Source organism: Qipengyuania sp. YIM B01966, assembly GCF_016461955.1.
In the GTDB taxonomy this organism is placed as follows: Bacteria; Pseudomonadota; Alphaproteobacteria; order Sphingomonadales; family Sphingomonadaceae; genus QFOP01.
Window position 1 is genome coordinate 1 of record NZ_JADMNM010000005.1, and the last position, 110,603, is coordinate 110,603.

Genomic DNA, 110,603 nt, shown 5'->3' on the forward strand with positions numbered 1-110,603 from the left:
ATGAGCGACTACAAGGGCGCTGCGCGCGCGAGGTCAGACCGAGATGGAGATGCGCGGGCTTATGGCTGGGATGTGGCCTCGCGGCCTGAGTTGTTGGTGAAAGGGTATGATCGATTCCTGACGGACACAGGCGACAAACAGGTCGCGCTCTCGGTAGCCAACGCGCTGTGGCTCTCGGACGATCTGACGTTCGAGAGCGCATATCTGCAAAGCGCCCGGTCCGCGTTCGGCGCGACAACGGACACGGTCGACTTCGGGGGGGATCCTCAGGGCTCCGCGGACCGGACCGCGGGCGCTGACGTTGGTGAGGATATCGACCGTCATATTCGCTCGCTGGAAGATCTCGAAGGTGATTGGCGGGTGGTCAGCATCGATGGCGAGACCCTGCCCGAAACGGCGGAGGAACCTCTCATCGCCATCTCAAACGACGCGATCGGCGGGTCGATCGGTTGCAACGCATTCGGAGGGCTGGCTCTCTTTGCCGAGGGCCGGGTAGCGGTTCATAGCTGGGGCGGCGATGCGATGGGGTGTCCGGGCCGGCTGAACGAGCAAGAGCAAGCCATCTTGGAGCTTTTCCGTGCAAATCCGCGGGTGCTGCTCGAAAACGACCAACTTGAGATCCGTTCCTCAAACCATCGACTGATGCTGAGGCGGACGGACCGGGCGAGTGATTCAGCACTATCGCCCGATCCCATGCGCATTCCTGTCGCCGGTCCAGTCTCGCAAAAATTGGCCGGCACGCGCTGGACGATCAGGAGCATCGACGGGAAAGCGGCAAGCTCGAGCCCCGACGACAGGCACCTGCGCTTTTCGCAGGATGGATGGCAAGGGCTGGCTTCGTGCGCCACGCTGTTCGGCATCTACGCGATCCAGGGAGACCGTCTGCTGGTCGAAGACGAGATTGGCGCCACCGAGCCGAACTGCACCGATGAATACCTCGCTATCGACCACGTATTCGCCGATCTCATGCGCTCTGATCCCCGTTATCTGGTGGGGCCTAACGGAGAGTTCCTCATCGCTGGCGGCGGACATGTGCTGAGAGGCAGTGCGGAGCGATGATGCGTATTTGCACTGCCCTGACGGCGGCTGTCTTTCTCGCAGCCTGCACACAGTTTGAGGACGAGGCGGCACTGTGCACGTTCGACGAGAATGGTCGACTGATCCTGGAAGCAGGCAATGCGATCGCCGCATGCGTAGAACCGGCCTCGATCCCGGTCGGTGCAACGCAGGAGCGCAGCGGTCGTCTCACAATACTGGAAGCGCCTCTGCCGCCGCCATTCTCCGAACTCGATAAGGAATGGACGCCCGGGCCGGTGACGGACGAGCCGAAGCTGGCCAGACCTCCCGTGCCGCCTGTACTTTCCTACTACATCCGCGCATTTCCGCAGGCGAAGGAGCCAGCAGGCGACGTTCTCGATCTCGGCAGCCAGCACACAATCGTGTTGCGGGATGGCTGCTTCTTTCTCGACCGCGAGGGCGATAACGATCCGTTGGTCCATTTTCCTTACGGAACTGCGCTGACTATCGACGATGAGGGCTATCTGGCTTTCGGTTCCCGATACGAGCCAGACAGGATGGGAACCGTTCGGGTCGGTCTTTCGGCAGAAACGGGATGGTTCAGCGAACCCTCTGCAGCCTCGCCTGAACTGGCGGCAGCTTGCGGGGACCACAAGGTCGTCAGCGTAACGACGGTCACCGACCCGTTCGCCTGGCCCGAACGCTTCAACCCGGCACTGCGCCGCTACGGCGAACGTAGTGGCGACCGCCCTGCACAGATAATCAGGCGGGCCAATGCCTGTGCCGTCCGGCAGGCGCAGCGCGAGGCTGACCGCCGCCTGCGCGACCCAAACCTCGAACCGATCGACTGCAATCTCTTTTGGGGATTTTGAATGCTGAGCGCCGCGCAACAACTTCGCGATGCCGATTGTAGCCGGAACGCGCCGCACGGAGAAATAGTTGGATCTGCATGACGAAGTGATTTTCTGCTCCGTCCTTGCCGTAACGCTTTCCGGCTGCTTGTCGCCGACCGAGACCGAGCCCGAGATCGAGACCGAGCGCGGCGAAACGGCGTCGTCGCTGCCCGTCATTCTACATGACGGGTCGGACCTTGCGATGGAGGCGCGCATATCGGGCAGGATCACGCGAGCGGATCGTGCCTCTATCTTGAACATGCGCCGGGACAGCGCGCCTTGATCCTCTGGGGTGACGAAGATGTGCGCGTCGCTCGGCTCGACGAGACCGACTGGCTTGTGAACAATTACACTTCGGGGTTGCGAATTCGCGAGGGGGAGTTGGTCCGCGGAGGAGGCGGTTTCTATCCGCCCGATGCCGCTGTGGCGGGACTGGCCGATGGCGAGGTGCCTGCCGATTGCAAAGGTCCCGACGTCCAGCTTCATGAGATTGCAAAATTCGATCCCTCGAAGCCGGGCGGTATCCCCGATCCGCCGCCTCCGCCGCCTCCCGCACCATCGGCGCAAGATTCGCTGCTGTCGCAAGCTTTCGACGAGCGCTGGGACGGGCAGCGGTGGCCGCGACGGACGATCAGGAACGTCGCCGACCCGCGCGAAGCGATGTTTGCCTATATCCTCGAAAACTACGAAGGTCGCGAAGGCAATATGCGTGGCCATATCTGCCTGCGCGCTGCCGTGGGCGGGTTGATCGCTAGGCTATCGCAGCGTTTCGGGCCGCTTCATCCCGAAGCGGAGTGCTAGTGGAGTGGCGCCGGCGTAGTCCTGACGGCAAACGGCGAAAGCGGAATGTTTGTCGTTGCCCGGATCGATTGTTCGGGCAATCGCGGTTTCTGCGTCGGTTCGGGTGGCGCAACCTATGACAACCTCGGCGCGGAACACGGCGCGTACCGCTTGCGAAGCATGGGCGGCGGATGGGAAATCGAGAAGCTCGGGGCAAGTATAGTTTCATAGATCAGTGCCCGAAAGGGCAGTGACTAATGCTCTTACCTCATTGATCACGGCGGAGCTATTTTTTGCGAGGCGCACGGGCGCTGGAAGCGGCAACCTGACCAGTGTGCAACTTGCGACTATTGACAGCCGCCTCATCGGGGAACGTCCGCTTTTGGGCCGCTTGCGGACTGTCGGTTTTGGAATTTGGAACTTAGCTAGGCAGACCTTCTACAAGGCCGACTTCTGACACCCTTCATTCCGTTGCCAATCCAGATTTCTCGACGTGCGTCTCTACCGTACGATCTTTGTCCTTGCGCTCGGAATATCGATCGACCAACTGAACCGCGTGCGGTCGCAGCAGAACGGTGAAGCGGACCAGTTCCTCCATCACATCGACGATGCGGTCGTAATAGGCCGACGGCTTCATCCGGCCCGCATTGTCGAACTCTTCATACGCCTTGGCGACCGACGACTGGTTTGGGATTGTGACCATGCGCATCCAGCGACCAAGCACGCGCAACGTATTGACCGTGTTGAAGCTCTGGGAACCGGCGCAGACCTGCATCACCGCGAGCGTGCGGCCCTGCGTCGGGCGCATGCCCTTGTAGGCCAGCGGCAGGTGATCGATCTGCGCTTTCATGATTACGTCCTTTCCGAACAGGACGGCCTGTTGCCCAGCCGTCAAATGGTCCGCCGTTCCAGCTGGACAATGATGATGGCAGCCATGATGATCGAGGCTGGCGTCGGTATCGGAATCGCTGTCCTGATCCTGCGCATGATGGCTGCTTTCGGCCCAGTGTGCGGGATCGTTCTAACGAGCCTCGGCCGACTCGGCATGAATCCCGGACCAGATGAACGCCGTGACGGCGAAGAGGATGAGGAAATAGCGCATCAGCGGCTCGTTAGGGAAAGGTGGCGCGGTTTCACAGGCTCAAGTACAGGAATGCTCGGAGCAAGCGGATGACCCATCGTTATTCCGCGCGCCCCTGAAACGTTCACGAAGGCTCCCCTTCACGATCATCCCGCGGTCCGGCTGACCCGGCAGGTTCACTGTCAGCAGCAAGTCTGTGCGCAGCCATTCTGCGGTTGCGCCAGAAACCAAGGACAAGGACCGCCGCAACCAGGATTTGCGCCAGCAGCGCCTGGATTGTCGGCGACATGCCGAAAATGTCGATTCTCGGAACCCAGTCGACCGGTTCGACGGCTATCCATCCGGCTTCCTGCAGCGCCGCAACACCCTTGCCGGCGAGAGTCACCGCGAGAATGGCGATCAGGATGGAGCTGTAGGTGAAGAACTTGGCGATCGGGAGCGTCTGGCTGTAGCGCAGCATTGCGACCGCGACCACGGCAAGCACCACCGCCGCCACGACGGCGCCAGCCGCTATGGCGCCTCCGTTCCCCTGGCTCCAGAGCGCCGTGTAGAACAGGATCGTTTCGAACACCTCACGATAGACGACGACGAAGGTCAGCCCGAACAGGAACCAGGCCGAGCGCCTGGAGAGAGCTTTCGAAAGCTTTTCGCGAATGTAGCGCTGCCACGCGCCGGCTTGCGCCTTGCCGTGCATCCAGATGCCGACCGACAGGAGAACCGCCGCGGCGAACAAGGCGCCGAAGCCTTCCGTCAACTCGCGGCTCGCGCCGCTCACGGTGATGACGTAGGTCGCGGCGGCCCAGGTGGCGATGCCGGCCAGCAGAGCGGCTACCCAGCCGCCGTGGACGTAGCCCAAGACATCCTCTCGCTTCGCCTGGCGCAGGAAGGCGATCATCGCGATGACGATAAGCAGCGCTTCCAGGCCCTCGCGCAGCAGGATCGTGAATGCTCCCACGAAACTCGCGACAGCGCTGCCGGCCTCGGGCGCCAGCGCGATCTCCGCCTCATGAAACAGCAGCGTGAGCTCGTCCGCTCGTGCGCGGACTTCCTCTGGCGTGTCATCACGGCCGATGGCCGCCCGCAATTCGGCCATCGCGGACTCGATCCGCCGCATGAGGCCGGCGTCTCGCGCGCTCAGGAGAGGCTCGACGGGTTCGAAGCCGTCGAGATAGGCAGAAAGCGCAAGGTCGGTCGCGCTGTCGCTGTCACCACGCGCGTAAGCTTCGACTGCCTGTGCAAGGCGTTCCTTCGAGAGCGCGAGCGAGCCCGATGCAGTATCCGCCACGGCCGATGGATTGCTGCGCAGATATGCAGCGACGGCGGCGCCGCGTTCAGGACCCAGCGCTTCTTCAAGCTGAGTCGGTGTCAGGCGGACAAGTGCAGCCAGGTCCCGAACGACGCTTCGAGCCTCCGGATCGGCTTGCCAGATCCGTTCCCCTTGTTGGCGGTGCTCGGCGGGTAGGCGAACTGGCCGACATGGAAGGCGAGCATCCACCGGTCCTGCGGCGGAAGCTGAGCGAAGCCAGGCATCGCCGTACCCTCGAGTCCCTGCTCGATCACTTGGTAAAGCGCGAAAAGGCTGCGCTCGCGGGCGCGGGCCCGGTCGGTGAAATCGATGGGCGGCGGCTCCATGCCCTGAGCAGCCAGCCCTCGTCCGTTGCCGTTCGCGCCGTGACAGCTCGCGCAGTTCTCCGCGTAAAGCGCGGCGCCGCGCGACAGATCGGGAATGCCGGCGGGCGCAAGCGGCACAGGATAGGCCGTCAGCAGCGCGCGGGCGATGTCTCGCGCGGAGGTTGCCACCTGCTCGGCAGGCGCCTTGTCGGCAATCGTCGACTCAAGTCTCGCGGCATCTCGAACGAGTTTCCCCTTCGCCGCGGTGGGAGGGAGCTGCGCCAGTCTTTGTCGCACGCTCGCGGAGAACTCCACCATCTCGGAATACTCGACGTCGCTGATGAGGCGGCCATCGGACACTGCGCCCGGGTAATCGACGGCGATATAATCGAGAAGGCGCCAGATGGTTTGCGCCGGCGCCGTTTGCGCTTGCGCGAACGCTGCCGTCGAGCAGGCGAGCAGGATCCCCAGGACAACCGCTTGCATAAACTTGAGCAGTCTCATGCGCTCTTCCGGAGCTCCTGTGTGGCGTCGCGAATGATTTCCCAGGCCGAATGGAGGAAGGCGATGGCGATGATCGCCGCGACCACAAGGTCCGGCCACGCGCTCTGCAGCCAGTAGACGAAGCCGGCGGCTATGATGACCGCCACATTGTTGATCGCGTCGTTACGCGAGAACAACCAGATAGCCCGCGCCTGGGCATCGCCGCTATCCCGGAAGCGGGCGAGGACGAGCGCAGCCGTCACGTTGACCGCCAGCGCCGCGATGCCGATCCCGCCCATCATTTCCGCCTCCGGAGGCACCGCGCCGATCGCACGCCAGATCGCCATGCCGAGCACCCACGATCCGAGCAGCGCGAGAAAGATGCCTTGGGCAAGCGCCACCTTCGCGCGGGTGGATTGTGCCCAAGCCAGCGCGAGCAAACCGATGAAGGTGATCGAACCATCGCCGAGGAAGTCGAGCGAGTCCGCTTTCAGCGCCTGGCTGCCGGCAAGAAAGCCGCCGGCCAGTTCGATGAGGCCGAAGCCGACGTTGAGGATGACAACGATCCAGAGCGCGCGACGGTAGGCGGGATCGGCCGCAGCCCTCTCGGTGTCGCCGTGGCAGCCGCAGCCGCTCTCTTCTTTCGATTCGCTCATGACGGCTCTCTAGAACCTCCAGTCGCTGGAGGAGCAAGCGAGTTTTGCAAAGCGGGCGTTACCTGCAGACGGAAAAGGCTGATCTCACCCGTCAGCGTCCGGATCGTCCCGCTGGAGCTCCCGCTGTCGGGATCAAGGTCAGCGCGGATTGCTTCGATCGCTCCGCTTGCGTTTGGTTCGGTGTTTTGGAAACCATCCAGGTGTTGCACGATGCGGAACAAGGTGCGCATGAGCCGGGAGTGCTGGCGCGCATAGTCGGCTATATGCACCTCCCCGAGGGGGATCACGGCCCTCGCCATGGCAGCGATCCCGCGCTTCTTTTCCTCCATCGGCACTTGATGGAAAACGAGGCTTGAGACGGCCTTGGTGAAAGAGCAATCCAAACCATCCGCCTCGTGTGCGGATCCCTGCCGCCATTCGATCTCGACACCGGCGGCACGTGCTTTGGCGGAGGCAATCTTGAGCGCCGCTGGATCCGGGTCCAGACCCACGACGTGCGCTCCCGGTGCGGCCCTCTTGACGAGCAACGCAAAAGTCCCGGTGCCGCAGCCAACGTCGAGGATCTTATCGCGGCCGTCCGGGGCGAGCTGCTCGAGCAGGGCTGAGCCATCGCCTCTCCCGCGTCAGCAACCTGATCGCAAGATCGTAAACGCCGGTGAGTTCGGTCCGGCCAAGTGCCGGCGTGAAGTCTCCCTGACTCATTACGCCTTTGTTCCTTCGATATTGACTCGTGATGGCCCGAGACTACATCCTCCAGTCTTTGGAGGATCAAGCGCTATGGCGATGTTGATGATCGGCGAACTGGCGCGGCGTACCGGCGCCAAGGTCAACACGATCCGTTTCTATGAGGATATCGGACTGATGCCGCTGGCGGCGCGAACCGATTCGGGTCGCCGCACCTATGGCGAAGCGGACGTGAGAAGGTTGAAATTCATCCGCAACGGGCGAGAGCTGGGCTTTTCGACCGAAGAGTTGAAGTCACTGATTTCCCTCTCGGAGCAGCCGGATCGCGATTGCGGCGCGGCGGCCGCCATCGCACGCCGCCATCTCGCCGGCGTTGAGGCGAGAATGGCGCGCTTGGCGCTGCTGCGGACCGAGCTTGAGGAGGTTGCCTTCAATTGCGACGGCGGCCACATGGCGGATTGTCAGATATTGGAAGCCATTGCGGAAGCCGGCTCGCGGTGAACATGGGTTACCGTCCCGAGCGACAAGGCCGGCGAGGCGGCGTCGGAGACCAGGCGGGGTCGAGGAGTTCAAGCATGGACATGCCCGTGCGGGTTTCCCGCCAACCGTCTGCGACGCAATGGCGACCGTGGCAAGTTGCGAGGCTGGGGCTGAGTGCGGGATCGTCTTCGATGCCCGACCCGGTTCGCGGGTCACAGTGTGATTTGCAGGGCCAAAGCGGTCAGCCGACATAGCGGTCGGCCGCTCGTGGCGGCGGCTCCTAATGCTGATGATCCCTTCGACCTATCCTGATCCACACGAAATCGTGCCGCCACATCGTTCGAAACAGCAGCCAGAAGCCGGTCACCGCTAGCCACGCCATGGCGATGCCGGCTGTAATGACTAGCGGATGGTTGAAGCTCGTCCGGTCGGCGTAATCCATATTGTGGAGCATCCAGAAGAAATCCCACCAGCGCCAGGTGTCGTTCCGCCGCTCGAGCACAGCGCCCGTGGTGGCCGACACGTAGTAGGTGCTCGCGTCATCGTCGGCGAAATCGACCCGCCAGATCGGCGGCTCGTGGTCCCTGACCGGTAGCGATCGCTCGGTGAGAACCTTCGCCGCGCCGGGACTTGCCCCATTGGGATGGTTTGACTGCGCGATCGCGCGGGCGGTAGGCGCATCGATCGTCACTCGTACCCCCGTTCGGGCGTCGAACGTCTGGGTCGATCGCGCGGTCCGCACTTCTACGACCGGCCGTTCGAGGAGCGTCTTCAGCCGCAGCCCCTCGATCGTCCCGCGATCCAGCTGCCCGACGATCGCCGGCCACCCGCTAGCCTCGCCAGCAAGCGCCGATTGAATCGCTTGAGGCCGGGGGCCTCCGGCGACCGTCTCCATATCGAGCAGCGCCATCGCGGCGCCGCTGACCGTCCACAGCACGAACTGCAGGCCTATCGCGAGCCCGACCCACTTGTGGATCCTCCGCAGCCAGATCGACTTGATTGTCATGGGGTGCTGCGCTCCTTCTTCTTGCGCCTAGGGAAGGCGTAGAACAGCAACCATTTGCCCGAGAGAGCCATCAGCACCGCACCCCAGCTGAAGGCACGCAGCAGCGGATTGTTGACGTTCTCCCGCTCGGCGTAATCCATGATGTGGAGCATCCACACGAAGTCGAAAACGCGCCACAGCTCGTGCCGCCGCGAAAGGAGTTCACCGGTGACTGGTGAGAGATAGAAGGTCGGCCGGTTCCAGTGATCGAATTCGACGCGCCAGAGCGGCGGCGCGCGTCCGCGAATTTCGCCAGGCACTTCGGCGATGAGTTCGGCAGATGCGATGGGCTCGGACCCGGTGTAGTAGGTCGAAGCCAGGGCCCTGATTGCCTGCTCGTTTGGAGCTTTCATCGGTGCAGCCGAGGTTGCCGCGAAGGCGCGCTCTCCCGAGGGCCCGTCGGTAATATAGATCGGGTGCTGGTCGACCCAGGCCAGTCTGATGCCAGTGGCCTTTTTCCCGGGCGGCAAGCGCAAGCGGATCCTGCAAGGCGTCCGCCTCGATGCCGGGATTAGGCGCTTCACGAACGAGATGGTCGCCGTGGATCGTATCGATGTGAACGACGGTCATGTAGATGCCGCTCAGCGACCAGACGACCACCTGCAGGCCGATGAACAGCCCGAGCCATTTGTGCGTCTTGCGGGCGATTACGTGGGTTCGCATCTGCTGGCGAAAACTTCGGTCCTGGATGAGGATGGCAGCGGCGAGATGCTCGCCGGGGCGATCAAGCGACGATCAGCAGTGTCCCGCCGCCCGATGTTCGGGAGCGCAAGTAGGCGAGGCTTCGGGCTCGGCCGCAGACTCCGCTGTTGCCTTGGTCGGTGCGCGCTTTGTAGGGGCCGGTCTTTCCGCGGCCGCCTTCGGGGCAGCAGGTTTCGCGGCCGGTGCCGGCGCGACGGTATCGCTACTAGCTTGGGCCTGCATAGTCATCCGCTCGCCGCGCAGCATGGCTTCGACCATGGCGATTTCCTTGAGCTGCTCGGCCCGTGTCTCCTCGATCTGCGCGCGCACCGCACCGGTCGCGCCGTTCGCGAGCGCGATGTCCGACATCGCGACGGCGCCGCGGTGGTGGGCAAGCATCTTGGAGAGGTAGGTCTCCGAAGGGGTAGCCCCCGATGCCGCCATCATTTCGCTGTGCATCTCGGTCATCGCCGCTTCGTAGAGCTTGGCGCTTTCGGGATCGGCGGTGCCGTTGCGGGCGAGTGCTTTGAGCGCTTCGATCTCGGCGCCCTGGTTGTCGATCGTCATCTGCGCCATCTCCGCGACATCGGCGGTGGGCTCGAGACCGAGCACGGTCCGCGACATGTCGATCGCGCCTTCGTGGTGTGCGATCATTTTCTTGACCCAGGTGTCGGCGGCATCGACGCCGACCGCGGCCTTCATCGCCTTGTCCATCGCCATCTCGGATTTGGCATAGGGGCCGTCCATGGTCATTTCGTTGGCGGGCGCGGTGTCGTCGGCAGGCTGTTCAGGGCTTCCGCAGGCGCCGAGTGAAGCAAGGAGCGCTAGCGCGCCAATTCCGGTCATTCGGATCACTGAATATCTCCATGGTTGCAGATCGTGTTGGGTCAGAGGCGGTCCATGATCCGCTTCATCTGGGCGATTTCGTCTTTCTGGGCCTGGATGATCTCGCCGCAGAGCTGGCGGATCTCGGGATCGGCGAGTGCGGCTTCCTCGCACATCAGGATCGCGCCCGAGTGGTGCGGGATCATGGAGCGTAGGAATTGGTCGTCGCCTACCAAACTCTGCTGGCGGATGCCGAGCAGCGACAGGACGAAGATCGCCGCGAAGGCCAGGTAGAGCGCGGCGTTGAGCCTGCGGTTGCGATACATACCGCCCATCGTCGCCAGCATGATCGCGCCCATCGGCGCCCACATGACCAGCGCCATGTAGAAGAAGTTCAAATTCTGGATGAACTCGCCCCTGCTCCAGATCATGGCGAACATGACGAGATACATCACCAGCAGGCTCAGCCCGAGGTTAACGGCCAGCATCACGTAGGGCTTTGAACCGCCTTCGTGCTGCGCTCCATTCGCGTGGTCTTCCATCAGCCGTTCTCCTTACCAGTTCAAGTGGTCGACGCCGTGCACGAGCGCGCCGCCGAACCAGCCCTGCACGAGGATCGCCGCGGTCAGGATCGAAAGTCCCATGATCATGCCGGGGCCGCGGTCCTGCTCCGGGCGCCTGAGCGCGAACACACCCAAAGCGAACGCGCCGAGCCCGATGCCGGTCCCGAGCCAGCGGTGACTTTGGTGCAGCCAGTCATCGAGGCCGAGTTCGAACCCGCCGCTCAGCCAGCCTGACAGCATGGCGAACGGCGCGGTCACGCCCGCTGTCACCACGAGGAACTGTACCGGCTTGGCGAAACCGGGCCGCTTGCGTCCGACAACGGCGGTGAAGAGCGCCGCCGGGATGAAGGCGATCGGAAAATGCACCAGCATGGGATGGAAGCGGCCGAGCCAGTCGAGCAGTCGCGCGCCGAAACTCTGCGGTGGTTCCTCGGCTTTGGCCATGCCAGCCATGGCCGCAGCATGATCTGGCATCGTCATATCGTGCGCCATGGGAGCAGTCTGCGCCGATCCACTAGCCGCCGCACGCTGGGCTTCGATTTGCACTGCCTCCTGTTTCGCCTTGTGATCCTTGTGCGCTGAAAGGGGGCCGGCCGGCATCGAAATCACGGCAACGATCGCCAACACCGCCAACACCGAGCGTGTCAGCCAGGCGTGGGAGCGTGGGATGACCTGGGTCATCTCACGCTCCCTTCGGCTTGCGCGCCGAATTGTGCATGACCAGGATTTTCCAGCCATCGGCCGTTCGCATGAGGACGCTCGTGGCAACACCCTTGCGCGTCGCGATCTCGCCAGTCTTCCGCTCGATGCGGTAGTTATAGGTTTCCGTCGCAAGCGCGATATCGCCTTCGATGCGCACGGCGACCGTGTAGTCGGAGAATGCGAACGAGCGGAAAGCCGCGAGCTCGGGCCCCAGATGGTGCGCGAGATCCTCCTTGTAGGTGCCTTCGACCCCGCCGGTTTCGAACACCGCGGAATCCTCGGTGAAGAGCGCTTCGGTTCCGGACGCATCCAGCCGCTCGATCGCAGACTTGTAGCGCGCCAATGCCGCGCGAACGGCGCTCTCATCCTCGCTCGCCGAAGCGGGCTGCGCAGCTACAGGGGCGGCAGCCGAGGCATGCGTATCCGGTGCCGCGTGAGCCGCCAGTGCAGCAGCGATCATGGTGGTCATCAACATTCTTCTTCTCCCCTCAGAACCAGAAGCGGATGCCGGCCAGGAAACTCCAGCCACCGGTCGCTTCGCCTTCGTCGCGCAGGAAACCGCGGGTCCTGCCGAAGGCGCGCTCGTATTGGACGCCCACGTAAGGAGCGAACTCGCGGGCGACGTCGTAGCGCAGCCGGAGGCCGATCTCTGCAACGGTCAGACCCGCGCCGACACCGATGTCCTCGCTGCTCTGAGCCGCGAAATTGAGCTCGGCACGCGGCTGCAGAATCAGCTTCTGGGTGATGCGCTGGTCGTAGTAGCCTTCGAGCCGGCCCAACAGCTCGCCCCGATCCGACAGGAACAGCGCGCCCTCGACGTCGAAGAAACCCGGCGCCAGCCCCTCGAATCCGATCGTGGCGTAGACGCGCGATGGGTCTGGCTCGAAATCGTACCGGACGCCGGCCTGAAGATCGAAGTAGGGGCCAATGGCGCGGCTATAGAGCGCCTGGACCTCGGCGGATTCCACCCCGGCGCCGAACTCGCCTTCACCTTCGGTTTTGACGACCAGCCGATTGATGTCCCCGCCATACCAGGCCTCGCCGCCCCATTCGTAAGAGTCCCGTCCGCTCTTGATCTTCACCTCCGCGATATTGAGGATTACCATCGAGAAGTTCTGGCCGCCGTGATGCAGCGACAGGTGGTGGCGCCCCATCGCCATCGCGGACGGGCCGTAGATCGCATCGGCGGCGTGGTCCGTCGGCACGGGCGGAGCCGCACCCGAGCCGACCGGAAGGTCCGTTCCCTCGACGTCGACTGTCGTTGCCGGGGTGCAATGTCCCATCGCCGCGTGTTCCGGCGCGCACGTCACCTGAGCTGCAGGTTGCGCTGCGGGGAGTTTGCAGTGCCCCATCGCCGCATGCTCCGGCGAGCAAGTGGTTTGGGCCGGGGACGCGGTCTGTGGCGTCGCTGTGGGAGAGGCAGCGGGACGCGTGCAATGGCCCATTGCAGCATGTTCGGGCAGGCAAGTGCTCGGCGCTTGAGGTATGGGAAGTGGCTGTGCGGCAGCCGGTTGGGTTTCCGGTAGCGTGCAATGTCCCATCGCGGCGTGCTCGGGCAGGCAGGCCGGCGGCGCTTTGGACCCGGGCTGCGCCTGAGCGACCGCCGATCGATTTGCCGGCAGCGTGCAATGCCCCATGGCAGCATGCTCGGGAGTGCAACTCGTGGCTGCGGTAGGGACCGATGTCTGGTCCGGCGAAGCCTGTTCTTGCGCGACAGCTGGCACGCTGACGAAAGCCGCCACGGCAAGCAGGGGAAGTCTGTGAAGCCAGATCATCTTACGCGTCTCCCTTGTCGGGACGCACGGTGACGACACGCATCATCCCGGCGGTCATGTGGTAGAGGTTGTGACAGTGGAACGCCCAGTCGCCCTGCGCATCGAGGGTGACGTCGAAGGTCGCCGTCCCGCCCGGCTGCACGTTCACCGTGTGCTTGCGCGGCGACCAGGCGCCATGCCCGGTCACCAGCTCAAAGAAGTGGCCGTGCAGATGGATCGGGTGCTGCATCATCGTGTCATTGACGAGCCGCACGCGCACGCGCTCGTTGTGGCGGAAGGGGATCGGCTCGGCCGGCTCGCTCATCTTCACCCCGTCGAACGACCACATGTAGCGTTCCATGTTGCCGGTCAGGTGGATGTCGAGCTGACGGGATGGCGCGCGCACGTCGGGGTTGCGTTCGAGCGCCACGAGATCACGATAGGTCAGCACGCGGTGGCCGACGTTATCGAGACCCGTCCCCGGATCGCCCATGCGGTCGACCGGCATCGGCGAAATCGTCTGCACGCCGGGGTTCTTATCGACCTGCGGTGCGTTGGCGAAGTCGCGCATGCCCATCGCGCCGTGATCCATTGGCGCCGCTGCCTGGCCCTCGGCCGCCGGGGCCGTGTGTCCCATCGCGGCGTGGTCCATGGGTGCTGCCGCCGGAGATGCCGCAGCGGAGCCATGCCCCATCGCCGCGTGATCCATACCCGCCATGCCAGCCGCCGCTGCCGTTGCAACTACGGCGCCTGTCTCTTTCCAGCCGGTCAGCTTCCACAACTCGCCGGAGGCGTTCGGTTGGGCAGTCGGATCGACGCCACGTACCTTCGCCGGGTTCGATGATCCACTGCCCATCGCGCCATGATCCATCCCGGAATGGTCCATGTCGCCCATGCCCATGTCCTTCATGGTAAGGAGCGGGCGCGGGCGCAGCGGCGGAACCGGCGCGCTCATACCTTCGCGCGGCGCGAGCGTTGCCCGTCCCAGACCTGAGCGGTCGCTCGCCTCGCTGACAAAACTGTAGGCCCTGTCCTGCGGCGTCACGACGACGTCGTAGGTTTCGGCGGTGCCGATCTGAAACTCGTCGACGGCCACCGGACGCACGTTGAGGCCATCGGCCTGCACCACCGTCATCGGCAGCCCGGGGATGCGGATGTTGAAGGTCGTCTGTGCCGAGGCGTTGATGACGCGGAGCCGGACGCGTTCGCCGGGTGTGAACAGGCCGGTCCAGTTGTCGAACGGGCCGAACCCGTTGATGGTGAAGGCGTAGGTCGATCCGGTGACGTCGGCGATGTCGGCCGCGTCCATCCGCATCTGCGCCCACTCCCAGCGCTCCTGCGCCGTCAGGTCGCGCCCCGCGAGCAAACCCGACAGCGTCATGCGCTGACGGTTGAAGTACGGACCGCCCATCTGCTTGAGCTTGCGATAGATGGTCGCCCCGGCGAGCGGGCTGTGGTCGGACAGCACAAGCACATGCTCGCGGTCGTAGGCGACAGGATCGGGCCCGGCCGGATCGATCACGATCGGGCCGTAGACGCCATCCTCCTCCTGGTAGGCGCTGTGGCTGTGATACCAGTAGGTTCCGGCATGGCTGAGATCGAACTCGTAGTCGAAGGTCGATCGCGGCATGATGCCGGGGAAGCTGACGCCGGGAACGCCGTCCATCTCGAACGGCACCAGCAGACCATGCCAGTGGATCGAGCTTTCCTCGTCGAGCGTGTTCTGCACCCGCAGGCGAACCCGCTGGCCTTCCTTCAGGCGGATCAGTGGGCCAGGCACGGTTCCGTTGATTCCGATCGCGCGGCTGACCTTGCCATCGACTTCAACGCTGACCTGGCCGATCGCGAGAGAAATGTCGCTGCCGCTGACGGTCGGCAGAGGCCGGGCGAGCCCTGTCGAGAGTGGTTGGGCCCAGGCGGGCAGAGCTTGCGCGAGGCCGAAGCCTGCGCCGGAGACGGCGGCGGCGCGCAGCAGCGCACGCCGTCCGAGGACGAGTTCGTTCATCGATGGATTCCTTGGGCTCACTGACAGCGACGTCCGGTCTCCCGACGGGGCAAGGCCCCGCCGGAAGCTCAGAGACGCTTAATGGTGCGCGTGCCCGTCGGCCGGGGCCGCGGGCGTCACTTCATGGCCTGCGTGCGGATCGGAGGACGGAGCTGCGGTGCCGCCAGCGGGCTTGCCCGCCATCTTGTCGCAGCACGCGCATTTCTCCGTCATCTTCTCGCAGCATTCCATCTTCGGCTTCTCCGCGGGAGCAGCCTGGGCGTGGGCGACGCCGGGAAGGGCGATCGCGAGCGCGCCCGCAGTGATCAACTTGTTCATGTTAATGTACTCCGTGAAATCGAAAAAAGAACGATTTCACGCAAGTCTCGGAGGGGGCGTGGGCAGCTTTGCCAGGAACGCCCGATGCCCGCTCGTCCGGAACCCGGCGAGGATGGGGGCATGATAGGCGACCGGTTCGATCGCGGCCGCGCCGAGCGGGGCCAAGGCGGAACACATCGCGACACAGCACTGCGTCATCGCAGCCGGCTCGTCTTCGCTCCCGGAATCCTCATCGCCGCAATGCCCCGCCTGCGTCATCTCGCCATGGTTCATTGGCATCGCCGCCATGGCCATGCCCGACTGCATCGCCAGCGGTGCGATGAGCATGGCGAGCGCTGCCAGGAGGAGATGGAGTCGGCGAAGCATCAGGAATTCTTCCTAGGCTCGGGCGGAACAGGGGTCAATTTTCTAATGCCGGTCAACCGCTCGGGGCGGCTATCCGCTTGTCTAATCTCCGCCATCACCCGACGGCCTCGAGATCATCGAGGATGGGGCAATCGGACTTCTGATCGCCGTGACACTCGGCGGCCAGGCGCTCGAGCGATCGGCGCATCGAGTCGAGCTGCCGGGCCTTGGCCTTCAATTCCGCAGCCCGGGCCAGGGCGAGCGCCTTGACCTCGGCGCTCGCGCGGCTGCGATCCTGCCATAGCCCCAGCAACTGCCGGATCTCTTCGATCCCGAAGCCGAGGTCGCGAGCCCGCCGAATGAAGGCGAGCGTGTGAACGTCCGTCTTGTCGTAGTCCCGGTACCCGGAATCCCGGCGCGCGGCAGCGGGGATCAGACCCACCTTCTCATAATGCCGGATCATCCGCTGGCTCACGCCCGACGCGCTCGATGCTTCGCCGATCTTCACAAGTGGATGCTCCGCAAGCGCAGGGAATTGCCGATGACCGCCACCGAACTGAACGCCATCGCGGCCCCTGCGATGATCGGGCTCAGCTGGAGACCGAACCACGGATACAGAACGCCCGCCGCTATGGGCACCCCGGCGGCGTTGAAGACGAACGAGAAGAACAGGTTCTGGCGGATGTTCGCCATGGTCGCGCGGCTGAGTTTGCGCGCGCGGACGATCCCCCGCAGATCGCCCTGGACCAGGGTGATAGCGGCGCTTTCCATCGCCACGTCGGTGCCGGTGCCCATCGCGATGCCGACATCGGCGGCTGCGAGAGCCGGAGCGTCGTTGATACCATCCCCCGCCATCGCCACACGCCGCCCTGCGCGACGAAGCTCCTCCACCTTCGCCTGCTTCTGCTGCGGAAGGACATCGGCCATCACCTCGTCGATCCCGACCCGGCGGGCGACCGCGTCGGCCGTCCGGCGATTGTCGCCGGTCATCATCACGACGTGGATGCCACTCTGGCGGAGCTCCGCGACGGCCTCGGCAGCGCTGTCCTTGATTGGATCCGCAACCACCACGATGCCGGCCAGCTTCCCGTCGATAGCGACGAACATGACGCCCTCGCCTTCCGAACGATGCTGGTCCGCCTGGCTTTCGAGCGGGCTGATGTCCGCTCCGACCGTTTCAAGGAGAGCAGCGTTGCCCAATGCAACCCGGCGGCCATCCACCTGGCCGGTCACGCCCTTGCCCGTTACCGAGGCGAAATCGGTGCTCTCGGGCAGTGCGATTCCCCGGTCCTGTGCGCCTTCGACGATCGCGGCAGCCAGCGGGTGCTCGCTGCCGCGTTCCAGCGCCGCGGAGAGGCGGAGGACATCGTTCTCGTCGAAGCCATCTGCCGGCTGGACCTTCACCAGCTTCGGCTTGCCGACCGTCAGGGTGCCGGTCTTGTCGACCACCAGCGTATCGATCTTTTCCGTCAGCTCGAGCGCTTCGGCGTTCTTGACCAGCACTCCGGATGTCGCTCCGCGACCGGTCCCGACCATGATCGACATCGGCGTCGCCAGACCCAGCGCACAGGGACAGGCGATGATGAGAACCGCCACCGCGTTGACCAGGGCGTGCGCGGCGCGGGGTTCAGGTCCAACGAAATTCCAGACGACGAAGGTGGCGACGGCGATCAAGACCACTCCCGGGACGAACCAGCCGGAGACCCTGTCCGCAAGCGCCTGGATCGGCGCGCGCGAACGCTGCGCGTCGGCAACCATGCGGACGATCTGCGAGAGCATGGTATCGCGTCCCACCCGATCGGCGCGCATGACCAGGCCGCCGGTGCCGTTCACCGTGGCGCCGGTGACTCGGTCGCCTTCGCCCTTCTCGACCGGAACGGGCTCGCCGCTGATCATCGACTCGTCGATCGAGCTCCTGCCCTCGACCACGATGCCGTCGACCGGCACCTTCTCGCCCGGCCGGATGCGCAGGAGATCGCCGACCTGGACAAAGTCTAGTGCGACGTCCTCGTCGTTACCGTCGGAGTTGACCTTGCGGGCGGTCTTGGGAGCCAGGCCGAGCAAGGCGCGGATCGCCTTCCCGGTGGCGGAGCGGGCGCGAAGCTCCAGAACCTGGCCGAGCAGCACGAGCGTGGTGATCACGGCCGCAGCCTCGAAATAGACCGGCACCAGCCCGCCCATCGTCCGGAGCGCCGGAGGAAAAATCTCGGGCGCGAGGGTGGCGACCAGGCTGTAGCCGAAGGCGACCCCCACCCCGAGCCCGATGAGTGTGAACATATTGAGATTGCGGGTTCGCAGCGACTGCCAGAACCGCTCGAAGAACGGCCAGCCGCCCCACAGCACGACCGGCGCGGCGAGCACCAGCTGCACCCATTGCGACGTGCGCATGGGCATCACTTCCCAGCCGAGTAGCTCCATGAGCACGACCAAAACCACAAGCGGGACGCTGAACGCGGCGCTCACCCAGAAGCGCCGCGTCATGTCTATGAGCTCCGGATTGGGACCTTCCTCCAGCGTCGGCTCCAGCGGCTCCAGTGCCATACCGCAGATGGGGCAGGTCCCGGGACCATTCTGGCGAATCTGGAGATGCATGGGGCAAGTCCAGATCGTGCCGGCGGGCACATCTGACAGACCCGCTGTTCTTGCTTCCGAAGTCGGGGCCGAGAGATAGCGCTGCGGATCGGCCTGGAACTTGCCAAGGCAGCTGGCGCTGCAGAACCAGTAGAGCCTTCGATCAAGCTCGAACTGGTGAGGGCTCGTGTGGCTATCCACCTTCATGCCGCAGACCGGGTCGGTCGTTATCCCGCCATCGTGCTCGCCCGAAAGAGCCGCGGGCGAGCCATGCTTGCAGTCGTGGTGCTTATGGATCTCGTGCATCGTCGGTTCCTTCGAAGCGAATCGGTATGCGGGACTTTATGATGTTTGACATCGTGTCAGGGTCAAGCGGATCTGCGCACGGTCTGTCAGTGGCCCTCTACGGACAAGGTAGACTGGTCCGGGGCCAGTGCGGGCGACCACAGCTCGATCAGTCGGCCAGCTGCTACATGCCGTTATGCGCGTCTGCTTTCGGAAGTTCAACGAGCTGGCGCGAGCGGCCGAATTGTGGGCGCAAAGCTGCCGCGCTTTGCAGAGGGCAGCAGGGCTGGTATCCGGCAATGCATGAACCAGCCGATCGAACCCTGGTCCCCTTACTCGTTGGCCGACTCTCTCCCCTCGCGTGATCGCCTAACCCTCACCAGTGCGTTCGGTGATCTGGTTGAGTTAGCGACCGAAGTTTATAGTTATGAGCTATACGACATCTTCAACACACCGCCAGATAATGGCGAGGACGACGTCAGCCGGCATCTGATCGAGTTGCAGGCGCAGGTTCTGTCGAGAGAGTTCGTCCATGGCCGCATCGAAACCTTCGCCAGGCCCTTGCAGGGAGGTGACGTCGAGCCGCTTGGCATGGATAAGTGGGAGATCGACGACCCGCTGCCTCGCTTTGCCACGGGTGCGTTCAATGCCGAGCGGTGGGCGGATCCCTGCGCGCTGCTGACACACCGGATATTCGTCGACAAGGCCCAGTTCGATCGATGGCCGGTCGCACGCAAGGCCCCAGGCCCGCTAACGGACGAGGAGATCGAGGCGGTTCTCGACCCCCAGGTCAGGGCAGCGCGCGCTATCGCGTCACGGGGCGAAGATCTTGATCAGGAAAGGCTCCCTGCCTCCCTTACGCCGGCCTTTCGGCAACCCGAATTTTCTTCAAGACTCCTCACGCTTCGCGAGGTCGAGGACCTCACCACTCGCAAGAAGTCGACGATCTACGAACTCGAGAAGCAAGGACACTTCCCCCGGCGCCTGAAGCTCGGTGCAAGTTCGCGCTGGTACCGGCACGAGGTCGAGGCGTGGTTGCGCGAACAGCTCGATAGCCAGTCCTAATCGCGCGGCTTCCGGCGGGGGCTCTCCATTATCTCGGCCAGCGGCATCGCACCTTCCATGATCAGGTCGGCCCATTGTTGCGCGAGTTCGCGCCGCCGCGGCAGGTATGCCGCGCGGTTGTAGCGCAGCTCGATGGCGCTCATTCCCTTGGGCGTATGCGCCAGCATCAGATCGACGATCAGCCGGTCGGCTAGCATCCGCTCGTCCTGGCCGGCCTTGCGCTCGACCATTTCGTTCATGATGGTCGAGAAGCTCGAGCGCCATCCGTGCGGGACGTGGCGATCCTTATACTTCTCGCGGTTATAGAGGTAGCCGATGGCGTTGCCACTCATCGGCTCGGTGCCCGAGCGTATGCTCGGAAACACGAACTTCGATTGTTCAGTGAACAAGCGTATCGCGCGCAACACATCGACCGCCTGTCTTGAAAGCGGCACAGGGTGGTTGAACGCATCGTCACGCCGCAAGTGGAGTTCCTGCTTCATTTTCGACGCAGGGACAATCCACATCGCTTCTGTCATGCTGGACGTCAAATCTGCCCAATCCACTCCCGCGACATCCTCCCACTGCATCAGGCGGATCATGCCCGGGCGCTGGGCGGTCAGCGCGAGGAGGCGGCTGGCGAGCCTTGTCACGGGGGATGCGCCGGCTCGATCGATCTTGGCGATCATCTCCCGGATGTCGCTTAGCCGCACCAGCGCCGGATAGCGCTGGGCAGGCGGAACGGGCGCAAGCGCCTCGTTGATGTCGGCGGCCGGATTTACGAAGTCGCCGCCCTCGGCGTTGGCAAACTGGTAGATCTTGGCAACCCGCTGCTTAATCCGGTGCGCGGTCTCGATCGCCCCGCGTGCCTCGATCTTGCGCAGCACGGCAACGAGCGTCCGGCGATCGATCTAGTCGAGCGGCATATTGCCGATCTTCGGAAATATGTCCCGTTCGAGGCTGGTGATGACGTCGTTTGCGTGAACCGGCTTCCACCGGCCGCGCTGCTTGTCATGCCAGCGCCTCGCGACTGTTTCGAATGTTTCCTGGTCCTCGTTCGCGCCGATCAGCCTCGCGCGCCTCGCGGCATGGCGAGGGTCGCTTCCCGCGCGTAGTTGCTTCCTGGCCTCGTTGCGCAATTCCCGCGCATCGGCCAGCGATACATCGGGGTACCTGCCGAATGTAAGCAGCTGCTCCTTGCCGCCCAACCGGTATTTGAACCGCCAGCTCTTGTACCCGGTCGGGGCAACGTGAAGGAACAAGCCGCCCGAATCTGCCAGCTTGAAAGGCTTGTCCTTGGGAAGCGTGGCTCGCACACCCTTGTCCGTCAGCATCGATACCCACAATCCGACTCTGTCGATACCCCCACGATACCCCAAAAGCGTTCGGCTATCGTTGGAAAGCGGTGGACGCTTATGGAGCGGAAATGGAAGGAATTGTAAAAGTTTTCAGAGCAATCTGGAGCGCTATAACCGGTTTTGGAAGGGCCGGTGGCGGAGCGGGTGGGATTCGAACCCACGATGAGCTTTTGACCCATACACACTTTCCAGGCGTGCGCCTTCGACCACTCGGCCACCGCTCCGCATTGCCCTGGGCAGGCGTCGCGCCCTAGCTGGGTGTGCCTGGCGGCGCAAGGCGTGCGCGTTCGCTCCTGCGGAGCCGCCTTCGCAATGCTCCGGCCCCGACCACTCGGCCACCGCTCCGTATCGCCCTGACAGGCGTCGCGTCCGCGCTGTGGTGCGTATGCGGTGGAAGCATTGCACTGAGGCGACACGCAGGGCAGACAACGCGCAGCTATCTGAGAGGGAGTTATCATGCGCGCAGCCATCGGCCTGATAGGCACTGCCCTGCTTGCCACAAGCAGCGGTTTGTGGGCGCAGGAGGCCCAGCCCGCCCCCTCACCTGGCGAGATCGTCGCCGCCGCACCGCGTAGTGACTGGCGCGCGATCGATGCGAGCGACCTGTTGGTCATGGACCTCGCCCCCGATGCGCGCGGCCGCGCGCGCCGGGTGGTCATCCAGCTGATGCCGCCGCCCTTCAGCCAGAGCTGGATCGGCAATATCCGCCGCCTCGCCGCCGCGCATTGGTGGGACGGGATGGCGATCACCCGCGTGCAGGACAATTACGTCGTCCAATGGGGCGACCCTAATGGCGAGGATGCGGCGAAGGCGAAGGCATTGCCGGCTCGCTTGCACGACACGGTAGCATCTCAATACACCACCCCCGCGGATGACGTGCCGTTGAGCTACGTGCTTAGCCGTGGCGGTCGCGGGCCCGCTCGCCTCGAACTGCACCCTGCACCTCCACCGACACCAGGGTATCGCGGATTCGCAGACTCATATGTTGATGCCGTTGGCTTTGTTGGTGGCTTTCCGATGGCGGTTGAGCGCGAGTTCAGACGCCCACCGCCGGGCGTTGCAAATGCTGGGGAGATCGTCCCAACGCGTATCTGGCCCGTCCATTGCTACGGCATGGTGGGCGTGGGCCGGAATATGTCACCCGATGCCGGCACCGGTGCGGAGCTCTACACCGTCATCGGCCATGCCCCGCGCCATCTCGATCGCAACATCGCGCTGGTCGGGCGGGTGATCGAGGGGATCGAGCACCTCTCGTCCTTGCCGCGCGGCACCGGCACGCTGGGTTTCTATGAAACGCCGGAAGAGCGCACCGCGATCACCGCAATCCGCTTGGGCAACGAGATCACCGCCCTTCCCACCTACGAATATCTCGACACCAGTAGCGAAAGTTTCACCCGCTATCTCGAGGCGCGGGCCAACCGGCGCGATCCGTTCTTCATCACGCCGGCGGGCGGCGCCGACATCTGCAACGCGCCGGTTCCTGTTCGCCGCGTGCCGGCCGGCTGAGCCCGCAGCGGTCGCCTGTGGAACGAGACTAGATCCGCTCCGCCTGCGTAATCGCGTCGCTCGCCCTCAGCGCGCTCAGCACGCGGGTCAGGTGGGCTACGTCCTGCACCTCCAGATCGACTTCATAAACCTGGAACGGCGGATCGTGCTGGGTCTGCGCGATGTGCATCACGTTGGCGAGGTTCTTGGCGAAGATGCCGGCGAGTTCGGCCAAAGTTCCCGGCCGGTCATACAGCGTCGCGCGCACCCGCCCGATCGCACCCTGACTGCGCTTCCCCCATGAGAGGTCGAGCCAGTCGTGATCGATCCCGCTGGCAAGCGTCAGGCAGTCGATCGCGTGGACCTCCACCCCTTCGCCGGGCTTGCGGATGCCGACAATGCGGTCGCCCGGCACCGGGTGGCAGCATTGGGCGAGCTGGAACCCGACCCCCGGGGTCAGGCCGACGATCGAGATGGCGCGTTCCTGCCGCGGCCAGTCGGGCTCGTCGGGCAGCTGCGCGGTAGAGCCGGGGACGAGCGCCTCCATCACTTCACGGTCGTCAAGCTGGGCGGCGCCGATGGCATACATCAGTTCCTCCGCATCGTCGAGGCCGAGCCGCTTGACCGCCTCGCGGATAGCCTTCTTGCCGATCTTGGTCGGCAGCCGTCCGGCAATCTCCTCGAACATCAACGTGCCGAGTTCGGCGACCTCGGACCGTTCCTTCTGGCGCACCGCGCGGCGGATCGAGGCGCGCGCCTTGCCGGTGACGACAAAGCCCAGCCACGACAGCTGCGGCTCGGCCGCCTTGCCCTTGATGATCTCCACCACGTCGCCGTTGTGCAGCACCGTCCGCAGCGGCATATGGCGCCCGTTGATCTTGGCCCCCACCGTCTGCGCGCCGAGATCGGTATGGACGGCGAAGGCGAAATCCACCGGCGTCGAACCCTTGGGCAATTGGAACAGAGCGCCCTTTGGGGTGAAGGCGAAGATGCGATCCTGATAAATCGCCAGCCGGGTATGTTCGAGCAGTTCCTCGGCATCGTGGCTCGCATCGACGATCTCGATCAGATCGCGCAGCCAGCCGACCTGCCCGTCGGGCCGATCGCCCTGCTTGTAGGCCCAATGCGCGGCGAGGCCGTATTCGTTGGTCTGGTGCATGTCGCGGGTGCGGATCTGCACCTCCACCCGCATCGAGTTTTCATAGATCAGCGCCGTATGCAGCGAGCGGTAGCCATTGGTCTTGGGGGTGGAGACATAATCCTTGAACCGGCCGGGGATGAACTGCCACGTCCGGTGCAGCACGCCCAGCGCGCGGTAACAATCATCGTCGCTCTCGGCGATCACGCGGAAGGCCATGATGTCGGTGATCTGTTCGAAGCTGACATGGCGTTCGGCCATCTTCTTCCAGATCGAATAGGGGTGCTTCTCGCGCCCGACGACTTCAACCTTCAGCCCGGCTTCGGCCAGCGCCTGCTTGATAGCCAACGCGATCGCATCGACCTGTCCGCCATCCTGGCTGCGGATTTGCTCGAGCCGGCCGGTGATGGTGCCGTAAGCTTCGGGCTCGAGCTGCTCGAAGGCAAGCGCCTGCATCTCGCGCATATATTCGTACATCCCCACACGCTCGGCCAGGGGGGCGTAGATATCCATCGTCTCGCGAGCGATCCGGGCGCGCTTTTCGGGCGACTTGATGTAGTGCAGCGTCCGCATATTGTGCAGCCGGTCGCCCAGTTTGACCAGCAGGACGCGGATGTCCTCGCTCATCGCGAGGAGGAATTTGCGCAGATTTTCGGCTGCCCGCTCGTTTTCGGGCATCGCTTCGATCTTGCTGAGCTTGGTCACGCCGTCGACCAGTCGCGCGACATCGCCGCCGAACAGTTCCTCGACCTCGCCGATCGTCGCCAGCGTATCCTCGACCGTGTCGTGGAGTAGCGCGGTGATGATCGTATCCTGATCGAGCTTCAGGTCGGTCATCAACCCGGCCACTTCGACCGGATGGCTAAAATAGGGGTCGCCGCTGGCGCGCTTCTGCGTGCCGTGCTTCTGCACCGTATAGACATACGCGCGGTTGAGCATCGCCTCGTCAGCGTTCGGATCGTAGCTCTGGACCCGTTCCACGAGTTCGTATTGGCGCAGCATCGCCAGTGGTTTGCGGGCAGCGGCGCCTGTCCGCAAGGGGAAAGCGCGCCTTAGCGGCTCAGCGATTAAGCAGGCCCATTAAAAACAGCACCAGCAGCGTCCCGCCGAGCGACACCACCAGCGAGGTCAGGCAGCCCCAGCGATTATTGAAGAACAGAAACATGATGCGCTCCCCCGGCCGCAGGATGCGACCGGATTGAAGCGCGCGGCCAAGCTTTGAGTTCCGTCACCGCCTCGGGGTTACGGTTTATCAACCCGCCGGCCGAACAATCCGGTCAACCGCGCTCTGTGTCACCGCATGATAGCTGGGCCGCGTCCGGGCATAAATTCGCCGGGCGATCACCTGGCCCCAGGCGCCTTGCCCCATCAGCGTCGCGAATAGCGGCCGGACGAACTTGGTGCGCCCGACACTGCCGAGGAATCGTTCAGCCTGCGGCACGGCGGGCTCATACCGGTTCTTGAGCGCGGTATTGAGCCACAGGAAGAGCTCTTCATTGTTGCCGCTGCGCGACAGGCCCAGCGTCTCGTCGAGCCGCGCGAGATCGGCGGCAGCGAGCCCGGCAGGCAGACGCTGGAGGAACCGCTGGCGCTCGGCGCTGCTCCACCCGGCCCATGCCGCTGCGTCGAGCGAGCGGGTCGCGGCATAGGCATGCGCCGCATTGTCGACTGCGGCAAAGGCGCTGGCATCGGGGCGATAGACATTGGCCGGCAGGCCCGGCTCGTAAATCCATTGGCGGATCATCAGCTGCTCCGCCTCGGCCGGGCTGCGGACCAGATTGGCGCGCATATCTTCGTAGATCATCCGCGAGGTGGCCGGCTGGAAGGCGTGCTTGTCGAACCACTGGCGCAGCCAGGCATCGAACCGCTGGCGCCCGACACCATGTTCCAATGTCCGCAGAAAGGCCGCGCCCTTGTCATAGATGATGCCTGACCCCGCGCTCTCGACCCCGTCGGGCTGGTGCAACGCGGTGCCGGGCGCGTTGGCGCCGACCTCGGCGAGCGCATTATCGATCTCCGTCATCGACAGCAGCGCCTCCTGCACGGCGCGCTTTTCGCCGTAGATCTCTTCCGAAATGCGGCTCTCGAAATAGGATGTGACGCCTTCGTTCAGCCAGCTGTCGCCCCACACCGCATTGGTGACGAGATTGCCCGACCAGCTATGCGCCAGCTCGTGCGCGACGAGGCCAGTCAGACTGCGGTCGCCGGCGATGAAGGTCGGCGTAAGGAACGTCATTACGGGGTTTTCCATGCCCCCGTAGGGGAAGGCCGGCGGCAGCACGATCATGTCGTAGCGGCCCCAGCGGTAGGGGCCGTAAAGGCGCTCTGCCGCCTCGACCATCCGTTCGGTATCGGCCACCTCGTAATGCGCGCGGTCCAGCATGGCCGGCTCCGCCCACACGCCCGTGCGGCGGCCGATGGCGCGAAAGTCGATATCGCCGGCGGCAATCGCGATCAGATAGGGCGCGACCGGCTGGTCCATCCGGAAGCGGAATGCGCGGCGGCCATGGCCGAGATTCTCGGGCGCGCCCTGGCTGATGCCGCTCATCACCACGTCGAGCGGCGCGGGCGCAGTGATGCGCGCTTCCCAGGTCTGGCGGATACCCGGGCTGTCCTGTGTCGGGATCCAGCTGCGGTTGAGGATCGCCTGCCCCTGGCTGAACAGGAACGGATGCTGCTTGCCCGCGGTTTGTTCGGGGGTGAGCCATTGCAGCGCGCTGGCGGAGGCCGGCGCGGTGTACTGGATGCGCAGGCGATGGAAGCGCTGCCCATCGGCGGCGGGAGTGCCCTCTGCCGGCAGCGCCACGGTGAGCGGCGCGCCCTTTTCGCCAGCAGCGGCGCCTAGCGTGAAGGGCAGTTCGTTGCCGCCCGCATCGGTGATCCGCGCGATCTGCAGCCCGTCGCTATCGAGCACGACCGAGCGGATATCGGGCCGCGCGAGCACGGTCAGATCGGCCGTCCCGCCAACCCGCCGGGCCGCGAAATCGAGCGCGAGATCGAGCGCCAGATGCGTCACCCGCGCCTCTTCAGGGCGGGCATAGGTCGAGCTGTCGCGCGCATCAGGCGTGGTGAGGATCGGCGCGACGATCGCCGGGCCAGCGGGGTGCTCGGCCATCGTGGTACAGGCACTGGTGGCCATCAGGGCGGCAACCGCCAGAGTGATGCGACGCATGGGCAATCCTCTCATTGTGCGTATCGGCCGGTGGGCCGTGTCAGGTCCATACCGCCTCGGGCGGCAGGCTCATCAAGATGGCGTCGATATTGCCGCCGGTCTTCAAGCCGAACAAGGTGCCGCGGTCGTAGACCAGGTTGAATTCGGCATAGCGGCCGCGCCACTCGAGCTGCGCCTGCTTGTCGGCCGCAGTCCAGTCCAGCGCCATCCGCCTGCGGACCAACCTGGGGAACACCGCCAGAAACGCCTCGCCGACATCGCGGGTGAAGTGGAAATGCCGTTCGAACGCCGCCTCGTCATCGCATTCGAGGTGATCGTAGAATATCCCGCCCACGCCGCGATGCACGCCGCGATGGGGGATGAAGAAATATTCGTCCGCCCATTTGGCGAAGCGCTCGTAATAGGTCGGATTATGGGCCGCGCACGCCGCGCGGAAGGCCGCGTGGAACTCCTCCGTATCCTCGGCATAAGGGATCGGCGGGTTGAGATCGGCGCCGCCACCGAACCACGCCTTGCCCGTCGTCAGGAAGCGGGTGTTCATGTGCACCGCCGGCACGTGCGGATTGGCCATGTGCGCCACCAGACTGATCCCGGTCGCGGCAAAACCCGGCGCTTCGGCACTGGCGCCGTTGATCGTGCCGGCAAATTCGGGCGCGAAATTGCCGCGCACGGTCGAAACATTGACCCCGACCTTTTCGAACACCTGGCCCTTCATCAGCCCGCGCGTGCCGCCCCCAGGGTCGGGATTGCCCGTCTCCTCGCGCTGCCATGGGGCATAATCGAACGCGGCGTCGGAGCCGGCTTCACGCTCGATCGCCTCGAATTCGGCACAGATCCGGTCGCGCAAAGTCTCGAACCAGGCCTGCGCGCGGGCGGCGGCGGGGGCTGTCCAGTCGGTCATGCCCGCCCCCTTGCCAAGCACAGCGCACAAGGGCAATAGCGACCTATGGTTCCCCTTTCGTTCGCTGCTCAGGAATTCACCCTGACGCGTGGCAACGCGCTCTACTGGCCGCGGGAACGCGCCTTGCTGGTCGCCGATCTGCATCTGGAAAAGGGCAGCTTCTTTGCCGGGCACGGGCAATTCATTCCGCCTTATGACAGCCGTGAAACCCTCGAACGCGTGGCGCTGGCGATCCGCGAGACGGGCGCCCGGCGGGTCATTACGTTGGGGGACAATTTCCACGATGCCGATGGCGCTGCCCGGCTCGAACCCCATGCCTGCGGGATGCTGGCGGCGCTGACCCGCGCGGTGGACTGGGTGTGGATCACCGGCAATCACGATCTGGCGAAGGATGGGAGGCGCGCCGAGACAGAGTGTGGCGGGGTCCAACTGGAAGAGCTGGAGGTGGGCGGGATCATGCTGCGCCATCAGGCACGCCGGGGCGAATTGCGCGCCGAAATATCGGGCCATTACCATCCGCGCCTGCAATTGATGCTGCGCCAGCGCCGGATCCGCCGCGCCTGCACGGTGATTTCGACGCACCGGCAGGGTAGCGGGCGGATGATCCTGCCGGCCTTTGGCGCCTATACGGGCGGGATGGATGCAGGCGACCCGGCAATCCTGCGCGCGCTGCAACCGGCCAGCCGGATCGACGCGGTCGTGCCAGCCGCCGGGCGGCTGGCGCGCATCCCCGTGTGGCAGGAAGCCGCCTGACCGCTCACTCGGGCGGCGCCGAGACCACCAGCGTGGTCGCGCGGCTCACCCGGCGCGGGTCGAACTGCCGCTGGCAAGGGTCGCCGTCCCTGCCGACCCTAATTGTGCTGCTGAGGGCACAGAGCCGGACTGGTTCGCCGCAAATCCCCTCCGCCCGTTTGCGCTTTGCCCGGCGCGCGCCTAGATGGGCGCGATTCCCAGAGGCTTCACAAGGAGAACACCCCATAGTCCGTCCACCCCGGCGCATGCTGCAGCCGCCCGTCAAGAGCGGCCCGCGCTACGATAACCTCATTCAGAGCGACAAGGTCCGCGTGATCGATCACGAAGGCGAAAACCTTGGCGTGATGTACACCCGCGAAGCGATCGAGCAGGCCAACGGGCTTGGCCTCAATCTGGTCGAAGTGTCCCCCAACGCGGACCCGCCGGTGTGCAAGTTCCTCGATGTCGGCAAGCACCGCTACGATGCGCAGAAGAAGGCGAACCTCGCCCGCAAAACGCAGAAGACGCAGGACATCAAGGAAATCAAGATGCGTCCGAACATCGACACGCATGATTATGATGTGAAGATGCGCAACGTCACCAAATTCCTCGGCGAAGGCGACAAGGTGAAGATCACCCTCCGCTTTCGTGGGCGCGAAATGGCGCACCAGGAACTCGGCATGAACCTGCTGCGCCGCGTTCAGGACGATGTGGTCGAGGTGGCGAAGGTCGAATCCTTCCCGCGCCTTGAAGGGCGCCAGATGGTGATGGTGCTGGCGCCGAAATAGGCCGGCGCAGCCGCCTCATTCGATCCGGAAATCGAGCACGGTAAAGCGCGCGGGGCCGGTGGCGTAGACGCCGTGGCCTCGCCCGCTATCGCCGCCGAAGGTGAAGCCCACCTGATGGGCCTCGGCCAAAGCCGCGCGAAATTCGCTGGGAAAATCGCGGTTGTTGCCGCCCATCATCGCGATCCACGGTTCATCGAGGCTGATGCTGACCGTGTGGGTTCCGGGCCGCAGCGGCACATCGCGGCCCGCAGGGGAATACCAGCGATGGCGCGGCGTCCGTGCGCTCCAGCGGTCACCGCGGCGCTGGAAATAGAGCGATAGCGTTCCGGTGGGCGCCTCGGTTTCCTGCTGGACGAAGCGCACGCCTGGCGCCGCGTCGATTCGGTAGCGCAGCGTAATGCGCCGCGCGCCCTCGAGCGACTGGACCGGCGCGGTGACATAGTGGACATGGCCGTCCGCGCGGGTCGGCCCCGGGAACGTGAAGGTTGGGCCGGCGCGCCCTTCGCTCATGGTCAGCGGCATATTTACCGAATAATTGCGCCCGCGAATGATCGGGCCGATAGCCCATTCCCCCGCCGCCGGCCCGGCTGCGTGGAGTGCCGCCGGAATGGCAATCGGGGTCGCCAGCAAAGCGGCCAGCGCAGTCAGGAAAATAGGCTTCTTCATGAACGATTGGATGCCGCACGCGCGCTTTCACCAGACTGAACGGCCTGCTAGCACCATCTGCAGGAGAGGGTATGCAGGGACGGCGGATCGGCTTCATCCTCGGCGCGGCTGCGCTGGCGCTGGCGTGCGTGCTGCCGGTGCCCGCGGGCCAGAGCCGCGAAGCGTTGATCACCGCCGGGCTGGTCGTGCTGATGGCGACCTGGTGGATGACCGAGGCGCTGCCGCTGACTGCGACGGCGCTGATGCCGTTCCTGGTCCTCCCCTTCGCCGGGGCTGGCGCTGGCCGCCGGGATGGGCAAGTCGGGCCTGGCGGACTGGCTCGGCCAATCCCTGCTGCCCTTGCAGCACGCCCCCCTCCTGCTGGTCGCATTGGCGCTGGTGGCGCTGGTCGTGCTGATCACCGAATTTGCCAGCAATGTCGCCACCGCCACCGGGATCGTGCCCGTCGTTGCCAGCCTCACCGTCGCGCTGGGTGCCGATCCGCTCCTGCTGGCGATGCCGGCGGCAATCGCGGCGAGCTGGGGCTTCATGCTGCCCGCCGGGACCGGGCCCAACGCAATCGCCTGGGCGACCGGGCGCATCCGGCTGGGCGCAATGGTCCGCGCGGGGCTCGCGCTCGACCTGATCGGCGTGCCGCTGATTGTCGCCATGGTGTGGATGATCGCCGCGGCCGGTTGAAAGCGCGGCCCCGCCCGACTAGACGCGTGGGCGCACGCCTGCCGGTGGAGAAGCGTTCCTGCGGAGGTTAGGAACGGGCGCCCCGGTCGGCCACCGGCTCCCGCCTTCCTGGGAGCTTTGCACGAGGAAGGAGCCCCTCCCGATGGGCAAATCCACCACGATCAATGGCCGCCCGCTGAAACCCGCCACGCTGATGATGGGCCACGGATTCGACCCGACCCTGTCCGAAGGCAGCCTGAAGCCGCCGATCTTCCTCACCAGCACCTTTGCCTTCCCCAGCGCGGCCGAGGGCAAGCGCCATTTCGAAGGCATCACCGGCAAGCGACCCGGCGGCGCCGACGGCCTCGTCTATTCCCGCTTCAACGCGCCCAATCAGGAAATCCTCGAGGACCGGCTGGCAATCTGGGACGGAGCGGAAAGCGCGCTCAGCTTCTCGAGCGGGATGACCGCGATCTGCGTGCTGATGCTGACCTATTGCAGCCAGGGTGACGTGATCGTCCATTCCGGCCCGCTCTATGCTGCATCGGAAGGCTTCGTTGCCAAATGGCTATCGAAATTCGGCATCCGCTATCTCGATTTCCCCGCCGGCGCCGCGCGCGAGGAAATCGCCACCGTGCTCGAACAGGCCAAGGCGATGGCCGCCGAAGCGGGCGGCAAGGTGGCGATGATCTATCTCGAAAGCCCCGCCAATCCGACCAACGCGCTGGTCGATGTCGAGGCGGTCAAGGCCGCGCGCGATGACGTGCTCGATCCCGACTGCCCGATTGCGATCGATAACACCTTTCTCGGCCCGCTGTGGGCTCGTCCGCTCGATCAGGGGGCGGATATCGTGGTCTACTCGCTGACCAAATATGTCGGCGGCCACTCCGATCTCGTTGCGGGCAGCATCGCCGGCGCGACCCGCTGGATGACCCCGGTGCGGATGTTGCGCAACACGATGGGCGGAATCTGCGATCCCAACACCGCCTGGATGCTGCTGCGCAGCCTCGAGACGGTCGAATTGCGGATGCAGCGCGCGGGAGAGAACGCGGCCAAGGTTTGCGCCTGGCTGCAAGGCCATCCCAAGGTGGCGGGCCTTGGCTATCTCGGCATGATCAGCGATCCGTGCCAGCAGGACATCTATCGCCGCCATTGCAAGGGCGCGGGCAGCACGTTCTCGCTGCTGCTGAAGGGGGGCGAGGCCGAATGCTTCCGCTTCCTCGACGCGCTCAGGATCGCCAAGCTCGCCGTCAGCCTCGGCGGCACGGAAACGCTCGCCAGCCACCCGGCCAGCATGACGCACCTCTCCGTCCCCGATGCGCGCAAGGCAGAACTTGGCATCAGCGACAACCTCGTGCGCATCAGTATCGGCATCGAAGACGCCGACGATCTGATCGCCGATTTCGAACAAGCGCTGGAGGCGGTTTGAGGAAAGGGTTTGGGCTGGGGCGAATGGCATCGCGCCACCCAACCCCGCTCGTGCTGAGCTTGTCGAAGAACTGCCTTTCGACAAGCTACAGCCCTTTCACCCCCGCCATTCCCGACGTTCTTCCGCCGCGCGGAGCACCTCGTAGGCGAGTTGCAGCTTGTGGAATTCTGCCGCCGCAGCCGTGTCGCCGGGGCGCACGTCGGGGTGGACGGCCTTGGCCAGTTCGCGCCAAGCGCGTTTGACGGCGGGAAAATCGGCGTCCGGGGTCAGGCCCAGCACCTCGAGCGCGCGGACCTCGTCGGCGCTGCGGCTGCCGTCGCCGCTCGCCGCCCAGCCATAATGTTGCGCCTCGGCATAGGCGCCAGCATCGCGCTTTTCGGTGCGGGTGCGTTCCTCGCGCTCGGCCTTCTCCAGCCCTTCGAAATAATCCCACCGCGCATTGTATTCGGCCGCATGGCGCTGGCAGAAATACCACCGTTCGGGGCTGTTGGGCGCCTTGGGCGCAGGGCAGTCACCACGCTCCTCGCAGCCGTGCCGGTCACACAGGCGCACGGTCGTTGCCTCGCGCGTCGAGCCGTAGCCGCGCCAGCGCGGGAAGCCCCAGTCACTCGAACGGCGGGCGGTCATTGTGACAAGATCACGGGGGTGAGCATCACCGCAATGTAGAGCGCTAGTGCCCCTGGCGCCACCAATGGTCGATAAAAACAGGTTGTAGGTCGAAACCGAATTGCGCGGTTATCGTTGCACTGCAACATGGCGGTAACCACTGCCCCTTATTGGACCTGCGTGATGAGCCGTCAGCTAGCCATTAGTGCCGCATTCAGCGTACTTGCCATGGCGGCATTGGTGCTCGCTGGCACGCCATCGGCCATGCCCGGCGCTGGTCATCAGGGCTCGACCAACCCCTTGGGCAATTGGGCGCCAAGCGCGATCATCCGCTAGACGCCCGCCCGCATCAGTTCACCACCACGCTGACGGCGCGCCGGTTGCGCGCCCATGCGCCTTCGTCGCTGCCCAGCGCCACCGGGCGCTCCTTGCCATAGCTGACGGTCTGCACCCGGTTGGCCGCAACGCCCACCGACTGCAGATAGTTCTTCGCCGCATTGGCGCGCCGTTCGCCCAGCGCGAGGTTGTATTCGCGCGTGCCGCGTTCGTCGGCATGGCCTTCGACGGTGATGGTGAGGTTGGGATATTGCGCCAGATATTGCGCCTGCACCTGCAGCGCGGCAGCATCGACGCTGTCGATATTGTAGCGGTCGGTGTCGAAATAGATCGTGTTCTGCCCGTTCACCGCCGTTTCGAAATGCGCCTGCGTGCCCGGCACCGCCGCCCCGCCCGCTCCGGTGGCATAGGGGTCGGTCGCGCCCGCGCCGTCAGTTACCGTGCTGGCGCCGGGTTCGGGCGGCAGGCTTTCGGGGGCACGCTTGGCGCAGGCGCCAAGGCCCAGCGAAGCGGCAACTAGCGCGCCGAGCGCGATCTGGCGGGGGGTCGGGGGGGTCATCTCACTCTCCTTGTCGAAATCGTTTACGCGGCGCCTCCCGGGCACCACGTTCATGGCAATACGGGACCCCAGGCAGGGTCGGACGCATCAGCCGGCGTCGGCAGGCGTCGTTCGTTGCGGCCGGTCAGATCCACCTGATAAAGCCCGGTGCGGCCGCTGCCGCGTTCGGTGCGGAAGAACTGGACGATCCGGCCATTGGGCGACCAGGTCGGCGCTTCGTCCTGCCAGCTATCGGTCAGGAAGCGGACATTCTGCCCGCTGGGGCTCATCACCGCGATGCGGAAATTGCCGCCCATATGGGTAAAGGCGATCTGGTCGCCGCGCGGGCTCCATTCGGGCGTCGCCGCGCGGCCTGCACCGAAGCTGATCCGCCGCTGGTTGCCCCCATCAGCATCCATCACGTAAATCTGCTGGCTGCCCGAACGGTCGCTTTCGAACACGATCTGGCTGCCATCGGGCGAGTACGAGCCGCCAATGTCGATCCCCGGATTATCGGTCAGCCGCACGCTCTGCCCGCCGGTGGCCGGCACGCGGTAGATGTCGGTATTGCCGTTCACCGCCATCGAATAGAGGATGTGGCGCCCGTCCGGGCTCCAGCGCGGGGCGAAGGTCGGGTTGCGGCTCTGGCTCACCAGCGTCTGCCGGCCGGTGCCGATATCATAGACATAGATCCGCGGATTGCCGTCGACATAGGATAGATAGAGCAGCCGCTGATAGTCGGGCGAATAGCGGGGGGTCAGCGCGGTCGATCCGCCCAGCGTGATGAAGCGGTGATTGGCGCCATCCGAATCCATGATCGCCAGCCGCTTGACGCGCGCGTTCTTGGGCCCGGTTTCGGCGATGTAGGCGATCCGGCTGTCGAAGAACGGGTTCTCGCCCGACAGGCGCGAATAGACGAGGTCGGCGCAGCGATGCGCGGCACGGCGCCAGTCGGCCGGCTGCACCACCCAACCGGCGCGGGCGAGTTCGTTTTGCAGCGACACGTCATAGAGATAGCAGCCCACCGTCAGCCGCCCGTCCGCCCCGGCGCGGACATAGCCCTGGACCAGCATTTCAGCCCCACGACCGCCCCAGATGCCCCAGGCCGGTGCGGTAATCTCGCCATAGGCCGGGCGCGGCAGACCGTCGGGTCCGGTGGGCTTGAACAGCCCGTTATTCCGCAGATTGTCATAGACCACGCCGGCCAGCGCGCGGCCGAGCGCGGCGGTGCCGGCACTGTTGGCGGCGGTCGGCGCATCGCGGTCGGTGGCGAAAGAGGGAATGGCAATGCCGAGATCCTGCCATTCGCTCTCGTCGGACACGGTGCCGGTGAGGCCGCCTTCCTCCTCCACCGTCTCGACCGCGCCGGTCGCGGGCGGCGGCGCGCCGAGGTCTTGCGCGGCGGCAATGGCCGGGAGCGCCATCAGCGCTGCACCGAGGAGGAGCAGGGTCTTCATCATCGTCACAACCTTCTGTCGAACCGGAAAGAGGTAATCCGCCGCCATGCTTCGTAATGTTCTTCGGGCAAGTCGAACGGAGCCGCCAGCTGCACCGCCCGGATCGCGCGCTCGGCATGGAGCGCCTTTTGCGCCTCGTTCGCCGGGGTCACGCCCGACTGGCTGACCACGCGCGGTCGGCCGGCGAGGCTGCCGTCGGGATTGAGGTTGAAGGCCAGCACCGTCACCAATTGTTCGGCATCGGCGCCCTGCGGCGCGGCCCAGTGGGGACGCAATTCGCGGGTGATCTGCGCCGACAGCGCTGCGCGCGCGCTGGCGCCGATTTGCGCGGCGGGGGTGCGGGTTTCGCGGCTTGTGGTGCTGCTGCCCGCGCCGGCGAGGAAATCGTCGCCGATGCGGCTGCCGCCGGTTGCGCGTGCCGGTGCGGCGCTGGCTCGCGCGGCCGGGCGGCCTGATGCCGCAGCGGCGGGGCGGGCGGACGCCGCGGTGGCCGGGCGGGTGGTGGCAGGCGCGCGCGACGCGGTGGCTGCGGGCCTCGTTGTTGGGGTCGAACGCGGCGCCGGCGCGGCGCTCGCGCGGCTGGTCGGCCGGGACGAGGGCCGTGTCGTGGGTTGAGGCGCGGGGCGCGGGGTCGGGCGTGCCGTCGGCCGGGCGGTCGGGCGGGTCGTCGGGCGGGGAGACGGCCGCGCGCTGGCAGTGGGCGAAGGTCGCGGCGCCGGCTCCGGGCGGACCACCGGGTGGGGTTCTGGCGGCGGGGCCGGCTGGGGAGCAGGCTCCGGCGCGGGTTCCGGTTCGGCCGCCGCAGGCGGCGCTTCGCCCGGTGTCGGCGCCTCGGCCATGCGGCTTTCGCTGACCGGATCGGGGGCTGTGCTGGCAAGATCGGCTTCGGTGGCGAGGTTCACCACCATCCGCTCGGGCGGCGGCGGCACGACGCGTTCCGGTTCGGGCTGCAGCAGCAGCGCGCCCAGGAGCGCCGCGTGCAGCGCCAGCGCCAGCCCCAGGCCGAGGCGTTCGTCGCGCCTGATGGTCCCCACCCTCATCTGCCCGGCCCTATGGTGCCGTCACTGAACTGTTGGTGACCAGCGCGATCGCGTTGCAGCCGCCGCGGTTGAGCTCGCCCATCACCGCCATCACCCGCCCGTAATCGAGCGCCCGGTCCGCGCGCAACTCGATGCTGCGGGCAACGTCGCCGCCGCAGCCCATGCCCGCGACCGCATTGGCGAAACCGCCTGGCGCGATCGCCTGCTCGCCCACGTAAATCTGCCCGGCGGCGTCCATCGACACGGCGATGCTTTCGCTTTCCTCGCCCAATGCATTGGCGCTGCTGTCGGGCAGCTCGATCGGCACGCCGGCGGTCAGCAGCGGAGCGGTGACCATGAAGATGATCAGCAGCACCAGCATCACATCGACCAGCGGGGTGACGTTGATCTCGGCCATCGGCGTGCGGCCGCGGCGGCCCCGCCGCCCGCCCCGCCCGCCGCCGCCGCTGGCGATGCCCATTGCCATCAGCCGCGCTCCAGCTCGCGGCTGAGGCTGGTGTGGAAGCGGTCGGCAAAGCGTTGTAGCCGCGCCTCGAACGCGTTCACCGCGTGGCTGAAGCGGTTATAGGCAATGACCGCCGGGATCGCCGCGAACAGGCCGATGGCGGTGGCGAACAGCGCTTCGGAAATGCCCGGCGCGACCACCGCGAGCGAGGAATTTTCCTGCGCGCCGATCTGGAAGAAACTGTTCATGATCCCCCAGACCGTGCCGAACAGGCCGACAAACGGGGCCACCGCGCCGACCGTGGCCAGGAAATTCAGCCGGTCCGACAATTCGTCGGCCTCGTGAGCGATCTGGCTTTCCATTACGCCTGCCAGCCGTTGGCGCGTGCCCTCGCGGTCGATCACCTTGGCCGCGGTCGAATGGCGCCATTCGGCAACGCCGGCCGCCGCCACCCGCGCGCTGGGCAGGTCGGCCTTGCCCTTGGCGCGCATGAAGGCGTCGAAATCGTCGGTGGTCCAGAACTCGTCCTCGTAAGATTTCGCGGAACGCTTGAGTCGCGCCATGCGCAGCGAAAAGGACAGGATGATCATCCAGGTCCAGATGCTCGCCAGCACCAGCCCGGCCATGACTGCCTGCACGACGATGTCGGCCTGCAGGAACAGTTCGAGCGGGTCGAGCCGCTGCGGCGCGCTGGGCGCGGCGGCAAGGAGGGTGAGAAGCGTCATTAATCGGGTTCCGGTTGCAGGATCTGGTGGAAGGCGGGGAGCCAGGCTGCCGGCATCCGCCGGGGCCGGCCATCGGGCGCGACAAAGCCGACGCGCAAGCTGGCTTCGGCGAGCAATTCGTCGCCGCGGGCGGCGCGCTGGTGCATCCGGCAGCTCGCCGCGCGCAATTGGGTGCAATGGGTGGTGATCAGCACCGCATCGTCGAGCCGGGCGGGCTTGAGATAGCGGATTGTCAGGTTAGCCACGGCAAAGGCGCCCTCGCCCTGTTCGACCGCGCCGCGTTGATCGACGCCGAGCAGGCGCAGGAAATCGGACCGCGCGCGTTCGAACCAGCGAAGGTAATTCGCGTGATAGACCACGCCCGAAAGGTCAGTGTCCTCATAATAGGCGCGCACCGCGAACAGGTGGGCGGTGCCATCGATCAGTCCGGTCGGGGGTTCAGGGTGGCGCGCCATCGCTGCGGGCCTTAGCCGAGCGGCGACTCGGCGTGCAACCGCCGCGCTCGACGAAGTGCCGCCCGCGCACGACCGGCGGCGCCTGTCAGCGCGCGATCATCGGCCCGAGGAACTGCCCGCCGAAGAGATGGACGTGGAGATGGGGCACCTCCTGTCCGCCATGCCGGCCGATATTGGCAAGCAGCCGGTAGCCGGGTTCGACCAGCCCGTGCGCCCGTGCAACATGCCCCACGGCGCGGACGAAACCGGCGATCTCCTCGGCCGGGGCGTTGGCCGAAAAATCGTCCCAGCTGACATAGCGCCCGCGCGGGATGACCAGAATGTGCACCTCGGCCTGCGGATTGATGTCGTGAAAGGCGATCGCCCACTCATCCTCGTACACCCGGTTGGCGGGGATTTCGCCGCGCAGGATTTTCGCGAAGATATTGCTGTCATCATAAGGCAGCGTCGGGTCAATCGGCATTTACGCGCTCCGTTCGGCTTTTTCGGTGATCCCTGAGACCCCTTCGCGCCGGTCAAGCTCGGCCAGCACCTCGGCCAGCGTCACGCCGCGCGCGTCGATGAGGACGAGGAGGTGGAACAACACATCGGCCGCCTCGGCGGTGAGGTCGCCATCCGTTCCCGACACAGCCGCGACCACCGCCTCGACCGCCTCCTCTCCGAACTTTCGGGCGATCACCGGCAGGCCGCGCTGGTGGAGCCGCGCCACCCAGCTGGTCGCCGGGTCCGCATCGCGGCGCGCGGCAATGGTGGCGGCTAGGCGGGCGAGCGTATCCATCGCCGGCTTCTGTGCCGCGTCAGCCACGCGCGGGCAAGCCGGCAGCGCGCAGCGCCGCGTGCGCCTCGGCCATACTGTGCTGGCCGAAATGGAAGATCGAGGCGGCGAGCACTGCGCTGGCATGGCCATGGGTGACGCCCGCCACAAGATGATCGAGCGTCCCGACCCCGCCGCTGGCGATCACCGGCACCGGCACCGCGTCGGCGATGCTGCGCGTCAGTGCGAGGTCATAGCCGGCGCGGGTGCCATCGCCGTCCATCGAGGTGACGAGGAGCTCGCCCGCGCCCAACTCGGCCAGCCGCACCGCATGGGCCAGCGCGTCGATGCCGGTCGCCTGCCGGCCGCCATGGGTGTAGATTTCCCATGCCCCCGCGCCTGCTTGCCGGGCATCGACGCTGGCGACGACGCACTGGCTGCCGAAACGGTCGGCGATGTCGGCCACCAGTTCGGGCCGTGCGACAGCGGCGGAATTGACCGCCACCTTGTCCGCGCCGGCCAGCAAGAGCGCGCGGGCGTCGTCCACACTGCGCACCCCGCCGCCCACGGTGAGCGGCATGAAGCACACCTCGGCCGTGCGGCGGACGATGTCCAGCAGCGTCCCGCGCCCTTCGTAACTTGCTGATATGTCGAGGAAACATAGCTCGTCAGCGCCGGCCTGATCGTAGGTGCGCGCTTGTGCGACCGGATCGCCGGCATCGGCGAGGTTGACGAAGTTGACACCTTTGACAACCCGCCCGTCGGCCACATCGAGGCAGGGGATCACCCGGATGCGGACGGTCACGGCGCCCGCCCCGCCAGCGCCAGCGCCGCCGCCAGATCTAGCCGCCCGTCATAGAGAGCGCGGCCGGTAATGACGCCTTCGATCCCGTCAGCGGCATGGAGGCTCAGCAGGCGGATATCGTCCAGCCCCTTGACCCCGCCGCTGGCAATTACCGGGATGTCGACGCTGCGCGCCAGATCGACTGTGGCATCGATATTGACGCCTTTCAGCAACCCGTCGCGGCCGATATCTGTAAACAACAGGCTGGCAACGCCGGCATCTTCGAACCGGCGGGCAAGATCGACCACGGGAACGTCGGACAAGGCCGCCCAGCCTTCGGTCGCGACCATTCCGTCTTTGGCATCGACCGCAACGACGATCCCGCCTTCCCAATTGGCCGCCATGGTCCGCACAAAGGCGGGGTCGGTCAGCGCGGCCGAGCCGATCACGATGCGCGACACGCCCAGCGCGAACCACCCTTCCACCGCCGCCGCATCACGGATGCCTCCGCCCAGCTGCACATGGCCGGGGAAGGCTTCGAGTATCGCCTCGACCGCCGCGCGGTTGCGGCTTTCCCCCGCGAACGCCCCGTCAAGATCGACCACGTGGAGATGCTGCGCGCCCGCTTCGGCAAAGGCCAGCGCCTGTGCCGCCGGATCGCTGCCATAGACGGTCGCGCGGTCCATGTCCCCTGCCGCAAGGCGGACCACTTGCCCGCCCTTGAGGTCGATTGCGGGAAAGACGATCATGGCTGCCACTCCAGAAACCGTGCCAGCAGGGCAAGGCCATAGGCCTGGCTCTTTTCCGGATGGAACTGCACGCCCAGCAAATTGTCCTTCGCCACCGCCGCGACCAGCCCGCCGCCGTGATCGGTCAGCGCGGCGACATCGGCCGGGCGGCGCGCGGCGAAATGGTACGAGTGGAGGAAATAGGCCTCGCCGCCGGCCAGCACCGGATGGTCGGCAGCGTGCGGCATCAGCGCGACATCGTTCCAACCCATATGCGGGACCTTGATGGTGGGGTCAGCCGGCGCGACCGGCACCACCTCGCCCGCAATCCAGCCAAGGCCCGGCGTCTCGCCATGTTCGAGCCCGCGATCGGCCATCAGCTGCATCCCGACACAAATGCCGAGGAACGGCGCGCCGCCCGCCAGCACGCGCTCCTCCAGCGCCTCCACCATGCCGGTCACACCGCGCAAACCCTCGGCGCAGGCGCGGAAGCTGCCAACTCCGGGCAGCACGACGCGATCGGCGCGACGGACAGCGGCAGGATCGGCGGTCAGCTCGACCTCAACCGCGCCTGCCGCGCGCACCGCATTGGCGACCGAACGGAGGTTGCCCGCGCCATAATCGATCAGCGCGATCATCCGCGCAGCAATCCCGCCAGCTCAGGCACAGCAAAGCTGGCGTTGAACGCAACCACTTCGGCGGTGGCGAGCCCTTCGGAAACGAACGGATCGGTCGCCACCAGCGCCTCGACCTCGGTGCCCGCCCCCCGGCACACGATCACGCCGCCGGTGCGCGGATCCCGCCGTCCGGCCGCGACGAACACCCCTTCGGCAAAACCCAGTTCGAGCCAGGCGACATGACGCGCCATCGCCGCATCGACCTCGGCCAGCGGGCGCTGATAATTTAGCAGGATCAGGCTCAGCGGCGCAGGCCCCGCCAGCCGCGCGCTCACAATACGCCCTTGGTGCTGGGCACCGCGCCCTGTTTGCGCGGATCGATCTCGACCGCCTGCCGCAGCGCGCGGGCAAGACCCTTATACAGCGCCTCGCAGATGTGGTGGTTGTTGCTGCCATAGAGCAGCTCGCAATGGAGCGTGATGCCGGCCGTCTGGCTCAGCGAATGGAACCAGTGTTCGATCAGCTCGGTATCCCATTCGCCCAGCCGCATCTGCGAAAAGCCGGCGCGCCAGACGAGATACGGCCGGCCGGAAATATCCAGCGCGACGCGGGCCAGCGTCTCGTCCATCGGCGAATAGGCATGGCCGTAACGGGCGATCCCGGCCTTGTCGCCCAGCGACTCGGCCAGCGCCTGCCCCAGCGCCAGTGCGCTGTCCTCGGTCGTGTGGTGCTGGTCGACATGGAGATCGCCCGTCACCGCCAGCTCAATATCGATCAGCGAATGGCGCGAAAGCTGCTCGATCATATGGTCGAGGAAGCCGATCCCGGTGGCGACCCGATACTGGCCGGTGCCGTCGAGATCGAGGCTGACCGAAATCTGCGTTTCGGCGGTGGTGCGGGTGATGGTGGCGCGGCGCATGGCATGGCTGCGCTAGCCCCTTGGCGGGCGATTACGCAAGCATTCCGGCTTGACCGGCGCGCGCGCCGCCGCCACCTAGCGGCTCATGAGCGACGAGACGCCCGACAGCCTGATCCCCTATGACGAAATCGTGCAGGAGGCGCTGCGCGCGGTGGTCGGGCGCGTGCTGGGCCAGGTCGCGGCGACGGGCGGCGATCTGCCGGGCGGCCATCATTTCTACATCACCTTCAAGACCGCCGCGCCCGGCGTCAGCATTCCGCCGCATCTGCGCGAACGGTTTCCCGATGAAATGACCATCGTGCTGCAGAACAAGTTCTGGGATCTCGACGTGCGCGATGATGCGTTCAGCGTCGGTCTCAGCTTCAACCAGATCCCGGCCAAGCTCAACATTCCCTATGCCGCGATTACCGCCTTCGTCGATCCGGCGGTCGATTTCGGGCTGCAATTCCAGGCCAGCGTACCCGAAGACGGCGCGATGATCGTCCATGACGATGCCGGCAATGACAGCCCGGAACAGCGCGGCGCCCCGGTGGTTGAACCGGCAGACGATGGCTCGAACGTCGTCACGGTCGATTTTGGCCGCAAGAAATAGTCGCCCCTGCCTGCGGGGGCGCAACAGGAGGATTTCAGCCGATGGCGCGCAAGAAAATGGGCCGGTCGCTTCCTTCGGCCGAATTGGCGACGCAACACCCGCGCGACCGCACCGAACATGTCGCTGGCCTCAGCCCCAACCCCGCAACCAACCTGCTCGCGGCCGATATTGCCATGCGCATCGGTAGCCAGGCGATGCGGCACTTGGCGGAAAAAGGGATGCTCTCGCGCCGCTATGGCAAGGGCGGGGCCGACGCGATTGTCAGCAAGCGCAGCCTTTCGGCCAGCCTTGCCGGCTATGCCCTGACGCGCGTTGCCACCCGGTCGGTGCCCGGTGCGGTGCTGGTTGGCGGCGGTCTCCTTGCCAAAACGCTGTTCGACCGGACCCGGTCGAAAAAGGCGTCCCGCCGTGCGGGCGACAAGACGCTGGCCAAAACGACCAAGGAATAACCAGCTTTCGGTTGCTTTGCGCCTGCCCTCGGCGGCAAAGAGGCGCGTATGGCGGAATACGACAAATTGCAGCGCCGCGGGCTGATGTTCATCCTCTCCTCGCCCTCGGGCGCGGGGAAAACCACCATCGCCCGCCGCCTGCTGGCCGAAGATGGCGATATCGCCATGTCGGTTTCGGTCACCACCCGCCCGATCCGCCCCGGCGAGGTGGACGGGCGCGATTATCATTTTGTGAGCCGCGGCGAATTCGACCGGATGGTCGCGGAGGAAGCTTTCCTCGAATGGGCCGAGGTGTTCGGCCAGTGCTACGGCACGCCCAAGGCGCAGATCAAACAGGGCCTGAAGGACGGGCAGGATTTCCTGTTCGATATCGACTGGCAGGGCACGCAGCAGCTCTATCAGAAGATGGAGGTGGATGTGGTCCGCGTGTTCCTGCTGCCGCCCAGCATTACCGAGCTGGAACGGCGGCTGCGCGCGCGGGCGACCGATTCGGGCGACGTAATCGCCGACCGGATGGCCCGCGCCCGCGCTGAAATCAGCCATTGGGACGGCTATGATTATGTCGTCGTCAACGAGGATATCGACGCCTGTTTCGCCAAGGTCCACGGCATCCTGCAATCCGAACGGATGCGCCGTGCGCGGCAGACTGGGCTGATCGGCTTCGTCCGCGAATTGATGGGCTGAGTAATCATTAGGTCAAATCGGGCCGGCGTGCTATGCACAGGCTGCTGACGTCGACAATAGCGACGGACATCGACATTTGACGACCGCCTTTCCGCGCACCGCGCGAAGGGGCGTAAAGCAGACGACGACTTCCTTTCACTGGACGATTTCACGCGACGCTGTCCCGGCACCTCCGCCGGGATTGAAACCTGTTCTTGAAAGGAACACCCCATGAGCAAGACCGGAACCGTAAAATTCTTTAACGCCGACAAGGGCTATGGCTTCATCCAGCCCGATGATGGCTCGGGCGACAGCTTCGTCCATATCTCGGCCGTACAGGCCGCCGGGATGCATACGCTGAACAAGGAACAGCGGGTGAATTACGAGGTCGAAACCGGCCGCAATGGCAAGGAAAGCGCGGTCAACCTTTCGTCGGCTGACTGATCTATTGCACCGGGGCCGGCACGTATCGCCGGCCCCGGTGTCCCCTTCCCTCCACCCAAGGAGCCGGCATGAGCCAGACTTTCGAGTTCTACAGTGAACGGGCCGACGATGCTGCGGCTGAAGCGAAAGCCGCCACGCTCGACAATGTCCGCGAACGCTGCCTGAGGGCCGAACGCACCTGGCGCGGGCTCGCCAATCAGGCGCGGCGCACGCTGCTGCAGCGCCAGAAGGCTGACGCTGCCCGCGTGGCCAAGCGGATCGAGGAAGCCGCCGCGACGGCGGGCTGAACGCGCCCGCCTCTAGTGGGCGCACCTAGTGCGCGGCCGGATCGGCCCCGCTGGGATCGGCAAAATGCGTCGGCAGCAGCGCGTTGACGATCCCGCCATCGACGGTCAGCGTCTCGCCGATCGTGTAATTGCCCGCCCGGCTGGCGAGATAGACCGCGCTACCACCCATATCGAACTTGTTGCCCACCCGCTTGTTCGGGATGCCTGCCGCCGCCTGATCTTCGGCGTCGCGGGCGACCTTGTTCATGCTCGACGGGAAGGCGCCCGGCGCGATCGCGGTGACATAGACATGATCCTTGACCAGCCGCGCGGCCATCCGCCGCGTCAGGTGGATCAGCGCCGCCTTTGACGCCTGGTAGGAATAGGTTTCCCACGGATTGATCCGCAGCCCGTCAATGCTGGCGATGTTGATCACCTTGGCCGGCTGCTCCTGGCTGGCACCAGCGGTCAGCAATGTATGCAGCCGCTGGGTCAGGAAGAACGGGGTCTTGACGTTGAGGTCCATGACCTTGTCCCAGCCCGCTTCGGGAAAATCGGTATAATCCGATCCCCAGGCCGCCCCGGCATTATTGACCAGAATGTCGAGCTGGCTTTCGCGCGCTGATAATTCCTCGACCAGCCGCTCGATCCCCTCCAGCGTCGAGATGTCGCCCTGGATACCGATCACCCGCTCGCCCAGGGCGGCGCAGGTCTCTTCTATCTCGTTGATCTTGCGCGCCGAGATATAGACCCGCTCGGCCCCGGCGGCGAGGAAGCCTTCAACGATCATCCGCCCGATCCCGCGGCTGCCGCCGGTCACCAGCGCCACGCGCCCCTTGAGGCTGAACAGATCTTCGAGAGTCATGCCGTGTCTCCTGCTCAATATCCGCTCAGTTCGGCGACGCGGTTGGCGTGATAATACTGGTCACCGAGGAACTCGGCCAGCGCGCGGTCGCGCTTCATGTAGAGGCCGATATCGTATTCGTCGGTCATACCGATGCCGCCATGCATCTGCACCCCTTCGCGCACCGCGAGCCCGGCCGCCTTGCCCGCCTTGGCCTTGGCGACCGAGGCCATCAGCGAGGCGTTTTCGCTGCCGCCATCGAGCAATTGCTGCGCCTTGATCACGGCGGCGCGGGCGATTTCGACCTCGGAATAAAGATGCGCGGCGCGGTGCTGGAGCGCCTGGAATTCGCCGATCAGCCGGCCGAACTGCTTGCGCTGCTTGAGATAATCGACCGTCATGTCCATTGCCCCGCGCGAGACGCCGACGCTTTCGGCCGCCGCGCCGCAGCGCCCGGCATCGAGCATCCGGCCGAGCAGTTCGCGCCCGCCATCGACCTCGCCGATCACCGCATCGCCATCGAGCTCGACGCCGTCGAATTTGGTGTGCGTCGCCATCGAGCTGTCGACCAGACGAACTGCATCGTGGCTCATGCCCGACGCATCCCTGGGCACAGCGAACAGCGTGATACCCTCGGCATCGTCATCCGCGCCGGCGGTGCGTGCGGCGACCACGATCATGTCCGCGCTGGCGCCGTGGAGAACAAAGGTTTTCTCGCCCGTCAGCCGGAAGCCGTTGCCCGAGCGTTCGGCGCGGGTGGTGATCCGTTCAGGCCGGTGCTTGGCCCCTTCGTCGAGCGCGACGGCATAGACCTTTTCGCCCGAGACGAGCCCCGGCAGCCAGCGCCCGCGCAGCTCGGCGCTGGCATCCTTAAATGCGGTCGCCGCCAGCACCGAGGAGGTGAGGAACGGCGAAGGGGTCAGGTTGCGGCCGATTTCCTCTAGCACGATGCCCGCTTCGACATGGCCCATGCCGAGCCCGCCATCCGCCTCGTCCACCAACATCCCGGCAAAGCCCATTTCGCCGAACTGGCCCCACAATCCGTGGCCGAACCCGTCCTTGCATTCGCGGTCGCGCCAGTGGCGCAGCTGGTTCTTGATACTGCCTTCATCGGCCATGAACTGGCGCGCGGTATCGGCGAGCATCGCCTGATCGTCATCATGGTAAAGGGGCATCGGGTCGCGGTCCTCTCAACTTCGTCACCCCGGACTTGATCCGGGGTCCAGCTATCTTGGCACCCGCTGCACGAAGGAGCGGGGCCCCGGATCAAGTCCGGGGCGACAATTCAGCCCATCACGCCCCCGGCAGGTCGAGGATGCGTTTGGCGATGACGTTCAGCATCACTTCGCTGGTGCCGCCTTCAATCGAATTGGCCTTGGTCCTGAGCCAGCCGCGCGCGGTCTTGCCACCGCCGGTCGCCTCGCTGTCCCATTCGAGCGCGCGGCTGCCGCCGGCCGCCATGAACAGCTCGTGGCGCCGCTTGTTAAGCTCGGTGCCGGCATATTTCATCATGTTGGGCTGCGCCGGATGCGCCTTGCCGACCTTGGCCTCGTCGAGAAACTTCTCACCCATGCAGGCATAGGCCAGCGCATCGACATCGAACTGCGCCAGCTCGGCCCGCAGCACCGGGTCGAGCGTGTCGCCATGCTTGCCCGCCGCACGGGTCAGCGCCGCGCCGATGGCCGCGGTGCGGTCGCCCCCGCCCGCGCCCGAGATCATCTCGCGTTCGTGGCCGAGGAGATATTTGGCCACGTCCCAGCCGCGGTTCACCTCGCCGACGAACTGGTCCTTTGGCACTTTCACATTGTCGAAAAAGGTTTCGCAAAACGGGCTGTTGCCGCTGATCAGCAGGATCGGCTTGGTCGAGACACCTTCGCTCGCCATGTCGAACAGCATGAAGGTGATGCCCTGATATTTGTTCGTCTTGTCCGTCCGGACGAGGCAGAAAATCCAGTCTGCCTGGTCGGCATAGGACGTCCAGATCTTCTGGCCGTTGACCACCCAGTGATCGCCCGCATCCTCGCCATAGGTCTGCAAGGATACGAGGTCAGAGCCGCTGCCCGGTTCGGAATAGCCCTGGCACCAGCGGATTTCGCCACGCGCGATCTGGTTCAGATAATGGCGCTTCTGCTCCTCGGTGCCGAAGTGGAGCAGCGCCGGGCCGAGCATCCAGATCCCGAAGCTCGACAGCGGGGGGCGCGCGCCGATGCGGGCCATTTCTTCGCGCAGCACCTTGGCTTCGGCGGGCGACAGGCCGGCGCCGCCATATTCCTTGGGCCAGGACGGCACGGTATAGCCCTTGGCGACCGAGGCTTCGAACCATTGGCGCTGGGCATCGGATTTGAAGCGCGCATTGCGCCCGCCCCAGAACACGTCCTCCTCGTCACGCACGGGCTCGCGCATTTCGGGCGGGCAGTTGGCGTCGAGCCAGGCGCGGGTTTCCTGACGGAAAGTTTCGAGATCGGCGGTGCTGTCGGCCATGGCTGGCATCCTCGCTATAATGCGGCTCGCAGCGGCCGCGATTGACGCAAACGTTAAGTCGATTCGCCTGCCCGCCGCAAGCACCTTTGCCGCGTCCCGCTATGCCGTAACGTCAGCCAGAGGCGCGTTGACGGATGCGTAAGCCGTCTCCAAGCTGCCGCCAAACATAACACAGGCGGAGAGCGAGCATCATGCGATTCCCGGGCCGGGTCGTGGTCATCACCGGCGCTGCGTCCGGCATTGGCCGGGCCACCAGCGAATTGTTCGCGCGCGAAGGCGCTGTGGTCCACGCCGCCGATATTGACGAGGCGGGCGGCACCGCGCTGGCGGCAGAACTGGGCGACAAGGTCCATTTCCACCGCTGCGATGTCAGCCAGACGGCGGACATCAAGGCGCTGATGGACACGGTGGCCGCCACCAGCGGTGGGATCGATACCGTGTTCAACAATGCCGGCGCCGGCGGCGAGCGGGCGGGGATCGACGAGATCGAGCCCGATGGCTGGGACCGGACGATGGACCTGCTGCTGCGGTCCGTCGCCTTCGGCATCCGCTATGCCGTGCCGCATATGCTCGGGCGGACCAATCCATCGTTCATCAACACATCGAGCGTGGCGGCGGTCGGGCCGGGCTATTCCCCCACCGCCTATGCCGTGGCCAAGGCCGGCGTGCTGCATCTGACCAAGGTTGCGGCGACCGACCTTGCCCGCCACCGCATCCGGGTGAATGCGGTGCAGCCGGGCTTCATCAACACCAACATCTTTACAGCCTCGCTTGGCCTTGCCGGCGATACCGAGCGCATGGCCAAGGCGGCGATCGCGCAGATGAGCGCGGCCGCCCAGCCGGTCGCGCGCGGCGGGGTACCCAATGACATTGCCGAAACCTGTGCCTTCCTCGCCAGCGATGCGGCCAGTTTCATCAACGGGCAGGGCATCATCGTCGATGGCGGGCTGACCCTGGGCCCGCGGCACAGCTGGGACCCTGATACGCCCGGCCTGTTCGATGCGCTGCAGGCAATGGCCGATCAGCAGAATGCCGGAACCGGGATCGGGACCGCTGCCGGGTGACGATGCGCCAGCCCCCCTTGCCGCTGCGACTGAAGCTTTATCACGGCTTTGGCGCGGTCGCTTTCGGGGTCAAGGATAACGGCTTTTCGGTTTTCCTGCTGATCTTCTACAACCAGGTTTTGGGGATGCCGGCCGCCACGGTCAGCCTGGCGCTGGCGCTGGCGCTGATCGCCGATGCGCTGATCGACCCGCTGCTCGGCCATCTGTCCGACCGGACCTATACGCGCTGGGGCCGGCGGCTGCCATGGCTCTATGCCGCGGCCATCCCGCTGGCGCTGGCCTGGGCCTATCTGTGGTTGCCCCCGGCGGGAGGTGAGCCAACCTTCATCGGCCTGCTGCTGACGGCGATCGGCGTGCGCCTGCTGCTGTCGGCCTGCGAGGTTCCATCGGTGGCGCTGGTACCCGAACTGACCCGCGATTATGACGAGCGTACCACCTTGTTCCGTTTCCGCTATCTGTTCGGTTGGATCGGCGGGCTGCTGATGATGGTGCTCGCCTATACCGTGTTCCTGCCGGGCGAACGGATGCTGCAGGCCGACGGCTATATCGCCTTTGGCGTGACCGGCGCGGCACTGATCCTCGTCTCGGTGGTAGTCTCGGCGCTCGGCCAGCATAAGCGCGTGGCGCATTACCCGCTGATGCGGCCGCCGCCCTTCTCGCTCGCCAATGCCTTTGGCGAAATCCGCGAGGCGTTTTCGGAACGCGCCTTCCTGATCCTCGCCGCCGGCACGGTCGCCGCCTATGCCAGCCAGGGGATGACCTTCGCGCTGTCGAATTATCTCAACCTGTTCGTCTGGGAATTTTCGCGCACCGCCTTCATGCTCTATCCGCTGGTGCTGTTTGCCTCGGTGGTGCTGGTGTTCGTCACGCTGGGGACCTTGCACAAACGCTGGGGCAAGCCGCGCACGGCGACGCTGGCGGCGCTGGCGGCGATGGTGCTGTGGCTCATCCCCTATCTGCTGCGGCTGGCGGGGGCGTGGCCCGAAGTCGGCTCGCCCGCCTCGACCGCGCTGCTGTTCGCCTTCGTCATCGTCAGCAATGCAGCAGGCGTGATGGTGATGGTCTCAGGCTCCTCGATGGTGGCCGAGATCGTCGAGGCGTTCGAGGAACGCACCGGCCGCCGGGCAGAAGCGTCCTTCTACGCCGGCAACTGGTTCGTGCTCAAATGCTCGACCGGGGTCGGTATCTTCATCGCCGGGCTGATCGTGTCGTGGGCCGGGATGCCCGACGGCGCGCAGCCGGGTGCGGTGAGCGCGGCGGTGATCGACCGGATGATCGTCTATTACATCGCCATCGGCACCGTGCTGGGCCTCATCGCCGCCTTCTGGCTGGCGCGGTTCCCGATCGGCCGGGAAGATCACGAGGCGCGCCTTGCCGCGCTTGACGCGCTGGCCCGCGCCGATCCCGATGGCGCGGCCTGAGATTTCGCTGTTATGATACCACTTGAAAGGACTGCCTGATGGATTTCGAACTTTCCGACCGCCAGCGCCATTGGCGCGACCGGGTGCGCGATTTCATCGACCGGCACGTCGCCCCGCGGATGGACGATTATCATGCCGAACAGGCCAGCGGTGACCGCTGGAAGGTGCTGCAGGTGATCGAGGAGGAAAAGGCCCGCGCCAAGGCGCAGGGGATCTGGAACCTGTTCATGCCGCCACAGGGGCAATTGAGCCATGTCGATGACACGTTCGAATTCGACGGCCCCGGCCTCACCAATCTCGAATACGCCCTCTGCGCTGAGGAAATGGGCCGCTATGGTTGGGCGAGCGAGGTGTTCAACTGCGCCGCGCCGGATACCGGCAATATGGAGGTGCTGCACCGCTATGGCACCCGCGCGCAGAAGGATGAATGGCTGCGCCCGCTGATGGACGGCGAAATCCGTTCCGCCTTCCTGATGACCGAGCCGGCCGTCGCCTCGTCGGATGCAACCAATATCGAAACCCGGATCGAGCGCGACGGCGATGAATATGTCATCAATGGCCGCAAGTGGTGGTCCTCTGGCCTTGGCGATCCGCGCTGCAAGATCGCCATCGTCATGGGCAAGACCGATGTCGAAACCGACCGCCACCGCCAGCAATCGATGGTGCTGATGCCGGTCGACGCGCCGGGCGTGACCATCATCCGCCATCTGCCGGTGTTCGGCTATGACGATGCGCCGCACGGCCACATGGAGGTCGAGCTGAAGGATGTCCGCATCCCGGCGAGCAACATGTTGCTGGGCGAAGGCCGCGGCTTCGAAATCGCGCAGGGCCGCCTTGGGCCGGGCCGCATTCACCATTGCATGCGGACCATCGGCACCGCCGAACTGGCGCTCGAAAAGATGTGCCAGCGGCTGCAGGCGCGCGAGGCCTTCGGCAAGCCCGTGTACAAGCATTCGGTGTGGGAAGAACGCGTCGCCCGCGCGCGGATCGACATCGAGATGACCCGCCTCCTGTGCCTCAAGGCGGCCGACATGATGGACAAGGCCGGAAACAAGGCGGCCAAGGGCGAAATCGCGATGATCAAGGTGCAGGCGCCCAACATGGCGCTGCGGATCATCGACGATGCCATCCAGGCGCATGGCGGCGGCGGGGTGTCGGACGATTTCGGCCTCGCCAATGCCTATGCGCACCAGCGCACGCTGCGGCTGGCCGACGGGCCGGACGAGGTCCACGCGCGCACCATCGCGCGGATGGAGTTTGCCCGCCACGTGCCCGCCAACGCACAGGGCGATCCGGGCTTCAGCTCGGGCGATCTGGGGGTCACGCGCTGATGACAACCGGCTTCGACAAGCTCAGCCTGAGCGGGTTAGGGAACTCACCCCCCGCTCATCCTGAGCCTGTCGAAGGATCATCCTGAGCTTGTCGAAGGATGCTGATCAAGACCCGAACGGAGTAGTCACTGATGAAAGCCGCCATTCTCGAACGCCCCGGAAGCCCGCTGGTGATTGACGATCTCGCCATCGCCAAGCCCGGCCCGCACGAGGTGCTGATCCGCACCGCCGCTTGCGGGCTATGCCATTCGGATCTCCATTTCATCGACGGTGCCTATCCCCACCCGCTGCCCGCGGTGCCGGGGCACGAGGCGGCCGGCGTGGTCGAGGCAGTCGGCAGCGAGGTGCGCACGGTCAAGCCCGGCGATCACGTCGTCACCTGCCTCAGCGCGTTTTGCGGCCATTGCGAGTTCTGCGTCACCGGCCGGCTGGCCCTGTGCCTCGGCGGTGACACGCGCCGCGTGGAGGGGCAGGCGCCGCGCCTGACCCGGGCGGGCAGCGGCGAGGTGGTCAACCAGATGCTCAATCTGTCAGCCTTTGCCGAACAGATGCTGGTCCACGAACATGCCTGCGTGGCGATCGACCGCGATATGCCGCTCGACCGGGCGGCGGTGATCGGCTGCGCGGTGACCACCGGGGCGGGCACGATCTTCAACGCCTGCAAGCTGGTGCCGGGGGAAACCGTCGCGGTGGTCGGCTGCGGCGGCGTCGGGCTGGCGGCGATCAACGCTGCGCGGATCGCCGGCGCGGGCCGGGTGATCGCGGTCGATCCGGTGGCCGAAAAGCGCGATCTCGCCAAGGTGCTGGGCGCGACCGATGCGTTCGATCCCACCGCCGATGGCGCGGCCGGTGCGATCCTCGAGCTGACCAGGGGCGGCGTCGATTACGCGGTCGAGGCGGTCGGGCGGCAGGCTTCGGCCGATCTCGCCGTCCAGCTGCTGCGGCGCGGCGGCACGGCGATCATCCTCGGGATGATGCCGCTCGACTGCAAGGTTGGCCTGTCGGCGATGGATCTGCTTTCCGGCAAGAAGCTGCAGGGCGCGATCATGGGGATGAACCGCTTCCCTGTCGATCTGCCCCGGTTGGTCGATTTCTACCTGCGCGGCCTCCTCGATCTCGACACGATCATCGCCGAACGCATCCCGCTCGCCGGGGTCAATGACGGGTTCGAGAAGATGAAACAGGGCCATTCCGCCCGCTCGGTGATCGTGTTCGACCAATGACGTTGCCCCCCGCAATCGATGCGCAGACCGCTTTTACCGGCACGGTCGAGCCTGAAGGCGATGACCGGCTCGACACCGCGCGGCTGACCGCGTGGATGGAGGCCAATGTGGCGGGTTTCGCCGGACCGCTGGCGATCGCCAAGTTCAAGGGCGGGCAATCGAACCCGACCTACCGGCTGGACAGCCCGTCGGGCAGCTATGTCCTGCGCCGCAAGCCGTTTGGCCCGCTGCTGCCGTCGGCCCATGCGGTGGACCGCGAATATCAGGTGCAATCGGCGCTGGAGCAGACCGGCTTTCCCGTCGCGCCGCAGCATGGGCTGTGCACCGACGATGGCGTGATTGGATCGTGGTTCTACGTCATGGGCATGGTCGAGGGGCGGACGATCTGGGACGGCTCGATGCCCGGCGCTGGGCCAGCCGAGCGGCGCGCGGTCTATCACGAGATGGTCGATGTGCTCGCCCGCCTCCACGCTGTCGATCCGGAGGCCGCGGGCCTTGGCGAATATGGCAAGCCGGGCAATTATTTCGGTCGGCAGATCGGGCGCTGGACCAAGCAATATCGCCTGTCCGAAACCGAGCGGATGGAGGAGATGGAGCAGCTGATCGCATACCTGCCCGCAACCATCCCCGAACAGACGCGCACCAGCGTGGTGCATGGCGATTACCGGATCGACAACATGATCTTCGCCGCCGACCGGGCAGAGGTGCTCGCGGTGCTCGACTGGGAGCTGTCCACACTGGGCGATCCGCTGGCGGATTTCACCTATTTCTGCCTCGCCTGGGTGACCGAGAATGGCGGTCGGTCAGGGGTCGAGGATCTCGACCGGGTCGCGCTCGGCATCCCCGAGCTGGACGAGGTGGTCGAACGCTATGCCGCCGCCACGGGGCGCGAGCGGGTGCCCGACATGAACTGGTACTTCGCCTATAATTTCTTCCGTCTCGCCGGGATCATGCAGGGCATCAAGAAACGGGTCATCGACGGCACGGCGTCCTCCGCCCATGCCAAGGCCATGTCCGAACGGGTGCAGCCGCTGGCCGAAACCGCCTGGCGCTTTGCCAAGGCCGCCGGCGCGGAATAGGCGCTGGATGAGGGCGGGCTAGAAGCCGCGGCTCCATTTCAGCACCAGTCCGGCATCGTCGGGCGCGGCGGCCTGATGGCCCGGTTCGCGGCGGTAGAACAGGCTGACCGCGCCGTCGCCCGACCATAGCGGCCCGCGCCAGCCCAGTTCGCCCATCAGCTCGCGCCCCTCGGGCGACAGCGCCACGCTGCGCGTGCCCCATTGGGCAGTCTCGCTGGCATAGTCATAGCCCGTCGGCAGGTTCAGCTTGAGCCCACCGCCCGTCACGCGGAGCGGCTGCGCGAGCCGCAGGCCGACACTGTCGCCGCGCATCAGCGCACCGCTGCGCGTCAGGTCAACCGACCAGCCGCTGCTGGCAAAGCGCGAGCCGGCGGCAATCTGGCCGCCCTCTGCCGCTGCGGTCAGCCCCCGCCGCAGATCGGCGCCCAGCCGCCAGCCGGGGGCGAAGGCGTATCCCGCCCCTGCATCGAGGAACAGGCTGTCCGCCCCGCCCGCCCCTAGCGCCCGGTGGAACCGCGCGCCGAGCACGGTGGCATCTTCCTGCATCCAGCTCAGCACCAGCCGCGTATCCACCGCGCTGAAGCGCCGGTCGGCGGCGGCCGAGAAGGTCCGCGTGGCAAGCGCACGCCCGTCGCCGATGAGGTCATGCGCGCCGAGCGAGGGCGTATAGGCGCGGCCCTGTTCGGCCGCCAGCGTCACCCCCCACGGCCCGATCTGGCGGCGCAAAGCGACCGCTGTGCCCGGCTGATAGGCCACCCCGGCATCGCCGCCCGCGCTGCCCGCAATCAGGAAGGCGGGCCGCTGCTGGCCCTGCAATTGCGCGGTCAGCCCGTCAGCCCCTTCGGCAAAGGCGAGGCCGAGCTGCGTATCGCGGCCCAGCCGCAGCGCCAGCCGTCCGGCGAGCACGCGGGCGCGTTCCGCCTCCTCGTGGCTCAGCCGCAGCGGCGCGGCCCACACGCCGGCGGTCCGCCGCGCATCGACCGTGAAGGCCACCGCCGAACTCTCGCTCGCGCCCGAGAGGCGCCGCACCCCGGCATCGACCGCACCCTGTAACCGCCGGGTGCCCTGCGCCGTGCGAAACCCGCGCGCCAGGTCCACCGCATAGGCGCGGTCATACTGGTCGAGCAGCACCGTCTCGGCCGAGGCGCGGGTCAGCGCGTCGCCCATCGGGCCCGATGCGCTGCCCATCGCTTCGCCCAGCGGCACCACCGCCGTCCCGCCGGCCAGCACCGTCGCACCGCGCGGCTGGAAGGCGGCGGCAATATCCATGATCCCCCGCCCATAGACCGTATCGACCCCCGCCGTCCCGGCATCGCGCGCACTCGAGAGCAGGATCTCGACGATCTGCCGGCCGGTAAGATTGGGAAAGGCCTGTTTCAGCAGCGCGGCCGCCCCCGACACTTGCGGCGCGGCGAAGCTGGTGCCCGAAAACAGCGTGACATAGCGGCGCCCGTCCGCCTCGGTTGTGATCAGGATCTCGCTGCCCTGATAGACGCAGCAGATCCGCTCCCCCAGCGCCATCAGGTAGGAATTGGCGGCATTGCCCGCGCGGTTGCTGAAGTCCGAGGCGGTGCGGTCCTCGCGCACCGAACCGACGATCACCACATTGGCGCCGCCTGCGGCAAGGATGCTGGTGGCGAACGGATCGGGCTGGTTGGGGTCGATCCCCGGCTCGCTGCCATCGCCGCCATTGCCCGCCGCGACGACGATCACCGCACCGGCATTGGCGGCGTTGCGCACCGCGGTGACGAGCACCGGGTCGATCGCCCCGCCGCCGAGGCTGAGATTGATCACCGCCGCCCCGGCACTGACCGCGCGATCGATCCCCGCGGCGATGGCCCGGTCGGCAAAGGTGCAGTCGAGGTCGGCATCGGGGGCGCTGGTCCCCGCGCAGGTGCCCGGCGTATCGGCCCTCAGCGCGATGACGTTGGCGCGGTGGGCAATGCCGACAATGCCATTATTGTCGAGCGCGGCCGCCGCGATCAGCGCGACATGGGTGCCGTGATCGTCGATCTGCTGCGCGCTGCGTCCGGCGCCCGTCACATCGGCCGATGCCGGATCGATGCGCCCGGCAAATTCGCGATTGGCAAGGTCGATACCGCTATCAATGATGCCGATCTTGATCCCGGCACCGGTTGCGCCGGCGGCCCAGGCGGTCGGCGCATTGTGAAACAGCGGCCCGTCGGAGCGGTTGACCTCCTCAGTGGCAAACCCTCCGGTCGGCGGCGGCGTGGGCGTGGGCGTGGGCGTAGGCGTAGGCGTCGGCGTCGGAGTGGGGGTGGGTGTGGGCACAGGCGGCGGGGTACTGACCGGCGGCGCGCCTGAGCCGCCACCACCGCAGGCCGACAGCAGCGCCAGCGCACTGATCGCCCCCAATTTGCCCCGCGAACCCATCCCCATCATGCCCGATCCTCAATCTGCGAGGGCCCGTGTCATAACGCGCGGTGATAAGCATTTGCTGAACAAGTCGCCGGAGGCTAGCCCGCACGGCAATACTATCCGCAAACGGAGCCAGATTGCGCCATGACCGAGGACCTCGCCGCCACTATCGAACAGGCGTGGGAGCGCCGGGACACGATCTCGCCCGCGAGCGAGGATGTGCGCGGGCCGGTGGAAGCAGCGCTCGATCTGCTCGACAGCGGCGCCGCGCGGGTGGCGGAGCCCGACTGCGCGGGCGGCTGGCAGGTCAACCAATGGCTCAAGAAGGCGGTGCTGCTTTCGTTCCGGCTACGCGACAATGCGGTGATCGAAGGCGCGGTGGGGGCGCCCGCCTATGACAAGGTGCCGTCCAAATTCGCCGGCTGGGATGAAAGCCGGTTCGTTGAAGGCGGTTTTCGCGTGGTGCCCGGCGCGATCGTCCGGCGCGGCGCGCATATCGGGCGGGGCGTGGTGCTGATGCCGAGCTTCGTCAACATCGGCGCCCATGTCGGCGACGGGACGATGATCGACACCTGGGCCTCGGTCGGCAGTTGTGCGCAAGTGGGCGCGAATTGTCACATCTCCGCCGGTGCGGGGATCGGCGGGGTGCTTGAACCCTTGCAGGCCAACCCGACGATCATCGGCGATAATTGCTTCATCGGCGCGCGCTCCGAGATTGTCGAAGGGGTAATCGTGGGCGAAGGCGCGGTGGTGGCGATGGGGGTGTTCATCACCCAGTCCACCAAGATCGTCGTGCGCGACACCGGCGAAGTCATCACCGGCCATATCCCGCCTTATAGCGTGGTGGTGCCCGGCGCCCTCCCCGGCAAACCGCTGCCCGACGGCACGCCCGGCCCCGCGCTCGCCTGCGCGGTGATCGTCAAGACGGTCGATGCGCGCACGCGGGAGAAGACCGGCATCAACGAATTGCTGCGCGATTGACCGACGCCGCTGGCGGAACCATCATTGCGGCGAACCGTAGCACGCTGCAATCCATACACGAACCGGACGGGGGCATTCATCATGCAGAACAATCATCAGCACCAGCGCGAAAAGGTCGTCGTTGACGGCACCGATGCGAGCGCCGGCAGCAAGCCGGGGATTGTCCGCTGGGTGCTGCTGATCGGGACGCTGCTGGCGATGCTGGCGATGGCCGCCGTATTCTTTGGCGGCGTCGCCTCGGTCGATGAGGGCGAAGGCACGGGTAACGTCAGCACCCAGATCGCCGAGGAGCGTGCCAAGCAGGATGGTCAGGCGACCACCGGCGACAGCTTCACGAGCGAAGCGCGCGCCACGCCGTCGCCCAGCGCCACCGCCAGCTAGTCGCAGATCGCCGGGTCAGTCGGACGCGGCGACCCGGTTTTCGAACGGCGGCGTGCCGGCCATCGCCCGCCCCGCCGCTTCGGCCCCGCGCATCACGCGCATCATGTTGCCGCTGGCGATCTTTTCGAGATCGGTCTGCGAATAGCCGCGCCGTGCCAATTCCTCGAACAGGCGGGGATAGCCCGATACGTCTTCCATCGTCACCGGCCCGGTCGGCATGCCGTCATAATCGCCGCCAATGCCGATATGGTCGATGCCCGCGATGCGGCGGACATGATCGACATGATCGGCCAGTTGCGCAACCGTGGCCAGCGGTGCCGGGTTGGCGGCAGTCCACGCGGCCATGAGTTCCGTCACGCGGGCCGGCTGGCCCTGCCACAGCGAGTTGAGCCGCGCTTCCTCGCCGGCGCGGTTGGCGGTCCACTGGCGCAGTTCCTCGCTGGTATAGGACGGGAAAGCGACCACCATCACGATCCCGCCATTATCCTTCATCCGCGCAAGGATACTGTCGGGCACGTTGCGCGCGTGATTGTTGACCGCCCGGGCGCCCGAATGGCTGAACATCACCGGCGCGCGCGTGTTGTCGAGCACATCGGCCATCGTCTCTTCGGACACATGGCTGAGATCGACCAGCATCCCCAGCCGGTTCATCTCGCGGATCACGTCACGCCCGAAATCGTTGAGCCCCCCATTTTTCGGCGCATCGGTGCCGCTATCGGCCCACGGCGTATTCTTCGTATGCGTCAGTGTCATGTAGCGCGCGCCGAGCGCATACATCTGCCGCAGCACCGCCAGGCTCGAGCCGATCGAATGGCCGCCTTCCATACCTATCAGCGAGGCGATCCGTCCGGCGCGCATGGCGCGGGCGACATCATCGCTGGTCAGCGCCAGCGCCAGATCGGCCGGGTAGCGATCGATCAGCCGGCGGGTGACGTCGATCTGCTCGATCGTCTGCTGCACCGCCTGCGGTTCGGGCAGCGTCGCGGGAACATAGACCGACCAGAACTGCGCCCCCACGCGCCCCTGGCGCAGACGGGTCAGATCGGTCTGCATCACCCGGCCTTGCGGATGGGTCGCGCCGCTGGCGGTGGTGTCGCGGAAATCGAACTCGGCGAGCACATTGCCGTGCCGGCCGCGCAATTGGCCGGGGACGTCATTGTGCCCGTCCCACACCGGCGCGCGGCGCAGCGCCTCGGCCGCGACGGCTTCGGGTGCCTGCTGCGCCGCTGCCGGTGCGGCCATGGCGAGACCGATGACCGCCAGCACCAGACCCGATCCTGCATTCCAGTATTTTGCGCGCGCCATTCGCCATCCCCTGTTCCGATTGCCGCCTATCCAGCCGATAGCAGCGGCAAAGGCAAGCGCGCGTTCGACAGCGCCGGTGTGCTGGGCTAGCGCGCGGACATGGCCCGCCGCATCCTCCGCCTGATCCTGGCGCTGTTTTACCTTGTCGCCGGTGTGCTGCACCTGCTGCGGCCGGACCCGTTCCTGTCGATCATGCCCGGCTGGGTTCCCGCGCCCGGGGCGGTCGTATGGTGGACCGGGGTGGCGGAAATCCTAGGGGCCGCGGCGCTCGCCCAGCCTTTCGCGCCGGCGCTGCGACGCGCAGCCGGGATCGGGCTGGCGGCCTATGCGGTGGGCGTATTTCCGGCAAACATCCAGCATTTCGCGCTGGACATGGCCCGCCCCGATGGCGGGCTGGGGCTGGCCTATCACCTGCCCCGGATGGTGGCGCAGCCGCTGCTGGTGTGGCTGGCCCTGTGGGTCGGCGGCGCGACGGACTGGCCGCTGCGCCGCCGAAGCCCGCTTAGCTGAGGTGCTTGGAAACCGCAGCTGTCATCTTGAACATCGAGATCTGATCCTTGCCGATGACCGAGCCGAGCTTGGCGTCGGGATTGATCATCCGCTTGTCCTTGCTGTCCTGCAGATTGTTGGCCTTGATGTATTCCCACACCTTGGCGGTCACCTGGGCGCGGGTCATCGGGCCCTTGCCGATCACGCCCTCGAGGTCACCCGAGACGGTAACCGGCTTCTGCAGCGCGTTATTCTTCTTCTCAGCCATTTCGAGAATCCTTTCTGTTCACAGGCTAAACATCACCAATCTGCGCCGGGCGGCAAGCGCCACGACGGATTAATCCGCATTTTCCTCGGCATCGTCGTCCCAGTCGCCATCCTCGTCATCATCTTCGCGGCGGGCATAGGTGCCGGTAAGGATCGCCGCGCCGATGACATGCCCGTCCATCGCCGCCATCAGGTCGGCCCGCGTGGCACCGGGCGCCAGCGGGATCGCGCTGTCGAGCGCGAACAGCTGGAACACGTAATCATGGTTGCCATGCCCGGTGGGCGGATCGGGCAGCAGCCATTCGGAATTGCGGAAAGCGTTCTTGCCGACCTTGGGCGGGGTTTCGCCTTCGAGCAGCTTACCGCGCTGCGGAGCGAGACCCCAGACCAGCCAGTGACAGAACGGCTCGGCGCCCGGAGCATCGGCATCCTCGACGATCAGCACCAGCTCCTGCGTGCCGGCTGGCGGCGCGGTCCATTCGAGCGGCGGGGCAACGGCATCTTCCTCGTCAGCGGTGAAGCTGGGGTCGAGCTCCTCGCCATTGGCGAAGGCCGGGCTGGTAAGGTCGAAACCATCCTTGCCGATCAGCCCTTCGCCGCCAAGTTTGACGATTGCCAGACGGCCATGGCCCGCGCGCACATTGATCAGCGCCTTGCCCAACCAGGCGGGTACGTGTTCGAGCATTGCTGCGTCTCTCTCCCTTGGCCCGCACCTTTAGGCGCAGGGTACGCACGCTGCGAGAGTAGAATTTCACCTCGCGCGCAATAGGCTGTGCACAAGTGCCACGCCCGCGGCGAAAAGTGCAGTCACCCGCACGGGCGTTCATCTTGCGGACAGCACGGCTGGGGTGCATTCTGCCCGTCTTTCGCAGCGCCCGCGCTGTGCGCTTGGTTTTTCCGGGAGTCGTCAGCATGAGAATCCGCGGTCGCGCGCTCGTCAGCATCGCCCTTTCGCTGTCTCTGGTCGCCTGCGGCGGCGGCGGCAGTGGCGGCAGCGCCCCGCCGATCAGCGGCACGCCCACGCCCGCGCCCAGCACCAGCCAGTGTTCGCTCTCGGCCCAGCAGGACTGGGTGCTATCGCAGATGCAGGAATGGTATCTGTTCCCGACGCTGCTCGATACGACGGTGAACAAGGCGAATTACACCACGCTGCAGTCCTATATCGATGCGCTGACGGCGCGGGCCCGGGCCGAAGGCAAGGACCGCTATTTTACCTATGCCACGTCGATCGCGGAAGAAAATGCCTATTACAATTCTGGCAGCACCGCCGGGTTCGGGGTGCGCCTCGCCTATGACACCACGCAGAACCGCGTGTTCGTGACCGAGGCGTACGAAAATGCGCCGGCGCTGGCCGCCGGGATCGACCGCGGCAGCGAACTGATCGCGATCGGCACCAGCCCCGCCAATCTGCAAACCGTCAGCAGCCTGATGGCCAGCGGCGGCACGCAGGCGGTGGTCAACGCGCTCGGCCCGTCCGATCCCGGCGTAACGCGCGTGCTGCAGTTCCGCACGGCCGACGGGGTGGAGCGCACGGTGACAGTTACCAAGACCAACTTCTCGCTCGACCCGGTGTCGGACCGGTATGGCGCGCGGATCATCGACGATGGCGGCAAGAAAGTCGGCTACATCAATCTGCGCACCTTCATTGATACGGCCGATGCCGACCTTCGGACGGCCTTTGCGACCTTCAAGGCGCAAGGGGTAACCGAACTGATCATCGACCTCAGATATAATGGCGGCGGCCTGGTGCGCACGGCCGACCTGTTCGGCGATCTGATGGGCGCGGCCTATGTCGGCAAGATCTTCAGCTACACCACGTATCGCGACAGCAAATCGAGCCAGAACGACAGCCATACCTTCGCCGCGCAGCCCGAAGCGATCACGGCGACCAAAATTGCCTTTATCGGCACCAGGGCATCGGCGTCGGCCAGCGAGCTGCTTACCAATGCCTTTATCCCCTATCTCGGCACCAACATGGCGCTGGTCGGGACCAATACCTACGGCAAGCCGGTGGGCCAGAGCCCCCGCGATTTGACGGCCTGCGATCTGCGCCTGCGGGTGGTGGCCTTCAAGACCGAGAACGCCAATCGTCAGGGCGAATATTTCAACGGGCTGGCGCCGGTCGTCCCGCGCACCTGCCAGGCGAGCGATGACATCCGCTATCAGTTGGGCGATCCGCGCGAAGCTTCGATCAAGGCCGCGCTGGACTTCCTCGGCGGCCGCGCCTGCACACCGATGACCTCCTCGTCGGGCGAGATTACCGTGCAGGCCGCGCGTCCGGCACGCGAGGCGCTGCGCAACGAAGGCGACCAGGGCTCCACCGCCGAGCGCGAACTGCCCGGGCTCTACTAGCAGGCGCTCAGCCGGTCCGGCGCGGACGCCGCCGGGCCGGTGGGCCGCTCAGCCGCCGATGATTGGCGCGCACGATCGCGGCGTAATGTTCGATCGCCTTTTCGGTCGCGGCGGCCGGGTCGGTGCCCAGCCCGCCAGTCGCCAGCGCAACCGCGAGCGCCCAGTTCGCTTCGAGCTTTTCGCCCACCATGCGCTGCGCCTCGCGCCGGGCGCCGGGTCCGCCCCAGGCCAGCATCGAGAGACGCAGCCAGATGACTGCATTGGCCTGCGCGCCCAGCGCACAGGCGGCAAAGGCCGCCTTGTGCCAATCGCCCGGCGGCGGCGCAGGCGCGCTCACGAAGGGACCATCCGCAGATTGTCGAGCAGATGTTCGAGATGCGCGCGGCCGAGCCGGCTCCAGACATTGTAGGTGCAGGCCTGCCCGCCGACCCGCACATAGGCCAGCGAGTTCAGCCCTTCACCGCTGCGGTTCTCCGGGGGGTAGCCATCCGCCCCCTCGACCCCGTAACCGGCAAAGGCCGGCTGCGGCAAGGCAGGCAGGTCGCGCATCAGCACCCATTGATCGTCAAGCCGGCGGCGCTGGCTGGCCGCGTCCGCCTCGTCGGCCGGGATCAGGCCCGGGCCAGCCACGCCATAGGCACTGCGCGTGCCGGCGGTATCGAAGGCGACCGCCCAGCCGCCGCTGAAATTGGCCCGCCGCGCGGTGCCGCCCGCCCCGCCATCATCGGCGAAAGCCAGCGCCGCGCAGCGTTTGCGGTTCTCCGCCTTGGCCCATTCGGCGCGGACCAGGTCCGCCGCCACCAAGGCAGCCGGCGTTGCCGAAGCATTCTGGGCGCCGTGCGCTTGTGCCTGCCCATCGTCGGTCCACATCCTCGCCTCGGTCCAGCCGCAGCCATTCAGCGTCTGCTCGCCCAGCCGGACGGTGACGACGAAGGGATAGGTGCGATCGCTCATCCCGTCACTGCATCTGCCCGGCGTCGCCACCAGCGACAGCGCCGCCCCGTCAAGCTGGCCATCCCACGACAGCCCGCCGCGCCCGGCAAAGCGGCGCACGGTAACGGGTGTGCCGTCCTGATTTTCCGGGGTGGACCAGCGCAGCACCGTGCCCTCGACCTCGCCGCCCCAGAACGGTTCTGTGCCGACAAAATGAAACGTCTCGTTCTCGCTGATCCCGTCATAGGGCCGCGTCTCGCTGGCATCGCCAGGCAACGGCCCCGTGGGCGCACCAGGAGATTGCTGGCATCCGGCCAGCACCATCACCACAGGCAGCAAGGCAAGCCGGAGCATCATCGCCTCTCTCTGGGCGCTATCTCAAAGGCTGGCAAGAGGCGGGCGCGCTTGACTTTCCCATATCGGTACTTCCATTGATTGGGCCATGCAGCGTTCCTCTCCGGCTGGCCCTTGCGAAAGCCGCGCTGCGCGCGATGCGGGGTGTTGGCTCGCAAGCGATTGCCCTGTATGTATTGGCCATCCCCGGGGAGCCTGCGCCGTTTGAACTGGGCTGAGAGGTGGGTTTCGCACCCCACGACCCGTCGAACCTGAACCCGTTAGCACGGGCGGAGGGAGGGTCGCCGGTCGCCGCCAGGATACCGCTGCCCGCTCTTCCACCCCGTCGGAGAGCATGAGCCATGGCCGATATTCCCGCCCGCACCGAACTGCCTGTCGTCACCACCGGCCCGATCCGGGGCAGCCGCAAGATCCATGTCGGGTCACCCAATAATCCAGCAGTGCGCGTGGCGATGCGCGAGGTGATGCTGGAGCCTTCCAGCGGCGAGGCGCCGGTGCGGCTGTACGACACCTCCGGCCCCTATACCGACCCCGCCGCCACCATCGATATCGAGCGCGGGTTGCCCGAATTGCGCCGCGAATGGATCGTGGGGCGCGGCGATGTCGAGGAGGTCACCCAGCGCGCGGTGCGGCCGGAAGATAATGGCCAGCTCGGCCCCGACCGCAGCGGCGGCGTGCGCCCGTTCCCCAATGTCCGCCGCAATGTGCTGCGGGCCAAGGCGGGCGCCAATGTCAGCCAGATGCATTACGCCCGCCGCGGCATCGTCACGCCGGAAATGGAATATGTCGCCACCCGCGAAAATCTCGGGCGCGAGATGGTCCGGGGCCTGGTGCGTGACGGGCAGGACTGGGGCGCGGCGATCCCCGATTACGTCACCGGCGAATGGGTCCGTGACGAGGTGGCGCGCGGGCGGGCGATCATCCCATCAAACATCAACCACCCGGAAAGCGAGCCGATGGCGATCGGCCGCAATTTCCTGGTCAAGATCAACGCCAATATCGGCAATTCCGCCGTCGCCAGCGATGTCGCCTCCGAGGTCGACAAGATGGTCTGGTCGATCCGCTGGGGCGCGGACACGGTGATGGACCTTTCCACAGGGCGCAACATCCACGACACCCGCGAATGGATCCTCAGGAACAGCCCCGTCCCCATCGGCACCGTGCCGATCTATCAGGCGCTCGAAAAAGTCGGCGGCATTGCCGAGGAACTGACGTGGGAGATCTTCCGCGACACGCTGATCGAACAGGCCGAACAGGGCGTCGACTACTTCACCATCCACGCCGGCGTCCGCCTGCCCTATATCCCGATGACCGCCAAGCGCGTCACCGGCATCGTCAGCCGCGGCGGCTCGATCATGGCGAAATGGTGCCTCGCGCATCACAAGGAAAGCTTCCTCTACGAACGCTTCGACGAGATCACCGAGATCATGAAGGCCTACGACATCGCCTATTCGCTGGGCGACGGCCTGCGCCCCGGCAGTATCGCCGACGCGAACGACGAAGCGCAGTTCGCCGAGCTCTACACGCTGGGCGAACTGACCAAGCGCGCCTGGGCCGAGGACGTGCAGGTGATGATCGAAGGCCCCGGCCACGTGCCGATGCACAAGATCAAGGAGAACATGGACAAGCAGCTTGCCGCCTGCGGCGAGGCGCCGTTCTACACCCTCGGCCCGCTCGTCACCGATATCGCGCCCGGCTACGACCACATCACCAGCGGCATCGGCGCCGCACAGATCGGGTGGTACGGCACGGCGATGCTCTGCTACGTCACGCCCAAGGAACATCTCGGCCTGCCCGACCGCGACGACGTGAAGGTCGGCGTGGTCACCTACAAGCTCGCCGCCCACGCCGCCGACCTCGCCAAGGGCCACCCGGCCGCCAAGGTCCGCGACGACGCCCTAAGCCGCGCCCGCTTCGAATTCCGCTGGCGCGACCAGTTCAACCTCAGCCTCGACCCCGACACCGCCGAGCAATACCACGACCAGACCCTCCCCGCGGAAGGCGCCAAAACCGCGCATTTCTGCTCGATGTGCGGGCCCAAGTTCTGTTCGATGAAGATCACGCAGGAAGTGCGCGATTTTGCTGCGAAGCAGAATGGGGGGGCGGAAACCTTCGTGGCGGCCGAGGAGGCTGAGGCCGGGATGGCGGAGATGAGCCGGGTCTACAACGAGGGTGGGCGGGAGCTATACATCGGGCAGGGCGACCGCGAGCACGATTGACATGCCCCCGGAAGGCAGCGGCCAGATTTACGTCGTTTCCTAGCCGGCTTAGGACAACAAATTTGAAAAGGAATTTGCTTTGGCTGAAGCCCGCGCCACCTTGCTGGATTGGAGTCAGGTAAAAAGTGCCATTGGGGAGTTTCGAAACTCACTAGACCTGCCAGACGACTCAATTGCATTCAGTTACTTCGCACTTTCAAAGATTCTCAAAATCGATGACGCTGAAATTTCGGCGACGCTTATGGACGGTCCCGACGACCGAGGCATCGATGCGGTATACATTGATAGTCGACCCGAAGCTCGGCGTATTCACCTATTTCAATTTAAACATGTTTCGGACTTCAAAAAAACGCAAAATAATTTTCCTTCCAATGAAGTTGACAAGATTTCCACGTTTTTGGATGATTGCTTTAGGCAAGATTCGACGATGGAAGGAAACTGCAACCCATTGCTATGGCTAAAAGTTCAGGCAATTTGGTCGGCACTTGAGGAGTCGGTTTATAGCATTCACATTCATTTGTGTTCCAATGCTTCCAAATTGACCGAGCAACATTCTGAGCGCTTCCGAGAAGGTCTTCGGCCTTACTTGCATGCACAGGTGAGTGAACACGACCTAATGTGGTTTTCGAACGCGATCTCGCGCGCGTCTCGTGACGACCGAAGGCTCGCACTACCAATCGTTGAGAACCAACTTTTTGGCCGGACTGATGGGTTTGCACAGGGCCTCATCGCCACCGTGCGAGCGTCCGATCTGGTAGATCTAATCCGGGAGCCCGAATATCCGAGCGAAGTCGACCCGACGTTGTTCGAAGAAAACATTCGCCTGTACCTTGGCGAAGAAAACGAAGTAAATAGGAAAATTCTAACAACGGCTCTAAGTAAGAATAATCTGGAATTTTGGTATTTGAACAATGGCGTGACAATTGTTTGTCAAGGACTGGAGTACCAGCCGAAGTCCGCTTCGCCGAAGGCCCATATGATTAACCCTCAGATTGTAAATGGAGGACAGACCTCCCACGCACTTTTTGAAGCCGGCAGGTCAGATATTTTGCGCATCGCAGATGTACGAATCTTGGTTCGAATCATCGAGACCACTGATCAATCACTTACAATGCGAGTCGCGGAAGCCACCAACAGCCAAACCCCCATTCGCAGTCGCGACATCAGGTCAAACGATAAGGTACAGGTGCAGCTTGAAAACGCCCTCAGGCCGATAGGGTACTTCTACGAACGAAAGAACGACCAGCACATTGGCGAGGCGACCGATAAGCGGATTGATGCAGTCAAACTTGGGCAGGTCATCCTCGCATATGTGCTGCGGGAACCCGACAGGGCGAAGACGGCCTCAAACAAGATTTTTGGCGAATATTACGAGTGGGTTTTCAACGAGCACGTCCTTTCTGCCGAGAACGTTCTTGCGATTTGGCGGATATACAAAACCGTCGAAGATGATCGGCAACGAATGATTAAGCAGATGTCCGGCGGCCTAAGAAAGAGATACGATGAGGCTTGGATCATCGAAGGTGTCTTCCACATCCTTTATATGTTGTCCCTCAAAACGGAAGCATCTGGTGGTGACATCTTTGATGCCCAGCAAGCGCTCAGCCACTACGAAGATGTGAAGAACGAGATCGACAAGTTTGTCGATAGTCAGCGAGGCACAGCGGCCTACAGAATTTTCCGCTCGGCTTACACGAAAGGCTTGCTCGCCAAGGTGGCGGCTGGACAGCAACTTAATTTTGAATTTCCCCGAAGTTAGGGATCGGCGGAAATCGGGTCGCTCGAAGTTGAGCCCACCCCACGCGCTCCTCAACTACCGCCCCAACCGCACCAACTCCCGGTCCAGCGCCTGCAGAAACCGCGAGCGGTCTTCCTTGCGGAACGGGGGCGGGCCGCCGCCGCTGCCGCCCAATGGCCCGTCCATCCCGGCGCGCAGGTCGGCCATGATCGCGCGGGTGGCCACGGCGCTGCCGATGCTGGCGGCGTCGAAGGGTTTGCCGGTGTGGGCCAGCACGGTCGCGCCGGCTTTCAGCGCGCGGTCAGCGAGGAGGATGTCGCCGGTCACCACCAGCGTCCTCGGCCCGGCGTGCGCCGCGATCCAGTCGTCCGCCGCGTCGAAGGCATCGGACACCACCACCCGCTTCACCCGCTCGCTCACCGGCACGCGGAACACCTGGTTGCTGACCACGCGAACGTGCGCGCCGTGGCGCTCGGCCACGCGGTAGATTTCGTCCTTCACCGGGCAGGCGTCGGCATCGACCAGGATGGTCACAGGGGGAATGGTGGCGGGTTCCATGTCATCGGCATACCTCCAAGCGCCCCCACCGCCAAAAATCTGTCCTACAGCCCCCATTCTGTGCCCTACCCTGGCGGATGAGCATTCATCCTGATCCGGCAGACTTTGCCGCTCGCCCTGCTGGTGCCTCGCCCGAGGTTGCCGGCGCCCTCCAACCTCTGGCCCATGACGATACCCGCCATGATGGCTGGACCGCGCGGCGGCAGGCGCAGTTCTTGCGTGAACTCGCCGCCACGCAGAGCGTCACCCGCGCCGCGCGGGCGGCGGGGATGAGCCGGCAATCGGCCTACAAGCTGCGCGCGCGGCTCGCCGGGGAGCCGTTCGATGCGGCGTGGGACGCGGCCTTTGCCTGTTCCTTCGACGCGCTCGCCCATGCCGCGATGGAGCGCGCGATCCACGGGGTCGAGGTGCCGCATTACCATGCCGGCGAGCTGGTCGGCACGCATCGCCGGTTCGACGAGCGGCTGACGCTGGGCCTGCTCGCCATGCGCGCCGACCTCTCGCCCCGGCAGGGCTGGCGGATGGTCGGCGAGGTGGATGTCCCGTGCGACGACTTTGCCGCGATGGTGCAACTGGTCGCCGATGGCGCGGAAGACTGGGACAGCGCCGCCGCGATCGCTGCCGAACGCTACGATGTGGAAGACAGCGCCGATGAGGACAGCGTTCCGGGCGAACCCACCCAACCCGGTGGGGAGGTGTGCGAACCGGGCGACGATGCCCAGGCCGATCATCACGACCATGACGATCCCGGACATGACGACGAGTATGATGACCAGTGCGACGCGCTCTACGATCCCGACGCGGCGATGGCGGCCCTGCGCGCCGAGGGGATCGTTCCGCCGGCCAGCGAGGACAGCGAGCAGCCGCCCGCTCCGGGCGCGCCGGTCAGCGCAGCGTCGGCCGTGCCGCCCGCGCCCTCGCCCCCACCCGCAGGCGCAGCGCCGGCCTATTATCTCGCCGATCCGACGCAGGCCGCCGCGCCTGCTGTCGCCCGGCACCCGGGCGATCCCGCACGGCGCGGGCCATCGGTGCGGCTGCTTTAACGTGCGGAGCGGCGGGTGACACAGGTGTCGCCTTTGTCACCCGGAAGGCGGCGGCACTGCGCTCCGCCTCAGGCGTAAATCACCTCGCCCGAGACCGCGCCCCACGCCGTTGCCCGCACCGCGCGCACTTCGATCAGCACCGGCCCGGGGCAATCGATCCCGTCTTCGAACCATTGGTCGAGGTCGCTGACATAGTGTTCTTCGAACGCCACGCGGGCGTCGATCAGCACCGCCTCGCCCTGCACCGAGAGCCACTGGCTGTCGGCCTGGAATTGAGCGTGACCTGGCTGTTGGCGGCGATGCCGCGGGCGACGCGCTTGTCCTCCAGCGTGAAGTACAAGCTGGTGCCGCTATATTCGACCTCGCGGTTGTTCGACATCGGGCGCGAGGCGATGGTGCCATCGTCGCTGTGAGTGGCGAACATGGCGATGTCCATGTCCTTCATCAGCGCCTCGATCCGGCCGCGCGTGGCATCCTTCTGGTCGGGATGGTTCTCGTCTTTCTCGCGGGGCATGGGCCATCGGTCAGTTCTCCTTGCTGACGGGGTGAATGCGATAGGGGCCGGCATCGGGTACGCGCGGCGCGCCTTGCCAGCTGGTGGTGAGCGTGCCGGCCGCGCAAGCGGCGGCGACCACGCGGTGGATCACCGGCATCATTCTGCGCCAGCGTTCGGCGCCGCGCGGTTCGGCGGGGGTCGCGGGGCACAGCGCGCGGGCGACCTCGGACGGGCACACGCTGCCGGTGGGGCGCGCGGCGAGCAGCGCGGCGAGCGTGCTGGCGATGGCGAGCTCGGCTTCGTTGGCAAGCGCGGGTGGCGGCGGGGGATACGGGTCAGGGGGCGGCATGGCTTGCGGCTCTCCTCCGTGGCGCGATTGGCGGATCAACGGACGGGCTGGCTGGGTCGGTGCGGGGCGATGCCGGCTAGAGCCGGGTCGGCGGCTTCAGCGTGAAGGCGGGGCCGTCGGCGAATTCGTCCCAGCCGCAAGCGGCGATGACATCGTTGCTCTCGACCGGCGCGCGCCCGTCGCCGAGCGACCAGGTGATGTGGTAGGTGCCGCCGGTCGGCCGCTCGGTGCTGCCGCCCAGTTCGACGACGAGGGTTTCGACGCCTTCGCCGTCATCGGCATGGCCGACGACCCGGCCGCTGGTGTGGCCAGGCAATTCGTCCGCGCTGTCGACCTCGCCATAGGTGACGTGGTGGGCGACCACCGCGTCATAGCGGGGCGGGAACCGGCCGAGCAGGGCGTTGCGGTCGTCCTCGGCCAGCTTCCAGCCCATGTTCTGCCCGCTCATCACGGCTCAGCGCGGGGTCGCCGGGGCGGGCTGGGCGGCGGCGCGGTTGGCGGCGAGGATTTCGGCGGCGGTCAGCACCCCGTCGCGGTCGGCATCCATGCGGTCGTAATTGGCCTGGGTGGCGGCGCGGTGTTCGACCTTGGTGACGCGCCCATCGCGATTGCCGTCGAGCCGCTGGATCAGCGCCGCGGCGGTGCTCGGCAGGGCGTCGGGGTTGGCCAGAGCGGCGAATTCCTGCGGGCTGAGCTTGCCGTCACGGTCGCGGTCGAGCCGGGCGAACACCGCCTGGTTCTGGCGCAGCGCCTCGGACTGGGCGCCGGCGCGCTGGGCGGCCTCGACCTCGGCAAGGGTCAGCACGTCGTCGTGATTGCTGTCCATCCGGGCGAATTCCTCGTCCAGCCGGGCAACGAAATCGGCGCGGGCGAGCGGTTCGGGCGTCGGCACGGGCTGGGTGCGGATGGGCGCCGGGCCGGCAGCAGGTGCAGCCGTCTGGGCAGCGAGCGGCGTGGCCAGGGCAAGAAGCGAGCAGGCAAGGAAAGGTCGCAGCATGGGGTTTGGTCCGGCAAAAAGGTGCGCCAGCGGCGCGGGACGGGCGGATTATGAACGCGCTACCTGCCCGCGCCAAGCTGTATCCAGCCTTGCCGGCTGGGTCAGCCGCCGGCGCGGCTGGTCATCAGCCAGTGGTCGATCTTCGCCTCCAGCACGGGCAGCGGCAGCGCGCCGGTGCCCAGCACCTGCTGGTGGAAAGCGCGGATGTCGAACCGCTCGCCCAGCGCATCCTCGGCCTTCTTGCGCAGCCGCTGGATGGTCAGCGCGCCGACCTTGTAGGCCAGCGCCTGGCCGGGGATGGCGATATAGCGCTCGACCTCGGCGGTGGCGTCGGTCCGGCCCATGCCCGAATTGGCGAGCATATAGTCAATCGCCTGCTCGCGGCTCCACCCCTTGGCGTGGATTCCGGTATCGACCACCAGCCGCATCGCCCGCAGCATCTCGTCATCGAGCGTGCCCTGCCGCTGATAGGGGTCGGCAAACAGGCCCATCGGATAGCCGAGCGTTTCCGCATACAGCGCCCAACCCTCGACATAGGCGGTGTTGCCGCCAAAGCGCATGAAGTTGGGCAGCGCCTCGTTCTCCTGCGCCAGGCTGATCTGGAAGTGATGCCCCGGCGCGCCTTCGTGAAGGTAGAGCGTGGTGATCCCCGGCGTCGTCCGGCTCGGAAGGTCGTAGGCGTTGAAGTAGAAGATCCCCGGGCGCGAACCATCGGGGGTGCCGCTCATATACGAGCCGCCCGCCTCGAATCGCTCGCGGAACGGCTCGTACGGACGGATTTCGAGGCCCGTTCTCGGGGTCTCGCTGAAGAAGCGCGGGATCTGAGCATCGACCGCGCGGCCGACCGCGTAATAGCGTTCGGTCAGCGCCTCGCGGCTGGCGGTCTTGAATTGCGGGTCGGTGCGGATGAAGTCGAAGAATTGCGGCAGGGTGCCGGTAAAGCCGACCTCGCGCTGGACGGCTTCCATCTCGCCGCGAATGCGGGCGACTTCGGACAGGCCCAACTCGTGCAGGTAATCGGCGGTCAGCGGCAGGGTGGTGTTGGTTTCGATCAGCCGGTTATACAGCGCGGCCCCGCCCTGCATCTGCGCCAGGCCCACGCTGGTGCGGGCACGAGGCAGATATTCGTCGCGCAGGAAATCGCGCAGCCGGCGGTTGGCGGGATAGACTTCGGTCTCGAGCGAGCGGCGCAGCGCCGCCGTCGCCTCGTTCTTCTGCGCGTCGGTGAAGTCGGCCGGGAACATCGTCGTCGGCCCCCAATAGGGCGACTGCTCGATCGGCTGGGCGAGCTGGGTGTCGAGCTGCTGGATCATATTGGTGATCGTCAACCGGGTTTCGAGCACACCGCTCGCCAGCCCTTCGCGGAACTTGCCGATGCTGCGGTCGATCAGGCGGGCGTAGTCGGCGTGGCGGCTGAGGTTGTTCTGATAGTCCGCCCAGTCCTTGAACGGCGCCGCGCTGCGGCCGCTGGCGAGCGTCGGGTAGAAGGTGTGGAAGCCGAAGAAATGGTTCATCGGCCGCGTTTCGGTGAGCGCCAGCACCTCGGGCGCATTGTCGCCCAGCTGTTCGCGCTGGTCGTGCTTGAAAGTGTCGTAGGCCAGCTGGTCGGTCGGGCTGAGCGCGGCGCGGTCGATGCTGGCCAGCGTTGCCAGCGCGCGTTCGGCATTGGCACGTTCGGTGGCGGTATGCTGCGGGGTCAGAAATTCGCCGATCCGGTCGGCATAGCGCATATCGCCGCGAAACAGCGCGCTGATCGGATTGTTGGCGAGGTCCGCTTCGTCGGTCTCGGCGAACAGGCGGAACAGCCGGTCGTGCGGGGTTTCGGCAGGGGAGGTGCTGGCAAGCGGCGGCGCAGCGGGCGCGGCGACCGGCTCGGCCGGGATGGTGGCGCAGGCGGCCAGCGGCAGCAGCGCGGCGGCGCAGAGCAATTGGCGGATGGCAGGCATAAGGATCGTCCCCCTGATATATCTGTTGCCGCTGTGCGCCGCGTGGCGCGCGCGTCCAGCGCCCGCTCGGCCAACCGCCAAGGGGCATCGACCAAATCAGTCGATGACGCGCCCGCGCACCATCGTCCACTCGACCCGTTCGAGCACCCGCGCATTCTCGAGCGGATTGCCCTCGACCGCGATGATATCGGCCGAGAAGCCGGGCGCGAGCCGGCCGATCTCGCTGCCCATGCCGAGCACTTCGGCCGCGACCGTGGTGGCGCTGGCCAGCGCCTCGCGGCTGGTCATGCCCTGCTCCATCATCAGGCCGAATTCCTGCCCGTTGCGGCCATGTTCGAACACGCCGGCATCGGTGCCGAACGCGATCCGCACCCCGGCCCGGCGCGCGCGGCCCATGAAGGTGCGGGCAGTCTCGGCCACCGCGCGCACCTTGGTTTCGACCGTCGGGGTGTAGACGCCGCGCCCCAGCCTTTCGCTGATCCCGCGAAAGGCCATCAGCGTCGGCACCAGCACCGTGCCGCGCTCGCGCATTACCGCCAGCGCCTGATCATCGAGGAAGGTGCCGTGTTCGATCGTGTCGATCCCGGCACGCGCCGCCGCCTCCACCCCGCGCGCGCCATGGGCATGGGCCATCACCTTGAGGCCGAGCGAATGCGCCGTGTCGGCAATCGCGCGCATCTCCTCGTTCGAGAAATGCGCTTCCAGCCCGCGACCCTGCTGGCTGAGGACGCCGCCGGTGGCGGTGATCTTGATCACGTCAGCCCCGTTCTGGCTCGCCCGTCGCACCCGCTCGGCGCATTCGACCGCGCCGGTGCAGGTATAACCGGACGAGAGGATTTCGTTGATCGCCGGGCGAAACCCACTGACATCGCCGTGACCGCCGACAATCGCCAGCGCTGGCCCGGCGGCGACGATGCGCGGCCCGGCGAGGATACCCTCGGCCGTGCCGCGCCGCAGCACGAAGGCGGTATGCTGCGCGCTCCCCGCCTCGCGCACCGTGGTAAAGCCGGCGCGCGCCGTCAGCCGCGCATTCTTCGCGCCGACCACCACGCCCCACTCGTCAGGCTCGACCGCCTCGCGCCAGAATTCGCCGCCCGGATCGCCGGTGAGATGGGTGTGGAGGTCGATCAGGCCGGGCAGCACCGTCCGCGTGCCAAGGTCGATCACCCGCGCCCCGGCGGGCGCATCGCGGCCCGGCGTGATGCTGGCGATGCGGCCATCCTCGACCACGATAACCGAGGTGCCCGCCGGCGCGGCATCGGCCGAGGTGATGACCGACCCCGCCAGGACCGCGATACGCTCGCTGGCCGCCGGCGCCGCTTGTGCGGCAGCCGCCGACGCCGTCCCGGCCAGCAACGTCGCTGCCAGGCTCACCCAGACCTTCCCCATCATCGCTCTCCCTGTTTGCCGCTCTATCGCAGCGGCGGGGAAGCGAGGGAAGAGGGCTTAGAAGGTGTAGCCCAGCCCCGCGCCGGCGATCCACTGATCGGCCGAACCGCGCACCGAAGTCAGCGGCGAACGCTTGGCGTCGCCCAGCATCCGCGAGTAGCCGCCCAGCAACGCGAGCGAGAGGCCGCCATTGGTGATGTCACCGTCAAGGTCCACGCCGACGAACAGGTTGGCCCCGGCGCTTTCCCACCCCCCATCGGCGGCAAAGCCAGGCAGCCCGCTGGTCAGCGCCTGCGCCGGGCTGACCGAATAATAATAATCCGCCTGATCGCCATCGATCCGCGTCGCGCTGAGCGAGAGCGAGGCAGCCATCCCCCGGCTGAGCGGGGTGAAATAGCTGATCGAAGGCGAAAGGCTCATACCGTCATGTGCGCCGGCAATGTCCCACACCGCATCGAGATTGAACGACAGCGAATCGTAAGGGTTGAGCAGCGCGGGGAACGACACGCCGGTGGCGGCGCCGACCTCGATCGCGGTGTCGAGTTCGCCGAGCGCCTCGACCACCGGATCCTTGATCCGGCTGGCGCGGTTGCGATTGAGCCGGGCCGTCGGGCCCAGCGCGAAGGCGGTCTCGCCGCGCGTGTCGGGAATGAAATCGAGCGCTACGCCTGCCGGGCGCGGGGCGATGCCGATACCGCCGAGATTGCCCTGCACCAGCGGAAAGGGCGACAGCTCGTAATCATCCGAGCCGGTATAGGATGGGGTGTACATTGCCCCGACCCCTACGGTCAGCCAATCGCCATCGAACACGCTGGGCGCGGCTGGTGGCACCGCCTCGGTCGGTGGCGGCGCTTCCTGCGCTGCAAGCGGGGTGGCGACCGCCGCAGGCAGCAGCGCCGCAGCGAGCAAAAGCGACTTTCTCATGACAAAACTCCTCACCTGTCGGGCGGTGTAATCACCGGCAGCTACTTACGTTCCGGCCCATCAGGCACCGGCCTGCCATTGCCGCACCGCTTCGAGCGGCCAGAACAGCATCAGCACGTTGAGTGTCAGATTGTCGCGGATGGCCCAGGCGGTGAACGCTTCGAAGAACAGCGCCAGGATCACGCTCGCCTGCCAAGGAATGCGCGCGGCGAGCAGGAAGCCGGCGATCATCCAGCCGATATCGGCCATCGAATTGACGATCGAATCCCCAGAATAGCCCCAGCTGATGGTGACCTCGCGATATCGCTGGATGACCGCTTCGGTATTCTCGGAAATTTCCCATGCCGCTTCGATGGCGACGGCAATCGGCAGCGCCCAGCGGGCCAGCCGGCCCTCGAACCATCCCCATTTGACCCACAGCATCCAGGCGAGGGCATACATGATCAGCCCGTGCGTCAGATGGCTGGGCGAATACCAGTCGGTCAGGTGCTGGCTGTTTTCGGCCGACTGGACCACGCCGTGCCACAGCTTCACCGTGCCGCATTGGCAGATCAGCGGGCGGTCCATCGCTAGCAAGATCGCCAGCGTTGTCGCCAGCAACAATCCCACGACCAACCACGCGCGCCGGCCGGGCCACAAAAGTGCATCCCCTCGCATCCGGCGTCCGCTCATAGCGGGCTTGTCGCACGGCAGGAGCGCGGCGCCAACCCGCGCGGCGGATTGCCCACAGCGTTGTCGGACCCTAGGAACCGGCCGGTGAGCGCGCCCTCTCCCTCCCCTGCAGACGCCGACACCGCGCAGGTTGCCATCATCGGCGCGGGGCTGGCGGGCCTCGCGCTCGGCATCCGTCTGCAGGCAGCGGGGATGGATACGCTGATCCTCGAACAGCAAGAAGACGCGGGCGGCTGTGTCGGCTCGCTGCGTCGTGACAGCTTCGTGTTCGAGCTGGGGCCATGCACTGTGCCCGACCTTGCCCCGCTCGAGCAATTGTGGCGGCTTGGCGGCGCGGAATTGGCGACAGATTGCGAGTTTCTGCCGCTGCCCCCGTTGGTGCGGTTCGACTGGCCTGATGGCCGGCGGCTGGACCTCACCGGCGATACGGAAGGCGACCGCACGGCAGTGGCGGCGTTCGCCCCGGCGGACCTGCCGGCATTCGGGGCATGGCGCAGCGGGGCGCGCAGCTGGCAGCTGAGGCCGGCACCGCGTTTCCGCAATTCCGCCTTGCGCGATGCGTTGACGAGTATGGGGCTGCTGACGGACGCCGCGCCAGCCCGCGCCCAACAGATCGCGGCGCTGACTGGCGGCTGGGCGGTGCGCGGGGGAACCGATCGGTTGATCGCCGCGCTGGTACGCCATTATGAGCGGCTGGGCGGGCGGCTGCTGCTGCGCCATACCGTCACGGCCCTCTCTCGCGGTCCTGCGGGCACCTGCCAGATCGCCTGCTCAAACGGCTTCTCTATGAAGGAAGCTTCTGTCGCCAGTTCACTCGGGGCGGACAATACGCGCGCCCTGCTGAGCACACCCCGGAACAGCCGCAGGCAACTGGCGCCGGCCATCTTCACGGTCCATTTCGCACTGCGTGGCAGCTGGCCGGGGATCGGGCATCACGGGCTGTTGATGTGCGACGAACACCACGCCTCGGTGCGCGCGGTGCGCGATAAGGGGATTTTGCCGGCGCGCAGCAGCATCGTGCTCAGCCACCCCTCGGCGGTCGACCCGGCGCTGGCGCCTGTCGGCCATGCCGTGTTCCGCGCTTCGACCATTGTGCCCAATCTGCGGCAGGCGCCGCTCGACTGGGCGGCGGTGGGGCCGCAACTGGAACGCGCGATCCTTGCGGAGACCGGCCAGCGGCTGATTCCCGACCTCGCCGATCGGCTGGTGATGGCCTTCCACACCACGCCCGCGGACTGGGCAAACCGCCTGGCACTCCCGGGCGGAACGCCCTTTGGTCTGCGCGAACCGGCTCGCGCCGCCGCGCGGGGGCTGCCGGACAATGTTGTGCTGATCGGCGCACAGGCCGGCGCTGGGGCCGCGATCCCCGACGTTCTGGCCGGTGCTGAGCGGGCCGCCAGCAGGTTGCTCGGCCAGCTTCGCAGCGCGGGAAAAGGCTGAGCTATGGCTGGCAAAACGGGCCTCTCTTTGCCAAGACCGTTGTGAACAGCGCGGGGGCAAACATCGGATGAAAGCGCTAGCAGTCTATTGCGGTTCGGCGACGCCGGCGGACCCGCGCTATCTTGCCCTCGCGCGCGAGGTGGGCGAAGAACTGGCGTTGCGCGGAATCGATGTGGTGTATGGCGGCGGGCGGCTGGGGCTGATGGGCGCGGTGGCCGGCGGCGCGCTGGCGGCAGGCGGACGGGTCATCGGCGTCATACCCGAAGCGCTTGCCGGCAGCGAGGTGGCCAATACCGACTGCACCGAGCTGCACATTGTCAGCAATATGCACCAGCGCAAGCAGGCCTTTACCGACCTTTCAGACGGGTTCGTCACCATTCCGGGCGGGGTCGGGACGATGGACGAATTGTGGGAAGCGGTCAGCTGGGCGCAGCTCGGCTATCACACCAAACCCGTCGGCTTGCTCAATGCGTTCGGCTTCTACGACCACCTGATCGCCTTCAACCGGCATATGGCCAAGGTCGGCTTCGTCCGCCCGGCGCATCAGGGGATCATCCTTGCCGCCGATACGCTGCCCGATCTGCTCGACCGGATGGCGGTATATCAGCCGCACCGGCCGATCTTTGCCATGGCGCGGGACGAGCTGTGAGCAGCGAGCCGCCCCGCGAACGAATGCTCGCCCCGTCGCGCGTACTGCGCGAAACCCCGCCGCAGACCGGTGGCGGCCGCACGCGCGAGGAACTGCTCGACGAAGCCGACGCGGTGATGGAACGGGCGCCGCAATCGCTGCGCTTTGCCAGCAGGTTGCTCGACAAGGACAATCGCGAGCGCGCCTCGCTCCTTTACGCCTGGGCCCGGCGGTGCGACGATATCGCCGAAGGGCGCGACCGCCCGGCCCGCGCGGGCGAGAATGACAGCGAGCGTCGCAGCGACGGGGTCAAGGCGATCAAGGTGCTGACCCGCCGCGCGCTCGACGGGTTGCCCACCGCTGACCCCGCTTTCGACGGCTTCGGCCTCGTCGCGCGCGAGCGCACCATCGGCGAAAACCTCGTCGGCGATGTTATCAGCGGGTTCGCGCTCGAAGCGGCCGACTGGGTGCCGCGCACCGAGGCCGATCTGCTGCGCTATTGCTATCATATGGGCGGCGCACCGGCGGTGATGCTGGCGCGCATCATGGGCGCGGCACGCGACGATGGCGATTTGCTCGACCGCGCCTGCGACCTCGGCATGGCGTGCGAACTGGCGAATATCGCCCGCGACCTGTCAACCGACGATGCTGACGATCGCTGCTACATCCCGCTCGAATGGCTGGCCGAAGCCGATCTGCCGCCCGGCGAGCATCTGCGCCCCGAACACCGCGAGAAGCTGGCACTGCTCGCCGCGCGGATCGTCGCGCTGATGGAACGACACGAGGCGGCGGCGCTCAGCGCCGTGCACCGCCTGCCTTTTCGCCAACGCTGGGCCGCCATCGCCATCGCCCGCATCTACGGCGCGATGGGCCGCAAGGTCCGCGATGCCGGGCCGGCGGCCTGGAGTTACCGCACTGTCGTCACCACCGGCGAGAAATTGCGGTTGATCGCCGGCGCGCTGATCGCTGCGCTGGGCGGCAAGGGGCCGGGAGCCGATGCACCGGTCGGCTGGACCCGCCACGAATTTCGCCCGGTGCCCGGCTGGTAAGCGCCCCCTTCCCCTTTCCCGCCGGCGCGATTAACCCGCTGCGATGATATCCAAGCTGCTCATCGCCAACCGGGGCGAGATCGCCTGCCGCATCATCCGCACCGCGCGGGAAATGGGGATCGCCACGGTCGCGGTCTATTCCGATGCCGATGCGAGGGCGCTGCACGTGCGCGAGGCGGACGAGGCGGTGCATATCGGCCCCTCGCCTGCCGCCGAAAGCTACCTCGTCGGGGAGCGGATCATTGCCGCCGCCAAGCAAACCGGCGCCGATGCGATCCATCCGGGCTACGGCTTCCTCAGCGAAAACGCCGCCTTCGCGCAGGCCGCGATCGATGCGGGGTTGATCTGGGTCGGCCCGAAACCCGCCAGCATCGAGGCGATGGGGCTGAAGGACGCTGCCAAGAAGCTGATGCGCGCTGCCGGCGTACCGGTAACGCCAGGCTACGAAGGCGATGATCAATCCGACGCCCGCCTCAAGGCCGAGGCTGACGCGATCGGTTATCCGGTGCTCATAAAGGCGGTCGCCGGTGGCGGCGGCAAGGGGATGCGCAAGGTCGATGCGGCGGAAGATTTTGCCGCGATGCTGGAAAGCTGCCGGCGCGAGGCCAAGGCCAGCTTCGGCAACACGCAAGTGCTGCTGGAAAAGTGGATCACCAGGCCCCGCCATATCGAGGTGCAGGTGTTCGGCGATGCCCACGGCAACGTCGTCCACCTGTTCGAGCGCGACTGCTCGCTCCAGCGCCGCCACCAGAAGGTGATCGAGGAAGCCCCCGCCCCCGGCATGGACGAAGCCACCCGCGAGGCGATCTGCGCCGCCGCCGTGCGCGCGGCAAAAGCGGTTGATTACGAGGGCGCAGGCACGATCGAATTCATCGCCGATGCCTCGGAAGGGCTGCGGGCGGACCGCATCTTCTTCATGGAGATGAACACGCGCCTTCAGGTCGAACACCCCGTCACCGAGGAGATCACCGGGGTCGACCTGGTCGAATGGCAACTGCGCGTGGCGAGCGGGGAACCGCTGCCCAAGCGGCAGGAGGCGCTGGAAATCGATGGCTGGGCCATCGAGGCGCGGTTATATGCCGAGGACCCCGCCAAAGGTTTTCTCCCTGCGACAGGCCCGCTGGAACTAGTCGAATTATGGGCCGCGCCGCGCGTTGAAACCGGGGTCGAGGCGGGGGATTCGATCTCACCCTTCTACGACCCGATGATCGCCAAGCTGATCGCTCATGCACCCGATCGGGAAACCGCCCGCGCAGATTTGATCGATGCGCTCGACCAGATCCTGGTTGCGCCGCTCAAGACCAATCAGGGCTTTCTGCGCGCCTGCTTGGATGACCCCGATTTTGCCGCCGCAAGGCTCGATACCGGCCTGATCGCGGCCAAGGGCGAAGCGCTCATCCCGCCAGCTATGCCAAGCGCGCAGGCGGCCAATGCAGCCGCGGCGATGCTCGGGGGCGCACCCTTGTATGCTCCTGTCGGCTTCCGGCTCAATCGGGCGCCGGAACGCACGATCACGCTGTGGAGCGATGGCGAGCGGGTGACGGGCGATGTGGCGCGCACATCACCGCTGACTGCCGCCCTGCTTGGCGATGATAGCGTGGTCGTCGCCGATCGCGGATCGAGCCGGATTTTCACCACCACTCCGCCGCGCGGTACTGGCGCGCACCACGCGCATGATGGCGACATCATTGCCCCCATGCCGGGCAAGGTGATCGCGGTCGATGTCGCCGAGGGCCAAGCCGTTACCGCCGGGCAGCGGCTGCTGGTGCTCGAAGCGATGAAGATGGAGCACGCGCTGACCGCGCCGTTCGACGGGACCTTGGCCGAACTCGCGGTCAGTGCGGGGGCGCAGGTGCAGGTGGAGGCGTTGCTGGCGCGGGTAGAGCCTGCAAACGAGGAAGGCGCGTGAGGCCTGTGGTTCGAGACGCGCTCGGCCTGCGGCTCCGACTGCTCCTCAGCACGAACGGATTTCGGCGGACCTCCGTTCGCCCTGAGGAGGGACTGAGCAGTCGCGCCCGCGGCGTGTCGAAGGCCCGTCTCGAAGGTCGTGCCGAGTGACCTGGGCGAAAGAACTCGAAGAACTCCGCCGCCGCGAGGCACTCGCCGAGGCGATGGGTGGGCCGGACAAGCTCGCCCGCCAGCATGGCCGGGGCAAGCTCGATGCCCGCGCGCGCATCGCCGCGCTGGTCGATCCGGGCAGTTTCCGCGAGATCGGCAAGATCGCCGGCAAGGGCCATTATACCGAAGCCGGTGATCTCGAGCACGTCACCCCTGCCCCGTTCCTGTTCGGCAAGGCCACCATCAACGGCCGGCCGGTCGTCGCCACCGCTGACGATTTCACCATTCGCGGCGGTGCGGCCGATGCCGGAATTGGGCGCAAGATGGAGCAGGCCGAGAAAATGGCGCACGAGCTGCGCTTGCCGATCATCCGCATGATCGACGGCACCGGCGGCGGCGGCTCGGTCAAGACGCTGGAGATGATCGGCGCGACCTATATCCCGGCGGTGCACATGTGGAGCGAGGTCGTGAAGAACCTCGACACTGTGCCGGTGGTCGCCCTGTCGCTCGGGCCGACCGCGGGCCTCGGCGCAGCGCGGATCGTTGCCAGCCATTACTCGATCATGGTCAAGGGCCTCAGCCAGATCTTCGCCGCCGGCCCCGCCGTGGTCGATGGCCTGGGCGAGGCATGGAAAGACGGGGGCTCGGCCAACCACGAGGAAGCCAAGGAAGCGCTCGGCGGCAGCGCGATCCACACCCGTAACGGCGTGGTCGATGACGAGGTCGCCAGCGAGGCCGAAGCCTTCGCCCGCGCGCGCCATTTCCTCAGCTTCATGCCCGAGCATGTCGGCCAGCTCGCCCGCCGGATCGAGACCGGCGACCCTGCCGACCGGCGCGAGGAAGCCCTGCTCTCCCTCGTTCCGCGGGAGGACAAGCAGGTCTATTCGATGCGCCGCGCGATGGACTTGCTGTTCGACAGGGGTACCGTGTTCGAGATCGGCAGGATGTGGGGCCGCGCCTGCATCACTGCCCTCGCCCGGCTCGACGGCTGGCCAGTGATGGTGCTGGCGAACGACCCGAGCTACCTCGGCGGCTCATGGGACGCCAAGACCAGCGAGAAGGTCGAGCGATGGGTCAAGCTGGCCGACCAGTTCCGCCTGCCGATCGTGCACCTGGTCGATAACCCCGGCTTCATGATCGGGCGCGAAGCAGAGGTCGCAGGTACGATCCGCTACGGGGTGCAGGCGATGAACGCGGTCTACAAGGCGACCGTGCCGCTCGCCAGCGTGGTCATGCGCCGCGCCTATGGCATCGCCGGCAGCGCGATGAGCAACGACAGCAGCTACCAGTACCGCTACTGCTGGCCTTCGGGCGACTGGGGCTCGCTCCCGATCGCGGGCGGGCTGGAGGTCGCCTACAAGTCCGAGATCGAGGCGGCGGAAGACCCGTCCGCCGAACTGGAGGCGATCCGCGCGCGGCTGGCAAAGGTCACCAGCCCGTTCCGCAGCGCCGAGCGGTTCAACGTCGAGGACATCATCGACCCGCGCGACACCCGCCCGCTCCTGTGCGAATTCGCCCCGCTGGCCTGGCGGCGGCTCGGCGCGGAGCGCGGCTAGCCGGTTCCGCGCGGGTGCAGCCGGCGGAACAGGCGCCCGTTTTCGCTGAACAGCACCAGCGACAGGCTGGCGAGGCCGCAGATCAGCAAAGCTGCCGCCAGTGGCCGGGCCGTGCCGTCGAACGCCTGCCCGATCGCCCCACCGACCACTGCCGAGGTGACCATCCGCAGGAAGGATTGCGCCGAGCTGGCCGAACCGGCGATATGCTGGAACGGCTGCATCGCAATCGAGCTGAAATTGGCGCCGACAAAGCCGAGCAGCGCCATGTTGGTCGCCATCAGCGGCAGGAACTGCCACAATTTCTCCTCGCCGCTATTGGCCGCGATCACCTGCACCACCGATACCGCGATGAAGGCCAGCAGCGCGGCGTGCGACACGCGCCGCGCGCCGAACCGTTCGACGATGCGCGAGTTGAAGAAATTGCTCAGCGCCATGCAGGCTGCCGCCGCGCCGAAGATCAGCGGGAAATAGGGGCCGGCACCAAACGTCTCGCTGACAAGCTGCTGCGCCGAATTGAGAAAGCCGAACAGCGCGCCGAACACCAGCGACGACCCGATCACGTAACCGATCGCATCGCGCCGCAGAAACGCCGCCTTGAGGTTATGCGCGATGGGCGCAAGCGCGATCGGCTGTCGGTCCTCGGCGTGGAGGCTTTCGGGCAGCCAGCGCCAGATCGCCCAGCCGACGATCAGCGCCAGCCCCGCCATCATCACGAAAATCCACCGCCAGCCGGCCACCAGCAGCACCCCCTGCCCGAGGAACGGGGCGAGCACCGGCACCACCATGAACACCACCATGATCAGCGACATCATCCGCGCCATCCGGTCACCGCCCACGCGGTCGCGGATGATCGCCGGCGGCAAGACCGACAGCCCGGCGCTGAGGAAAGCCTGGCCGAAGCGCAAGGCGACGAGGAGTGCAAAATCGGTCACCAACGCACAGGCGAGCGAGAAGGCGATATAGATCGCAATCGCGCCCATCAGCACCGGCCGGCGGCCGAACCGGTCGGCCAGCACACCTGGCGCCAGCGCGCCGAACCCCGAGCCGAGCAAATAGGCGCCGATCACCAATTGCCGCTGATTACCGCCGGCCCCCAGATCGCCCGCAATCATGCCGAGCGCGGGCAGCATGGAATCGATCCCCAGCGCCTGCAGGCTCATCAGCGCGGCCATCATCAGCACCAGCCGTCGTTCGCTCAGCGCGGCGAACGCCGTCTCGGCTGGCGGGGGCGGATGGGGTGCGTGCATCGGCCGGCTGTGGACGCCGTCCGCGCGCTTGGCCAGTGCTGATTGCTTGCCCCGATGCATCGTGCCGCTTTGCGCCGCGCGTGCCGCGCCCTATCGTGGTGGCCGTGATGGTCGAGGACGACGAGAATGATGACGATCATGCCGCAGCGATGGGCCTGCGAAAGATCATTCATGTCGACATGGACGCGTTCTTCGCCAGCGTCGAACAGCGCGACAACCCCGCCTTGCGCGGGCTGCCGGTAGCGGTCGGTGGCTCGTCAGGGCGCGGCGTGGTCGCCGCCGCCAGCTACGAGGCGCGGCGCTTCGGCGTGCGCAGCGCGATGCCCTCGGTCACCGCAAGGCGCCTCTGCCCCGAGCTGATCTTCTGCAAGAGCCGGTTCGATGTCTACCGCGAGGTCAGTCAGCAGATCCGCGCGATTTTCCGCGACTATACCGAACTGGTCGAACCGCTCAGCCTCGATGAAGCCTATCTCGATGTGACCCACGATCTGAAAGGCATCGGCTCGGCGACGCGGATCGCGCAGGAGATCCGCCGCCGGATTCGCGAGGACGCGGCCCTGACCGCCAGCGCCGGGGTCAGCTACAACAAGTTCCTCGCCAAGCTGGCTAGCGACCAGAACAAGCCCGACGGGCTGTGCGTCATCCGGCCGGGCGACGGGGCGGCGTTCGTCCAGTCGCTGCCCGTGCGGCGGTTCCACGGCGTTGGCCCACGCGGCGCGGCCAAGATGGCGGCCTTGGGGATCGCAACCGGGGCCGATCTCGCCGCGCAGGAGATGGCCTTTCTGCGCCAGCATTTCGGCAGCTTTGCCGAATATCTCTACCGCGCGGCGCGGGGCATCGACCTGCGCCCGGTCCGCCCCAATCGTGTCCGCAAGTCGATCGGCGGGGAGCGGACATTTTCGGACGATGTGTCGGCCGGTAGCACCTTGCGCGAGCGGCTCGACGCAATCGCGGCTATCGTCTGGGAGCGGATCGCCACGCAGCAGGCACGCGGCCGCACGGTGACGCTGAAGCTCAAATATACCGATTTCCGCATCGTCACCCGGGCGCGCAGCGTGCCAGCGCCGGTGGCGAGTGGCGAGGACTTCGCCCGGATCGGACGCGAATTGCTTGACGAGGCGTTGCCGCTGCCTTTGCCGGTGCGGCTGATGGGGCTGACGCTATCCTCGCTCGACGGGGCCACCGCGCCCGTCGAGCCGGCTTCTGACGGCCAGCTAAGCCTGCTCTGAGCCGAGCCATAGCGCCAGGCGCGGGCGCACCAGCCGGCCAAGCTGCTCCGGCAGCGCATCGGGTGCGAAGAAGCGTCCCTCGACCACTTCGCGCCGGTCGGGAACCGGAGCGCCGGTCAGCCGGCCGGCAAAGATATGCGCGCGATGCGGCGAACCGGAAATCTCCTCATCGACCACGTCCAGTTCGCGAAGATCGGCAATCTCGCAGCCCAGTTCCTCTAGCGCCTCGCGCCGGGCGGCCTGAAGGGGATCCTCGCCCGCCGCTATCCCGCCGCCGGGCAAGGCCCACAGGTCCGGGCCATAGGAATGGCGCACGAGCAATACCCGGCCAGCGCCGTCACTAAGCACCAACGAGACGCCCGCCAGCGGAACGCGCCGCCATCGCCGCCAGCGGTTCCGCAGCCGGTGCGCCAGGCGCAGCGCGGCACGGTGCAGCGGTGCCGGAAGGAAGGTCGGTTGCATGGGAGACAGGGCTTAGCGCAGCAGTCCGAATGCGGCGAGCCCTACCACGCTAGCCGCGACCAGAAACGCCGCGCCGATTGCCACCCGCGCCCCGCGCAAACGGCGATCAGCAGCGAACGCGGTTCCGCCGGCCCAGCCGAGCGCGGCGGCCGCCATGCCGCCCAGCGCCCCGCCCGCTGCCGCCGCCGCTGGCGCGCCCGTTGCAGCCGCCAGCGCGAACAGAACCAGCCGGGCGCCATCGGTTGCATTGTGCCAGCCAAGCGCCAGCAGGATCGCGCCCAGCGAACGGGTCGGCTCTGCCGGCAAAGCCAGACGCACCGGGCGCAACATCTCCGCGCCCGCCAGCACCAGCGTCAGCGCCACCAACACGGCGCGAGCGCGAGCCGGCAACGCGTCCACCAGCGCGCCGGCATATCCCGCCAGGAGGGCGGTCAGAACTGCCGCCGACAGGCCGGTGGCGAGCAGACCATAATGCCCCGCCGCGCCGCCGCGCCCCGCCAGATGCGCCAGCAGCACCTGGCCGCGCCCGCCGAAGGCGCCGGCGAACACCGCCAGAAAGCCGAGGAACAGCGCCGGCATCATCGGCCGGCGCGGTCCCTCAGGCCTGCCACGGACCGGTGATGGCCAGCGTCATGGCCGGGTCAAAGGCATTGACGAACAGCCAGCGCCCGTCGGGCGAGAAGCAGGCACCCGCCAGCTCCGTCTGCAGCCGCAGGAAGCCGAGCGGATAGGGCGTGCCCGCAGGGGTCAGCCCGATCAGCCGGTTGGCGACGGTGTCGGTATATTGGTCTTCGCACACGATCAGGTGGCCATTGGGGGCAATGGTCAGATTGTCGCCGTAATCGAACTGCGCCTTGCTGGTCGATTCGAAGAACAGCTCCATCGCATCCATCCCGCCGCTGCGCGAAGGGCGCAGGCGGAATATCTGGCCGAGCCGGGCTGCGCCGCCATTGGTGCAGCAGAAAAACAACTCGCCCTCGCCCATATGGATGCCCTCGCCGCGCGCGAACAGGGTCGCGCCCTTGCGCGCCCCTTGCTGGCGTAAATCGTCTTCCGGGCTTTCGACATTGTCGATATCGACCCAGCGTGCGGGGTGCGCCTGTCCGGTCGTTAGCGCCGCGCCCTGCCAGTTGCGGCTGTCGGCGATGCCATCGGCCAGCGCCAGCGCCTGCAGACGCCCGCCGCGCTGCAATTGCCCGCGCGCCGCGGGAATGAAGCGGTAGAGCAACCCGTCTTCGCGGTCCTCGGTCTGATAGACGATGCCGGTGGCCGGATCGACGCAAGCAGCCTCGTGATTGAACCGGCCCATCGCCTTGAGCGGAACCGGATCGACCAGGCCGGGTGCAGCGGCAGGCACCTCGAACACCCAGCCGTGATCCTGCGACAGCCCGTTGGTACCCGCGCGCGAGACGTCTTCTTCGCAGGTCAGCCAGCTACCCCACGGGGTGATCCCGCCCGCGCAATTGCGGATGGTCCCGGCGAGCGAGCGATATTGCCTCTCCACCCTGAGCGTGCGCGCGTCGAGCACGATGGTGGTCGTTCCGCCGGGCAGCGGCTCCGCCGCGCCGCCGCGGCGGTCGAAGCCGATGCCGGTCACCCCGCCGCCGTCGCGATTGGCGCGCAATTCATGGTTGCGGACCAGCGCCAGCTTGCCCCCGCCAAGGTCGAAACAGCCCATCCCGTCGGCCGCGTTTGGCACGGTGAAACCGTCGCTCATCCGGTCGCCCAGGCGCGACAGCACACGGTAGGAAAATCCGCGCGGCAGATCGAGCACGCCGGCGGGATCAGGCACCAGCTCGCCATAGGCCGGCACGCCGGCCAGCGGCGCACCGGCGACATATCGTGCGCACCCGCTGGCAGCGAGCGCGGCCATCGCAGTGCCGGTGGCGGCAAGGAAGGAGCGGCGGTCAGGCATGAGGGTCATCGGATCATCCATCAAACGACAAAAATCGCCCCATGCGATAGCAACATGGCAGCGCGATGACAGCGGCCGATTGAGCCTGCTTCAGGGAAAATGGAGCGGGTGAAGGGAATCGAACCCTCGTCGTAAGCTTGGGAAGCTTCTGCTCTACCATTGAGCTACACCCGCACGCGGTCGCAGCCCTTAGCCGCGCGGTGCCGCCTCGGCAAGCACCCTTGGCCCCCTTGGAGCCGGCCCGAGCTTGCGCTAGGGCGAGACCATCCCTCCCAAGTCGAAGGTTTATTTCATGCGTCAGGTCGATCATTTCCTTGCCGAAAGCGCCGGCGGGGGCGGGGGAAGCGGCCGCACGCATCAGGTCTGGAACCCCTCGACCGGTGAAGTACAGGCCGAGGTCGCGCTTGGCGATGCGGCACTGCTTGATCGTGCGGTTGCCGCCGCGCGCGCGGTGCAGCCTGAGTGGGCCGCTACCAACCCGCAAAAACGCGCCCGCGTGATGTTCCGCTTTAAAGAGTTGATCGAAGCGAACATGGACGATCTCGCCCGCTTGCTCAGTGCCGAGCATGGCAAGGTGATCGACGATGCCAAGGGCGATATCCAGCGCGGGCTGGAGGTGATCGAATATGCCTGCGGCATTCCGCAGGCGCTTAAAGGCGAATATACGCTGGGCGCGGGGCCGGGGATCGACGTCTATTCGATGCGCGTGCCACTGGGGATTGGCGCCGGCATCACCCCGTTCAATTTTCCGGCGATGATTCCGATGTGGATGTTCGGGATGGCGATTGCCGCCGGCAACGCGTTCATCCTCAAGCCGTCGGAACGCGATCCCAGCGTGCCCGTGCGGCTCGCCGAACTGTTCCGCGACGCCGGCGCTCCCGAGGGGCTGCTGCAGGTCGTTCACGGCGACAAGGAAATGGTCGATGCGATCCTCGACCACCCCGACATTGCGGCGGTCAGCTTTGTCGGCTCGTCCGACATCGCGCATTATGTCTACAAACGCGGCGTCGCCGCCGGCAAGCGGGTGCAGGCGATGGGCGGGGCCAAAAACCACGGCATCGTCATGCCCGATGCCGATCTCGACCAGGTGGTGAACGATCTGGCCGGCGCGGCCTTCGGATCGGCGGGCGAACGCTGCATGGCGCTGCCGGTAGTGGTGCCGGTGGGCGAGGTCACCGCCAATGCCCTGCGCGAAAAGCTGATCCCGGCCATTCACGCCCTGCGGGTGGGCGTCTCGACCGACAGGGACGCGCATTACGGCCCGGTCGTCACACCCGAACACAAGGCCCGCGTCGAAGGCTGGATCGACACCGCCGAGCAGGAAGGCGCCGAGGTGGTCATCGACGGTCGCGGCTTCAGCCTGCAAGGGCATGAGAAAGGCTTTTTCATCGGCCCGACCCTGCTCGACCGGGTGACCACCGACATGACCTCGTATCAGGAGGAGATCTTCGGCCCGGTGCTGCAGATCGTCCGGGCGCAGGATTTCGAGGAAGCGGTGCGCCTGCCGAGCCAGCATCAATATGGCAACGGCGTCGCCATCTTCACCCGCAACGGTCACGCCGCGCGCGAATTCGCCAGCCGCGTCAATGTCGGCATGGTCGGAATCAATGTGCCGATCCCGGTGCCGGTCGCCTATCACAGCTTTGGCGGGTGGAAGCGCAGCGCCTTTGGTGACACCAACCAATATGGCACCGAAGGCCTCAAATTCTGGACCAAGGTCAAGACGGTCACCCAGCGCTGGCCCGATGGCGGGGGTGATGGGTCGAACGCGTTCATCATTCCGACAATGGGGTAATTCTTATGCGGAATTTCACAGCTCTCTTCGTCGTGGCTGCGCTCGCCGCTTGCGGGGAGGTCGCGCCCGACGCGCCATCACCCGCGGCCGAGACCGGGACTGCCTCCCCGTCCGCGCCTTCTCCGGGCGCAAGCCCTTCGACGTCCGGTTCGGCCACGCGCATCAGCCAGTTTCCGGCATCGCTCCAGGGCACCTGGGGCTTGACGCCGAATGATTGCGACCGCTCCCGCGGGGATGCCAAGGGGATCCTGACGATCACCGCCGAAGAGGCGCGGTTTTACGAATCGCGCGCACGCATGATCGATGTGGCGAGCGGTGCAGACGGCGGCATCGCGGGCACCTTCGCCTTTACCGGCGAGGGGATGGAATGGCAGCGCACGATGCGCCTCACGCCGGCAGAAGGCGGTACCGTGTTGATCCGCGAAGACCTCGTCACCGAAGCCGGCGCGCCGCCGGTCGAAGGACCGCTCCGCTATACACGCTGCCCGCTCAAGGAGAGTGTCCGATGAACCGTCTTGCCCCCCTTGTGGCCGTGCTTGCGGCCAGTTGCACCACCCTTCCCGCTGCTGAAGCGCCGCTGGAAGAGCGCGTGGTCGGCGAAGGCGGCCAATGCGAGGCCGCACCCGCCCAACGGCTGGTCGGCCAGCGCGCTACGCAGGCGCTGGGCGGCGAGGTGCTTCGCCTCACCCGTGCCGCGATCTTGCGCTGGGGCCCGCCCGACAGCGCCTTCACCATGGATTACCGCCCCGACCGCGTTAGTGTCAGCTATGACCGCGCGATGGTGGTGACCGCCATTTCCTGCGGATAAGATGCAGCCAGACATGACCGGACAATTCCAGCTCACTGACGATCAGCTTGCCATCCAGGACATGGCCCGGCGCTTCACCGCCGACAATATCACGCCCTTCGCCGCAAAATGGGATGAAGACCACCACTTCCCCTGCGAGGTAATCAAGCAGACCGCCGAACTGGGCTTCGGCGCGATCTATGTCAGCGAAGAAAGCGGCGGCATCGGGCTTGGCCGGCTGGAAGCGGCACTAATCATGGAAGCGATGGCCTATGGCTGCCCAGCGACCAGCGCCTATATCTCGATCCACAACATGGCCGCCTGGATGATCGACGCGTTTGGCAGCGATGAGGTGAAGGCGCACTATCTGCCAGACCTGGTCAGCATGGAGAAAATCGCCTCCTATGCGCTGACCGAACCGGGCAGCGGCTCGGACGCCGCTGGGCTCAAGACGACGGCCCGGCTCGATGGCGATCACTATGTCCTAAACGGCACCAAGCAGTTCATTTCGGGCGGCGGCTATAACGATATCTACGTCACTATGGTGCGAACCGGCGAGGACAAGAGCCGCGGCATCACCTGTCTGGTAGTGGACAAGGACACGCCCGGCGTCAGCTTCGGCGCGCCAGAGAAGAAGCTCGGCTGGAATGCCAGCCCCACCGCGCAGGTCATCTTCGAAGATGCCCGCGTGCCCGCTGCCAACCGCGTCGGCGCGGAAGGCGAAGGATTCCGGTTCGCGATGATGGGGCTCGATGGCGGCCGGCTCAATATCGGCGCCTGTTCGCTGGGCGGGGCGCAGCGCTGCCTGGACGAGGCGATTGCCTATACCAAGGACCGCCAGCAATTCGGGCAGCCGATCGCCGAATTCCAGAACACCCAGTTCATGCTGGCCGACATGGCGACCGATCTGGAGGCCGCGCGTGCGCTGCTCTATCTCGCCGCCGCCAAGGTGACCGACGGCGCTCCAGACAAATCGCGCTTTTCGGCGATGGCCAAGCGGCTGGCGACGGATAATGGCAGCGAAGTCGTCAACAAGGCGCTGCAACTGTTCGGCGGCTACGGCTATCTCAAGGATTACCCGATCGAACGCTTCTGGCGCGATCTGCGCGTGCATTCGATCCTCGAAGGCACCAACCAGGTGATGCGGATGATCGTCGGCCGCGATCTGCTGCGGCAGTGAGGATGCGTGCGATGTGGCGAACCATAATAGCGGCCGTGGCGCTCGCGGCGTTGGCTGCCTGTTCGGGCGCTGAGCGTGAGGACACTTTGGCTGGCGCAACCCCGGTGGCCGGCGCGGCGGCGACCGCTTCCAGTTCCGCCTCAAGCTCGAGCACCATGAGCGCATCGGACGGCCAAAGCGCCGTCCGCTTCGCCGGCAGCGTCAGCGGCAACGGCATAGTCCGCCACAGCTTCGCCGCGCGGCAGGGACAGACCATCACCATCACCCGCGATGGCAATGCGCCGATGCCCTATTTCAACCTGATGCCGCCGGGTGGCAAGCCGGGTGACCAGCTGGTCGTGGGCATGATGCACGATGGCAACCGCTGGACCGGCACGGCACCTGTCACCGGCACCTATACCGCCGAATTGTATCTGCGCGGTGCTGCCAAGGATGAGGGCCGCACCCTGCCCTATGCGTTGGAAGTCACCGTTCAATGACCGATCTGATTCACGCCCACACCGATGGCGGCACTGCACACCTTTCGCTCAACCGGCCCGAGGCGCTGCACGCGCTCACGCTGGAAATGGTCCACGCAATGTCCAGCGCGCTGGTCGGCTGGCGCGATGCCGAGGATGTCGAGGCGGTCATCATCGATCACGCGGAAGGCCGCGGGTTCTGCGCCGGGGGCGACATCGCCTTCCTGCGCAATTCGGCGCTGAACGATGAAGGGGTGAGCGGCCGCCGTTTCTTCCACGACGAATATCAGCTCAACCACCTGCTGTTCACCTATCCCAAGCCGGTGATCGCATTCATGGACGGGATCACGATGGGCGGCGGGGTCGGCATCAGTCAGCCCGCGCGGTTCCGCGTGGCGACCGAGAACACGCGGTTTGCCATGCCCGAAACCGGCATCGGCCTGTTCCCTGATGTCGGCGGAGGTTGGTATCTGGCGCGCCTGCCGGGCCGGCTGGGCCAGTTCCTCGCGCTGACCGGGGCGCGGCTCGACGGGGCGGAATGCCTGTGGGCCGGCCTCGCCACGCATTATTTGCCAGCCGACAGGCTTGCCGAAGCCAAGGCGCGCATCGCCCAGCATCCCGACCGGACAGAGGGCATTCTGGCCGAACTGGCCGGAACGCCGCCGGACGCGCGGATCGCCGGCAATTCCGACAAGATCGCCCGGCACTTTGCGTCCGACCGTTACGAAGACATCCTCGCCAGCCTTGAGGCAGATGACAGCGAATGGGCGGCCAAGGAACTGGCGACCCTGCGCACCAAGAGCCCGCAGACCTGCAAGGTGGCGTTGCGTCAGCTCGCGACCAGCGCCGGGCTGGACGATTTCGCCGACAATATGGCCATGGAATACCGCATCGCCAGCCGCGTGCTGACCCGGCCCGATTTTGCCGAAGGGGTACGCGCGGTGATCGTCGATAAATCGAACGACCCGGTCTGGAGTCCGGCAACGCCCGAAGGAGTGACCGACGAACTGCTGGACGCCATTTTCGCGCCGCTACCGGATGATGAGGAGTGGGCGCCGCTTTCCGGTCAGCCGCCATGCTGAACTCGTTGCAGCACCCCTTGCGCCCCATGCGCGTCGGCGCAAACCGTTAGATAGACCCTGAAACAAGTTCAGGGTGACGATCCTTTTTTAGGGAGCTTTACGTGGCCGAGTACGAAACCATCACCACCGAAGCGCGCGGCGCGGTCACGCTGATCAGGCTCAACCGGCCGCAGGCGCTGAATGCGCTCAATTCGCAGGTGCTGGACGATCTCGTGGCCGCATTTGGCGCCTATGAAGCCGATCCCGCCCAGCGTTGCGCGGTGCTGACCGGCGCGGGCGACAAGGCGTTTGCCGCCGGCGCCGACATCAAGGAAATGGCCGACAAGCCGGCGGCCGATTTCTACCTGGAGGATTTCTTCGCGCGCTGGACCAGCCATCTGGTCAAGACCACTCGCAAACCGTGGATTGCAGCGGTCAATGGCTTCGCGCTGGGCGGTGGGTGCGAGCTGGCGATGATGGCCGATTTCATCATTGCCTCGGACAAGGCGAAGTTCGGCCAGCCCGAAATCAAGCTTGGCGTCGCGCCCGGCATGGGCGGCAGCCAGCGCCTGACCCGTGCGGTCGGCAAGGCCAAGGCGATGGAGATGTGCCTGACCGGCCGGATGATGGACGCTGAAGAAGCCGAGCGTAGCGGCCTAGTCGCCCGCGTCGTGCCGCACGACAGCCTGCTCGAGGAAACGCTCAAAACCGCTGCCGCCATCGCCGCGATGCCGCCAATGGCCGCCATCGCGAACAAGGAAATGGTCAACGCCGCCTTCGAAACCACGCTCGATCAAGGGCTGGTGATAGAGCGCCGCATCTTCCAGATCCTCGCCGCGAGCGAGGACAAGGCGGAGGGCATGGCTGCCTTCATCGATAAGCGCGAAGGGCAGTGGAAGGGGCGGTGATCCGGGGCCTGCCTTGGACCATCATTTTTGGATTCGGTAGCATCCTGATGGGTGCGCTGACGGTGTGGATGGCAGTTTTAGGCATTCGCGATGCCCGCAATAAGCAGGGCAACTTCTCCAAGCGCCATCAAGCAGCGTTCGGACACTGGAAAATTAATCGAACATTGGTCCGGTTTAATTCGTGGACCGAGTTGCTCGCGCTGATTGGCGGCGGGCCGTTGCTCATCGGTGTCGGCCTCTGGCTGATGCTCCAGTAATTGGGAGAGAAAACTTGAAAATCGCCTTCATCGGCCTCGGCAACATGGGCGGCGGGATGGCCGCGAACCTTGCCAAGGCAGGCCACCAGGTGCGCGCGTTCGATCTGAGCGAAGATGCCTGCACAGCCGCGCGCGGCAAGGGGTGTGAAACATTCACAAATGTCCGAGATGCGGTCGCCGGCGCCGAAGCGGTCGTCACAATGCTGCCCAATGGCGAGATCGTCCGCGCGGTCTATGAAAGCGATATTATCGGCCATGCCCCCGCCGGCGCGATACTGCTCGATTGCTCGACGATCGACGTGGATACCGCGCGCAGCGTGATCGCGGCGGCGGCAGCGGCTGGTTACGAGATGGTCGATGCGCCCGTCAGCGGCGGGATCGCGGCGGCCAATGGCGGCACGCTCACCTTCATGGTCGGCGGCAGCGATACCGCCTTCGCCCGCGCCAGAGCGGTGCTCGAACCGATGGGCAAGGCCGTGATCCACGCCGGCGCTGCCGGCAACGGTCAGGCGGCCAAGATCTGCAACAATATGCTGCTGGCGATCACCATGATCGGCACCGCCGAAGCCTTTGCCATGGCGCAGAAACTGGGGCTCGACCCGCAAACCTTTTACGATATTTCCAGCGTATCGAGCGGTCAGAACTGGTCGATGACGTCCTATTGCCCGGTGCCCGGAGTCGGGCCGGCCAGCCCAGCGGATAATGGCTATCAGGGCGGCTTTGCGACCGCGCTGATGCTCAAGGATCTGCGGCTGGCAATGGCTGCGGCGGACAGCGCCGATGCCGCGGTCCCGCTCGGCAGCAGGGCAGCCGCGCTGTACGAGGATTTCGCCGGCGCGGGCAATGGCGGGCTGGATTTCTCGGCGATTATCAAGACGTATTGAGCGGACGGCCTTCGACAGGCTCAGGCTGAGCGGGAAGCAGTTTAGAAACTCCGCTCATGCTGAGCTTGTCGAAGCATCGCCGCTCTTGCCCGGTCCTCAGCTCCCGCCCTGCTCGCTCAGCGTCGGCATGCCTGCCGGGGCGGCTGGCGCGTGCCAGGCCAGCACCGGCTTTCTCGCCGCCAGCGTTTCGTCGAGCCGCCGGCGCGGCGCGTAATAGGGCGCCTGTTTCAGCGTCTCGTCCCCTGCCCGTGCCCGCTCGGCCAGACTGCGCATCGCGGTGACGAATTGGTCGAGCGCCGCCTTGCTTTCGGTTTCGGTCGGTTCGACCAGCATCGCGCCGTGGACCACCAGCGGGAAATACATCGTCATCGGGTGGAACCCCTCGTCGATCATCCCCTTGGCCAGATCGAGCGTGGTCAGCCCGCCGGCAAAGCCCTTATCGCTGAACAGCGCTTCGTGCATGCACGGCCCGCTGAGGCCGAACGGCGCGTCGAGCACATCGTCGAGGCTGCGCAGGATATAATTGGCGTTGAGAACCGCGTCTTCCGCCACCTGCCGCAGGCCATCGGCCCCATGGCTGAGGATATAGGTGAGCGCGCGGGTGAACATCCCCATCTGGCCGTGAAACGCAGTCATCCGGCCGAAGCTGCGGGCATGGTGATCTTCGGCGGTTTCTTCCTCGACCAGCCGATATTCGCCGCTGGCCAGCTTTTCGACGAAGGGTAGCGGCGCAAACGGGGCGAGCGCTTCGGAAAACACCACCGGCCCCGACCCCGGCCCGCCGCCGCCATGCGGGGTGGAGAAGGTCTTGTGCAGATTGATATGCATTGCATCGACGCCCAGATCGCCCGGGCGCACCCGGCCGACAATGGCGTTGAAGTTGGCCCCGTCGCAATAGACCAGCCCGCCCGCTGCGTGGACCGCATCGGCGATCTCGCGGAAGTCGCGTTCGAACAGGCCGCAGGTGTTGGGATTGGTGATCATGACCCCGGCCACGTCGGGCCCCAGCCGCGCCTTCAACGCAGCGAGATCGACGCGGCCTTCGGCGGTCGCCGGAATGTCTTCCACCTTGTAGCCGGCGAAAGCTGCGGTGGCGGGGTTGGTGCCATGTGCACTTTCGGGGCACAGGATCACCTGGCGGGCATCGCCGCGCGCCTCCAGCGCCGCGCGGATCGCAAGGATGCCGCACAATTCGCCATGTGCGCCGGCTTTGGGGCTCATCGCCACCGCGGGCATCCCGGTCAGCGCCTTGAGCCATTCGCCCAGCTCGTGGATCACCGCCAGCGCGCCCTGCACCGTATGCACCGGGGCCAGCGGGTGACAATCGAGGAAACCGGGCATCCGCGCGACTTTCTCGTTGAGGCGCGGATTGTGCTTCATCGTGCAGCTGCCGAGGGGGAACAGCCCCAGATCGATGGCATAATTCTGCCGGCTGAGGCGCGTATAATGGCGCACCGCTTCAGGTTCGGACAGACCGGGAAGGCCTATTTCGCCAGTCCTCAGTTGCGCGCCCAAGCGATGGGGCGCATCGCCGCGCGGTTCGGGCAGGTCGACCCCGGTCGTCTCGCTGCCGCCGATCTCGAAGATCAGCTTCTCCTCGAGCATCAGTGCGCGGTTGCCGGTGGTGGTGGCAGGGCCGGCTTCGTCATTCGCTTGGGGCGCGGTCGGCTTCCAGCCGGAGGCATTGGGGGCGCTCATGCCAGTTCCTCCTTCAGCGCGGCGGCAAAGGCAGCGATATCGTCCTCGCTGGTGGTTTCGGTCACCGCGACCACCATCCCGCGCGCCAGCTGCGGTTCATCGGGGTAAAGCCGGCCGAGCGAAACCCCCGCCAGCACGCCCTTGTCCGCCAGCCGGCGCACCAGCTCGCGCGCATCGCCCGGCACTTCTAGGGTGAATTCGTTGAAGAACGTCTGATTGATCACCCGCACGCCCGGCACTGCGCCGAGCTCGTCGGCGGCGCGGCAGGCAAGGCGGTGGTTCTCCGCCGCCAGCGCGCGCAGGCCCTTTTCACCCAGCAAAGTCAGGTGAATCGAGAAGGCCAGCGCGCACAGCCCGCTATTGGTGCAGATATTGCTGGTCGCCTTTTCACGGCGGATATGCTGCTCGCGCGTGGAAAGTGTCAGCACGAAGCCGCGCTTGCCCTCGGCGTCCACCGTCTCGCCGCACAGCCGGCCCGGCATCTGGCGCACGTGTTTCGGATCGCGGACGGCAAACAGCCCCAAATACGGCCCGCCAAATTGCAGGCCGACGCCGAGCGCCTGCCCTTCGCCCACGACGATATCGGCACCGAGATCGCCCGGCGCCGCCAGCGCGCCCAGCGCGACGGGTTCGGTATTGACAACAATCAGCAGCGCGCCAGCGGCGTGGGCTGCCTCGGCAATGCGCGGGAGATCAGGGATGCGACCGAGAATATCGGGATATTGCACCACCACGCAAGATGGCCGGTTGGCGGCAATGTCGGCCAGCAGCGTCGCATCGTCAGCCTGGGCGTCGAGCGAAGGCGCGCGGTCGGCGATGCTGTCGCCGGTAAACCTGGCCATCGTGCGGATGACCGAGACGTAATGCGGGTGCAGCCCATCGTGCAGAAGCGCGAGGTTGCGGCGGGTGATCCGGCCGGCCATGCCGATCGCTTCCCAGCACGCGGTCGAGCCGTCATACATCGACGCATTGGCCACCGCGCAGCCATAAAGCCGCGCGACCTGCGTCTGGAATTCGAACAGCATCTGCAGCGTGCCCTGCGCGATTTCGGGCTGATAGGGCGTGTAGGCAGTGAGAAATTCACCGCGCTGGATCAGATGGTCGACACTCGCCGGAACATGATGGCGGTAGGCCCCCGCGCCAAGGAAGAATGGCCCGTCGCCGGCCGCGATGTTCCTGGCCGCCAGCTGGCGCATATGCCGTTCGACGGCCATCTCGCTGAGGTGCAATGGCAGCCCTTCGATCGGGCCATCGAGCCGCGCGGCTTCGGGCACGTCGACAAACAGATCGTCGATCGAGGAGGCCCCGATCGTGGCGAGCATCGCCGAACGGTCGGCATCGGTTAGAGGCAGGTAACGCATCAGCAGCTTTCGTCATCCCAGCGAAAGCTGGGATCGGTTGCAGCAACTGCCGGCCCTTCAGGCCAGCGATTCCAGCTTTCGCTGGAATGACGGGATGAGCAAATCACAGCCCGGCGACAAAGTCCTTGTAGCCGGCCTCGTCCATCAGCCCCTCCAGCTCGCTCGCATCGGCGATGGTCAGCTTGAAAAACCAGCCTTCGCCCTCAGGGGCGGTGTTGACCAGCGCGGGGTCTTCCTCGAGCTGCTGATTGCCTTCGATCACTGTACCGGTGACGGGCGAATAGACGTCGCTCGCCGCCTTGACGCTTTCGACCACCGCAGCATCGCCGCCCTTGGTCAGCTGTGCGCCTTCATCGGGCACCTCGACGAACACGATGTCGCCCAGCTGGCTCTGCGCATAATCGGTGATCCCGACCGTGGCGGTGTCGCCGTCGATCTCGATCCATTCATGTTCATCGGTGAAATAACGGGCCATCGGCTCAACTCCCTCGGTGATATTTGTGCGGTACGAACGGCATTTTGGTGACAGTGGCGGTCAAGCGCTTGCCGCGCACTGCGATCTCCAGCGCAGTGCCCTCATCAGCCCAGGGGCGTGCGATGTAGGCCATGGCAATGGCATGGCCGAGTGTGGGGGAGAACCCGCCGGAAGTGACGATGCCGACGCGTTCTTGGCCGGCGAACACCTCGGCTCCTTCGCGCGCGGCGGCACGGCCGGTCAGCGTCAGCCCGACGCGCTTGCGTTCAGCGCCGGCGGCGAGCACCGCCTGCACGTTCTCTGCGCCAATAAAGCCGCCCTCCGCGCGCCGCCGTTTGTTGATTGCAAAGCCGAGATCGGCCTCCACCGGGTTGGTTTCGGTTGACAGATCGTGCCCATAAAGCGGCAGACCGGCCTCAAGCCGCAGGCTGTCGCGCGCGCCCAGCCCTATCGGGCGCACTTCCGGCTGCTCGCACAGCAGCGTGGCGACCGTTTCGGCAGCGGCGGCCGGCAGCGAGATTTCGAACCCGTCCTCGCCAGTATAACCCGAGCGGCTGATCCACACATCCGCCCCGCCCAGCGTAAAGGCCGCGCCAGTCATGAAAGTGAGGCTGGCGAGCGGCGTGTCGCCGGTCACCAACCGCTCCAGCGCAGTCGCTGCTTGCGGCCCCTGCAAGGCGAGCAGCGCGGTATCGTCCATATGGCTGATGGTGATTTCGTCGGGCAGATGTTCGCGCAGATGGGCGATGTCGTCCCATTTGGTCGCGCCGTTGACGACAAGATAAAATCCCTCGGACCAGCGCGTCACCATCAGATCGTCGAGCACGCCGCCAGCTTCATCAAGCAGCAGCGAATAACGCGGCCGGCCATGCTTCAGCGTGGCAAGGTCGATGGGCAGCACCGCCTCCAGCGCGCTCTCCACACCCTCGCCGCTCAGGTAAAGCTGTCCCATATGGCTGACATCGAACAGCCCCGCCTGGCTGCGCGTCCATTCATGTTCGGTAACGATCCCACCGCCTTCGCCGTCATACTGGATCGGCATCCAGTAACCGGCGAATTCGACCATCCGGCCGCCGCGCGCGCGGTGCCAGCCATCGAGCGGCAGGCGCGCGGTCTCGGGCGCGATTTCGGTTTCGTCTGTCACGCTCATACAGGCTCCCGACCACGGGCCGGCGCCCCGCAGATGGGACGCCGTGCCATGCCGCCCCCTCTGTCGGGAAACCTGAGAGCTTGGCCGGCGCGCCGTTGCCGGCAGGCGGGCTTACCCCTTCGGTGGTGCGTAGCGCGGGTGAGCGCACGGCACGCTTTCCAGAGTGTCAGACGAGACGAGCGGTCCGTTGGCCTGAGAGTTTCCGGGGCGGTTGCTCCTTCGGCGCCGAACCATGCAGCGCACGGCCCGGTCTCTCCCACTCATCCGCCCGCGCGAGAATCGCAAACTACCCGCACGGAAGACGCCGCAGCCCTGCGCGATTGGGGCGCGCTCGTCAATCGCTCAGCGAGGCGCTGCTCAATCCGTATTCGGCCGCAGCCAGCGTTCGGCTTGCTCGATGCTGACCCCGCGCCGGCGGGCATAGTCCTCCAACTGGTCACGGCCGATGCGGGCGACGCCGAAATATTCGCTTTCCGGGTGCCCGAAATAGAACCCGCTGACCGCCGCTGTCGGATACATCGCATAGCTTTCGGTGAGCGTCAGGCCGGTATGGCGCCCCGCATCGAGCAGGTCGAAGAGCACGGGCTTCAGGCTGTGATCGGGACACGCGGGATAGCCGGGCGCGGGGCGGATGCCGCGATATTCCTCGCGGATCAGCCCCTCGTTGGTCAGTTGCTCACCCGGGGCATACCCCCACAGCGTGGTGCGGACGTGGCGGTGCAGACTTTCCGCAAACGCCTCGGCCAGCCGGTCGGCCAGCGCTTTCAGCAGGATGTCCGAATAATCGTCCTTGTCGGCCAAGAAGCGGGCCGAATGCGGTTCCAGCCCATGAATGCCAACCGCAAAGCCGCCGATCCAGTCGCCCGCCGGGTCGATGAAATCAGCCAGGCACATATTGGCCCGGTCGCGGCTCTTCTTGACCTGCTGGCGCAGAAAGGAGAGCGTCACATGGCGCTCCTCTTCTGGCAGGTGGATGGTCACGTCATCGCCATCGCGCGCGCAGGGCCACAGGCCGGCAACGCCCTTGGCGGTCAGCCATTTCTCGCCGATGATCCGGTCGAGCATGGCGTCGGCATCGGCCTTGAGACTGCGGGCGGTATCGCCGACCACGTCATCGTCGAGAATCGCGGGATAGGTGCCGTGCAGTTCCCACGCGCGGAAGAACGGGGTCCAGTCGATCACCTCGCGCAAGTCCTCGAGCGGCCAGTCGGCGAAGGCGTGCACCCCCGGCTGGAGCGGCGGCGCAGGCTTGTCGGCATAATTGGGATCGTAGAAATTGGCCCGCGCTTCTTCCAGTGTCAGCAGCACGCTCTGCGCCTTGCCCTCGCGCGCTTCGCGCACCCTGGCATTTTCGCCCGCAGTCTCGGCGACGAACGCTTCGGCCTGCGTATCACTCAGCAGCCGGCTGGCGACGCCCACCGCTCGGCTGGCGTCGAGTACGTGGATCACCGGACCGGGATAGGCCGGGTCGATCCGCAAGGCGGTGTGCACCTTGCTGGTGGTCGCCCCGCCGATCAGCAGCGGCATGGTGATGCCGGCGCGGGCCATTTCCTCGGCCACGGTGACCATTTCATCGAGGCTGGGGGTGATGAGGCCCGACAGCCCGATCATGTCAGCCTGCTGCTCGCGCGCGGTGTCGAGGATCGTGGACCACGGCACCATCACACCAAGATCGATCACCTCGTAGCCGTTGCACTGGAGCACGACGCCAACGATGTTCTTGCCGATATCGTGGACGTCGCCCTTAACAGTCGCCATCACGATCCGGCCCTTGGACGTATCGGCCAGCCCGCTAGCGACCTTTTCCGCCTCAATAAACGGGATCAGGTGCGCCACCGCCTTTTTCATCACGCGCGCCGATTTCACGACCTGCGGCAGGAACATCTTGCCGCTGCCAAACAGGTCGCCGACCACGTTCATGCCGTCCATCAGCGGGCCTTCGATCACCTCGATCGGGCGGGCAAACCGCTGGCGCGCCTCTTCGGTGTCCTCGACCACGAAGGTGTCGATGCCCTTGACCAGCGCGTGTTCGATGCGTCGTTCGACCGGCCAGCCGCGCCATTCCTCGGCCGCCTTTTCCTCCGCTGGGGACTTGCCCTTGTAGCTTTCGGCCAGCGCGATCAGCCGCTCGGTCGCGTCCGGACGGCGCATCAGGATCACGTCCTCGCACGCCTCGCGCAGCACCGGGTCGATCGCGTCATAGATATCGAGCTGGCCGGCGTTGACGATCGCCATGTCGAGCCCTGCGGGGATTGCGTGATAGAGAAACACCGAGTGCATGGCCCGGCGCACGGTCTCGTTGCCGCGGAAGCTGAACGACAGGTTGGACAGCCCGCCTGAAAAATGAACGTGCGGGCAGGTTTCGCGCAGCTCGCTCACCGCCTCGATGAAATCGAGCGCGTAGCGGTCATGCTCCTCGATGCCCGTCGCCACCGCGAACACGTTGGGATCGAAAATGATATCCTCGGGTGGGAAACCGATCCCGGTCAGCAGTGCGTAGGCGCGTTGACAGATCTCGACCTTGCGCGCTTTCGAGTCGGCCTGCCCGGTCTCGTCGAACGCCATCACCACAGCTGCCGCGCCGTAGTCCATGCACAGCCGCGCCTGGTCGAGAAACGCCGCCTCGCCTTCCTTCATGCTGATCGAATTGACGATCGGCTTGCCGGAAACGCATTTCAGCCCGGCCTCGATCACTTCCCACTTCGAGCTGTCGATCATCACCGGCACACGGGCGATGTCGGGTTCGGCAGCTATCAGCTTGAGGAACGTGGTCATCGCGTGGACCGCGTCCAGCAGCCCTTCGTCCATATTGACGTCGATCACCTGCGCGCCGTTTTCGACCTGGCCCCGCGCAACCTCGACCGCCGCGGCGTAGTCGCCGGCCATGATCAGCTTCTTGAATGCCGCCGATCCGGTGACGTTGGTGCGTTCGCCGACATTGACGAAGCGCGCTGTGGTGGCTTGGTTCACAGTGATCATCCCAGCGAAAGCTGGGATCGCCCGCCTCATGCGGTGCCCAGCCGATAGAGGTCCCAGCCTTCGCTGGGACAACGGATTAAAGGCGCATCACGCCGCCATGGTGAACGGTTCGAGCCCGGCCAGCCGCGTGGCCACTGGCACTGTCGGGATTGCACGGGGTGGCAGGCCCGCGACCGCCTCGGCCATCGCCGCGATATGCGCCGGGGTCGATCCGCAGCACCCGCCCAGCACGTTGACCTGGCCCGCAGCGGCCCATTCGCGCACCAGAGCCGCGGTGGTCGGCGGCGCCTCGTCATATTGACCCAGCTCGTTGGGCAGGCCGGCATTGGGATAGACCATGATCGCCGAATCTGCGATGTCGGCCAGCAACTTGACATGCGGGCGCAGCTGCGCGGCACCGAAGGAACAGTTGAGGCCGATGGTCAGCGGCCGCGCATGGCGCACCGCATACCAGAACGCCTCGACGGTGTGGCCCGACAGATTGCGACCGGAGAGGTCGGTCAGCGTCATCGACAGCATGATCGGCACCTCGCGCCCCAACTCCGCCTCTAGCTGGCGGACCGCCATGATCCCGGCTTTGGCATTCAGCGTGTCGAAGATCGTTTCGATCAGGATGAAGTCCGCCCCCCCCTCGACCAGGGCGGCGGCCTGTTCGCGGTAGACCTCCACAAGGTAATCCCAGTCAATCTCGCGATAGCCGGGATCCTCGACATCGGGGCTCAGCGACAGCGTCTTGTTGGTCGGCCCAATTGCCCCTGCAACAAACCGCTGCCGGCCGTCGGCGGCGAGGAATTCATCCGCCACACCGCGGGCCAGTCGCGCGCTTTCGACATTGATGTCGCGCACCAGATGCTCGGCGCCATAATCAGCCTGGCTGATGCGGTTGGCGGAAAATGTGTTGGTCGAGGCGATATCCGCACCGGCCGCGAAATAGGCGCGATGGATGCCCTCGGGCACCTGTGGCGCGGTCAGCGCGAGGATATCGTTATTCCCCTTCTGATCGCGCCCCAGCCCCAGCGTGCCGGCATAGTCCGCTTCGCCCAGGCGCAGCCGCTGGATTTCGGTGCCGAACGCGCCATCATTGAGCAAAATCCGTTCGCCGGCGGCGGCGAGAAAGGCGGCGCGCGCGGTCATGGCATCTCCTTGGGGCGCAGGCCGAGCATATGACAGATCGCATAGCTGAGCTCGGCGCGGTTGAGCGTGTAGAAGTGAAACTGCCTGACGCCGCCGGCATAGAGCTTGCGGCACAATTCGGCAGCGATGGTGGCCGATACCAGCTGGCGCGCGGCCGGCCGCTCGTCGAGGCCGGTGAACAAATCCGCCATCCAGGCGGGGATCGCCGTGCCGCACAGACCGCTCATCCGCTCGACACTGGCAAAGCTCAGCACCGGCATGATGCCGGGGACGATTTCAGCATCGATTCCTGCGCCCGCTGCCGCATCGCGAAAGCGGAAGAAGCAATCGGGTTCGAAAAAGAACTGCGTGATCGCGCGGTTCGCGCCGGCATCGAGCTTGCGCTTCAGATTGTCGAGGTCGGCGGCCAGATCGGGCGAATCGGGGTGCGTTTCGGGATAGGCGGCGACCGAAATGTCGAACGCCGCGATCGCCTTCAACCCGGCGACCAGTTCGGCCGCATTGGCATAGCCATCCGCGTGCGGCGTATAGCGCGTGCCCGCCTGCGGCGGATCGCCGCGCAGCGCGACGATATGGCGCACGCCATGGGCCCAGTAATCGCGGGCGATGGCATCAACCTCCTCGCGGCTCGCCTCGATGCAAGTGAGATGCGCGGCGACCGGAATATCGGTGTCGCGTTCGATCCTGATCACCGCATCATGCGTGCGCTGGCGCGTGGTGCCGCCCGCGCCATAGGTAACCGAGACGAAACGCGGGCCAAGCGGGGCCAGCGTCTGGACGCTTTGCCACAGGCTCTCCGCCATGCTCTCGTTCTTCGGCGGGAAGAATTCGAAGCTTACCTCGACATCTCCCGGCAGTCCGGCGAAGAGCGGGGCTTCGAGAGCGGTTTGCGCGGCGCGCATCTGTTCGAGGGTCGGGCTCATCATCTCGGCTTTCATGCGTGGGCCTGGTGTGCGGCGGATGTGCCGGCCTGGCCGGAAAACCCGCTGCGCTGCCCCAGCCAGATCTTGACCAGCAGCTCGCCCCCGGCGAGCGTTTCGGGCGGTGCCGGATCGTAACCGGCCCGGGTCAACAGCCGCGCGACCTGATCGTCGGTAAAGCCGAGCCGGACATGCTGGTGCCGGTCGCGCAAATCTTCGCGCGCATGGGCGGCAAAATCGACAATCGCGATCCGGCCGCCAGGCCGTGTCACCCGCGCCGCTTCGGCGAGCGCTGCGGCCGGTTCCTGGGCGAAATGCAGCACCTGGTGCAGCAGCACGGTGTCGAACGTATGCGCCGCAAAGGGCAGCGCCGTGAAATCGCCCTGCACCAGGTCGATCCCGTCGGCGGGCAGATGCTGCAACCGCGCGCGGGCCAGCCGCAGCATATCAAGGCTCTTGTCGAGCGCGACGACATGGTCGGCGTCACCGGCAAACAGTTCGGCCATGCGGCCCGTGCCGGTGCCGATATCGAGCAACCGGCCGAGCGGTGCAGCACCCAGCATCTCGCGAAGCCGCGCCTCCACCAGATTGTCAGGCGAATGAAGCGCGCGCAATTCGTCCCATTGTCCGGCATGGGCGGCAAAATAGGCCCCGGCGGCTTCCTCACGCGCGGCGCGGATAGCGGCCAGCTGCCGTCGATCGGCCTCGCACTGGGCAGCAAAATCGGCATCCTCGCGCTCCGCAATCGCGAGCAGGCGACCGCACGCCTCGATCAGCGGCGAGCTGGCCCCGTCAGCCATCCGCAGGAACACCCAGCTGCCCTCGCGCCGCCGCGCGGCAATCCCGGCATCGCAGAGCTTGGCAACGTGCTGCGAGACACGCGGCTGGCTCTGCCCAAGAACTTGCGCCAGTTCGCCGACGGACAGCTCCATCGCCCCGAGCAGGCGGGCAGTCCGCAACCGGGTTTGATCCCCCAGCGCGCGAATGATAAGCTCGATCCGCATCCGAAGGCGGATATAACGATATTCTTATATCGGCAAGCGCAATGCGCAGGCGCGCGCCTGCTCAACCCCGGACCGTGGCAATCCATTCCGCAAAACGGCTGCCGATACTGGCAAGGAAAGTGCGCGTATTGGCATCATTGACCGAACCATCGTCGCCAAACATCGCCGCAATGCCGGACACATAGGCTTCGGGCTGCTGCATCACCGGCATATCGAGGAACACCAGCGCCTGGCGAATATTGTGGTTGGCGCCAAAACCGCCAATGCCGCTGGGCGAGCCAGTGATGACCGCCGCCGGTTTGCCGCTCCACACGCTCTGGCCATAGGGCCGCGAACCGACGTCAATCGCGTTCTTGAGCGCGGCGGGGATCGTGCGGTTATATTCCGGGCTGACGAACATCACCGCGTCAATTGCGCGAATGCGGTCGCGGAATGCGGTCCACCCCTCGGGCGGGCTCGGTTCCAGATCTTCATTAAATAGCGCCAGATCGCCGATCTCGATAAACTCGAAGTCCAGCGTATCGGGGGCAAGGCTCGCTATGGCTTGAGCCAGCTTGCGGTTGAGCGATCCTGCGCGCAGGCTGCCGACGAGCACGCCGACTTTGTATTTCTCAGACATTTTCGGGTAAATCCTCAAGCAATCGCTTCACTACATACTTTTATAGGAGCGTTCAACGCGCGGACCGGTTCCGGGCTTTTCGCCGGAGCGGGATGGGCTTGGGAGAGAGTGGAGGCCCGAGCCGGAATCGAACCGGCGTGCAAGGATTTGCAGTCCTCTGCGTAACCACTCCGCCATCGGGCCTCGCGGGGAGAGGCGTGCCCCTAGCCTGCGCCGCGCGCCAGTGCAACGGGGGACTGGCGTGGCTGGAAAGGCGCGCTATCACGGCGTGATGAACGCTGCCTCGCTTGTCGCCCCGCTCGGCCCTGATTGCGGCCTCGTCACGCTGCCCGGAGCCGATGGCTGGATGCAGGGCAGGACGCTCTATGGCGGCGCCTCGGCGCTGGTTGCCTATGTGGCGGCCATGCGGGCACTGCCTGACCTGCCGCCGCTGCGCAGCGGGCAGGTAGCCTTTGTCGGGCCGGTCGGCGGCGAGGTCGAGCCGGTGGTAACGATGGTGCGCCAGGGCCGCAACGTCACGCAGGTGCGGGTCGATTTGCTTGATGCTGCCGGCAGTGTCGGGCTGGCCGCGTTTTTCCTGTTCGGCGCGGCGCGGCCCGCCAATGCCGATTATCCGGCGCCAACGCTGAATCCGCTGCCCGCTCTCCCCGACGAGGACGTCCCGGCCGATCGCGGGCCGGAGTTCATCCGCCACAATTTCGAGCTGCGCCGCGCGCAGGACCAGCGCGGTCGTGGCGGTGCGCCCGTCATCCGCCGCTGGCTGCGGTTGAAGCACGCTAGCGGGCTTGATCCGATGGCTGAGCTGGTGCTGCTAGGCGATACGCTGCCGCCAGGCTCGGTGCGAGCGATGCAGCGGCCCGGCCCGATCAGCTCGATCAACTGGCATTTCAATATGCTCGACCCGGCACCCGTCACCAACGATGGCTGGTGGCTGGCCGAAACAGCCGGCGAGTACGGGGCGGATGGCTTTTCATCCGAACGCCTGCGGCTATGGAACCGCGACGGGCGGCTGGTGATGAGCGGGATGCAGTGCGTCGCCTTGTTCGGCTAGCGCGCTGTCAGGGCTCGTCGAAGCGCGGGGCCCGCTTCTCCATCGCCGCCATTACCGCTTCGATCTGATTGCGGCTGCCGATCAGCCTTTGTTGCTCGACGCTTTCGGCCATCAGGATTTCGTCCGTGCCAGCCTCCAGATAGCGGCCGAACAGGCGCTTGGCCGCGCGCAAAGCGTGCGGGTTCTTGCCCGCCAGCTCGGCCGCGATGGCCCTTGCGCGGGCCAGCGGGTCAGCATCCACCAACGTGGCAAAGCCGTGGCTGAGCGCCTCGGTGCCGGTGAATTCGGCATTGGTGTAAGTCAGCAGGCGCAGCACATCGTCGCGCACCGTGCCGCGCCACAGGGCATAGCCCGCCATATCGGGGACGAGCCCCCACTTCATCTCCATCACCGCCAGCCGCGTATCGGGCGCGACCACCCGGATGTCTGCCCCGCTCGCAATCTGCAGCCCGCCGCCGAAGCAGACCCCGTGAACCGCCACAATCACCGGCACAGGCAGCTTGCGCCATTGCATCGCCACCTGCTGCGGGAGATTGGAATTGCCGTGCGTACGGTCAGTGAGCGGCACCTCGCGCCGGCGGTTGGGATCGCCCATGCTGGCAAGGTCGAGTCCGGCGCAAAACGCCCGCCCCTCGCCCGACAGCACCACGCAGCGCAGCCCCGGCATATCGTGAAGCGCCGATCCCGCTTCGGCGATGGCGGCGAACATAGCCGGGTCGAGCGCATTCATCTTGTCGGCGCGGATCAGCCGGACATGGGCGACGCCGTTCTCGTCCATGTCGAGCGCGACGCGGTCGTTGGGCTTCCATTCGGGGCGCATTTCGGTTCCCTTTCGGCTCAGGGGGCGCTGGCGTTGACGCCCATTTTCTGCAGGTAACGCCGCACATTGCGCGCCGCCTGGCGCAGGCGCTGCTCGTTCTCGACCAGCGCGATGCGGACATAGCCTTCGCCATCCTCGCCATAACCGACACCGGGCGCGACAGCGACTTCGGCATGGGTCAGCAATTGCTTGGAAAATTCGAGGCTGCCCATATCCTTCAGCGCCGGCGGCAGCGGCGCCCAGGCGAACATGGACGCATTCGGGCTGGGAATGTCCCACCCCGCCCGGCCGAAGCTTTCGACCAGCACGTCGCGGCGCTTTTGATAGAGCGTTCGGTTCATCTCGACGATGTCTTGCGGCCCGTTAAGTGCCGCGCAGGCTGCCGCCTGGATCGGGGTGAAGGCGCCGTAATCGAGATAGCTCTTCACCCGCGTCAGCGCGGCGATCAGCCGCGGGTTGCCGACCGCGAAGCCGACCCGCCAGCCGGCCATCGAAAAGGTCTTCGACATCGAGGTGAATTCGACCGCGACGTCCTTGGCCCCCGCGACCTGCAGGATCGACGGCGTCGGGTTGCCGTCATAATAGAGCTCGGAATATGCGAGATCGGAAAGGATCCAGACCTTGTTCTCCTTCGCCCAAGCGACCAGACGCTGGTAAAACGCCAGGTCGACCGTCTCCGCCGTCGGATTCGAGGGGTAGTTGACGATCAGGATCGACGGGCGCGGGACGGTGAAGGCCATCGCCCGCTCGAGGCTTTCGAAATAATGCTCGTCAGGCGTGGTCGGCACCGAACGGATCGTCGCCCCGGCGATGATGAAGCCGAAGGTGTGGATCGGATAACTGGGATTGGGGGCCAGCACGACATCGCCCGGCGCGGTGATCGCGGTGGCGAGGCTGGCCAGCCCTTCCTTGCTGCCCATCGTCATCACCACTTCGGTTTCGGGATCAAGCTCGACCCCGAAGCGGCGGGCGTAATAATTGGCCTGCGCCTTGCGGATACCGGGGATGCCCTTGGAGGCCGAATAGCCATGCGCATCGGGCTTCAGCGCGACTTCGCATAATTTGTCGATCACGTGCTGCGGCGGCGGCAAGTCGGGGTTGCCCATGCCGAGATCGATGATGTCGCGCCCCGCCTGGCGCGCCGCTGCCCGCATCCCGTTGACTTCGGCGATGACATAGGGCGGCAGGCGCTTCATGCGGTAGAATTCTTCGTCCATCGTTCCTTCCGGGGGCTGGCGGTGAAACATCCCTGTGCCGGATTGAACGGACAGGTGCAATCGCTGCGGCGCGCGTTATGGTGACGACGGGAACAGAGGAGCGGGCCCTTGGCGACGAATGACGACCCGACCAGCGCGATGCTGCGGCAAATGATGGAGCTTCTGGCACGCAGCGTGCAGGATTTCTGGCAGAGCGTGATGCCGGCTGGACTGAACGCCGCCGCACCGGCGAGCCCCGGGGGCCACAGTGACGCCGCGCACTGGGCAGGTCTCGCGCAGCGGATGCAGCAGGCGTGGCTAGATTTTCACAGCGCGGCGATGCCCGAAGCGGCGGCCAAGCTGGCCGATCCGGCGCCGTGGCTCGCCCTGATGGAGCAATGGTCGGGCCAGCTCCCGATGGCTGGTTCGCAGGGATTCCAGCAATTATGGGCGGACAATCTGGCGCTGTGGACCAGTGTCATGAGCGGCGCCGGTGCGACACAAGCTGAGACTGCCGGACTGCCCCGGCGCGACCGGCGCTTTCGTGATGAACGATGGAGCGGCCATCCGGTATTCATATTGATCCACCAGACCTATCTGATGATGGCTGAACGCATTGCCGCGATGGTCGATGATCTGCCCGCTGTCGCGCCGGACAAGCGCGAACAGATGCGCTTCGCCACCCGGGCGATGCTCGAGGCGCTGAGCCCGGCCAACTTCGCGCTGACCAATCCGCTGGTGCTCGAGAAGACGCTCGAAACGCGCGGCGAGAACCTCGTCCGCGGGATGGAGCACATGCTCGCCGACATGAAGCGCGGCCAGTTGACGCATACGGATCCCGACGCGTTCAAGCTGGGCGAAAACCTCGCGACGACGCCGGGCAAGGTGGTGCACGAAACGCCGCTCTACCAGCTCATCCAATACACCCCGACGACGAAGCAGGTCGGGGCAATCCCGCTGGTCATCTTCCCGCCCTGGATCAACCGCTTCTACATTCTCGATCTCAATCCCAAAAAGAGCTTCATCCGCTGGGCAGTCGAACAGGGGCTGACGACCTTTGTGGTGAGCTGGAAATCGGCCGATGCCAGCATGGCCGATGTCGTGTGGGACGATTACATCGCCGCACAGATCGAAGCGATCGACCATGTCCGCGCCCGGCTCAACGTGCCATCGGTGCACACGATCGGCTATTGCGTGGCCGGCACGACGCTGGCCGCGACGCTCGCGGTGCTGGCCAAGATGGGCGAGGCCGACAAGGTCACCAGCGCGACATTTTTCACCGCGCAGGTCGATTTTGCCGATGCGGGCGAGCTGCTGCATTTCATCGACCAGCAGCAACTGGCATCAGTCAGCGCCCTGGCCAGCGAAGGTTACCTCGATGGGCGGGTGATGGCCGCCACCTTCAATATGTTGCGCGGGACCGACCTCATCTGGAACTACGTGGTCAACAACTACCTGCTCGGCGAGGAATATCCGGCGTTCGACCTGCTGCACTGGAACGGCGATGTCACCAACCTGCCCGCACGCTGGCACAAGGATTACCTCGAACAGCTTTACCGCGATAACCGGCTGGTCGAGGCCAACTCACTCGAGGCTCTGGGATTCGGCATCGATCTGGGTCAGGTAGCGACGCCGTCCTATGTCCAGGCGGGTAAGGAAGACCATATCGCGCCGGCGGACAGCGTGTGGAAGATCACCCGCCACTTTACTGGCCCGATCCGCTTCGTGCTGGCGGGCTCGGGCCATATTGCCGGCGTGGTCAATCCGCCGGATTCGGGCAAATACCAATATTGGACCAACGACGAACCCGTCCGCACGCTGGAGGAATTCCGTGCCGGCGCCACCGAGCATCCGGGCAGCTGGTGGCCGGACTGGATCGAATGGATTCGCGCGCATGATGCCAAAACCGTCGCGGCCAAGGGCAAGCGCGTGCCGGGGGGTGCAGGCGACACCGTGATCGAGGACGCGCCGGGGCGTTATGTCATGACCCGCTGAGGCCCGTTTATTGTGCAGTGCACAAAAATCCTTGCGTTCGGGAGCTGAAACGCTTATTGTGCGTTGCAGCATAAATCACCGTGCAAGGATTACATCATGGCTGAC

At 66.0% G+C, this 110,603-nt stretch carries 113 protein-coding genes, 3 tRNA genes, 4 pseudogenes and 2 riboswitches (1 of these 122 running past the window's edge); of the genes and pseudogenes, 48 read left to right on the forward strand and 72 right to left on the reverse strand.

The window, feature by feature from the left end:
• The 4 genes from ILT46_RS07195 to ILT46_RS07210 form a co-directional block, all read left to right on the forward strand.
• A partial coding sequence (locus tag ILT46_RS07195; protein ID WP_199503966.1) for an META domain-containing protein occupies positions 1-1,059 on the forward strand: 1,059 nt, incomplete at its 5' end.
• Positions 1,056-1,889, forward strand: coding sequence for a hypothetical protein (locus ILT46_RS07200; protein ID WP_199503967.1), 834 nt, complete (start codon positions 1,056-1,058; stop codon positions 1,887-1,889). The genes ILT46_RS07195 and ILT46_RS07200, both read left to right, overlap by 4 nt.
• Positions 1,890-1,956: 67 nt before the next feature.
• On the forward strand, positions 1,957-2,193 hold the full coding sequence (locus ILT46_RS07205; protein WP_199503968.1) for a hypothetical protein: 237 nt from the start codon (positions 1,957-1,959) through the stop codon (positions 2,191-2,193).
• Positions 2,190-2,711 (forward strand): hypothetical protein, encoded by a 522-nt coding sequence (locus ILT46_RS07210; RefSeq protein WP_199503969.1) that lies wholly within the window; start codon positions 2,190-2,192, stop codon positions 2,709-2,711. Before ILT46_RS07205 ends, ILT46_RS07210 begins: the two co-directional genes overlap by 4 nt.
• Before the next feature lie 442 nt (positions 2,712-3,153).
• On the opposite strand, the pseudogene ILT46_RS07215 reads toward ILT46_RS07210, so the two are convergent.
• Positions 3,154-3,543 (reverse strand): annotated as a pseudogene (locus tag ILT46_RS07215) (NAD(P)H-dependent oxidoreductase); the annotation flags it as partial.
• Between ILT46_RS07215 and ILT46_RS07220 the strand changes: the two are divergent.
• Positions 3,520-3,864, forward strand: coding sequence for a hypothetical protein (locus tag ILT46_RS07220; protein WP_199504159.1), 345 nt, complete (start codon positions 3,520-3,522; stop codon positions 3,862-3,864). The pseudogene ILT46_RS07215 and the gene ILT46_RS07220 sit on opposite strands and share 24 nt — an antisense overlap.
• A 31-nt stretch (positions 3,865-3,895) precedes the next feature.
• Here ILT46_RS07220 and ILT46_RS12390 read toward each other — a convergent pair whose 3' ends face one another.
• The 4 genes from ILT46_RS12390 to ILT46_RS07235 all read right to left on the reverse strand — a co-directional run bounded on the left by ILT46_RS12390 (position 3,896) and on the right by ILT46_RS07235 (position 7,120).
• Positions 3,896-5,056, reverse strand: coding sequence for an FTR1 family iron permease (locus ILT46_RS12390; protein ID WP_370592375.1), 1,161 nt, complete (start codon positions 5,054-5,056; stop codon positions 3,896-3,898).
• A gap of 80 nt (positions 5,057-5,136) precedes the next feature.
• Positions 5,137-5,886: a c-type cytochrome gene (locus ILT46_RS12395; protein WP_370592376.1), complete on the reverse strand. Its 750-nt coding sequence runs from the start codon at positions 5,884-5,886 to the stop codon at positions 5,137-5,139.
• On the reverse strand, positions 5,883-6,521 hold the full coding sequence (locus ILT46_RS07230; RefSeq protein WP_199503970.1) for a cation transporter: 639 nt from the start codon (positions 6,519-6,521) through the stop codon (positions 5,883-5,885). The genes ILT46_RS12395 and ILT46_RS07230 overlap by 4 nt, the downstream gene beginning before the upstream one ends.
• Positions 6,518-7,120, reverse strand: coding sequence for a class I SAM-dependent methyltransferase (locus ILT46_RS07235; protein ID WP_199504131.1), 603 nt, complete (start codon positions 7,118-7,120; stop codon positions 6,518-6,520). Before ILT46_RS07235 ends, ILT46_RS07230 begins: the two co-directional genes overlap by 4 nt.
• Before the next feature lie 178 nt (positions 7,121-7,298).
• On the opposite strand from ILT46_RS07235, the gene ILT46_RS07240 reads away from it, so the two are divergent.
• Entirely contained in the window at positions 7,299-7,706 is a 408-nt protein-coding gene (locus ILT46_RS07240) for a MerR family transcriptional regulator (RefSeq protein ID WP_199503971.1), read from the forward strand.
• 259 nt (positions 7,707-7,965) lie between these two features.
• Here ILT46_RS07240 and ILT46_RS07245 read toward each other — a convergent pair whose 3' ends face one another.
• From ILT46_RS07245 to ILT46_RS07300, 12 genes are all read right to left on the reverse strand, one after another.
• Positions 7,966-8,691 (reverse strand): PepSY domain-containing protein, encoded by a 726-nt coding sequence (locus ILT46_RS07245; RefSeq protein WP_199503972.1) that lies wholly within the window; start codon positions 8,689-8,691, stop codon positions 7,966-7,968.
• Complete coding sequence (locus ILT46_RS07250) at positions 8,688-9,206, reverse strand: hypothetical protein (protein ID WP_233397085.1); 519 nt, start codon at positions 9,204-9,206, stop codon at positions 8,688-8,690. Before ILT46_RS07250 ends, ILT46_RS07245 begins: the two co-directional genes overlap by 4 nt.
• 259 nt (positions 9,207-9,465) lie before the next feature.
• Positions 9,466-10,257: a DUF305 domain-containing protein gene (locus ILT46_RS07255; protein WP_233397101.1), complete on the reverse strand. Its 792-nt coding sequence runs from the start codon at positions 10,255-10,257 to the stop codon at positions 9,466-9,468.
• Positions 10,258-10,298: 41 nt separating this feature from the next.
• Entirely contained in the window at positions 10,299-10,778 is a 480-nt protein-coding gene (locus ILT46_RS07260; protein ID WP_199503974.1) for a DUF305 domain-containing protein, read from the reverse strand.
• A gap of 12 nt (positions 10,779-10,790) precedes the next feature.
• Positions 10,791-11,480, reverse strand: coding sequence for a DUF2231 domain-containing protein (locus ILT46_RS07265; protein ID WP_199503975.1), 690 nt, complete (start codon positions 11,478-11,480; stop codon positions 10,791-10,793).
• Between the two features lies 1 nt (position 11,481).
• Positions 11,482-11,970: a YybH family protein gene (locus ILT46_RS07270; RefSeq protein WP_233397086.1), complete on the reverse strand. Its 489-nt coding sequence runs from the start codon at positions 11,968-11,970 to the stop codon at positions 11,482-11,484.
• 19 nt (positions 11,971-11,989) lie between these two features.
• Positions 11,990-12,853: a copper resistance protein B gene (locus ILT46_RS07275; RefSeq protein ID WP_370592377.1), complete on the reverse strand. Its 864-nt coding sequence runs from the start codon at positions 12,851-12,853 to the stop codon at positions 11,990-11,992.
• Positions 12,854-13,277: 424 nt separating this feature from the next.
• Positions 13,278-15,260, reverse strand: a complete 1,983-nt coding sequence (locus ILT46_RS07280; RefSeq protein ID WP_199503976.1) for a copper resistance system multicopper oxidase — start codon at positions 15,258-15,260, stop codon at positions 13,278-13,280.
• Between the two features lie 78 nt (positions 15,261-15,338).
• Positions 15,339-15,578 carry a hypothetical protein gene (locus ILT46_RS07285; RefSeq protein ID WP_199503977.1) on the reverse strand — a complete coding sequence of 80 codons (240 nt, stop codon included), beginning with the start codon at positions 15,576-15,578 and terminating at the stop codon, positions 15,339-15,341.
• A 36-nt stretch (positions 15,579-15,614) separates the two neighbouring features.
• Positions 15,615-15,944 (reverse strand): hypothetical protein, encoded by a 330-nt coding sequence (locus ILT46_RS07290; RefSeq protein ID WP_199503978.1) that lies wholly within the window; start codon positions 15,942-15,944, stop codon positions 15,615-15,617.
• A gap of 94 nt (positions 15,945-16,038) precedes the next feature.
• The gene (gene cueR / locus ILT46_RS07295) at positions 16,039-16,431 is read right to left on the reverse strand and encodes a Cu(I)-responsive transcriptional regulator (RefSeq protein WP_199503979.1); all 393 of its coding nucleotides are present in this window, start codon (positions 16,429-16,431) and stop codon (positions 16,039-16,041) included.
• Positions 16,428-18,800 carry a heavy metal translocating P-type ATPase gene (locus ILT46_RS07300; RefSeq protein WP_199503980.1) on the reverse strand — a complete coding sequence of 791 codons (2,373 nt, stop codon included), beginning with the start codon at positions 18,798-18,800 and terminating at the stop codon, positions 16,428-16,430. Before ILT46_RS07300 ends, cueR begins: the two co-directional genes overlap by 4 nt.
• Before the next feature lie 282 nt (positions 18,801-19,082).
• Between ILT46_RS07300 and ILT46_RS07305 the strand changes: the two genes are divergently transcribed.
• A complete protein-coding gene (locus ILT46_RS07305) occupies positions 19,083-19,844 on the forward strand; it encodes a helix-turn-helix transcriptional regulator (protein ID WP_199503981.1) in 762 nt (253 codons plus the stop codon).
• Here ILT46_RS07305 and ILT46_RS07310 read toward each other — a convergent pair.
• Both ILT46_RS07310 and ILT46_RS07315 read right to left on the reverse strand, forming a co-directional pair.
• Positions 19,841-21,157, reverse strand: a pseudogene (locus ILT46_RS07310) (tyrosine-type recombinase/integrase). The gene ILT46_RS07305 and the pseudogene ILT46_RS07310 overlap by 4 nt on opposite strands.
• A gap of 157 nt (positions 21,158-21,314) precedes the next feature.
• Positions 21,315-21,405, reverse strand: a tRNA-Ser gene (locus tag ILT46_RS07315).
• A 232-nt stretch (positions 21,406-21,637) separates the two neighbouring features.
• Between ILT46_RS07315 and ILT46_RS07320 the strand changes: the two genes are divergently transcribed.
• Positions 21,638-22,687 carry a peptidylprolyl isomerase gene (locus tag ILT46_RS07320; RefSeq protein WP_199503982.1) on the forward strand — a complete coding sequence of 350 codons (1,050 nt, stop codon included), beginning with the start codon at positions 21,638-21,640 and terminating at the stop codon, positions 22,685-22,687.
• 28 nt (positions 22,688-22,715) lie between these two features.
• On the opposite strand, the gene ILT46_RS07325 is transcribed toward ILT46_RS07320, so the two are convergent.
• The 3 genes from ILT46_RS07325 to hemF all read right to left on the reverse strand — a co-directional run bounded on the left by ILT46_RS07325 (position 22,716) and on the right by hemF (position 27,877).
• Positions 22,716-24,806, reverse strand: coding sequence for a RelA/SpoT family protein (locus tag ILT46_RS07325; protein WP_199503983.1), 2,091 nt, complete (start codon positions 24,804-24,806; stop codon positions 22,716-22,718).
• 250 nt (positions 24,807-25,056) lie between these two features.
• A complete protein-coding gene (locus ILT46_RS07330; RefSeq protein WP_199503984.1) occupies positions 25,057-26,976 on the reverse strand; it encodes a M1 family metallopeptidase in 1,920 nt (639 codons plus the stop codon).
• A 40-nt stretch (positions 26,977-27,016) separates the two neighbouring features.
• Positions 27,017-27,877, reverse strand: a complete 861-nt coding sequence (hemF, locus tag ILT46_RS07335) for an oxygen-dependent coproporphyrinogen oxidase (protein WP_199503985.1) — start codon at positions 27,875-27,877, stop codon at positions 27,017-27,019.
• A gap of 45 nt (positions 27,878-27,922) precedes the next feature.
• On the opposite strand from hemF, the gene pdeM reads away from it, so the two are divergent.
• Positions 27,923-28,630 (forward strand): ligase-associated DNA damage response endonuclease PdeM, encoded by a 708-nt coding sequence (pdeM, locus tag ILT46_RS07340; protein WP_199503986.1) that lies wholly within the window; start codon positions 27,923-27,925, stop codon positions 28,628-28,630.
• 245 nt (positions 28,631-28,875) lie between these two features.
• On the forward strand, positions 28,876-29,397 hold the full coding sequence (gene infC, locus ILT46_RS07345) for a translation initiation factor IF-3 (protein ID WP_199503987.1): 522 nt from the start codon (positions 28,876-28,878) through the stop codon (positions 29,395-29,397).
• Between the two features lie 15 nt (positions 29,398-29,412).
• Here infC and ILT46_RS07350 read toward each other — a convergent pair whose 3' ends face one another.
• On the reverse strand, positions 29,413-30,063 hold the full coding sequence (locus tag ILT46_RS07350; protein ID WP_199503988.1) for a hypothetical protein: 651 nt from the start codon (positions 30,061-30,063) through the stop codon (positions 29,413-29,415).
• A 270-nt stretch (positions 30,064-30,333) separates the two neighbouring features.
• Here ILT46_RS07350 and ILT46_RS07355 point away from each other — a divergent pair.
• Together ILT46_RS07355 and ILT46_RS07360 are read left to right on the forward strand one after the other, a co-directional pair.
• Positions 30,334-30,741, forward strand: a pseudogene (locus tag ILT46_RS07355) (SLC13 family permease); the annotation flags it as partial.
• A 142-nt stretch (positions 30,742-30,883) separates the two neighbouring features.
• Positions 30,884-32,149 carry a cystathionine gamma-synthase family protein gene (locus ILT46_RS07360; RefSeq protein ID WP_199503990.1) on the forward strand — a complete coding sequence of 422 codons (1,266 nt, stop codon included), beginning with the start codon at positions 30,884-30,886 and terminating at the stop codon, positions 32,147-32,149.
• Between the two features lie 96 nt (positions 32,150-32,245).
• On the opposite strand, the gene ILT46_RS07365 is transcribed toward ILT46_RS07360, so the two are convergent.
• The gene (locus ILT46_RS07365) at positions 32,246-32,776 is read right to left on the reverse strand and encodes a J domain-containing protein (protein ID WP_199503991.1); all 531 of its coding nucleotides are present in this window, start codon (positions 32,774-32,776) and stop codon (positions 32,246-32,248) included.
• A gap of 162 nt (positions 32,777-32,938) precedes the next feature.
• On the opposite strand from ILT46_RS07365, the gene ILT46_RS07370 reads away from it, so the two are divergent.
• The gene (locus ILT46_RS07370; protein WP_199503992.1) at positions 32,939-33,091 is read left to right on the forward strand and encodes a hypothetical protein; all 153 of its coding nucleotides are present in this window, start codon (positions 32,939-32,941) and stop codon (positions 33,089-33,091) included.
• A 13-nt stretch (positions 33,092-33,104) separates the two neighbouring features.
• Here the strand turns inward: ILT46_RS07370 and pal are convergent, their stop codons facing one another.
• From pal to hisB, 13 genes are all read right to left on the reverse strand, one after another.
• On the reverse strand, positions 33,105-33,650 hold the full coding sequence (pal, locus tag ILT46_RS07375; protein ID WP_199503993.1) for a peptidoglycan-associated lipoprotein Pal: 546 nt from the start codon (positions 33,648-33,650) through the stop codon (positions 33,105-33,107).
• A 50-nt stretch (positions 33,651-33,700) separates the two neighbouring features.
• Positions 33,701-35,086 (reverse strand): Tol-Pal system beta propeller repeat protein TolB, encoded by a 1,386-nt coding sequence (gene tolB, locus ILT46_RS07380; protein WP_199504134.1) that lies wholly within the window; start codon positions 35,084-35,086, stop codon positions 33,701-33,703.
• Positions 35,087-35,091: 5 nt separating this feature from the next.
• On the reverse strand, positions 35,092-36,126 hold the full coding sequence (locus tag ILT46_RS07385; protein WP_199503994.1) for a TonB C-terminal domain-containing protein: 1,035 nt from the start codon (positions 36,124-36,126) through the stop codon (positions 35,092-35,094).
• Between the two features lie 10 nt (positions 36,127-36,136).
• Complete coding sequence (locus ILT46_RS07390) at positions 36,137-36,592, reverse strand: ExbD/TolR family protein (protein WP_199503995.1); 456 nt, start codon at positions 36,590-36,592, stop codon at positions 36,137-36,139.
• Positions 36,592-37,296: a protein TolQ gene (gene tolQ / locus ILT46_RS07395; RefSeq protein ID WP_199503996.1), complete on the reverse strand. Its 705-nt coding sequence runs from the start codon at positions 37,294-37,296 to the stop codon at positions 36,592-36,594. Before tolQ ends, ILT46_RS07390 begins: the two co-directional genes overlap by 1 nt.
• Positions 37,296-37,751 (reverse strand): YbgC/FadM family acyl-CoA thioesterase, encoded by a 456-nt coding sequence (locus ILT46_RS07400; RefSeq protein ID WP_199503997.1) that lies wholly within the window; start codon positions 37,749-37,751, stop codon positions 37,296-37,298. The genes tolQ and ILT46_RS07400 overlap by 1 nt, the downstream gene beginning before the upstream one ends.
• Before the next feature lie 85 nt (positions 37,752-37,836).
• The gene (locus tag ILT46_RS07405) at positions 37,837-38,214 is read right to left on the reverse strand and encodes a histidine triad nucleotide-binding protein (protein ID WP_199503998.1); all 378 of its coding nucleotides are present in this window, start codon (positions 38,212-38,214) and stop codon (positions 37,837-37,839) included.
• Positions 38,215-38,529, reverse strand: a complete 315-nt coding sequence (locus ILT46_RS07410; protein ID WP_199503999.1) for a phosphoribosyl-ATP diphosphatase — start codon at positions 38,527-38,529, stop codon at positions 38,215-38,217.
• A 19-nt stretch (positions 38,530-38,548) separates the two neighbouring features.
• The gene (gene hisF / locus ILT46_RS07415; RefSeq protein WP_199504000.1) at positions 38,549-39,310 is read right to left on the reverse strand and encodes an imidazole glycerol phosphate synthase subunit HisF; all 762 of its coding nucleotides are present in this window, start codon (positions 39,308-39,310) and stop codon (positions 38,549-38,551) included.
• Positions 39,307-40,038: a 1-(5-phosphoribosyl)-5-[(5-phosphoribosylamino)methylideneamino]imidazole-4-carboxamide isomerase gene (gene hisA, locus ILT46_RS07420; RefSeq protein WP_199504135.1), complete on the reverse strand. Its 732-nt coding sequence runs from the start codon at positions 40,036-40,038 to the stop codon at positions 39,307-39,309. The genes hisF and hisA overlap by 4 nt, the downstream gene beginning before the upstream one ends.
• Complete coding sequence (hisH, locus tag ILT46_RS07425; protein ID WP_199504001.1) at positions 40,035-40,655, reverse strand: imidazole glycerol phosphate synthase subunit HisH; 621 nt, start codon at positions 40,653-40,655, stop codon at positions 40,035-40,037. The genes hisA and hisH overlap by 4 nt, the downstream gene beginning before the upstream one ends.
• The gene (locus ILT46_RS07430; RefSeq protein WP_370592378.1) at positions 40,652-40,969 is read right to left on the reverse strand and encodes a YciI family protein; all 318 of its coding nucleotides are present in this window, start codon (positions 40,967-40,969) and stop codon (positions 40,652-40,654) included. The genes hisH and ILT46_RS07430 overlap by 4 nt, the downstream gene beginning before the upstream one ends.
• Positions 40,966-41,553 carry an imidazoleglycerol-phosphate dehydratase HisB gene (gene hisB / locus ILT46_RS07435; RefSeq protein ID WP_199504002.1) on the reverse strand — a complete coding sequence of 196 codons (588 nt, stop codon included), beginning with the start codon at positions 41,551-41,553 and terminating at the stop codon, positions 40,966-40,968. Before hisB ends, ILT46_RS07430 begins: the two co-directional genes overlap by 4 nt.
• Positions 41,554-41,638: 85 nt before the next feature.
• Here hisB and ILT46_RS07440 point away from each other — a divergent pair, with 85 nt between their 5' ends.
• From ILT46_RS07440 to ILT46_RS07460, 5 genes are all read left to right on the forward strand, one after another.
• A complete protein-coding gene (locus tag ILT46_RS07440) occupies positions 41,639-42,145 on the forward strand; it encodes an SspB family protein (protein ID WP_199504003.1) in 507 nt (168 codons plus the stop codon).
• Positions 42,146-42,186: 41 nt separating this feature from the next.
• Positions 42,187-42,594, forward strand: a complete 408-nt coding sequence (locus tag ILT46_RS07445; protein WP_233397089.1) for a hypothetical protein — start codon at positions 42,187-42,189, stop codon at positions 42,592-42,594.
• 48 nt (positions 42,595-42,642) lie between these two features.
• Positions 42,643-43,278 carry a guanylate kinase gene (gene gmk, locus ILT46_RS07450; RefSeq protein WP_199504004.1) on the forward strand — a complete coding sequence of 212 codons (636 nt, stop codon included), beginning with the start codon at positions 42,643-42,645 and terminating at the stop codon, positions 43,276-43,278.
• Between the two features lie 210 nt (positions 43,279-43,488).
• Positions 43,489-43,701, forward strand: coding sequence for a cold-shock protein (locus tag ILT46_RS07455; RefSeq protein WP_199504005.1), 213 nt, complete (start codon positions 43,489-43,491; stop codon positions 43,699-43,701).
• A gap of 68 nt (positions 43,702-43,769) precedes the next feature.
• Complete coding sequence (locus ILT46_RS07460) at positions 43,770-43,988, forward strand: hypothetical protein (RefSeq protein WP_199504006.1); 219 nt, start codon at positions 43,770-43,772, stop codon at positions 43,986-43,988.
• A 25-nt stretch (positions 43,989-44,013) separates the two neighbouring features.
• Here the strand turns inward: ILT46_RS07460 and ILT46_RS07465 are convergent, their stop codons facing one another.
• The 3 genes from ILT46_RS07465 to ILT46_RS07475 form a co-directional block, all read right to left on the reverse strand.
• On the reverse strand, positions 44,014-44,832 hold the full coding sequence (locus ILT46_RS07465) for an SDR family oxidoreductase (RefSeq protein ID WP_199504007.1): 819 nt from the start codon (positions 44,830-44,832) through the stop codon (positions 44,014-44,016).
• A gap of 14 nt (positions 44,833-44,846) precedes the next feature.
• Positions 44,847-45,986, reverse strand: a complete 1,140-nt coding sequence (locus tag ILT46_RS07470) for an acyl-CoA dehydrogenase family protein (protein ID WP_199504008.1) — start codon at positions 45,984-45,986, stop codon at positions 44,847-44,849.
• A gap of 118 nt (positions 45,987-46,104) precedes the next feature.
• Positions 46,105-47,292: an acyl-CoA dehydrogenase family protein gene (locus ILT46_RS07475; RefSeq protein ID WP_199504009.1), complete on the reverse strand. Its 1,188-nt coding sequence runs from the start codon at positions 47,290-47,292 to the stop codon at positions 46,105-46,107.
• A 191-nt stretch (positions 47,293-47,483) separates the two neighbouring features.
• On the opposite strand from ILT46_RS07475, the gene ILT46_RS07480 reads away from it, so the two are divergent.
• The 5 genes from ILT46_RS07480 (at position 47,484) to ILT46_RS07500 (ending at position 53,410) form a co-directional block, all read left to right on the forward strand.
• Positions 47,484-48,356, forward strand: coding sequence for an SDR family NAD(P)-dependent oxidoreductase (locus ILT46_RS07480; RefSeq protein WP_199504010.1), 873 nt, complete (start codon positions 47,484-47,486; stop codon positions 48,354-48,356).
• 2 nt (positions 48,357-48,358) lie between these two features.
• Entirely contained in the window at positions 48,359-49,777 is a 1,419-nt protein-coding gene (locus tag ILT46_RS07485) for an MFS transporter (protein WP_233397090.1), read from the forward strand.
• A 38-nt stretch (positions 49,778-49,815) separates the two neighbouring features.
• Positions 49,816-51,108, forward strand: a complete 1,293-nt coding sequence (locus ILT46_RS07490) for an acyl-CoA dehydrogenase family protein (protein WP_199504012.1) — start codon at positions 49,816-49,818, stop codon at positions 51,106-51,108.
• A 128-nt stretch (positions 51,109-51,236) separates the two neighbouring features.
• Positions 51,237-52,331, forward strand: coding sequence for a Zn-dependent alcohol dehydrogenase (locus ILT46_RS07495; protein ID WP_199504138.1), 1,095 nt, complete (start codon positions 51,237-51,239; stop codon positions 52,329-52,331).
• The gene (locus ILT46_RS07500; protein ID WP_199504013.1) at positions 52,328-53,410 is read left to right on the forward strand and encodes a phosphotransferase family protein; all 1,083 of its coding nucleotides are present in this window, start codon (positions 52,328-52,330) and stop codon (positions 53,408-53,410) included. Before ILT46_RS07495 ends, ILT46_RS07500 begins: the two co-directional genes overlap by 4 nt.
• An 18-nt stretch (positions 53,411-53,428) precedes the next feature.
• Here ILT46_RS07500 and ILT46_RS07505 read toward each other — a convergent pair whose 3' ends face one another.
• Positions 53,429-55,813 (reverse strand): S8 family peptidase, encoded by a 2,385-nt coding sequence (locus tag ILT46_RS07505; RefSeq protein WP_199504014.1) that lies wholly within the window; start codon positions 55,811-55,813, stop codon positions 53,429-53,431.
• A 120-nt stretch (positions 55,814-55,933) separates the two neighbouring features.
• On the opposite strand from ILT46_RS07505, the gene dapD reads away from it, so the two are divergent.
• Positions 55,934-56,770, forward strand: coding sequence for a 2,3,4,5-tetrahydropyridine-2,6-dicarboxylate N-succinyltransferase (dapD, locus tag ILT46_RS07510; protein ID WP_199504015.1), 837 nt, complete (start codon positions 55,934-55,936; stop codon positions 56,768-56,770).
• Positions 56,771-56,851: 81 nt separating this feature from the next.
• Entirely contained in the window at positions 56,852-57,151 is a 300-nt protein-coding gene (locus tag ILT46_RS07515; protein ID WP_199504016.1) for a hypothetical protein, read from the forward strand.
• A 15-nt stretch (positions 57,152-57,166) separates the two neighbouring features.
• Here the strand turns inward: ILT46_RS07515 and ILT46_RS07520 are convergent, their stop codons facing one another.
• Positions 57,167-58,456 carry a dipeptidase gene (locus ILT46_RS07520; RefSeq protein ID WP_199504017.1) on the reverse strand — a complete coding sequence of 430 codons (1,290 nt, stop codon included), beginning with the start codon at positions 58,454-58,456 and terminating at the stop codon, positions 57,167-57,169.
• A gap of 99 nt (positions 58,457-58,555) precedes the next feature.
• On the opposite strand from ILT46_RS07520, the gene ILT46_RS07525 reads away from it, so the two are divergent.
• On the forward strand, positions 58,556-58,966 hold the full coding sequence (locus ILT46_RS07525; RefSeq protein ID WP_199504018.1) for a DoxX family protein: 411 nt from the start codon (positions 58,556-58,558) through the stop codon (positions 58,964-58,966).
• Here ILT46_RS07525 and ILT46_RS07530 read toward each other — a convergent pair.
• Together ILT46_RS07530 and ILT46_RS07535 are read right to left on the reverse strand one after the other, a co-directional pair.
• Positions 58,959-59,213, reverse strand: coding sequence for an SWIB/MDM2 domain-containing protein (locus tag ILT46_RS07530; protein ID WP_199504019.1), 255 nt, complete (start codon positions 59,211-59,213; stop codon positions 58,959-58,961). The genes ILT46_RS07525 and ILT46_RS07530 overlap by 8 nt on opposite strands.
• A gap of 69 nt (positions 59,214-59,282) precedes the next feature.
• Positions 59,283-59,897 (reverse strand): YbhB/YbcL family Raf kinase inhibitor-like protein, encoded by a 615-nt coding sequence (locus ILT46_RS07535; RefSeq protein ID WP_199504020.1) that lies wholly within the window; start codon positions 59,895-59,897, stop codon positions 59,283-59,285.
• Between the two features lie 227 nt (positions 59,898-60,124).
• Between ILT46_RS07535 and ILT46_RS07540 the strand changes: the two genes are divergently transcribed.
• Positions 60,125-61,564: a S41 family peptidase gene (locus tag ILT46_RS07540; protein ID WP_199504021.1), complete on the forward strand. Its 1,440-nt coding sequence runs from the start codon at positions 60,125-60,127 to the stop codon at positions 61,562-61,564.
• 7 nt (positions 61,565-61,571) lie between these two features.
• On the opposite strand, the gene ILT46_RS07545 is transcribed toward ILT46_RS07540, so the two are convergent.
• Positions 61,572-61,901, reverse strand: coding sequence for a hypothetical protein (locus tag ILT46_RS07545; protein ID WP_370592379.1), 330 nt, complete (start codon positions 61,899-61,901; stop codon positions 61,572-61,574).
• On the reverse strand, positions 61,898-62,854 hold the full coding sequence (locus ILT46_RS07550; protein WP_199504022.1) for a COG3650 family protein: 957 nt from the start codon (positions 62,852-62,854) through the stop codon (positions 61,898-61,900). The genes ILT46_RS07545 and ILT46_RS07550 overlap by 4 nt, the downstream gene beginning before the upstream one ends.
• A 174-nt stretch (positions 62,855-63,028) precedes the next feature.
• Positions 63,029-63,146: riboswitch (TPP riboswitch) on the forward strand.
• 46 nt (positions 63,147-63,192) lie between these two features.
• On the opposite strand from ILT46_RS07550, the gene thiC reads away from it, so the two are divergent.
• Both thiC and ILT46_RS07560 read left to right on the forward strand, forming a co-directional pair.
• Positions 63,193-65,070, forward strand: coding sequence for a phosphomethylpyrimidine synthase ThiC (gene thiC, locus ILT46_RS07555; protein ID WP_199504023.1), 1,878 nt, complete (start codon positions 63,193-63,195; stop codon positions 65,068-65,070).
• A gap of 79 nt (positions 65,071-65,149) precedes the next feature.
• Positions 65,150-66,829 (forward strand): AIPR family protein, encoded by a 1,680-nt coding sequence (locus ILT46_RS07560; protein WP_199504024.1) that lies wholly within the window; start codon positions 65,150-65,152, stop codon positions 66,827-66,829.
• Positions 66,830-66,883: 54 nt separating this feature from the next.
• Here the strand turns inward: ILT46_RS07560 and ILT46_RS07565 are convergent, their stop codons facing one another.
• Positions 66,884-67,366, reverse strand: a complete 483-nt coding sequence (locus ILT46_RS07565) for a YaiI/YqxD family protein (RefSeq protein WP_199504025.1) — start codon at positions 67,364-67,366, stop codon at positions 66,884-66,886.
• A 77-nt stretch (positions 67,367-67,443) separates the two neighbouring features.
• Here ILT46_RS07565 and ILT46_RS07570 point away from each other — a divergent pair, with 77 nt between their 5' ends.
• Entirely contained in the window at positions 67,444-68,409 is a 966-nt protein-coding gene (locus tag ILT46_RS07570; RefSeq protein WP_199504026.1) for a hypothetical protein, read from the forward strand.
• Between the two features lie 68 nt (positions 68,410-68,477).
• Here ILT46_RS07570 and ILT46_RS12400 read toward each other — a convergent pair.
• The 8 genes and pseudogenes from ILT46_RS12400 to ILT46_RS07615 form a co-directional block, all read right to left on the reverse strand.
• Positions 68,478-68,977 (reverse strand): annotated as a pseudogene (locus ILT46_RS12400) (pyridoxamine 5'-phosphate oxidase family protein).
• Complete coding sequence (locus tag ILT46_RS07585; protein WP_199504029.1) at positions 68,934-69,254, reverse strand: DUF3253 domain-containing protein; 321 nt, start codon at positions 69,252-69,254, stop codon at positions 68,934-68,936. Before ILT46_RS07585 ends, ILT46_RS12400 begins: the two are co-directional and overlap by 44 nt.
• A gap of 76 nt (positions 69,255-69,330) precedes the next feature.
• Complete coding sequence (locus ILT46_RS07590; protein ID WP_233397091.1) at positions 69,331-69,702, reverse strand: hypothetical protein; 372 nt, start codon at positions 69,700-69,702, stop codon at positions 69,331-69,333.
• A gap of 6 nt (positions 69,703-69,708) precedes the next feature.
• Positions 69,709-70,251, reverse strand: a complete 543-nt coding sequence (locus tag ILT46_RS07595; protein WP_199504030.1) for an EF-hand domain-containing protein — start codon at positions 70,249-70,251, stop codon at positions 69,709-69,711.
• 101 nt (positions 70,252-70,352) lie between these two features.
• Positions 70,353-72,197 (reverse strand): DUF885 domain-containing protein, encoded by a 1,845-nt coding sequence (locus tag ILT46_RS07600; protein ID WP_199504031.1) that lies wholly within the window; start codon positions 72,195-72,197, stop codon positions 70,353-70,355.
• Positions 72,198-72,293: 96 nt separating this feature from the next.
• Positions 72,294-73,589 carry a metal-dependent hydrolase family protein gene (locus ILT46_RS07605; protein WP_370592380.1) on the reverse strand — a complete coding sequence of 432 codons (1,296 nt, stop codon included), beginning with the start codon at positions 73,587-73,589 and terminating at the stop codon, positions 72,294-72,296.
• 54 nt (positions 73,590-73,643) lie between these two features.
• Complete coding sequence (locus tag ILT46_RS07610; protein ID WP_199504032.1) at positions 73,644-74,510, reverse strand: MipA/OmpV family protein; 867 nt, start codon at positions 74,508-74,510, stop codon at positions 73,644-73,646.
• Positions 74,511-74,570: 60 nt separating this feature from the next.
• Positions 74,571-75,167 carry a DUF2585 domain-containing protein gene (locus ILT46_RS07615; RefSeq protein ID WP_199504142.1) on the reverse strand — a complete coding sequence of 199 codons (597 nt, stop codon included), beginning with the start codon at positions 75,165-75,167 and terminating at the stop codon, positions 74,571-74,573.
• 99 nt (positions 75,168-75,266) lie between these two features.
• Here ILT46_RS07615 and ILT46_RS07620 point away from each other — a divergent pair, with 99 nt between their 5' ends.
• From ILT46_RS07620 to ILT46_RS07640, 5 genes are all read left to right on the forward strand, one after another.
• Positions 75,267-76,622, forward strand: a complete 1,356-nt coding sequence (locus ILT46_RS07620; RefSeq protein ID WP_199504033.1) for a phytoene desaturase family protein — start codon at positions 75,267-75,269, stop codon at positions 76,620-76,622.
• 67 nt (positions 76,623-76,689) lie between these two features.
• Complete coding sequence (locus ILT46_RS07625; protein WP_199504034.1) at positions 76,690-77,271, forward strand: TIGR00730 family Rossman fold protein; 582 nt, start codon at positions 76,690-76,692, stop codon at positions 77,269-77,271.
• Complete coding sequence (locus tag ILT46_RS07630) at positions 77,268-78,299, forward strand: phytoene/squalene synthase family protein (protein WP_199504035.1); 1,032 nt, start codon at positions 77,268-77,270, stop codon at positions 78,297-78,299. Before ILT46_RS07625 ends, ILT46_RS07630 begins: the two co-directional genes overlap by 4 nt.
• 43 nt (positions 78,300-78,342) lie before the next feature.
• On the forward strand, positions 78,343-80,208 hold the full coding sequence (locus ILT46_RS07635) for an acetyl/propionyl/methylcrotonyl-CoA carboxylase subunit alpha (protein WP_199504036.1): 1,866 nt from the start codon (positions 78,343-78,345) through the stop codon (positions 80,206-80,208).
• 145 nt (positions 80,209-80,353) lie between these two features.
• Positions 80,354-81,913: an acyl-CoA carboxylase subunit beta gene (locus ILT46_RS07640; protein ID WP_199504037.1), complete on the forward strand. Its 1,560-nt coding sequence runs from the start codon at positions 80,354-80,356 to the stop codon at positions 81,911-81,913.
• Here the strand turns inward: ILT46_RS07640 and ILT46_RS07645 are convergent.
• The gene (locus ILT46_RS07645; RefSeq protein ID WP_199504038.1) at positions 81,910-83,160 is read right to left on the reverse strand and encodes a multidrug effflux MFS transporter; all 1,251 of its coding nucleotides are present in this window, start codon (positions 83,158-83,160) and stop codon (positions 81,910-81,912) included. The genes ILT46_RS07640 and ILT46_RS07645 overlap by 4 nt on opposite strands.
• Positions 83,161-83,267: 107 nt before the next feature.
• On the opposite strand from ILT46_RS07645, the gene dinB reads away from it, so the two are divergent.
• Positions 83,268-84,389: a DNA polymerase IV gene (gene dinB, locus ILT46_RS07650; RefSeq protein ID WP_199504143.1), complete on the forward strand. Its 1,122-nt coding sequence runs from the start codon at positions 83,268-83,270 to the stop codon at positions 84,387-84,389.
• On the opposite strand, the gene ILT46_RS07655 is transcribed toward dinB, so the two are convergent.
• The 4 genes from ILT46_RS07655 to ILT46_RS07670 form a co-directional block, all read right to left on the reverse strand.
• On the reverse strand, positions 84,375-84,851 hold the full coding sequence (locus ILT46_RS07655; RefSeq protein ID WP_199504039.1) for an NUDIX hydrolase: 477 nt from the start codon (positions 84,849-84,851) through the stop codon (positions 84,375-84,377). The genes dinB and ILT46_RS07655 overlap by 15 nt on opposite strands.
• 12 nt (positions 84,852-84,863) lie before the next feature.
• Positions 84,864-85,433, reverse strand: a complete 570-nt coding sequence (locus ILT46_RS07660) for a hypothetical protein (RefSeq protein ID WP_199504040.1) — start codon at positions 85,431-85,433, stop codon at positions 84,864-84,866.
• Between the two features lie 16 nt (positions 85,434-85,449).
• On the reverse strand, positions 85,450-86,775 hold the full coding sequence (locus ILT46_RS07665; RefSeq protein WP_370592381.1) for an alkaline phosphatase PhoX: 1,326 nt from the start codon (positions 86,773-86,775) through the stop codon (positions 85,450-85,452).
• Positions 86,776-86,866: 91 nt separating this feature from the next.
• A tRNA-Gly gene (locus tag ILT46_RS07670) sits at positions 86,867-86,940 on the reverse strand.
• A 118-nt stretch (positions 86,941-87,058) separates the two neighbouring features.
• Between ILT46_RS07670 and ILT46_RS07675 the strand changes: the two genes are divergently transcribed.
• The 9 genes from ILT46_RS07675 to mmsB all read left to right on the forward strand — a co-directional run bounded on the left by ILT46_RS07675 (position 87,059) and on the right by mmsB (position 94,096).
• Positions 87,059-88,561, forward strand: coding sequence for a CoA-acylating methylmalonate-semialdehyde dehydrogenase (locus ILT46_RS07675; RefSeq protein WP_199504041.1), 1,503 nt, complete (start codon positions 87,059-87,061; stop codon positions 88,559-88,561).
• Between the two features lie 32 nt (positions 88,562-88,593).
• Positions 88,594-89,070, forward strand: coding sequence for a hypothetical protein (locus ILT46_RS07680; RefSeq protein WP_199504042.1), 477 nt, complete (start codon positions 88,594-88,596; stop codon positions 89,068-89,070).
• On the forward strand, positions 89,067-89,369 hold the full coding sequence (locus tag ILT46_RS07685) for an I78 family peptidase inhibitor (RefSeq protein WP_199504043.1): 303 nt from the start codon (positions 89,067-89,069) through the stop codon (positions 89,367-89,369). Before ILT46_RS07680 ends, ILT46_RS07685 begins: the two co-directional genes overlap by 4 nt.
• Before the next feature lie 13 nt (positions 89,370-89,382).
• Positions 89,383-90,528: an acyl-CoA dehydrogenase family protein gene (locus tag ILT46_RS07690; RefSeq protein ID WP_199504044.1), complete on the forward strand. Its 1,146-nt coding sequence runs from the start codon at positions 89,383-89,385 to the stop codon at positions 90,526-90,528.
• Between the two features lie 155 nt (positions 90,529-90,683).
• Positions 90,684-91,007 (forward strand): hypothetical protein, encoded by a 324-nt coding sequence (locus tag ILT46_RS07695; RefSeq protein WP_199504045.1) that lies wholly within the window; start codon positions 90,684-90,686, stop codon positions 91,005-91,007.
• On the forward strand, positions 91,004-92,068 hold the full coding sequence (locus ILT46_RS07700) for an enoyl-CoA hydratase/isomerase family protein (protein WP_199504046.1): 1,065 nt from the start codon (positions 91,004-91,006) through the stop codon (positions 92,066-92,068). Before ILT46_RS07695 ends, ILT46_RS07700 begins: the two co-directional genes overlap by 4 nt.
• Positions 92,069-92,169: 101 nt before the next feature.
• Entirely contained in the window at positions 92,170-92,955 is a 786-nt protein-coding gene (locus ILT46_RS07705) for an enoyl-CoA hydratase-related protein (protein ID WP_199504047.1), read from the forward strand.
• A complete protein-coding gene (locus tag ILT46_RS07710; RefSeq protein ID WP_233397093.1) occupies positions 92,940-93,212 on the forward strand; it encodes a hypothetical protein in 273 nt (90 codons plus the stop codon). The genes ILT46_RS07705 and ILT46_RS07710 overlap by 16 nt, the downstream gene beginning before the upstream one ends.
• Positions 93,213-93,226: 14 nt before the next feature.
• A complete protein-coding gene (mmsB, locus tag ILT46_RS07715; protein ID WP_199504049.1) occupies positions 93,227-94,096 on the forward strand; it encodes a 3-hydroxyisobutyrate dehydrogenase in 870 nt (289 codons plus the stop codon).
• Positions 94,097-94,192: 96 nt separating this feature from the next.
• Here mmsB and gcvPB read toward each other — a convergent pair whose 3' ends face one another.
• The 10 genes from gcvPB to ILT46_RS07765 all read right to left on the reverse strand — a co-directional run bounded on the left by gcvPB (position 94,193) and on the right by ILT46_RS07765 (position 105,619).
• Positions 94,193-95,794: an aminomethyl-transferring glycine dehydrogenase subunit GcvPB gene (gene gcvPB, locus ILT46_RS07720; RefSeq protein ID WP_199504050.1), complete on the reverse strand. Its 1,602-nt coding sequence runs from the start codon at positions 95,792-95,794 to the stop codon at positions 94,193-94,195.
• Positions 95,791-97,155 carry an aminomethyl-transferring glycine dehydrogenase subunit GcvPA gene (gcvPA, locus tag ILT46_RS07725; RefSeq protein ID WP_199504051.1) on the reverse strand — a complete coding sequence of 455 codons (1,365 nt, stop codon included), beginning with the start codon at positions 97,153-97,155 and terminating at the stop codon, positions 95,791-95,793. Before gcvPA ends, gcvPB begins: the two co-directional genes overlap by 4 nt.
• Before the next feature lie 103 nt (positions 97,156-97,258).
• Positions 97,259-97,630 carry a glycine cleavage system protein GcvH gene (gene gcvH / locus ILT46_RS07730; RefSeq protein ID WP_199504052.1) on the reverse strand — a complete coding sequence of 124 codons (372 nt, stop codon included), beginning with the start codon at positions 97,628-97,630 and terminating at the stop codon, positions 97,259-97,261.
• Positions 97,631-97,634: 4 nt separating this feature from the next.
• Positions 97,635-98,780, reverse strand: a complete 1,146-nt coding sequence (gene gcvT / locus ILT46_RS07735) for a glycine cleavage system aminomethyltransferase GcvT (RefSeq protein ID WP_199504053.1) — start codon at positions 98,778-98,780, stop codon at positions 97,635-97,637.
• A 170-nt stretch (positions 98,781-98,950) separates the two neighbouring features.
• Positions 98,951-99,049, reverse strand: a riboswitch (glycine riboswitch).
• An 88-nt stretch (positions 99,050-99,137) separates the two neighbouring features.
• Positions 99,138-101,759, reverse strand: coding sequence for a methionine synthase (metH, locus tag ILT46_RS07740; protein WP_199504054.1), 2,622 nt, complete (start codon positions 101,757-101,759; stop codon positions 99,138-99,140).
• 87 nt (positions 101,760-101,846) lie between these two features.
• Positions 101,847-102,893 carry a homocysteine S-methyltransferase family protein gene (locus tag ILT46_RS07745; protein WP_199504055.1) on the reverse strand — a complete coding sequence of 349 codons (1,047 nt, stop codon included), beginning with the start codon at positions 102,891-102,893 and terminating at the stop codon, positions 101,847-101,849.
• Positions 102,890-103,816, reverse strand: a complete 927-nt coding sequence (gene metF / locus ILT46_RS07750; protein WP_199504145.1) for a methylenetetrahydrofolate reductase [NAD(P)H] — start codon at positions 103,814-103,816, stop codon at positions 102,890-102,892. Before metF ends, ILT46_RS07745 begins: the two co-directional genes overlap by 4 nt.
• Positions 103,817-103,827: 11 nt before the next feature.
• Entirely contained in the window at positions 103,828-104,817 is a 990-nt protein-coding gene (locus tag ILT46_RS07755; protein WP_199504056.1) for an ArsR/SmtB family transcription factor, read from the reverse strand.
• 61 nt (positions 104,818-104,878) lie between these two features.
• Positions 104,879-105,436 (reverse strand): NADPH-dependent FMN reductase, encoded by a 558-nt coding sequence (locus ILT46_RS07760; RefSeq protein ID WP_199504057.1) that lies wholly within the window; start codon positions 105,434-105,436, stop codon positions 104,879-104,881.
• Between the two features lie 109 nt (positions 105,437-105,545).
• Positions 105,546-105,619, reverse strand: a tRNA-Cys gene (locus ILT46_RS07765).
• A 58-nt stretch (positions 105,620-105,677) separates the two neighbouring features.
• On the opposite strand from ILT46_RS07765, the gene ILT46_RS07770 reads away from it, so the two are divergent.
• A complete protein-coding gene (locus ILT46_RS07770) occupies positions 105,678-106,487 on the forward strand; it encodes an acyl-CoA thioesterase (protein WP_370592382.1) in 810 nt (269 codons plus the stop codon).
• A gap of 7 nt (positions 106,488-106,494) precedes the next feature.
• On the opposite strand, the gene ILT46_RS07775 is transcribed toward ILT46_RS07770, so the two are convergent.
• Both ILT46_RS07775 and ILT46_RS07780 read right to left on the reverse strand, forming a co-directional pair.
• On the reverse strand, positions 106,495-107,307 hold the full coding sequence (locus tag ILT46_RS07775) for a crotonase/enoyl-CoA hydratase family protein (RefSeq protein WP_199504058.1): 813 nt from the start codon (positions 107,305-107,307) through the stop codon (positions 106,495-106,497).
• A gap of 17 nt (positions 107,308-107,324) precedes the next feature.
• Complete coding sequence (locus ILT46_RS07780; protein WP_199504059.1) at positions 107,325-108,524, reverse strand: LL-diaminopimelate aminotransferase; 1,200 nt, start codon at positions 108,522-108,524, stop codon at positions 107,325-107,327.
• 150 nt (positions 108,525-108,674) lie between these two features.
• Between ILT46_RS07780 and ILT46_RS07785 the strand changes: the two genes are divergently transcribed.
• Both ILT46_RS07785 and ILT46_RS07790 read left to right on the forward strand, forming a co-directional pair.
• Positions 108,675-110,498 carry a PHA/PHB synthase family protein gene (locus tag ILT46_RS07785; RefSeq protein ID WP_441344186.1) on the forward strand — a complete coding sequence of 608 codons (1,824 nt, stop codon included), beginning with the start codon at positions 108,675-108,677 and terminating at the stop codon, positions 110,496-110,498.
• Between the two features lie 96 nt (positions 110,499-110,594).
• Positions 110,595-110,603, forward strand: the 5' end (the start) of a protein-coding gene (locus tag ILT46_RS07790) for a phasin family protein (protein WP_199504060.1). The gene runs 663 nt beyond the window's last position; the window shows 9 of its 672 coding nt (coding positions 1-9); it begins with the start codon at positions 110,595-110,597; its stop codon lies beyond the right edge, outside the window.

Excerpts from the sequence above, each read along its gene's own strand:
- dapD (WP_199504015.1), top strand. The coding sequence starts at position 55,934 with ATGACCGAGGACCTCGCCGCCACTATCGAACAGGCGTGGGAGCGCCGG.
- ILT46_RS07485 (WP_233397090.1), top strand. The coding sequence starts at position 48,359 with ATGCGCCAGCCCCCCTTGCCGCTGCGACTGAAGCTTTATCACGGCTTT.
- ILT46_RS07280 (WP_199503976.1), bottom strand. The coding sequence starts at position 15,260 with ATGAACGAACTCGTCCTCGGACGGCGTGCGCTGCTGCGCGCCGCCGCC.
- gcvPB (WP_199504050.1), bottom strand. The coding sequence starts at position 95,794 with ATGAGCGCCCCCAATGCCTCCGGCTGGAAGCCGACCGCGCCCCAAGCG.
- hisA (WP_199504135.1), bottom strand. The coding sequence starts at position 40,038 with ATGATCGTCTTTCCCGCAATCGACCTCAAGGGCGGGCAAGTGGTCCGC.
- ILT46_RS07260 (WP_199503974.1), bottom strand. The coding sequence starts at position 10,778 with ATGGAAGACCACGCGAATGGAGCGCAGCACGAAGGCGGTTCAAAGCCC.
- ILT46_RS07665 (WP_370592381.1), bottom strand. The coding sequence starts at position 86,775 with ATGACCCTCATGCCTGACCGCCGCTCCTTCCTTGCCGCCACCGGCACT.
- ILT46_RS07390 (WP_199503995.1), bottom strand. The coding sequence starts at position 36,592 with ATGGCAATGGGCATCGCCAGCGGCGGCGGCGGGCGGGGCGGGCGGCGG.
- ILT46_RS07550 (WP_199504022.1), bottom strand. The coding sequence starts at position 62,854 with ATGATGCTCCGGCTTGCCTTGCTGCCTGTGGTGATGGTGCTGGCCGGA.
- ILT46_RS07330 (WP_199503984.1), bottom strand. The coding sequence starts at position 26,976 with ATGCGTCGCATCACTCTGGCGGTTGCCGCCCTGATGGCCACCAGTGCC.
- ILT46_RS07525 (WP_199504018.1), top strand. The coding sequence starts at position 58,556 with ATGGCCCGCCGCATCCTCCGCCTGATCCTGGCGCTGTTTTACCTTGTC.
- ILT46_RS07500 (WP_199504013.1), top strand. The coding sequence starts at position 52,328 with ATGACGTTGCCCCCCGCAATCGATGCGCAGACCGCTTTTACCGGCACG.
- ILT46_RS07615 (WP_199504142.1), bottom strand. The coding sequence starts at position 75,167 with ATGCGAGGGGATGCACTTTTGTGGCCCGGCCGGCGCGCGTGGTTGGTC.
- ILT46_RS07655 (WP_199504039.1), bottom strand. The coding sequence starts at position 84,851 with ATGCAACCGACCTTCCTTCCGGCACCGCTGCACCGTGCCGCGCTGCGC.
- ILT46_RS07385 (WP_199503994.1), bottom strand. The coding sequence starts at position 36,126 with ATGAGGGTGGGGACCATCAGGCGCGACGAACGCCTCGGCCTGGGGCTG.
- gcvH (WP_199504052.1), bottom strand. The coding sequence starts at position 97,630 with ATGGCCCGTTATTTCACCGATGAACATGAATGGATCGAGATCGACGGC.
- ILT46_RS07745 (WP_199504055.1), bottom strand. The coding sequence starts at position 102,893 with ATGACCGCGCGCGCCGCCTTTCTCGCCGCCGCCGGCGAACGGATTTTG.
- pdeM (WP_199503986.1), top strand. The coding sequence starts at position 27,923 with ATGGTTCCCCTTTCGTTCGCTGCTCAGGAATTCACCCTGACGCGTGGC.
- ILT46_RS07610 (WP_199504032.1), bottom strand. The coding sequence starts at position 74,510 with ATGAGAAAGTCGCTTTTGCTCGCTGCGGCGCTGCTGCCTGCGGCGGTC.
- ILT46_RS07410 (WP_199503999.1), bottom strand. The coding sequence starts at position 38,529 with ATGGATACGCTCGCCCGCCTAGCCGCCACCATTGCCGCGCGCCGCGAT.
- ILT46_RS07565 (WP_199504025.1), bottom strand. The coding sequence starts at position 67,366 with ATGGAACCCGCCACCATTCCCCCTGTGACCATCCTGGTCGATGCCGAC.
- ILT46_RS07775 (WP_199504058.1), bottom strand. The coding sequence starts at position 107,307 with ATGCGCCCCGAATGGAAGCCCAACGACCGCGTCGCGCTCGACATGGAC.
- ILT46_RS07675 (WP_199504041.1), top strand. The coding sequence starts at position 87,059 with ATGCGTCAGGTCGATCATTTCCTTGCCGAAAGCGCCGGCGGGGGCGGG.
- thiC (WP_199504023.1), top strand. The coding sequence starts at position 63,193 with ATGGCCGATATTCCCGCCCGCACCGAACTGCCTGTCGTCACCACCGGC.
- ILT46_RS07290 (WP_199503978.1), bottom strand. The coding sequence starts at position 15,944 with ATGCTTCGCCGACTCCATCTCCTCCTGGCAGCGCTCGCCATGCTCATC.
- ILT46_RS07230 (WP_199503970.1), bottom strand. The coding sequence starts at position 6,521 with ATGAGCGAATCGAAAGAAGAGAGCGGCTGCGGCTGCCACGGCGACACC.
- ILT46_RS07600 (WP_199504031.1), bottom strand. The coding sequence starts at position 72,197 with ATGCCTGCCATCCGCCAATTGCTCTGCGCCGCCGCGCTGCTGCCGCTG.
- ILT46_RS07530 (WP_199504019.1), bottom strand. The coding sequence starts at position 59,213 with ATGGCTGAGAAGAAGAATAACGCGCTGCAGAAGCCGGTTACCGTCTCG.
- gcvT (WP_199504053.1), bottom strand. The coding sequence starts at position 98,780 with ATGAGCGTGACAGACGAAACCGAAATCGCGCCCGAGACCGCGCGCCTG.
- ILT46_RS07245 (WP_199503972.1), bottom strand. The coding sequence starts at position 8,691 with ATGACAATCAAGTCGATCTGGCTGCGGAGGATCCACAAGTGGGTCGGG.
- ILT46_RS07460 (WP_199504006.1), top strand. The coding sequence starts at position 43,770 with ATGAGCCAGACTTTCGAGTTCTACAGTGAACGGGCCGACGATGCTGCG.
- hisB (WP_199504002.1), bottom strand. The coding sequence starts at position 41,553 with ATGCGCCGCGCCACCATCACCCGCACCACCGCCGAAACGCAGATTTCG.
- ILT46_RS07240 (WP_199503971.1), top strand. The coding sequence starts at position 7,299 with ATGGCGATGTTGATGATCGGCGAACTGGCGCGGCGTACCGGCGCCAAG.
- ILT46_RS07685 (WP_199504043.1), top strand. The coding sequence starts at position 89,067 with ATGAACCGTCTTGCCCCCCTTGTGGCCGTGCTTGCGGCCAGTTGCACC.
- metF (WP_199504145.1), bottom strand. The coding sequence starts at position 103,816 with ATGAGCCCGACCCTCGAACAGATGCGCGCCGCGCAAACCGCTCTCGAA.
- gmk (WP_199504004.1), top strand. The coding sequence starts at position 42,643 with ATGGCGGAATACGACAAATTGCAGCGCCGCGGGCTGATGTTCATCCTC.
- ILT46_RS07305 (WP_199503981.1), top strand. The coding sequence starts at position 19,083 with ATGAACCAGCCGATCGAACCCTGGTCCCCTTACTCGTTGGCCGACTCT.
- ILT46_RS07785 (WP_441344186.1), top strand. The coding sequence starts at position 108,675 with ATGATGGAGCTTCTGGCACGCAGCGTGCAGGATTTCTGGCAGAGCGTG.
- ILT46_RS07360 (WP_199503990.1), top strand. The coding sequence starts at position 30,884 with ATGGGCAAATCCACCACGATCAATGGCCGCCCGCTGAAACCCGCCACG.
- ILT46_RS07480 (WP_199504010.1), top strand. The coding sequence starts at position 47,484 with ATGCGATTCCCGGGCCGGGTCGTGGTCATCACCGGCGCTGCGTCCGGC.
- ILT46_RS07405 (WP_199503998.1), bottom strand. The coding sequence starts at position 38,214 with ATGCCGATTGACCCGACGCTGCCTTATGATGACAGCAATATCTTCGCG.
- ILT46_RS07540 (WP_199504021.1), top strand. The coding sequence starts at position 60,125 with ATGAGAATCCGCGGTCGCGCGCTCGTCAGCATCGCCCTTTCGCTGTCT.
- dinB (WP_199504143.1), top strand. The coding sequence starts at position 83,268 with ATGGTCGAGGACGACGAGAATGATGACGATCATGCCGCAGCGATGGGC.
- ILT46_RS07200 (WP_199503967.1), top strand. The coding sequence starts at position 1,056 with ATGATGCGTATTTGCACTGCCCTGACGGCGGCTGTCTTTCTCGCAGCC.
- ILT46_RS07690 (WP_199504044.1), top strand. The coding sequence starts at position 89,383 with ATGACCGGACAATTCCAGCTCACTGACGATCAGCTTGCCATCCAGGAC.
- ILT46_RS07270 (WP_233397086.1), bottom strand. The coding sequence starts at position 11,970 with ATGACCACCATGATCGCTGCTGCACTGGCGGCTCACGCGGCACCGGAT.
- ILT46_RS07445 (WP_233397089.1), top strand. The coding sequence starts at position 42,187 with ATGGCGCGCAAGAAAATGGGCCGGTCGCTTCCTTCGGCCGAATTGGCG.
- ILT46_RS07585 (WP_199504029.1), bottom strand. The coding sequence starts at position 69,254 with ATGCCGCCCCCTGACCCGTATCCCCCGCCGCCACCCGCGCTTGCCAAC.
- ILT46_RS07370 (WP_199503992.1), top strand. The coding sequence starts at position 32,939 with ATGAGCCGTCAGCTAGCCATTAGTGCCGCATTCAGCGTACTTGCCATG.
- ILT46_RS07505 (WP_199504014.1), bottom strand. The coding sequence starts at position 55,813 with ATGATGGGGATGGGTTCGCGGGGCAAATTGGGGGCGATCAGTGCGCTG.
- ILT46_RS07535 (WP_199504020.1), bottom strand. The coding sequence starts at position 59,897 with ATGCTCGAACACGTACCCGCCTGGTTGGGCAAGGCGCTGATCAATGTG.
- ILT46_RS07365 (WP_199503991.1), bottom strand. The coding sequence starts at position 32,776 with ATGACCGCCCGCCGTTCGAGTGACTGGGGCTTCCCGCGCTGGCGCGGC.
- ILT46_RS07320 (WP_199503982.1), top strand. The coding sequence starts at position 21,638 with ATGCGCGCAGCCATCGGCCTGATAGGCACTGCCCTGCTTGCCACAAGC.
- ILT46_RS07475 (WP_199504009.1), bottom strand. The coding sequence starts at position 47,292 with ATGGCCGACAGCACCGCCGATCTCGAAACTTTCCGTCAGGAAACCCGC.
- ILT46_RS07700 (WP_199504046.1), top strand. The coding sequence starts at position 91,004 with ATGACCGATCTGATTCACGCCCACACCGATGGCGGCACTGCACACCTT.
- hisH (WP_199504001.1), bottom strand. The coding sequence starts at position 40,655 with ATGATCGCGCTGATCGATTATGGCGCGGGCAACCTCCGTTCGGTCGCC.
- ILT46_RS07515 (WP_199504016.1), top strand. The coding sequence starts at position 56,852 with ATGCAGAACAATCATCAGCACCAGCGCGAAAAGGTCGTCGTTGACGGC.
- ILT46_RS07590 (WP_233397091.1), bottom strand. The coding sequence starts at position 69,702 with ATGAGCGGGCAGAACATGGGCTGGAAGCTGGCCGAGGACGACCGCAAC.
- ILT46_RS07760 (WP_199504057.1), bottom strand. The coding sequence starts at position 105,436 with ATGTCTGAGAAATACAAAGTCGGCGTGCTCGTCGGCAGCCTGCGCGCA.
- ILT46_RS07275 (WP_370592377.1), bottom strand. The coding sequence starts at position 12,853 with ATGGGGCACTGCAAACTCCCCGCAGCGCAACCTGCAGCTCAGGTGACG.
- ILT46_RS07440 (WP_199504003.1), top strand. The coding sequence starts at position 41,639 with ATGAGCGACGAGACGCCCGACAGCCTGATCCCCTATGACGAAATCGTG.
- ILT46_RS07520 (WP_199504017.1), bottom strand. The coding sequence starts at position 58,456 with ATGGCGCGCGCAAAATACTGGAATGCAGGATCGGGTCTGGTGCTGGCG.
- ILT46_RS07455 (WP_199504005.1), top strand. The coding sequence starts at position 43,489 with ATGAGCAAGACCGGAACCGTAAAATTCTTTAACGCCGACAAGGGCTAT.
- ILT46_RS07755 (WP_199504056.1), bottom strand. The coding sequence starts at position 104,817 with ATGCGGATCGAGCTTATCATTCGCGCGCTGGGGGATCAAACCCGGTTG.
- tolB (WP_199504134.1), bottom strand. The coding sequence starts at position 35,086 with ATGAAGACCCTGCTCCTCCTCGGTGCAGCGCTGATGGCGCTCCCGGCC.
- ILT46_RS07350 (WP_199503988.1), bottom strand. The coding sequence starts at position 30,063 with ATGAAGAAGCCTATTTTCCTGACTGCGCTGGCCGCTTTGCTGGCGACC.
- metH (WP_199504054.1), bottom strand. The coding sequence starts at position 101,759 with ATGATCACTGTGAACCAAGCCACCACAGCGCGCTTCGTCAATGTCGGC.
- ILT46_RS07470 (WP_199504008.1), bottom strand. The coding sequence starts at position 45,986 with ATGCCCCTTTACCATGATGACGATCAGGCGATGCTCGCCGATACCGCG.
- ILT46_RS07625 (WP_199504034.1), top strand. The coding sequence starts at position 76,690 with ATGAAAGCGCTAGCAGTCTATTGCGGTTCGGCGACGCCGGCGGACCCG.
- ILT46_RS07695 (WP_199504045.1), top strand. The coding sequence starts at position 90,684 with ATGAGCGCATCGGACGGCCAAAGCGCCGTCCGCTTCGCCGGCAGCGTC.
- gcvPA (WP_199504051.1), bottom strand. The coding sequence starts at position 97,155 with ATGCGTTACCTGCCTCTAACCGATGCCGACCGTTCGGCGATGCTCGCC.
- ILT46_RS07285 (WP_199503977.1), bottom strand. The coding sequence starts at position 15,578 with ATGAACAAGTTGATCACTGCGGGCGCGCTCGCGATCGCCCTTCCCGGC.
- ILT46_RS07490 (WP_199504012.1), top strand. The coding sequence starts at position 49,816 with ATGGATTTCGAACTTTCCGACCGCCAGCGCCATTGGCGCGACCGGGTG.
- ILT46_RS07635 (WP_199504036.1), top strand. The coding sequence starts at position 78,343 with ATGATATCCAAGCTGCTCATCGCCAACCGGGGCGAGATCGCCTGCCGC.
- ILT46_RS07660 (WP_199504040.1), bottom strand. The coding sequence starts at position 85,433 with ATGATGCCGGCGCTGTTCCTCGGCTTTCTGGCGGTGTTCGCCGGCGCC.
- ILT46_RS07265 (WP_199503975.1), bottom strand. The coding sequence starts at position 11,480 with ATGACCCAGGTCATCCCACGCTCCCACGCCTGGCTGACACGCTCGGTG.
- ILT46_RS07570 (WP_199504026.1), top strand. The coding sequence starts at position 67,444 with ATGAGCATTCATCCTGATCCGGCAGACTTTGCCGCTCGCCCTGCTGGT.
- pal (WP_199503993.1), bottom strand. The coding sequence starts at position 33,650 with ATGACCCCCCCGACCCCCCGCCAGATCGCGCTCGGCGCGCTAGTTGCC.
- ILT46_RS07780 (WP_199504059.1), bottom strand. The coding sequence starts at position 108,524 with ATGGACGAAGAATTCTACCGCATGAAGCGCCTGCCGCCCTATGTCATC.
- ILT46_RS07300 (WP_199503980.1), bottom strand. The coding sequence starts at position 18,800 with ATGCACGAGATCCATAAGCACCACGACTGCAAGCATGGCTCGCCCGCG.
- ILT46_RS12395 (WP_370592376.1), bottom strand. The coding sequence starts at position 5,886 with ATGAGACTGCTCAAGTTTATGCAAGCGGTTGTCCTGGGGATCCTGCTC.
- ILT46_RS07595 (WP_199504030.1), bottom strand. The coding sequence starts at position 70,251 with ATGCTGCGACCTTTCCTTGCCTGCTCGCTTCTTGCCCTGGCCACGCCG.
- hemF (WP_199503985.1), bottom strand. The coding sequence starts at position 27,877 with ATGACCGACTGGACAGCCCCCGCCGCCGCCCGCGCGCAGGCCTGGTTC.
- ILT46_RS07400 (WP_199503997.1), bottom strand. The coding sequence starts at position 37,751 with ATGGCGCGCCACCCTGAACCCCCGACCGGACTGATCGATGGCACCGCC.
- ILT46_RS07465 (WP_199504007.1), bottom strand. The coding sequence starts at position 44,832 with ATGACTCTCGAAGATCTGTTCAGCCTCAAGGGGCGCGTGGCGCTGGTG.
- ILT46_RS07605 (WP_370592380.1), bottom strand. The coding sequence starts at position 73,589 with ATGATGGGGAAGGTCTGGGTGAGCCTGGCAGCGACGTTGCTGGCCGGG.
- infC (WP_199503987.1), top strand. The coding sequence starts at position 28,876 with ATGCTGCAGCCGCCCGTCAAGAGCGGCCCGCGCTACGATAACCTCATT.
- tolQ (WP_199503996.1), bottom strand. The coding sequence starts at position 37,296 with ATGACGCTTCTCACCCTCCTTGCCGCCGCGCCCAGCGCGCCGCAGCGG.
- ILT46_RS07325 (WP_199503983.1), bottom strand. The coding sequence starts at position 24,806 with ATGCTGCGCCAATACGAACTCGTGGAACGGGTCCAGAGCTACGATCCG.
- ILT46_RS07255 (WP_233397101.1), bottom strand. The coding sequence starts at position 10,257 with ATGACCGGAATTGGCGCGCTAGCGCTCCTTGCTTCACTCGGCGCCTGC.
- ILT46_RS07645 (WP_199504038.1), bottom strand. The coding sequence starts at position 83,160 with ATGCACGCACCCCATCCGCCCCCGCCAGCCGAGACGGCGTTCGCCGCG.